Annotated in this window: 95 protein-coding genes and 8 pseudogenes (1 of these 103 only partly in view); 58 read left to right on the top strand and 45 right to left on the bottom strand. The window is 73.6% G+C overall.

Translation table 11 applies throughout. The features are described 5' to 3' along the window. The 4 genes from iolD to iolC all read right to left on the bottom strand — a co-directional run. Positions 1 to 680 carry the start of a 3D-(3,5/4)-trihydroxycyclohexane-1,2-dione acylhydrolase (decyclizing) gene (iolD, locus tag ABZ920_RS14380; RefSeq protein WP_361503394.1) on the bottom strand. 1,291 nt of this gene lie to the left of the window's left edge, so 680 of the gene's 1,971 nt are visible here — the first part of the coding sequence; the start codon lies at positions 678 to 680; the stop codon falls past the left edge of the window. 11 nt (positions 681 to 691) lie between these two features. After that, entirely contained in the window at positions 692 to 1,606 is a 915-nt protein-coding gene (gene iolB, locus ABZ920_RS14375; RefSeq protein ID WP_361503391.1) for a 5-deoxy-glucuronate isomerase, read from the bottom strand. A gap of 240 nt (positions 1,607 to 1,846) precedes the next feature. Next, on the bottom strand, positions 1,847 to 2,725 hold the full coding sequence (locus ABZ920_RS14370) for a deoxyribose-phosphate aldolase (RefSeq protein ID WP_361503389.1): 879 nt from the start codon (positions 2,723 to 2,725) through the stop codon (positions 1,847 to 1,849). 13 nt (positions 2,726 to 2,738) lie between these two features. Further along, positions 2,739 to 3,710, bottom strand: a complete 972-nt coding sequence (iolC, locus tag ABZ920_RS14365) for a 5-dehydro-2-deoxygluconokinase (RefSeq protein ID WP_361503387.1) — start codon at positions 3,708 to 3,710, stop codon at positions 2,739 to 2,741. A 327-nt stretch (positions 3,711 to 4,037) separates the two neighbouring features. Between iolC and ABZ920_RS14360 the strand changes: the two genes are divergently transcribed. From ABZ920_RS14360 to nhaA, 6 genes are all read left to right on the top strand, one after another. Beyond that, on the top strand, positions 4,038 to 5,051 hold the full coding sequence (locus ABZ920_RS14360; protein ID WP_361503384.1) for a substrate-binding domain-containing protein: 1,014 nt from the start codon (positions 4,038 to 4,040) through the stop codon (positions 5,049 to 5,051). Next, positions 5,048 to 6,127 carry an ABC transporter permease gene (locus ABZ920_RS14355; RefSeq protein ID WP_361503381.1) on the top strand — a complete coding sequence of 360 codons (1,080 nt, stop codon included), beginning with the start codon at positions 5,048 to 5,050 and terminating at the stop codon, positions 6,125 to 6,127. Before ABZ920_RS14360 ends, ABZ920_RS14355 begins: the two co-directional genes overlap by 4 nt. Positions 6,128 to 6,132: 5 nt before the next feature. After that, a complete protein-coding gene (locus tag ABZ920_RS14350; RefSeq protein ID WP_361503378.1) occupies positions 6,133 to 7,050 on the top strand; it encodes an ATP-binding cassette domain-containing protein in 918 nt (305 codons plus the stop codon). 1 nt (position 7,051) lies between these two features. Beyond that, positions 7,052 to 7,954, top strand: a complete 903-nt coding sequence (locus ABZ920_RS14345) for a sugar phosphate isomerase/epimerase (protein WP_361503375.1) — start codon at positions 7,052 to 7,054, stop codon at positions 7,952 to 7,954. 116 nt (positions 7,955 to 8,070) lie between these two features. Next, a complete protein-coding gene (locus ABZ920_RS14340; protein ID WP_361503372.1) occupies positions 8,071 to 8,676 on the top strand; it encodes a GPP34 family phosphoprotein in 606 nt (201 codons plus the stop codon). Between the two features lie 219 nt (positions 8,677 to 8,895). Continuing rightward, complete coding sequence (gene nhaA, locus ABZ920_RS14335; protein WP_361503370.1) at positions 8,896 to 10,815, top strand: Na+/H+ antiporter NhaA; 1,920 nt, start codon at positions 8,896 to 8,898, stop codon at positions 10,813 to 10,815. A gap of 864 nt (positions 10,816 to 11,679) precedes the next feature. Here nhaA and ABZ920_RS14330 read toward each other — a convergent pair. The 5 genes from ABZ920_RS14330 to ABZ920_RS14310 all read right to left on the bottom strand — a co-directional run bounded on the left by ABZ920_RS14330 (position 11,680) and on the right by ABZ920_RS14310 (position 21,433). Further along, positions 11,680 to 12,840: a Gfo/Idh/MocA family oxidoreductase gene (locus ABZ920_RS14330; RefSeq protein ID WP_361503367.1), complete on the bottom strand. Its 1,161-nt coding sequence runs from the start codon at positions 12,838 to 12,840 to the stop codon at positions 11,680 to 11,682. Between the two features lie 804 nt (positions 12,841 to 13,644). Continuing rightward, on the bottom strand, positions 13,645 to 15,705 hold the full coding sequence (locus ABZ920_RS14325; RefSeq protein ID WP_361503364.1) for a SpoIIE family protein phosphatase: 2,061 nt from the start codon (positions 15,703 to 15,705) through the stop codon (positions 13,645 to 13,647). 3 nt (positions 15,706 to 15,708) lie between these two features. After that, positions 15,709 to 16,866 (bottom strand): acyl-CoA dehydrogenase family protein, encoded by a 1,158-nt coding sequence (locus ABZ920_RS14320; RefSeq protein WP_361503538.1) that lies wholly within the window; start codon positions 16,864 to 16,866, stop codon positions 15,709 to 15,711. A 1,004-nt stretch (positions 16,867 to 17,870) separates the two neighbouring features. Further along, positions 17,871 to 18,425: a hypothetical protein gene (locus ABZ920_RS14315; RefSeq protein ID WP_361503361.1), complete on the bottom strand. Its 555-nt coding sequence runs from the start codon at positions 18,423 to 18,425 to the stop codon at positions 17,871 to 17,873. 404 nt (positions 18,426 to 18,829) lie between these two features. Continuing rightward, positions 18,830 to 21,433, bottom strand: coding sequence for a CHAT domain-containing protein (locus ABZ920_RS14310; protein WP_361503358.1), 2,604 nt, complete (start codon positions 21,431 to 21,433; stop codon positions 18,830 to 18,832). Between the two features lie 120 nt (positions 21,434 to 21,553). Here ABZ920_RS14310 and ABZ920_RS14305 point away from each other — a divergent pair, with 120 nt between their 5' ends. Genes ABZ920_RS14305 through ABZ920_RS14295 form a run of 3 tightly spaced genes read left to right on the top strand, consistent with a single transcriptional unit; the run spans position 21,554 to position 24,119 of the window. Then, positions 21,554 to 22,987 carry a S8/S53 family peptidase gene (locus ABZ920_RS14305; RefSeq protein WP_361503356.1) on the top strand — a complete coding sequence of 478 codons (1,434 nt, stop codon included), beginning with the start codon at positions 21,554 to 21,556 and terminating at the stop codon, positions 22,985 to 22,987. Between the two features lie 59 nt (positions 22,988 to 23,046). Next, entirely contained in the window at positions 23,047 to 23,622 is a 576-nt protein-coding gene (locus ABZ920_RS14300) for a sigma-70 family RNA polymerase sigma factor (protein ID WP_361503353.1), read from the top strand. Continuing rightward, entirely contained in the window at positions 23,619 to 24,119 is a 501-nt protein-coding gene (locus ABZ920_RS14295; RefSeq protein WP_361503350.1) for a hypothetical protein, read from the top strand. Before ABZ920_RS14300 ends, ABZ920_RS14295 begins: the two co-directional genes overlap by 4 nt. A gap of 114 nt (positions 24,120 to 24,233) precedes the next feature. Here the strand turns inward: ABZ920_RS14295 and ABZ920_RS14290 are convergent. Further along, positions 24,234 to 24,443, bottom strand: a pseudogene (locus ABZ920_RS14290) (hypothetical protein); the annotation flags it as partial. 543 nt (positions 24,444 to 24,986) lie between these two features. Here ABZ920_RS14290 and ABZ920_RS14285 point away from each other — a divergent pair. The 3 genes from ABZ920_RS14285 (at position 24,987) to ABZ920_RS14275 (ending at position 27,048) form a co-directional block, all read left to right on the top strand. After that, positions 24,987 to 25,667: an SMI1/KNR4 family protein gene (locus ABZ920_RS14285; RefSeq protein WP_361503347.1), complete on the top strand. Its 681-nt coding sequence runs from the start codon at positions 24,987 to 24,989 to the stop codon at positions 25,665 to 25,667. A 511-nt stretch (positions 25,668 to 26,178) separates the two neighbouring features. Continuing rightward, entirely contained in the window at positions 26,179 to 26,736 is a 558-nt protein-coding gene (locus ABZ920_RS14280) for an SRPBCC domain-containing protein (protein ID WP_361503344.1), read from the top strand. Positions 26,737 to 26,769: 33 nt separating this feature from the next. Further along, positions 26,770 to 27,048 carry a GlsB/YeaQ/YmgE family stress response membrane protein gene (locus ABZ920_RS14275; RefSeq protein WP_361503341.1) on the top strand — a complete coding sequence of 93 codons (279 nt, stop codon included), beginning with the start codon at positions 26,770 to 26,772 and terminating at the stop codon, positions 27,046 to 27,048. A gap of 624 nt (positions 27,049 to 27,672) precedes the next feature. On the opposite strand, the pseudogene ABZ920_RS14270 reads toward ABZ920_RS14275, so the two are convergent. Both ABZ920_RS14270 and ABZ920_RS14265 read right to left on the bottom strand, forming a co-directional pair. Beyond that, positions 27,673 to 27,870: pseudogene (locus ABZ920_RS14270) on the bottom strand (NUDIX domain-containing protein); the annotation flags it as partial. Beyond that, positions 27,867 to 28,145, bottom strand: a pseudogene (locus ABZ920_RS14265) (ATP-dependent DNA ligase); the annotation flags it as partial. The pseudogenes ABZ920_RS14265 and ABZ920_RS14270, both read right to left, overlap by 4 nt. A 102-nt stretch (positions 28,146 to 28,247) precedes the next feature. Between ABZ920_RS14265 and ABZ920_RS14260 the strand changes: the two are divergent. Further along, positions 28,248 to 29,003 (top strand): hypothetical protein, encoded by a 756-nt coding sequence (locus ABZ920_RS14260; protein ID WP_361503338.1) that lies wholly within the window; start codon positions 28,248 to 28,250, stop codon positions 29,001 to 29,003. A 7-nt stretch (positions 29,004 to 29,010) separates the two neighbouring features. On the opposite strand, the pseudogene ABZ920_RS14255 reads toward ABZ920_RS14260, so the two are convergent. Together ABZ920_RS14255 and ABZ920_RS14250 are read right to left on the bottom strand one after the other, a co-directional pair. Further along, a pseudogene (locus ABZ920_RS14255) lies at positions 29,011 to 29,330 on the bottom strand (ATP-dependent DNA ligase); the annotation flags it as partial. 75 nt (positions 29,331 to 29,405) lie between these two features. After that, positions 29,406 to 29,990, bottom strand: a complete 585-nt coding sequence (locus ABZ920_RS14250; RefSeq protein WP_361503335.1) for a DinB family protein — start codon at positions 29,988 to 29,990, stop codon at positions 29,406 to 29,408. 470 nt (positions 29,991 to 30,460) lie between these two features. Between ABZ920_RS14250 and ABZ920_RS14245 the strand changes: the two genes are divergently transcribed. Continuing rightward, positions 30,461 to 31,048 carry an ALF repeat-containing protein gene (locus ABZ920_RS14245; protein ID WP_361503332.1) on the top strand — a complete coding sequence of 196 codons (588 nt, stop codon included), beginning with the start codon at positions 30,461 to 30,463 and terminating at the stop codon, positions 31,046 to 31,048. Between the two features lie 228 nt (positions 31,049 to 31,276). After that, positions 31,277 to 32,053, top strand: a complete 777-nt coding sequence (locus ABZ920_RS14240) for a hypothetical protein (RefSeq protein WP_361503329.1) — start codon at positions 31,277 to 31,279, stop codon at positions 32,051 to 32,053. A gap of 66 nt (positions 32,054 to 32,119) precedes the next feature. On the opposite strand, the gene ABZ920_RS14235 is transcribed toward ABZ920_RS14240, so the two are convergent. The 7 genes from ABZ920_RS14235 to ABZ920_RS14205 all read right to left on the bottom strand — a co-directional run bounded on the left by ABZ920_RS14235 (position 32,120) and on the right by ABZ920_RS14205 (position 41,562). Further along, complete coding sequence (locus ABZ920_RS14235; RefSeq protein WP_361503326.1) at positions 32,120 to 32,929, bottom strand: N-formylglutamate amidohydrolase; 810 nt, start codon at positions 32,927 to 32,929, stop codon at positions 32,120 to 32,122. Between the two features lie 101 nt (positions 32,930 to 33,030). Then, on the bottom strand, positions 33,031 to 34,191 hold the full coding sequence (locus ABZ920_RS14230; RefSeq protein WP_361503536.1) for a homoserine O-acetyltransferase: 1,161 nt from the start codon (positions 34,189 to 34,191) through the stop codon (positions 33,031 to 33,033). Continuing rightward, on the bottom strand, positions 34,188 to 35,549 hold the full coding sequence (locus ABZ920_RS14225; protein ID WP_361503323.1) for a bifunctional o-acetylhomoserine/o-acetylserine sulfhydrylase: 1,362 nt from the start codon (positions 35,547 to 35,549) through the stop codon (positions 34,188 to 34,190). Before ABZ920_RS14225 ends, ABZ920_RS14230 begins: the two co-directional genes overlap by 4 nt. A gap of 419 nt (positions 35,550 to 35,968) precedes the next feature. Then, entirely contained in the window at positions 35,969 to 38,188 is a 2,220-nt protein-coding gene (locus ABZ920_RS14220; protein ID WP_361503321.1) for an NADP-dependent isocitrate dehydrogenase, read from the bottom strand. 151 nt (positions 38,189 to 38,339) lie between these two features. Then, complete coding sequence (locus ABZ920_RS14215; RefSeq protein WP_361503318.1) at positions 38,340 to 38,759, bottom strand: DUF4186 domain-containing protein; 420 nt, start codon at positions 38,757 to 38,759, stop codon at positions 38,340 to 38,342. 515 nt (positions 38,760 to 39,274) lie between these two features. Further along, the gene (locus ABZ920_RS14210; RefSeq protein ID WP_361503315.1) at positions 39,275 to 40,366 is read right to left on the bottom strand and encodes a mechanosensitive ion channel family protein; all 1,092 of its coding nucleotides are present in this window, start codon (positions 40,364 to 40,366) and stop codon (positions 39,275 to 39,277) included. 437 nt (positions 40,367 to 40,803) lie between these two features. Beyond that, positions 40,804 to 41,562, bottom strand: coding sequence for a crotonase/enoyl-CoA hydratase family protein (locus tag ABZ920_RS14205; RefSeq protein ID WP_361503312.1), 759 nt, complete (start codon positions 41,560 to 41,562; stop codon positions 40,804 to 40,806). A gap of 137 nt (positions 41,563 to 41,699) precedes the next feature. Between ABZ920_RS14205 and ABZ920_RS14200 the strand changes: the two genes are divergently transcribed. The 3 genes from ABZ920_RS14200 (at position 41,700) to ykgO (ending at position 44,484) form a co-directional block, all read left to right on the top strand. Next, the gene (locus ABZ920_RS14200) at positions 41,700 to 43,601 is read left to right on the top strand and encodes an ABC transporter ATP-binding protein (RefSeq protein WP_361503533.1); all 1,902 of its coding nucleotides are present in this window, start codon (positions 41,700 to 41,702) and stop codon (positions 43,599 to 43,601) included. A 463-nt stretch (positions 43,602 to 44,064) separates the two neighbouring features. Continuing rightward, entirely contained in the window at positions 44,065 to 44,229 is a 165-nt protein-coding gene (gene rpmG / locus ABZ920_RS14195; protein WP_361503309.1) for a 50S ribosomal protein L33, read from the top strand. A 132-nt stretch (positions 44,230 to 44,361) separates the two neighbouring features. Beyond that, entirely contained in the window at positions 44,362 to 44,484 is a 123-nt protein-coding gene (ykgO, locus tag ABZ920_RS14190; protein WP_361503306.1) for a type B 50S ribosomal protein L36, read from the top strand. 328 nt (positions 44,485 to 44,812) lie between these two features. On the opposite strand, the gene ABZ920_RS14185 is transcribed toward ykgO, so the two are convergent. Further along, entirely contained in the window at positions 44,813 to 46,543 is a 1,731-nt protein-coding gene (locus ABZ920_RS14185; RefSeq protein ID WP_361503303.1) for a DEAD/DEAH box helicase, read from the bottom strand. 284 nt (positions 46,544 to 46,827) lie between these two features. On the opposite strand from ABZ920_RS14185, the gene ABZ920_RS14180 reads away from it, so the two are divergent. The 3 genes and pseudogenes from ABZ920_RS14180 (at position 46,828) to ABZ920_RS14170 (ending at position 50,129) form a co-directional block, all read left to right on the top strand. Beyond that, positions 46,828 to 47,958: a hypothetical protein gene (locus tag ABZ920_RS14180; RefSeq protein WP_361503300.1), complete on the top strand. Its 1,131-nt coding sequence runs from the start codon at positions 46,828 to 46,830 to the stop codon at positions 47,956 to 47,958. Between the two features lie 255 nt (positions 47,959 to 48,213). Then, positions 48,214 to 48,549 (top strand): annotated as a pseudogene (locus ABZ920_RS14175) (zinc-binding dehydrogenase); the annotation flags it as partial. A gap of 257 nt (positions 48,550 to 48,806) precedes the next feature. Beyond that, the gene (locus tag ABZ920_RS14170; protein ID WP_361503297.1) at positions 48,807 to 50,129 is read left to right on the top strand and encodes an MFS transporter; all 1,323 of its coding nucleotides are present in this window, start codon (positions 48,807 to 48,809) and stop codon (positions 50,127 to 50,129) included. Here ABZ920_RS14170 and ABZ920_RS14165 read toward each other — a convergent pair. The 4 genes and pseudogenes from ABZ920_RS14165 to ABZ920_RS14150 form a co-directional block, all read right to left on the bottom strand. After that, positions 50,121 to 50,414 (bottom strand): annotated as a pseudogene (locus tag ABZ920_RS14165) (EamA family transporter); the annotation flags it as partial. The gene ABZ920_RS14170 and the pseudogene ABZ920_RS14165 sit on opposite strands and share 9 nt — an antisense overlap. Before the next feature lie 237 nt (positions 50,415 to 50,651). Beyond that, the gene (locus tag ABZ920_RS14160) at positions 50,652 to 51,746 is read right to left on the bottom strand and encodes a glutamate--cysteine ligase (protein WP_361503294.1); all 1,095 of its coding nucleotides are present in this window, start codon (positions 51,744 to 51,746) and stop codon (positions 50,652 to 50,654) included. Positions 51,747 to 52,268: 522 nt separating this feature from the next. Beyond that, positions 52,269 to 52,592 carry a hypothetical protein gene (locus ABZ920_RS14155; protein ID WP_361503291.1) on the bottom strand — a complete coding sequence of 108 codons (324 nt, stop codon included), beginning with the start codon at positions 52,590 to 52,592 and terminating at the stop codon, positions 52,269 to 52,271. A gap of 17 nt (positions 52,593 to 52,609) precedes the next feature. After that, entirely contained in the window at positions 52,610 to 52,840 is a 231-nt protein-coding gene (locus ABZ920_RS14150) for a DUF5133 domain-containing protein (RefSeq protein WP_361503288.1), read from the bottom strand. Positions 52,841 to 53,131: 291 nt separating this feature from the next. Here ABZ920_RS14150 and ABZ920_RS14145 point away from each other — a divergent pair, with 291 nt between their 5' ends. Continuing rightward, positions 53,132 to 54,145: an SDR family oxidoreductase gene (locus ABZ920_RS14145; RefSeq protein ID WP_361503285.1), complete on the top strand. Its 1,014-nt coding sequence runs from the start codon at positions 53,132 to 53,134 to the stop codon at positions 54,143 to 54,145. 214 nt (positions 54,146 to 54,359) lie between these two features. Next, a complete protein-coding gene (locus ABZ920_RS14140; protein WP_361503283.1) occupies positions 54,360 to 54,554 on the top strand; it encodes an antitoxin in 195 nt (64 codons plus the stop codon). Positions 54,555 to 54,953: 399 nt separating this feature from the next. Here ABZ920_RS14140 and ABZ920_RS14135 read toward each other — a convergent pair whose 3' ends face one another. After that, on the bottom strand, positions 54,954 to 55,565 hold the full coding sequence (locus ABZ920_RS14135; RefSeq protein WP_361503280.1) for a TetR/AcrR family transcriptional regulator: 612 nt from the start codon (positions 55,563 to 55,565) through the stop codon (positions 54,954 to 54,956). Between the two features lie 120 nt (positions 55,566 to 55,685). Between ABZ920_RS14135 and ABZ920_RS14130 the strand changes: the two genes are divergently transcribed. The 11 genes from ABZ920_RS14130 to pqqE all read left to right on the top strand — a co-directional run bounded on the left by ABZ920_RS14130 (position 55,686) and on the right by pqqE (position 67,929). Beyond that, positions 55,686 to 56,621 carry a carbon-nitrogen hydrolase family protein gene (locus tag ABZ920_RS14130; protein ID WP_361503277.1) on the top strand — a complete coding sequence of 312 codons (936 nt, stop codon included), beginning with the start codon at positions 55,686 to 55,688 and terminating at the stop codon, positions 56,619 to 56,621. Next, positions 56,618 to 58,003 (top strand): APC family permease, encoded by a 1,386-nt coding sequence (locus ABZ920_RS14125; RefSeq protein ID WP_361503274.1) that lies wholly within the window; start codon positions 56,618 to 56,620, stop codon positions 58,001 to 58,003. Before ABZ920_RS14130 ends, ABZ920_RS14125 begins: the two co-directional genes overlap by 4 nt. Before the next feature lie 333 nt (positions 58,004 to 58,336). Beyond that, entirely contained in the window at positions 58,337 to 59,731 is a 1,395-nt protein-coding gene (locus ABZ920_RS14120) for a LytTR family transcriptional regulator DNA-binding domain-containing protein (RefSeq protein WP_361503271.1), read from the top strand. Between the two features lie 102 nt (positions 59,732 to 59,833). Next, entirely contained in the window at positions 59,834 to 62,056 is a 2,223-nt protein-coding gene (gene katG, locus ABZ920_RS14115; protein WP_361503530.1) for a catalase/peroxidase HPI, read from the top strand. A 413-nt stretch (positions 62,057 to 62,469) separates the two neighbouring features. After that, positions 62,470 to 62,931 carry an MSMEG_3727 family PQQ-associated protein gene (locus ABZ920_RS14110; protein ID WP_361503268.1) on the top strand — a complete coding sequence of 154 codons (462 nt, stop codon included), beginning with the start codon at positions 62,470 to 62,472 and terminating at the stop codon, positions 62,929 to 62,931. Between the two features lie 13 nt (positions 62,932 to 62,944). Beyond that, positions 62,945 to 64,645 carry a PQQ-dependent dehydrogenase, methanol/ethanol family gene (locus ABZ920_RS14105; protein ID WP_361503265.1) on the top strand — a complete coding sequence of 567 codons (1,701 nt, stop codon included), beginning with the start codon at positions 62,945 to 62,947 and terminating at the stop codon, positions 64,643 to 64,645. Between the two features lie 50 nt (positions 64,646 to 64,695). After that, positions 64,696 to 64,794 carry a pyrroloquinoline quinone precursor peptide PqqA gene (pqqA, locus tag ABZ920_RS14100; RefSeq protein WP_361503262.1) on the top strand — a complete coding sequence of 33 codons (99 nt, stop codon included), beginning with the start codon at positions 64,696 to 64,698 and terminating at the stop codon, positions 64,792 to 64,794. A 110-nt stretch (positions 64,795 to 64,904) separates the two neighbouring features. Further along, the gene (pqqB, locus tag ABZ920_RS14095) at positions 64,905 to 65,792 is read left to right on the top strand and encodes a pyrroloquinoline quinone biosynthesis protein PqqB (RefSeq protein ID WP_361503259.1); all 888 of its coding nucleotides are present in this window, start codon (positions 64,905 to 64,907) and stop codon (positions 65,790 to 65,792) included. A gap of 4 nt (positions 65,793 to 65,796) precedes the next feature. Next, positions 65,797 to 66,495 carry a pyrroloquinoline-quinone synthase PqqC gene (gene pqqC / locus ABZ920_RS14090; RefSeq protein WP_361503256.1) on the top strand — a complete coding sequence of 233 codons (699 nt, stop codon included), beginning with the start codon at positions 65,797 to 65,799 and terminating at the stop codon, positions 66,493 to 66,495. 5 nt (positions 66,496 to 66,500) lie between these two features. Continuing rightward, positions 66,501 to 66,830 carry a pyrroloquinoline quinone biosynthesis peptide chaperone PqqD gene (pqqD, locus tag ABZ920_RS14085; protein WP_361503253.1) on the top strand — a complete coding sequence of 110 codons (330 nt, stop codon included), beginning with the start codon at positions 66,501 to 66,503 and terminating at the stop codon, positions 66,828 to 66,830. Next, positions 66,823 to 67,929 (top strand): pyrroloquinoline quinone biosynthesis protein PqqE, encoded by a 1,107-nt coding sequence (gene pqqE / locus ABZ920_RS14080; protein ID WP_361503250.1) that lies wholly within the window; start codon positions 66,823 to 66,825, stop codon positions 67,927 to 67,929. Before pqqD ends, pqqE begins: the two co-directional genes overlap by 8 nt. Here pqqE and ABZ920_RS14075 read toward each other — a convergent pair. From ABZ920_RS14075 to ABZ920_RS14065, 3 genes are all read right to left on the bottom strand, one after another. Continuing rightward, complete coding sequence (locus ABZ920_RS14075) at positions 67,926 to 68,411, bottom strand: manganese efflux pump (protein ID WP_361503247.1); 486 nt, start codon at positions 68,409 to 68,411, stop codon at positions 67,926 to 67,928. The genes pqqE and ABZ920_RS14075 overlap by 4 nt on opposite strands. Before the next feature lie 505 nt (positions 68,412 to 68,916). Further along, positions 68,917 to 69,117 carry a DUF397 domain-containing protein gene (locus tag ABZ920_RS14070; protein ID WP_361503244.1) on the bottom strand — a complete coding sequence of 67 codons (201 nt, stop codon included), beginning with the start codon at positions 69,115 to 69,117 and terminating at the stop codon, positions 68,917 to 68,919. Further along, positions 69,114 to 69,986, bottom strand: coding sequence for a helix-turn-helix transcriptional regulator (locus tag ABZ920_RS14065; RefSeq protein ID WP_361503241.1), 873 nt, complete (start codon positions 69,984 to 69,986; stop codon positions 69,114 to 69,116). Before ABZ920_RS14065 ends, ABZ920_RS14070 begins: the two co-directional genes overlap by 4 nt. Before the next feature lie 482 nt (positions 69,987 to 70,468). Here ABZ920_RS14065 and ABZ920_RS14060 point away from each other — a divergent pair, with 482 nt between their 5' ends. Then, complete coding sequence (locus tag ABZ920_RS14060) at positions 70,469 to 71,047, top strand: fasciclin domain-containing protein (protein ID WP_361503238.1); 579 nt, start codon at positions 70,469 to 70,471, stop codon at positions 71,045 to 71,047. A gap of 340 nt (positions 71,048 to 71,387) precedes the next feature. On the opposite strand, the gene ABZ920_RS14055 is transcribed toward ABZ920_RS14060, so the two are convergent. Continuing rightward, on the bottom strand, positions 71,388 to 71,942 hold the full coding sequence (locus ABZ920_RS14055) for a putative immunity protein (protein WP_361503235.1): 555 nt from the start codon (positions 71,940 to 71,942) through the stop codon (positions 71,388 to 71,390). A 157-nt stretch (positions 71,943 to 72,099) separates the two neighbouring features. Further along, on the bottom strand, positions 72,100 to 72,591 hold the full coding sequence (locus ABZ920_RS14050) for an FBP domain-containing protein (protein ID WP_361503233.1): 492 nt from the start codon (positions 72,589 to 72,591) through the stop codon (positions 72,100 to 72,102). Between the two features lie 71 nt (positions 72,592 to 72,662). On the opposite strand from ABZ920_RS14050, the gene ABZ920_RS14045 reads away from it, so the two are divergent. The 10 genes and pseudogenes from ABZ920_RS14045 to ABZ920_RS14000 all read left to right on the top strand — a co-directional run bounded on the left by ABZ920_RS14045 (position 72,663) and on the right by ABZ920_RS14000 (position 81,204). Next, positions 72,663 to 73,232 carry a WHG domain-containing protein gene (locus ABZ920_RS14045; protein ID WP_361503230.1) on the top strand — a complete coding sequence of 190 codons (570 nt, stop codon included), beginning with the start codon at positions 72,663 to 72,665 and terminating at the stop codon, positions 73,230 to 73,232. A gap of 89 nt (positions 73,233 to 73,321) precedes the next feature. Further along, entirely contained in the window at positions 73,322 to 74,500 is a 1,179-nt protein-coding gene (locus ABZ920_RS14040) for a GDSL-type esterase/lipase family protein (RefSeq protein ID WP_361503227.1), read from the top strand. A 99-nt stretch (positions 74,501 to 74,599) separates the two neighbouring features. Then, positions 74,600 to 74,848 (top strand): annotated as a pseudogene (locus ABZ920_RS14035) (BON domain-containing protein); the annotation flags it as partial. Between the two features lie 510 nt (positions 74,849 to 75,358). After that, complete coding sequence (locus tag ABZ920_RS14030) at positions 75,359 to 76,534, top strand: 4Fe-4S dicluster domain-containing protein (RefSeq protein ID WP_361503224.1); 1,176 nt, start codon at positions 75,359 to 75,361, stop codon at positions 76,532 to 76,534. A gap of 61 nt (positions 76,535 to 76,595) precedes the next feature. Further along, entirely contained in the window at positions 76,596 to 77,414 is an 819-nt protein-coding gene (locus ABZ920_RS14025) for an FAD/NAD(P)-binding protein (RefSeq protein WP_361503222.1), read from the top strand. 1 nt (position 77,415) lies between these two features. Continuing rightward, the gene (locus tag ABZ920_RS14020; RefSeq protein WP_361503220.1) at positions 77,416 to 78,294 is read left to right on the top strand and encodes an oxidoreductase; all 879 of its coding nucleotides are present in this window, start codon (positions 77,416 to 77,418) and stop codon (positions 78,292 to 78,294) included. Continuing rightward, a complete protein-coding gene (locus ABZ920_RS14015) occupies positions 78,291 to 79,637 on the top strand; it encodes a nickel-dependent hydrogenase large subunit (protein WP_361503217.1) in 1,347 nt (448 codons plus the stop codon). Before ABZ920_RS14020 ends, ABZ920_RS14015 begins: the two co-directional genes overlap by 4 nt. Then, positions 79,634 to 80,107 carry a hydrogenase maturation protease gene (locus tag ABZ920_RS14010; protein ID WP_361503214.1) on the top strand — a complete coding sequence of 158 codons (474 nt, stop codon included), beginning with the start codon at positions 79,634 to 79,636 and terminating at the stop codon, positions 80,105 to 80,107. The genes ABZ920_RS14015 and ABZ920_RS14010 overlap by 4 nt, the downstream gene beginning before the upstream one ends. A gap of 302 nt (positions 80,108 to 80,409) precedes the next feature. Beyond that, positions 80,410 to 80,835, top strand: a complete 426-nt coding sequence (gene panD, locus ABZ920_RS14005) for an aspartate 1-decarboxylase (protein ID WP_361503212.1) — start codon at positions 80,410 to 80,412, stop codon at positions 80,833 to 80,835. Between the two features lie 24 nt (positions 80,836 to 80,859). Beyond that, positions 80,860 to 81,204, top strand: coding sequence for a GNAT family N-acetyltransferase (locus tag ABZ920_RS14000; RefSeq protein ID WP_361503209.1), 345 nt, complete (start codon positions 80,860 to 80,862; stop codon positions 81,202 to 81,204). A gap of 944 nt (positions 81,205 to 82,148) precedes the next feature. On the opposite strand, the gene gndA is transcribed toward ABZ920_RS14000, so the two are convergent. Continuing rightward, positions 82,149 to 83,588 carry an NADP-dependent phosphogluconate dehydrogenase gene (gndA, locus tag ABZ920_RS13995; protein ID WP_361503206.1) on the bottom strand — a complete coding sequence of 480 codons (1,440 nt, stop codon included), beginning with the start codon at positions 83,586 to 83,588 and terminating at the stop codon, positions 82,149 to 82,151. Between the two features lie 300 nt (positions 83,589 to 83,888). Here gndA and ABZ920_RS13990 point away from each other — a divergent pair, with 300 nt between their 5' ends. Continuing rightward, positions 83,889 to 85,169: a transglycosylase family protein gene (locus ABZ920_RS13990; RefSeq protein WP_361503203.1), complete on the top strand. Its 1,281-nt coding sequence runs from the start codon at positions 83,889 to 83,891 to the stop codon at positions 85,167 to 85,169. Here ABZ920_RS13990 and ABZ920_RS13985 read toward each other — a convergent pair. After that, positions 85,159 to 86,586 carry a DMT family transporter gene (locus ABZ920_RS13985; protein WP_361503200.1) on the bottom strand — a complete coding sequence of 476 codons (1,428 nt, stop codon included), beginning with the start codon at positions 86,584 to 86,586 and terminating at the stop codon, positions 85,159 to 85,161. The two genes, ABZ920_RS13990 and ABZ920_RS13985, sit on opposite strands and share 11 nt — an antisense overlap. Before the next feature lie 394 nt (positions 86,587 to 86,980). On the opposite strand from ABZ920_RS13985, the gene ABZ920_RS13980 reads away from it, so the two are divergent. The 7 genes and pseudogenes from ABZ920_RS13980 (at position 86,981) to ABZ920_RS13950 (ending at position 97,448) form a co-directional block, all read left to right on the top strand. After that, complete coding sequence (locus ABZ920_RS13980) at positions 86,981 to 87,751, top strand: (2Fe-2S)-binding protein (protein WP_361503197.1); 771 nt, start codon at positions 86,981 to 86,983, stop codon at positions 87,749 to 87,751. 42 nt (positions 87,752 to 87,793) lie between these two features. Further along, entirely contained in the window at positions 87,794 to 88,966 is a 1,173-nt protein-coding gene (glgA, locus tag ABZ920_RS13975; RefSeq protein WP_361503194.1) for a glycogen synthase, read from the top strand. A 52-nt stretch (positions 88,967 to 89,018) separates the two neighbouring features. After that, a complete protein-coding gene (gene glgC, locus ABZ920_RS13970; protein ID WP_361503192.1) occupies positions 89,019 to 90,239 on the top strand; it encodes a glucose-1-phosphate adenylyltransferase in 1,221 nt (406 codons plus the stop codon). A 784-nt stretch (positions 90,240 to 91,023) separates the two neighbouring features. Further along, complete coding sequence (locus tag ABZ920_RS13965; RefSeq protein ID WP_361503189.1) at positions 91,024 to 93,636, top strand: PA14 domain-containing protein; 2,613 nt, start codon at positions 91,024 to 91,026, stop codon at positions 93,634 to 93,636. A 253-nt stretch (positions 93,637 to 93,889) separates the two neighbouring features. Continuing rightward, positions 93,890 to 94,115: pseudogene (locus ABZ920_RS13960) on the top strand (hypothetical protein); the annotation flags it as partial. A 251-nt stretch (positions 94,116 to 94,366) separates the two neighbouring features. Further along, positions 94,367 to 95,740, top strand: a complete 1,374-nt coding sequence (locus tag ABZ920_RS13955; RefSeq protein ID WP_361503186.1) for a wax ester/triacylglycerol synthase family O-acyltransferase — start codon at positions 94,367 to 94,369, stop codon at positions 95,738 to 95,740. 205 nt (positions 95,741 to 95,945) lie between these two features. Next, entirely contained in the window at positions 95,946 to 97,448 is a 1,503-nt protein-coding gene (locus tag ABZ920_RS13950) for an SDR family NAD(P)-dependent oxidoreductase (RefSeq protein WP_361503183.1), read from the top strand. Between the two features lie 155 nt (positions 97,449 to 97,603). Here the strand turns inward: ABZ920_RS13950 and ABZ920_RS13945 are convergent, their stop codons facing one another. Then, entirely contained in the window at positions 97,604 to 98,062 is a 459-nt protein-coding gene (locus tag ABZ920_RS13945; protein ID WP_361503180.1) for a hypothetical protein, read from the bottom strand. 477 nt (positions 98,063 to 98,539) lie between these two features. Between ABZ920_RS13945 and ABZ920_RS13940 the strand changes: the two genes are divergently transcribed. Together ABZ920_RS13940 and ABZ920_RS13935 are read left to right on the top strand one after the other, a co-directional pair. Beyond that, positions 98,540 to 98,713 carry a hypothetical protein gene (locus tag ABZ920_RS13940; protein ID WP_361503177.1) on the top strand — a complete coding sequence of 58 codons (174 nt, stop codon included), beginning with the start codon at positions 98,540 to 98,542 and terminating at the stop codon, positions 98,711 to 98,713. 52 nt (positions 98,714 to 98,765) lie between these two features. Continuing rightward, positions 98,766 to 99,248 carry a GNAT family N-acetyltransferase gene (locus ABZ920_RS13935; RefSeq protein WP_361503174.1) on the top strand — a complete coding sequence of 161 codons (483 nt, stop codon included), beginning with the start codon at positions 98,766 to 98,768 and terminating at the stop codon, positions 99,246 to 99,248. 105 nt (positions 99,249 to 99,353) lie between these two features. Here the strand turns inward: ABZ920_RS13935 and ABZ920_RS13930 are convergent, their stop codons facing one another. The 3 genes from ABZ920_RS13930 to ABZ920_RS13920 all read right to left on the bottom strand — a co-directional run bounded on the left by ABZ920_RS13930 (position 99,354) and on the right by ABZ920_RS13920 (position 104,809). Beyond that, positions 99,354 to 100,697, bottom strand: a complete 1,344-nt coding sequence (locus tag ABZ920_RS13930; protein WP_361503172.1) for an amidase family protein — start codon at positions 100,695 to 100,697, stop codon at positions 99,354 to 99,356. A 589-nt stretch (positions 100,698 to 101,286) separates the two neighbouring features. Then, positions 101,287 to 102,597 (bottom strand): vanadium-dependent haloperoxidase, encoded by a 1,311-nt coding sequence (locus ABZ920_RS13925; protein ID WP_361503169.1) that lies wholly within the window; start codon positions 102,595 to 102,597, stop codon positions 101,287 to 101,289. A gap of 790 nt (positions 102,598 to 103,387) precedes the next feature. Continuing rightward, positions 103,388 to 104,809 carry a lipase maturation factor family protein gene (locus tag ABZ920_RS13920; RefSeq protein ID WP_361503166.1) on the bottom strand — a complete coding sequence of 474 codons (1,422 nt, stop codon included), beginning with the start codon at positions 104,807 to 104,809 and terminating at the stop codon, positions 103,388 to 103,390. Between the two features lie 262 nt (positions 104,810 to 105,071). On the opposite strand from ABZ920_RS13920, the gene ABZ920_RS13915 reads away from it, so the two are divergent. Further along, positions 105,072 to 105,938: a DNA-formamidopyrimidine glycosylase family protein gene (locus ABZ920_RS13915; protein WP_361503164.1), complete on the top strand. Its 867-nt coding sequence runs from the start codon at positions 105,072 to 105,074 to the stop codon at positions 105,936 to 105,938. 10 nt (positions 105,939 to 105,948) lie between these two features. On the opposite strand, the gene ABZ920_RS13910 is transcribed toward ABZ920_RS13915, so the two are convergent. From ABZ920_RS13910 to ABZ920_RS13900, 3 genes are all read right to left on the bottom strand, one after another. Continuing rightward, positions 105,949 to 106,599 (bottom strand): zf-HC2 domain-containing protein, encoded by a 651-nt coding sequence (locus ABZ920_RS13910; protein ID WP_361503161.1) that lies wholly within the window; start codon positions 106,597 to 106,599, stop codon positions 105,949 to 105,951. Between the two features lie 140 nt (positions 106,600 to 106,739). Continuing rightward, positions 106,740 to 107,255 (bottom strand): hypothetical protein, encoded by a 516-nt coding sequence (locus ABZ920_RS13905; RefSeq protein WP_361503158.1) that lies wholly within the window; start codon positions 107,253 to 107,255, stop codon positions 106,740 to 106,742. Positions 107,256 to 107,403: 148 nt separating this feature from the next. After that, positions 107,404 to 107,952, bottom strand: coding sequence for a sigma-70 family RNA polymerase sigma factor (locus tag ABZ920_RS13900; RefSeq protein WP_361503527.1), 549 nt, complete (start codon positions 107,950 to 107,952; stop codon positions 107,404 to 107,406). Positions 107,953 to 108,163: 211 nt separating this feature from the next. Between ABZ920_RS13900 and ABZ920_RS13895 the strand changes: the two genes are divergently transcribed. Beyond that, the gene (locus ABZ920_RS13895; protein ID WP_361503155.1) at positions 108,164 to 109,339 is read left to right on the top strand and encodes a CapA family protein; all 1,176 of its coding nucleotides are present in this window, start codon (positions 108,164 to 108,166) and stop codon (positions 109,337 to 109,339) included. A gap of 105 nt (positions 109,340 to 109,444) precedes the next feature. Here ABZ920_RS13895 and ABZ920_RS13890 read toward each other — a convergent pair whose 3' ends face one another. Next, complete coding sequence (locus tag ABZ920_RS13890) at positions 109,445 to 110,857, bottom strand: amino acid permease (RefSeq protein WP_361503152.1); 1,413 nt, start codon at positions 110,855 to 110,857, stop codon at positions 109,445 to 109,447. Positions 110,858 to 110,977: 120 nt separating this feature from the next. Then, positions 110,978 to 111,442 carry a universal stress protein gene (locus tag ABZ920_RS13885; RefSeq protein ID WP_361503149.1) on the bottom strand — a complete coding sequence of 155 codons (465 nt, stop codon included), beginning with the start codon at positions 111,440 to 111,442 and terminating at the stop codon, positions 110,978 to 110,980. 255 nt (positions 111,443 to 111,697) lie between these two features. On the opposite strand from ABZ920_RS13885, the gene ABZ920_RS13880 reads away from it, so the two are divergent. After that, entirely contained in the window at positions 111,698 to 112,549 is an 852-nt protein-coding gene (locus ABZ920_RS13880; RefSeq protein ID WP_361503146.1) for a polysaccharide deacetylase family protein, read from the top strand. An 18-nt stretch (positions 112,550 to 112,567) separates the two neighbouring features. On the opposite strand, the gene ABZ920_RS13875 is transcribed toward ABZ920_RS13880, so the two are convergent. Continuing rightward, complete coding sequence (locus tag ABZ920_RS13875; protein ID WP_361503144.1) at positions 112,568 to 113,242, bottom strand: class F sortase; 675 nt, start codon at positions 113,240 to 113,242, stop codon at positions 112,568 to 112,570. Between the two features lie 239 nt (positions 113,243 to 113,481). Continuing rightward, positions 113,482 to 113,880 (bottom strand): hypothetical protein, encoded by a 399-nt coding sequence (locus ABZ920_RS13870; protein WP_361503141.1) that lies wholly within the window; start codon positions 113,878 to 113,880, stop codon positions 113,482 to 113,484. Positions 113,881 to 114,903: the final 1,023 nt, after the last annotated feature.

Below are 114,903 nucleotides of genomic sequence, written 5' to 3'. Positions count from 1 at the left end.
TACGCCTCCGCCTGCACGTCCTGCGGCAGCGCCAGGGTGACGGCGCCGGTCTCGGCCGGGTCGGTGAGGACCCGCATGGCGTGCAGCGCGGAGGAAACCAGGGCCTCGGGTCGGATGATGCGGTCGAACCAGCGGGAGACCGGGCGCAGGGTGTCGTTCACCGACACGTCCGCCTCCACCGGGTGTTCCAGCTGCTGCAGCAGCGGGTCGGCGGGGTGAGCGGCGAAGTAGTCCCCGGGCAGGAGCAGCACCGGCAGGCGGTTGACGGTCGCCAGGGCCGCCCCGGTGACGAGGTTGGTCGCGCCCGGGCCGATGGAGGTGGTCACCGCCATCGTCGACAGACGGCCCCGCTGGCGGGCGTACCCGACGGCCGCGTGCACCATCGCCTGTTCGTTGCGTCCCTGGTGGAACGGCATCAGGTCCTCGCCCGCCTCGACCAGCGCCTGGCCGACACCCGCCACGTTGCCGTGGCCGAAGACGCCCCAGGTGCCGGCGATCAGCCGCTGTCTCACCCCGTCGCGTTCCGTGTACTGGGCGGCGAGGAAGCGCACCAGCGCCTGGGCGACGGTGAGGCGGACGGCCGGGGCGTCCGGCCTGCCGGCCCCCGGCTCGCTCGGCCGGTCCGGTTCGTTCCGCCGGCCCGGTTCGCTCGGCCGGCCCGGTTCGCTCGGCTGGTTCATCGGAGTACCTCTCACGGGGACGACGGGGCGGAGGCGGCGGACGGTGCGGTGTACAGGGGCAGGCGGGGGTCGACGGGCTGACCGGGCCAGGTGCCGCGGATCCAGGCGTGGTCGGGGTGGTCGCGGATCAGCCAGGCGCGTTCGGGGTCCGGGCCGGCCATGACGTTGAGGTAGTACATGTGGTGGCCGGGCACGGCCATCGACGGCCCGTGCCAGCCGTCCGGGATCAGCACGACGTCGCCGTCGCGCACCTCGGCCAGCAGGTCCGTCCCCCGGCCCCGCCCGGACGGGGAGACCCGCTGGTAGCCGAGGCCGGGCGTGCCGTCGTGGGCGGCGAACTCGAAGTAGTAGATCTCCTCCAGGACGGACTCCTCGCCGGGCCGGTGCTCGTCGTGCTTGTGCGGCGGGAAGGACGACCAGTTGCCGCCCGGGGTGATCACTTCCACGGCGATGAGCCGGTCGCACGCGAACACGCCGGCGGCGCCGAAGTTGTTGACCTGGCGGCTGCAGCCGCCGGTGCCGCGCAGCTCCACCGGCACGTCCGCGGCCGGGCCGTAGCGGGCGGGCAGACGGCGGGCGCAGCGCGCGCCGGTGAGCGCGAACCGTCCGCCGCCGTCGCTGGAGAGGGTCGTGCGGGCGTCGCGCGGCACGTACGCGAAGTCGCTGACGGCGGTGAACACGCTCGTGCGGCCGGCCAGGCGGAAGGCGCTGTGGCCGAAGTCGTCGGCGCAGCCGACCGTGCAGCTCCCGCTGAGCGGCAGCACGATCCACTCGCTGTCGCCGGTGTCGAAGGTGTGCGAGCCCCCCGGCGGCAGGTGCAGCACCCGCAGCGCGGAGTGGTCCCAGCCGGCGGACCCGGGGGAGACGTCCACGGCGCAGGGGCCGCGGGACGCCGTGCCGGCGGGCAGGTGGTACGAGCTGGTCATCGGGGTGCCTCCTCGGCAACGGACGTTCACAACCGGCCGCCTCACGACGGGCCTCCTCGAACGGACCCCCTGACGACGGACGTCGCCACGACGGACCTCCTCGAACGGACCCCCTGACGACGGGCGTCGCCACGACCGACCTCCTCACCGCGGACGCCTCGGACGCCGTCACCTCGGAGCCGTCGCCCCGGACACCGTGACACCGGACGCCGGCACGACGGACGTCGCCCCCACCGGTGTTCACAGCAGCCCCACGGCCGTGTCCACCGCCTCCTCCACGCTGCCCCCGGCCGGATACAGCAGGGAGCGGCCGGCGACCAGGCCCTGGACGGTGGGGAGCCTGAGCGCCTTGCGCCACCGCTCGTAGGCGCCCTCCTGATCGTCGCCGACCTCGCCGCCGAGCAGCACCGCCGGCAGCGTGGAGGTCTGGAGGACCTCGGCCATGTCGTCGGGGTCCTCGGTGACGGGCAGCTTCAGCCAGGTGTACGCGGAGGTGCCCCCCAGGCCGGAGGCCACGGCGATGGAGCGGGTGACGGCCTCGGCGGACAGGTCGTTGCGGACCCGGCCGCCGACCCGGCGGGAGACGAACGGCTCGACGAACACCGGCAGCCGCAGCCCGGCCATCTCGTCGATGGCACGGGCGGCCGACTCCAGGGTGGCGAGCGAGCCGGGGTCGCCGTAGTCGATGCGCAGCAGCAGCTTCCCCGCGTCGAAGCGGAGCCGGGCGAGGTCGCGGGCCCGGTGGCCGGTGAAGCGGTCGTCCATCTCGAACGCGGCGCCCGCGAGGCCGCCGCGGTTCATGGAGCCCATGACGACCTTGCCGTCCAGCACCCCGAGCAGGAGCAGGTCCTCCAGTATGTCGGCGGTGGCGAGCACCCCGTCGACGCCGGGCCGCGACAGCGCGACGCACAGCCGCGCGAGCAGGTCGGCGCGGTTGGCCATGGCGAGTCCGCGGTCGCCGACGGCCAGCGCGCCGCGTGCCGGGTGATCGGCGGCCACGATCATCAGGCGCCCGCCGCGGCCGAGCAGCGGGCGCCGCACCCGGCGGGCGGCCGCCTCCTCGACGGCCTCCGGGCACGTGGCTCTGACCGCGGTGAGGTCGGGGATGCCGAGGGTCACGTCGGGGCTCCGTTCAGGCGGTGGCTCGCGCGAGGAGGTCGTCGACCTCCGCCCCGGTGGGCATGGCGGAGGAGCAGGCGAGGCGGGAGGCGACGAGGGCGCCGGCGGCGTTGGCGTACCGCATGGTCGTCGTCAGGTCCCAGCCGGACAGCAGCCCGTGGCACAGCGCGCCGCCGAAGGCGTCCCCGGCGCCGAGGCCGTTGACGACCTCGACGGGCACCGGCGGCACCTCGGCCCGGCTGCCGTCCCGGTGCACCGCCAGCACGCCCCGCGGGCCCTGCTTGACGACGGCCAGCTCCACGCCGGCGGCGAGCAGCGCCCGCGCGCAGGCCGCGGGCTCGCGGACGCCGGTGGCGATCTCGCACTCGTCGAGGTTGCCGACCGCCACGGTGGCGTGCCGCAGGGCCTCGGCGTAGTACGGGCGGGCCGCGCCGGGGTCGGTCCAGAACATCGGGCGCCAGTCGAGGTCGAAGACCGTGGTGCCCGCTCCGGCGCGGGCCGCGACGGCGGCGAGCGTGGCGGAGCGGCTCGGCTCCTCGCTCAGGCCGGTGCCGGTGATCCAGAAGATCCGGGCCGCGCGGACGGCGGCGAGGTCCAGTTCCTCGGGACGGATCTCCATATCCGGTGCCTTGGGGCGGCGGTAGAAGTACAGCGGGAAGTCGTCCGGCGGGAAGACCTCGCAGAAGGTGACGGGCGTCGGGTAGGCGCCGACCGGTGTGACGAAGCGGTCGTCGACGCCGAACTCCTTCAGCGCCCGGTGCAGGAATGCGCCGAAGGGGTCATCGCCCGTACGGGTGATGACCGCGGCGGCGCGGCCCAGGCGGGCGGCGGCGACCGCGACGTTGGCGGCCGATCCGCCGAGGAACTTGCCGAAGGTCTCCACCTCGGCCAGGGGTACGCCGGACTGCAGGGGGTAGAGATCGACCCCGATGCGGCCCATCGTGACGAGGTCGAAGGACGGGGCGGACGGGACGGGCTCGGCCATGCGCGACGCTCCTGGAGACGGCGGGGTGCGGTTCCCGAGGGCTTCTGCGGCGGCGGGCCCGCCGCTCCCGGGGCCTGCCGCATCCTCAGGTCTAGGGCCCGGGGGCCGCACTGTCAATAGTTTGTACTTACATTCGGACCAACGAGTGAAATAATGTCCTAACAAAATATTGACAGGGACCGCGTCAGGGGATTTGATCCCGTCCCAGCACCACAGCCGGATCCACGGCACACGACCCGGACCCGAGCAGACCGGGCCCCGGATCCTCGCGGTCGCCGCGGTGTCCCCTCCCGTCGTTCCCCTGTCGCACAGTGAGGTGCCGGAAAGATGGACCGCTCTTCTCGCTCCCGCACACTCGCCCCCGTCGTGGCCGTGGCCGCGGCGGCGGCCCTGACCCTCGCCGGCTGCTCCAGCGGTTCCGGCGGCAAGAAGGCCGAGGAGGGCGGGGGCGACGCCTCCGCGGGCAGGGCCGCCACGCCCAGGATGACGGTCGCACTCGTCACGCACCAGGCACCCGGCGACACCTTCTGGGACATCGTCCGCAAGGGCGCCGAGGCCGCCGCCGCCAAGGACAACGTCAAGCTCGTCTACTCCGCCGACCCCAACGCCGGCAACCAGGCCGGCTACGTGCAGAACGCGGTCGACCAGAAGGTCGACGGCATCGCGGTCACCCTGGCCAAGCCGGACGCCCTCAAGGCCGCCGTGGCCAGGGCGACGAGCGCGGGCATACCCGTCGTGGGCCTCAACTCCGGCCTGAGCGACTGGAAGAGGCTCGGCCTGACGGAGTTCTTCGGGCAGGACGAGACCGTGGCGGGCGAGGCGTTCGGCAGGAAGCTCAACGAGGTCGGCGCCAGGAAGGCCGTCTGCGTCATCCAGGAACAGGGCAACATCGGCCTGACCCAGCGCTGCGCCGGTGTGAAGAAGACCTTCCGGGGCGCCCTGGAGAACCTCTACGTCAACGGCACCGACATGCCGTCGGTGAAGTCGACGATCACGGCCAAGCTCAAGCAGGACGGCGCCATCGACTACGTCGTCGCCCTCGGCGCCCCGTTCGCGCTGACCGCGGTGCAGTCGGTGGGCGACGCCGGCAGCAAGGCGCGGATCGCCACCTTCGACCTGAACAAGGACCTGACCGGAGCCATCCAGAAGGGCACCATCCAGTTCGCCGTCGACCAGCAGCCCTACCTGCAGGGGTACCTGGCCGTCGACTCCCTGTGGCTCTACCGGCACAACGGCAACTACAGCGGCGGCGGCGAGCAGCCGGTGCTGACCGGCCCGGCCTTCGTCGACGCGTCCAACGTCGACAAGGTGGCCGCGTTCGCCGCGAAGGGCACCCGGTGACGCGCGTGACCCAGCAGGCCGCACCCGCGGCGGGCACACCGCCGGCCCCCGGACCGCGGCGGACCGACGGCCGCACCGCGCGGCGCCCCCAGGCGTTGCGCCTGCTCGCGCGGCCGGAGGTCGGCGTCTTCCTCGGCGCCGCCGCCGTGCTCGTCTTCTTCCTCGTCGCCGCGCCCTCGGTCCGCCAGGGCGGCTCGATGGCGACGATCCTCTACCAGTCGTCGACCATCGGGATCATGGCGCTGCCCGTGGCGCTGCTCATGATCGGCGGCGAGTTCGACCTGTCCGCCGGCGTCGCCGTCGTCACCTCGGCGCTGACCGCGAGCATGCTCAGCTACCAGCTCACCCTGAACGTGTGGACCGGCGTCGTCGTCGCGCTGGCGGTCTCCCTCGGGATCGGCGCGTTCAACGGCTGGCTGCTGGTGAGGACCGGACTGCCCAGCTTCCTCGTCACGCTCGGCAGCTTCCTGATCCTCCAGGGCGTCAACCTCGCGGTGACCGCGCTGGTCACGCACAACGTCGCCACCGACGACATCAGCGCCATGGACGGCTTCGACCAGGCCAAGGCGGTCTTCGCCTCGTCGTTCGACGTCGGCGGGGTCCGGGTGCAGAGCACCGTCGTCTGGTGGCTGGTCTTCGCGGCGCTCGCCACCTGGGTGCTGCTGCGCACCAAGTACGGCAACTGGGTCTTCGCCGTGGGCGGCGACCAGGACAGCGCCCGCGCCGTCGGCGTCCGGGTCACCTTCACCAAGGTCTCGCTGTTCGTGCTGGTCGGCTTCGGCGCCTGGTTCGTCGGCATGCACCAGCTGTTCTCCTTCAACACCGTGCAGTCCGGCGAGGGCGTCGGCCAGGAGCTCATCTACATCGCCGCCGCCGTGATCGGCGGCTGCCTGCTCACCGGCGGCCACGGCTCCGCGATCGGACCGGTCTTCGGCGCCTTCATGTTCGGCCTGGTGAACCAGGGGATCGTCTACGCCGGCTGGAACGCCGACTGGTTCAAGGCGTTCCTCGGCGTGATGCTCCTCGGCGCCGTCCTGATCAACCTGTGGGTCCGGCGCACGGCCACGAGGAGGTGACCCCCATGTCCCACGACGCGAGCGCGGCCGGCGGCCCCGTCCCAGCAGGCGCCCCGGCCCCCGCGCAGGACCGGCCCGTCGTCGAACTGCGCGGGGCCGGCAGGTCCTACGGCACCGTCCGCGCCCTGCACGGCGTCGACCTCGCCGTCCACGCCGGGAAGGTGGCCTGCGTGCTCGGCGACAACGGCGCCGGCAAGTCCACCCTCATCAAGATCATCTCGGGGCTGCACCAGCACACCGAGGGCGCGTTCCTCGTCGACGGCCGGCCGGTGCGGTTCGCGGGCCCGCGCGAGGCCCTCGACCGCGGCATCGCCGCCGTCTACCAGGACCTGGCGACCGTGCCGCTCATGCCCGTCTGGCGCAACTTCTTCCTCGGCTCCGAGCTGACCCGCGGCCCCTGGCCCTTCCGCCGCCTCGACATCCCCCGCATGAAGCGGACCGCGGACGCGGAACTGCGCGCGATGGGCATCGTCCTCGACGACCTGGAGCAGCCCGTCGGCACCCTCTCCGGCGGCCAGCGCCAGTGCGTCGCGATCGCCCGCGCCGTCCACTTCGGCGCCCGCGTCCTCATCCTGGACGAACCGACCGCCGCCCTCGGCGTCAAGCAGTCCGGGGTCGTGCTGAAATACGTCGCCGCCGCCCGCGACCGCGGCCTCGCCGTCGTCCTGATCACCCACAACCCCCACCACGCCTACCTGGTCGGCGACCACTTCAGCGTGCTGCGCCTGGGCACTCTCGAACTGAGCGCCGAGCGCGGCGAGGTGAGCCTGGAGGAGCTGACCCTCCACATGGCCGGCGGCGCCGAGCTCGCCGCCCTCCGGCACGAGCTCGCCCAGGGGCGCGGCGCCGGCGTCGACGAGCCTCCCGGCGAGCAGGAACCCACCCCGCCCGCGACACCCCCCTCCCGCGAAGGGACCCCCTGACATGACCCCTGTGCTCGACCGCATCCGGGTCGGCTCGGCCCCCGACTCCTGGGGCGTGTGGTTCCCCGACGACCCGCGTCAGGTGCCCTGGCGGCGCTTCCTCGACGAGGTCGCCGAGGCCGGCTACTCCTGGATCGAACTCGGCCCCTACGGCTACCTGCCCACCGACCCGGCCCGCCTCACCGACGAGGTGGGCCGGCGGAACCTGCGGGTCTCGGCCGGCACGGTCTTCACCGCGCTGCACCGCGGTCCCGCCGTGTGGGAGTCCACCTGGGAGCACGTCGCACGGGTCGCCGCGCTCACCCGGGCCATGGGCGCGCGGCACCTGGTCGTCATCCCCTCCTTCTGGCGCGACGACAGGACCGCCGAGATCCTGGAACCCCCGGAGCTGACGGCCGAGCAGTGGGCGCACCTGACCACGGGCATGGAACGGCTCGGCCGCGAGGTGAGGGAGACCTACGGCCTGGACATCGTCGTCCACCCGCACGCCGACACCCACCTCGACACCGAGGCCCACGTGGAGCGCTTCCTCGACTCCACCGACCCCGGCCTGGTCAGCCTCTGCCTGGACACCGGGCACTACGCCTACTGCGGCGGCGACAGCGTCAAGCTCATCGAGACCTACGGCGAGCGCATCGGCTACCTGCACCTCAAGCAGGTCGACCCGGTGGTCCTCGCCGACGTGGTCGCGAACGGCATCCCGTTCGGCCCGGCCGTGCGGCGCGGGGTGATGTGCGAACCGCCGTCCGGCGTCCCCGCGCTGGAGCCGGTCCTGACCGCCGCGCAGGGACTCGGCGTGGACCTGTTCGCGATCGTCGAGCAGGACATGTACCCCTGCGAGCCGGACCGGCCGCTGCCCGTCGCCGTGCGCACCCGCCGGTTCCTGAGGTCCTGCGGCGCCTGACGAAATCGGCGCCGCGGTGGTGCACGATGGGTGGTGAGCGTTCCGGTCCGCCGGAGCCCCGCCGCAAGGGGGAGCGCCGGCTGCCGGCCGTGACCCGTGCCGTCGAGGGGATCCCCATGAGCACACCGCGCGATCTGCTGATCGTCGCCCTGGACGTCCCGCCGGCGCGGCCCCTGCAGCCGGGCGACCTCTCGCTCGCCCTGGCCGGGGCCGAGGCCGTCGACCTGCTGCGCAGCGAGGTGACCGAGCTGGACGGCGGCCGGATCGTGCCCCGGCTGCGGACCGGGCTGGGCGACCCGCTGCTGGACGAGGCCGCCGCCTCCCTGAAGCTCGTGGCCCCGTACGAGTCGCTGGAGGACTGGCTGTGGCGCCGCGGCCGCGGCCTGTCGGAGCGGTACCTGGCCGCCCTGGAGGAGGAGGGCCAGATCACCTGGCGCCGCAGCCGCTGGCTGCCGCTGAGCGGCGGCCACCGGGTGCTCGGCGACACCGAGGCACGGCGGCGGGCCCTGGCCCGGTGGACGGCGGACGACCCGGTGATCGTGGCGCTCGCGGCGGCGATCGGGGTCCGCGAGGAGGCGGACACGTTCGACCCGGGTCCCATGGCGGAGGCGGAGCTCACCGTGGTGGCCGCCGTGCACGACGCGGTGACGGAGCTGGCGGCCGTGCGCCGGCGGCGCGCCATCGAGGACGCGGCCTTCGCGAACGTCTGGCGGGGCGCGTAGCCGCCGGCCGCGGGAGCGGCCCCGCCGCTTCCGCGGCGCTTCCACGGCCGGCGGAAGCGGCCGTGTCGCCGGGAGAGCGGGGGACGGCACCCGGTGCGCGCTCCCGGCGCTGTTCGGCCCGCCCGGGCGGCCCGCGGCCGGGTGGCGAACGCCGTGCTCCGCACCCCGCGGGGCCGGGCCCCGCCGAGGCCGCCACCGCCGACCGGGAGGATGCACCAGGTGTCCCAGCCACAGCAGCTGCCGCCGGCCCGGCCGCCGGCGCTGACCGGACAGACCGACTCCGGCACGGAGGCGCGCAGCCCACTGCTCGCCTTCCTGCGCACCGAGACGGGCAGCGCCGCGGTGCTGCTGGCGGCCGCGGCCGCCGCACTCGTATGGGCCAACGTCTCGCCCGGCACGTACGAGTCCTGGTGGCGCACGCGGCTGTCGCTCACCGTCGGCACGACGGGGGTGTCCCTGGAGCTGCGGGAGTGGGTCAACAGCGGGCTGATGGCGCTGTTCTTCTTCGTCGTCGGCCTGGAGGCCCGGCGCGAGCTGGACATCGGTGAACTGCGCGAACGCCGCCGGCTGGCGCTTTCGGCCGTCGCCGGGGCCACGGGGATGGCCGTCCCGGTCGCGCTCTATCTCGCGGTCAACGCCGGACACGGCTCCGCACAGGGCTGGGGCACGGCCATGTCCACCGACACGGCCTTCGCCCTGGGCTTCCTCGCCGTCTTCGGCTCCCGCCTGCCCAGGGGGCTGCGCGTCTTCGTGCTCGGCCTCGCGGTCGCCGACGACTTCCTCGCCCTCGTCGTCATCGCCTTCGTCTACTCGGGACACCTGTACCTCCCGGCGCTGCTGACCGCGCTCGGCGTCATCGCCGGCCTGCTCGCCCTGCGCGCGGCCGGGGTGCGGACCCCGGCCGCGTACGCGATCCCCGCCGTGGCCCTGTGGGGCGCGCTGCTGCGTTCCGGCGTGGATCCGGTGGTCGCCGGGCTGGTCATGGGCCTGCTCTTCCCCGCCCATCCGCCCCAGCGGCACGCACTGGAGCGCGTCAGCCGGCTCTTCCGGAGCTTCCGCGAGCAGCCGACCCCCGAGCTGGAGCGCACCCTGCGCCGCGGCCTCACCTCCTCGCTCTCGCCCAACGAGCGGCTCCAGCGCATGTTCCACCCCTGGACCAGCTACGTCGTCGTGCCCCTGTTCGCGCTCGCCAACGCCGGACTCACGATCAGCCCGGGCCGCCTCGCGGACGCCCTCAGCTCACCGGTCACCCTGGGCATTCTGCTCGGCTACCTGGTGGGCAAGCCGATCGGCGTCGTCGGCGGCACCTGGGCCGCGACCCGGCTCAGCCGGGGACGGCTGCACCCGCCGCTGGGCTGGGGCGCCGTCACGGCGGGCGGCACCCTCGCCGGGGTCGGCTTCACGGTGTCCCTGCTGATCGCCACCCTCGCCTTCGACGGCGCCCGGCTGGAGGAGGCGAAGATCGGCATCCTGGGCGTCGTCGTCGGCTCCTTCCTCCTCACCTGGCTGGTCACCCTCGTGCTCGCCCTGCTGCCGCCCCGCCGGCGGGCCCGCGCCCTGCTGGGACAGGGAAGCGTCATCGTCGACCTCAGCGAGCCCGTCGACCCCGCACGCGACCACGTCCGCGGTCCGGTCGACGCGCCGGTGACCCTGGTCGAGTACGGCGACTACGAGTGCCCGTACTGCGGCCTGGCCGAGCCGGTCGTGCGGGACGTGCTCGCCCGCTTCGGCGACGACGTCCGCTACGTCTGGCGGCACCTGCCGCTGACCGACGTGCACCCCAACGCCCAGCTCGCCGCCGAGGCGGCGGAGGCCGCCGACCGCCAGGACCGCTTCTGGGACCTGCACGACGTCCTCATCGGCCACCAGGGCGACCTGCGGCCGCAGAGCCTGCTCCGGTACGCCGAGCGGATCGGACTCGACGTCGACCGCTTCCGCCGTGACCTGCGCGACCACGTGGGCGCGGAACACGTCGCCGAGGACGTGGAGTCGGCCGACCTGAGCGGTGTCTCGGGCACCCCGACGTTCTTCGTCAACGGCCGCCGGCACCACGGCGCCTACGACGTCGCCACCCTGTCGGCGGCGGTCCGGGCGGCACGCGAGCGGGCGGTCCTGGCGGCGGCGGAACCGCGGGGCTGAGGCGGTCCGCCCGGCCCGCGTGCGGACCGCGCCGGAGGGGCCTGCGGGGGGAGGGCCACGAAGCCGGTGCTCCCGTCCGGTTGCCCCAGCCCGCCCATGGGGGCAGCCGCGCGGCGGCCCGTCCGCGCCGGACGGCGCGGCGCCGCGGTCCCAGCGGGGCGCGCGGGCGCGGTCCCCACGGCGGCCGCATCGCGGCCCCTCCCGGCCGCTGGCCCGTGTCCCGGCCCGCTTCCGGCGGCCGCGGCCAGCCGGGGTCGGGCTCCGGGCACCTGGCTACCCGGGCGCCGGCCGCGGCGCCGGCCTGCTTCCGGCGGTCGGGGTCGGTGGGGGTCGGGCTGCGGGCATCCGTTTGCCGGGAGGCCGACCGGGCGCCGGCCCGCTTCCGGCGGTCGGCGGCCGACCGGGTCAGGCCCCGGGCACCCGGGCACCTGGTTGCCCGGGCGCCGGCCTACTCCCGGCGGTGGGGGTCGGGCTGCGGGCATCCGTTTGCCTGGGCGCCGGCCGCGGCGCCGGCCTGCTTCCGGCGGTCGGGGTCGGGCTGCGGGCACCCGTTTGCCTGGACGCCGGCCGGGCGCCGGCCTGCTTCCGGCGGTCGGCGGCCGACCGTGGTCAGGCCCCGGGCACCCGGTTGCCCGGGCGCCGGCGGCTGGCGCCGAGCGTGGTCAGGCCCCGGGCACCTGGTTGCCCGGGCGCCGGCCTGCTTCCGGCGGTCGGGGTCGGTGGGGGTCGGGCTGCGGGCATCCGTTTGCCGGGACGCCGACCGGGCGCCGGCCCGCTTCCGGCGGTCGGCGGCCGGCCGGGGTCAGGCCCCGGGCACCCGGGCACCTGGTTGCCCGGGCGCCGGCCTACTCCCGGCGGCCGCGGTCAAGGCGCGGGCACGTCCACCCAGGTCTCGCTCTGCGACGAGCGGGCCATCGCGTCCAGCACGGCGGCGCTGCGCACGGCGTCCTGGAGCGTGGCTCCGTACGGGATGCCCTCGGCGATCGAGCGGAGGAAGCGGCCGGCCTCGATCACCTTCAGGTCGTCGTACCCCATGGCGTTGCCCGCGCCCGGCTGGAACGCGGCGAACTCGCCGTCTCCGGGACCGGCCTGCACCGTGCTGACGGGCTGGTCCTGGTAGGTCGTGCCGCGGCTGACGCCCAGCTCGTTCATGCGGCGGAAGTCCCAGAACACCGCACCCCGTGTGCCGTGCACCTCGAAGCCGTAGTTGTTCTGCTCACCGACCGACGTCCGGCAGGCCTCCAGCACGCCGCGGGCCCCCGATGCGAAGCGCAGCAGACAGCCCACGTAGTCCTCGTTCTCGACCCGGCCCGGCTCGCCGCCGGGGGCGAGCGCGTGACCGGCGGTCGCGCCGGCGGGGCGCGCCCGCCACGGGACGAAGACGGCCGTGTCGGCCACCAGGGACGTGATCTCGCCCAGCAGGAACCGGGCCAGGTCCGCGCCGTGCGAGGCCAGGTCGCCCAGCACGCCGCTGCCGCCGCGTCGCCGCTCGTACCGCCAGGCCAGCGCGCCGTCGGGGTGCGCCGCGTAGTCGCTGAACAGCCGGATCCGCACGTGCGTGACCGTGCCGATCCCGCCCGAGGCGATCAGGTCGCGCGCGGCCTCCACGGCGGGCGCGTTGCGGTAGTTGAAGCCGACCGCCCCCTGCACGCCCGCCGCGGCGACGGCGTCCGCGACGGCGCGGGCGTCCGCCGCCGTCAGTCCCACCGGCTTCTCGATCCACAGGTGCTTGCCGGCCTCCGCCATGGCCACGCCGATCTCGCGATGCAGGTGGTTCGGGGCGGTGACACTGACCGCCCGCACCCGCGGGTCGGCCGCCACCTCACGCCAGTCGCGGGTGGCGCGGGCGAAGCCGAACTGCGCGGCGGCCTCCTCGGCGCGGCCCGGCACCTCCTCGGCCACCGTCACGAGCTCCGGGCGCAGCGGGAGGTGCGGATAGTGGTGCCGGACGCGGGCGTACGCCCTGGTGTGCACCCGGCCCATCCAGCCGAACCCGACGACCGCGACGCCCAGCGTGTCCACCATGGATGCCCCTTGTCGGACCGGCCCGCCCACTGTCCTCCGCCCCGGTCACCCTCGGCGCCGGCCGCCCCGCCTGTCAATCGGCACGCCGGCCTCGGCGCGCCGCCGGCCGGCCACCGCAGGCTGACCGCGGGCGTCCGGGCCCCGCTCGGCCACCGTCGAGGCGGCGCCCGGCGCGCCCGCGGGGGCCCGCCCGTGGCCGGAACGGTGGTGGGGACGGGGCAGGGGAGGGGATCGGGGGCGGCGACGAGGCGGAGGTGCGACGCGCCGCGAGGCGGGTACCCGTGGCGCCGCAGGTGCGGCGCGAACTGGCGGACCGTACCGCGAAGTTGGGGTTCGACCCCGGCCGAGCGGGCGCTGTCCGCCCCGCGCCGCACCCGTGTGCCGCCGGCCGCTCGGAGGGGAGCGGCCGGCGGCCTTCCTGTGCCGGGCGCCGTCCACCGCCGCGCTCACGTGCGCCTTTCCGCGCTCCCGCGCACTGATCCCGCGTGCGCCCGCGCACTGATCCCGGGCGCTCCCGCGCTGATCCCGCGCACTGATCCCGCGCGCCGGGCCGGCGCCCTCGTCGCGGAGATCAGCGACCGCGACCGGCTGACCGACCCCCTCACGGGCCGCCGCCGGCCCGGCCCGGACGTGCCGACCGGCGGCCGAGGCGTCCGGATCATGCACCAGCTGTGCGATCTGGTCGAGATCCGGGCGTCGGCGCGCGGACTCGTCCTGCGGCTGCACCTGGGGCTGCGGCAGGCGGCGCCCCGCCCGCGGCGGCGGCCGCTCTCCGGCCCGGCGGACTCCGGTGCGGCGCCTTCCTCAGGCCGGCCGGGTGCCGGCGGACGTGGGCGAGGCGGCCAGGGCGAGGACGGCGAGGTCGTCGCGCAGCCGCTCGCCCCACCAGCGGTGCGCGTCCTCCAGCAGGGCGGCGACGAGAGCCTCGGCGGAGGAGCCCGCGCCGGCCCGGGTGAGCGAGGAGACGATGTCGGCGAGGTCCTCCGGGGTCCGTTGGTCCTGGCCGCCGGCTCCCTCGGTGAAGCCGTCGGTGTAGAGCACCACGGTGTCCCCGGGCAGCAGTTCCAGCTCGGTCACCGGGTGGTGCGGTTCAGGCAGCACGCCCAGCAGGGGGCCGCGGATCTCCACGGGCGCGGTGCTGCCGTCCGCGCGGCGCAGCAGCGGCGCGGGGTGGCCGGCGCAGGCGATCTGCAGGCGGGCGGGGGTGCGGGAGGTGTCCAGCACGGCGTACACCAGCGTGCAGAACGGGGTGTTCTGGCGGCGCAGGGCGCTGTTGACGAGGTCCAGGACGTGACCGGGGTGGCTGGTGTGCTGGGCGGCCGCCCACAGGGTGTGGCGGACCAGGCCGGTGATGGCGGCCGCGTCCGGGCCCTTGCCGCAGACGTCGCCCAGGACCAGGACGTGCCGGCCGTCGGGGGCGGTGAAGGCGTCGTAGAAGTCGCCGCCGATGTCCAGGCCCTGGCTGTAGGGGGCGTAGCGGGCGGCAAGGTCGAAGCCGGGCAGGGCGGGCAGGTGAGGGGGCAGCAGGGGACGTTCCAGTGCCCGGGTGGTCTGGCGCAGGCGGCCCAGGAGACGGTCCTGCTGCGTGCCGACGGCTATCTGGTCGGCGACGTTCGCCAGGGTGACCAGGGTGGAGCCGGGCAGCGCGAGGCGGGTGGTGACGGACAGGACGCCGAGCAGCTCCTCCCCGGAGATCAGGGGGTAGCCGGCGAACGAGCCCTCGCCCCGTCCCTGGGCGGCCGGGTACGGGTCCGAGGAGGCGGCGTTCCAGTAGGGGCGGCCGGTGTCGACGACCCCTTCGACCAGCCGGCGCTCGGTCTCCGGGCAGGAGGGGACGGTGCCCGGCACGGCGTCGGCGACGGCGCAGGTGATGTGCGTCAGCTCGCCCTGGTCGCTCAGGGTCCAGATGCAGGCGCGGTCGGCGCCCAGCCGGTCGGTCATGGCCCGCACGCACCGGTGCAGACGTTCGGGCAGCGGCCCCGGGGCCGTCATGGCGGCGGCCACCTCCGCGGTGAGCACGGCGTGACCGGTGCGCTCGGCGAGTTTGCGCTGTGCGTGCAGGCGGTCGGTGACGTCCTCGGTCAGCACGAGGGTGCGCGTCCGTCCTTCGAGGTCCGTGACCTGCTGGGCGGCGACGCGCACCGCCTGCGCCGTGCCGTCGGCCCGGCTGCGCTCGAAGACCGCGTCGGGTTCGACGGCCCGCGGGTGCTGGGAAGCGGAGCGGAGGTGCCCGGCCAGCGCGGCGCGTTCCTCGGGGGCGAACAGCTCGGTCAGCGGGCGGCGCAGCGAGTCCGGTTCGGTCAGCTCCAGCACGTCGGCGGCCCGGCGGTTCCAGGCGATCATCGCGTCACCGTCGAGCATGAGCGCGCCGATCGGGGCCTGGTTCAGGAACTGCCCCAGCAGTCGCTCCCCGAGCTGCCGGTGGATCGACACGCCCGAGGAGAGCTGCTGCTGGGCCGCCGCCCGGGCCGCGGCGTACGCGCGACGGCGGGTCAGCTCCCGCAGCAGTTCGCCGACCGTGCCGGCCAGCGGACCGGATCCGTCGTGGACACGGCGGACGAGGTCGTCGGAGAAGAGCAGGGGGAGCACGGCCAGCTCGGCCTGGGTGGCGGGGGTGACCGGCACGGCGACCACCAGGTCCGCCGCATGGGGACGCAACGCGTGGACCACGCCTACCGGCACGGGCACCGCCTCCCCCAGCACCACCACCGTGGGCCGGCGCTGACCGGGCGTTCCGCCCACGTACGCCAGCACGTCGTCGGCCGTGCTCTCGACGACCTCCGCCGCGGTGCCGAGCTCGCGCACCACCTCGGCGGCGGTCCGGCAGGGGACGTCCACCAGCAGCAGCAGGGGCTGAGCATCCACCTCTCAGCCCTCCAGCAGCGGTTCTTCCAGCAGCGCCCTGCCGGTCCACACCCGCAGCACGTCGGTGACGGGCGACATCACGTGCGCGGCGCGGGCGTCGCGCAGCATGCGGTGCAGCGGCGACCGCTCGGCGTAACCGATCCCGCCGGCCAGCGTCAGGGCGTCGTTGACGGTGGCCTCGGCCGCGTCGGCGACCTCGGCCTTGGCCGAAGCCAGGGCCGGCAGGGCCTGCGGTCCGCCGGCCTCCGCCTCGGCGGCGGCGTGGTAGATCAGCCGCCTGGTCCGCTCCACCCGGGCCCACATCGTGCCCAGACGGTGCTGTACGACCGGCTGCCCGGCGGGGGGCCGGCCCGCGCGCGTACTCCTGCGCCGCAGCAGATGGCCGCGCGCCTCCTCCAGCGCCGCCGCGGCGACCCCGAGGTACGTGCCGGCCATGGCCATCAGGAAGTAGGGGGCGACGACGTTGAAGACGTACCAGATCTCGTCGCCCTCCTCGCCCAGCAGGCACCCGGCGGGGATCTCCACCCCGGGCAGCTTCAGAGCGCGCGAGGAGTTGCCGCGCATGCCGAACCCCTGCCAGGAGTCCCCCCAGACCATCCCGGGAGTGCCGGCGTCGACCACCGTGCAGGAGAACTGGCCGGGCGGAGTGCCCGGCCCGGCGGCGACGGTGGACACCACGTAGGAGTCCGCGTGCCCGGCATTGGTGACGAAGCTCTTCGCGCCGGTCAGGCGCAGCCGCCCGGAGCCGCTGCGCTCCATACGGGTCTGCGGCAGCCAGAACTCGACCCCCGTCATCGGCTCGGACAGCGCCAGCGTCGTGAGGTGCTCACCGGCCGCGATCGGCTCCAGATAGCGTTCCCGGTGCAGGGGACCCGCCTTGGCCGCGATCACCGCCGACCCCACCAGGTGCATCCCGAAGCAGATGGACGTCGACGCGCACGCCCGCCCCGTCGCCTCACCGACCTGCGCCACCGCCAGCAGCCCGTGCCCCAGGCCGCCGGACTCCCTCGGGACCACGAGCCCGCCCAGAGCGGTCCGCAGCGCCGCCATGCCGTCCGCGGGCCACCGCGGCTCCTCGTCCACCGCGGCCGCTTCCGGCGCCAGGACGTCCTCGGCGATCTCCCGCGCCAACGAGACCGCAGCTCCCAGCTCCAAGCGCATCACCGCTGTACCCGCTCCTTCGTACCCAACCGGCCGAGCGTCTCGGCGGACGCGACCACCACCGGCACTCGCCCGGAAGACAACGTCCTCAGCCTAGCGGCCGGTCGTACCGACCCCGGAACGTTTGTCCGGGTCGGCGGCCCAGGTCGGGTGCGGTGCACCCCGCCCTCCGCCCGGCCCCGGGCGGAATCGCTCGCCGTCCGGAGCGGCGCGCTCCACGCGTCGGCGGGCCCGGCACCGAACGCGATCACGCGGCTGCCGGCGGGAACGGCACCGCGGTGCCGTCTGCCGGTCACCGGCCCGGGCCGCCGGTCACCGTCCCGGGGCCGGCCACCGGCCGCGCGGCCCCCGCGACTCCGTCGAGGCGCGGGCGGGTCCGGACGGCCGAGTCCGGCCACGGCGCTGCCCGGCCCCCCGCGTCGCCCCGGTGCCGGGAGGGGCCACGCGCGTGGGACGCCGGGGGCGGTGAGGCCGGGCCGACGGGAGACCGGCAGGCACGCGGGGGAGCGGCGCGGGCGTCCGTGGCGCGCCGTCGCGCCCGGAGGGGCCGGGGCTGCCCGGCGCGTGACCGCCGTCGCGCCCGGAGTGGGGAGAGGCACGGGGGTGCACGCGGACTACGTGCCGACGACCCCCGACGAGCCGCTGGCCGGGCGTCCGCGACCCGGCATCGTCCGGTGTGTACCCGTCCTTCTGTCCGACAGGGAAGGCGGTGCTTCGTCACGGTCCTCGAGGACGGCGATGACGGCGACGACGGCCAGGACGGCCAGGACGGCCGAGGAGAGCGAGGAGGGCCAGGAGGGCGTCCTGCCCGGACGAAGGTGCGCACGGTGTCACGGGCGGTCGGCGGTGGCCGGCGGCTCGACGGCGAAGCCGCCCCGGCCGTCTGCAGGTCCAGCGCGGGCCCCGGCCCGGTGGTCGTCCGGCCGTGCGCCCACCGCGGCCGCGGTGGGTGCGGCCGCGGTGCGAGGCTGTGGCGTCCGCCCGGCCGGGGCCGCGCGGCGCCGTCAGTGTCCCAGGACGTTCTCCAGCATCCCGCGGACCTGCTGCCAGGGACGCTGCTGCTCGCCGTGCAGCGCGTTGAGCACCAGCAGGCCGCCCGTCAGGGCCGGCACGGTCCACTGCATGACCGCCAGTTGACGGCGTGCCGCCGTTGCCTGCCCGTTCCGGCCGGCGGACTCCCCGGCCGCCTCCCAGCCGGACGTCGTCGCCTTCTCCACCTTCTTGCCCAGCGCACGGCTGTACGCGGTGGCCGCCAGCGCCGCCCCCGTCACGGCCGTCTTGGCGGCCGTCGACGCGCCGACGCCCTTCTGCCCCGCCACTCGTGCGGCGTTCTCCTTCAACAGGGCCGCGCTGCCCACGAGGTGGACCGCGACGGCGGCGGCGTTGACCGGCGTCCACATCGCCCAGCCCGTGCTCTCGATCCGCCGGCTCGCCTCCTCCGTGCTGCCCGCCCTGCGGGCCGCGCCGTTCAGGCCGACCGCGCCCATGAGCGCTCCGCCGAACCATGCCGCCAGTCCCATGTCGTGCAGACTGCGCAGCGCTGTGATGCGCTCGGTCATCTTGAACATCCCTTCAGGTGGTGGCCGGGCCGGTGCCGGTGGCGCGCCCGCTTCCCCCACATTCCGGCACCCGAGTGGGGCGAGCCACCGCACTCGGGCGAACGGGTGAGCGACCCGCGCCGAAACCGCACCCGCCTGTCCCTGTCTTGCGCCGAGGCCGCGCCCGGCCCGTGCCTGTCTCGCGCCGAGGCCGCACTCGACCCGTGCCGAGGCCGAGTCCGGCCCGTGCCTGTCTCGCGCCGAGGCCGCACTCGACCCGCGCCGGAGCCGCGCCCCGCCTGTGCCTGTCTCGCGCCGTGCCTAACAAGCGCCACCCGGCCCGCGCCTGTCTCGCGCGGAAGCCGCACTCGACCTGCGCCGAGCCCGCGCCCGGGGCCCGTGCCGGAGCCGCGACGGCCGGTCCCTCAGGCCGCCCCGAACGCCGAGAAGGCCCAGCCCGTGGCCAGGTGCACCGCGTCGTCCGGGAGGGCGCTGCGGGCGTCGCGCAGGGCCTCGGCCAGGGACAGGCCGGCGCCCAGGCCCTTGTGCAGGGCGAGCATCAGCGGCACCACCGCCGCGTCGTTGACGGGCGCGCTGCACGCCACCACGCCGGCGGTGCCCAGCGGCAGCAACGCCGTGACCAGGCCGAGGAGTTCGTCGGCGCCCACCGACGCGAACCGCGCGGTGTCGCAGCAGGACAGGATGATCCGGTACGGACTGCGGGCGAGCCGTTCGAGGTCGTGCACGATGAGCGGGCCGTCGGCCATCGTCAGCGACGAGAACAGGGGGCTGTCCGCGCGGAAGGCGCCGTGCGCGGCGATGTGCGCGAGCGCGGCCCCGTCCAGTTCCCGCAGCACCCGCGCCGCGTGCGCGTCGCCGTCCTCGAGGACGACCGGCGAGCCGTACCGGGCCGCCAGCTCCGGCACCTCCGCGCCGCGGGTCGCCAGTCCCGGCCCGCGCACGAGCACCTGCCGCCCGCCCGGCGGCGGTTCGGTCCCGAGGGCCCGCAGCCAGCTGCCCGCCGACGGCGACACGCTGACCACCCGCTCCCGCAGCGACGGCAGCAGCGCCCACGGCACACGGTGCAGCGAGCCCGGCGGCACGATCACGACGGGCCCGGAGCCCAGGTGACGCGCGGCCGGCCCCAGCAGCAGCTCCTCCAGCCGGCGGCCCGCCGCCTCCACCAGCGGCAGCCGCGCGTCCGCACCCGGATGGGCCAGTCGCCGCAGGCCCGCCTGCACGTACTCGGCCTCGCTCACCGCCTCCGCCAGCCGCCCGGCCTCGAACCGCCGCACCCGTCCGCCGCCGCACAGCAGCACGTGCACCCGCCCGTCCAGGACCGCGAGTTCGACCAGCCGTCCCTCGCCGAGCCGGGCCAGCAGCCGCGCCGGGTCGAAGCGGTCGCCGCCACCGGGCGCGTCACCGCGCAGGTGCAGGGTCCGGGACCGGATCTCCCGCTCCAGACGCCGCTGCTCCCGCTCCAGCGTCGCGACCGGATGCCCCTCCTGCCGGGCGGCCTCCGCGCGGGCCGCGATCTCCCGGAACGCGGTCAGGCCGCTCAGCAGCGCCGGGTCGGCGGGCGGCCGGGTGGGCGGCGTGGACAGCACCGTCGCCCGCCAGCGCTCGCTCCACACCAGCAGCCGTCTCGGCTCGCCCGAGGCGAGACTGGCCTCCTGGGCCAGCGCGGCCAGCTCCGCGCCCTGCGCGGTGACCCGCGCCCGCAGCTCCGAGGCCCCGAGCGTCATCCGGTGGTCGTCGAGCACGTCGAGCCCGCGCCGGCAGGCCTCCAGCACGCCCCGGCCCGAGCCGGCCGCGCGCGCCCGGAGCGCCTGCGCGACCCAGCCCGTCACCCGGGCCGGCGGCGGGCCGCTGTGGCGGCTGCGCGCGGCGACCGCCAGGTGCCGCTCCGCCTCCGCGGGCCGGTCCAGGGACAGGGCGATCCGGCCCGCCAGCAACCACGCCTCCGGCGCGGCCGGCGAGCCGGAGGCGGCCAGCCGCTCGGCCACCGTCGCCGCGTCCGCGACCAGCCGTCCCGAACGGCGTCCGGTCGCCACCCGCGCCTCGATCAGCACCAGCCGGGCGTGCGTCTCCCACCAGGCCCGCCGCTGCCCGGCGAACAGCCGTACGGCCAGCGCGGCGCGGGCGATCGCGGTGTGCGGGTCGTCCGCGAGCCGGGCGGCGCGGGCGGCGGCCAGCAGCAGCTCCGCCTTGCGGGTGGACTGGCCGCCGATGCCGTCCAGCGCCGCGATCGCCGCGTCCGCCTCGGCCAGCGCCTCCGGGGCGAGCCCGGCGGCCATCAGCACCTCGCAGCGCCGGATGTTCAGCATGAACGTCGGCGTGCCCAGCTCGGCGTACCGCTCCCCGGCCTCGTCGAGCAGGCGCAGCGCCGCCGGGATGTCACCGGAGCGGAAGGCGGCCAGGCCCCGGCTCTCCACGGCGTCGGCCTTGTCGTGCTCCTGGCCGGTGGTGTCCCACAGCGCCTGCGCGGCGGTGAAGTCGGCGTCGGCCCGCTCCACCGCGCCCAGCGCCAGGTGCACGGTGGCGCGCAGCGTCAGCGTCCGCGCCGTCCAGATCACGTCGCCGGCCTGCCGCAGCACCGGGATCGCCCGGCGCACGTCGTCCAGCGCCTCACGGTGCCGGCCCAGCACCCACCACACGTACGCCCGCCGGTACAGCACCCGCGCCCGCGTGTGCCCGGACCCGCGCGCCACGCCGCGCTCGAACGCCTCCAGACCCCGCCGGGTGCGTCCCGCGTGCACCAGCGCGACCCCGAGCGTGGCCAGCACGTCGGCCTCGCGCTCGGCCGACTCGGCACGCGCCGCCAGGTCCCGCGCCCGCCGCAGGTGCCGCAGCGCCAGCCGCAGGTCGCCGAAGTCCCGCTGCCAGATGCCGATCACCTGGTGCGCCACGGAGGCGTGCGACGGCGCCGGACCGGAGGCCAGCAGCCTCCGGGCCCGTGCCAGGGCCTCTCCCGGGTCGGCGAAGACCATCGGCAGCAGTTCGAGAACCGGCTCGCCTCCCGCTGTCACCCCACGGATGGTAGTGGTCGCCGCGCGCCCCCCGGAACCATGTCACCCGGTTTGACGATGTATCAGGTGACGATCCCGCGGCTCTGACTGAAGACCGCCGTCACCAGGGGGAGGACACGCATGGCACCACAGCGGTTCCACGAGCAGTTCCAGCAGATCCAGCGCTCCATGCCCGGCGTGCCCCTCGCGATGGGCCCGGACGACTCCGGCGAGTTCCTGTACGAGAAGGGCGTCGTCCTGGCCCGGGACGGCGAGGAGGCGCACCTCGTCGAGGACACCGTGCGGGCGCACTTCGCCGAGGCACCCGACCTGGTCGCGGACCACGTGCGCCGGGCGGGCCCCCCGGCCGACCGCACCGGCGTCACCCGCATCCGGGTCGGCGACCCGGGCGAGGGCGACCGCGGCGGCGACCGGACCGTCGCGCACGCGCTGCGCGCCCTGCGCGAGCACGAGGGGCGCGCCGGCCGGCGGCTGGTCAGCCGCAACCACGTGGTGTCCATCGCGGTCAACGCCTGCCCCGGCGACGAGCCCGTGCCCGCCCCCTTCGCCGGCGGTGTCAACCCGGCGCCCGCCGCCGCCCACGACGCCGCCACCCCCGTGGACGTGCTCGTCATCGACACCGGCCTCATGCACGACTACCGGTCCTTCCCGCTGCTCGCGCACGTCGAGGGCGACGGCCAGGTCAAGGAGACCGACGACGACGGCGTCCTGCAGCAGTACGTCGGTCACGGCACGTTCATCGCCGGCCTCCTCGCGGCCGTCGCCCCCGACACGCGCATCACGGTCCGCGGCACGCTCAACGACGCCGGCGCCATCCTGGAGTCGGACTTCGGGCACAAACTCTTCGAGGCCGTCGACCGGCAGGGCTGGCCCGACATCATCAGCCTCTCCGCCGGAACCTCCAACGGCCGCACCGACGGACTGCTCGGAGTGGACGCCTTCATGCGCGAACTGCGCGACCGGGGCACCCTGCTCGTCGCGGCGGCCGGCAACAACGCCAGCGCCACGCCGTTCTGGCCCGCGGCCTACGCCGACCTGCCCGGCTTCTCCGACTCCGTGCTGTCGGTCGGCGCGCTGCGCGGCGACGGCGAGTACGGCGCCTGCTTCACCAACCACGGCGCCTGGGTGAAGGCGTACGCCCCCGGCGAGCGGCTCACCAGCGCCCTCACCGGCTTCCGCACGCCCGTGCCGTACGTCTACCAGCACTCCACCTACGACGCCTGCCGGTACGGGTTCACTTACGTCTGCACCTGCCGGCACCCGCGGCACACCGGCGTGCTGAGCGAGGAGCAGGGCGGCGCACCCGGCAAGCCGGACCAGGTGATGTTCGAAGGATTCGCACAGTGGAGCGGGACCTCCTTCGCCGCCCCCGTGGCCGCCGGCATGGTCGCCGCTCACATGACCGCGCGCAAGGAGCGCGACCCGCGCGCGGCCCGCAGGCAACTCCTGCACGCCACCACCGAGTACGCGGAAGTGCGCGGGGCGCACGTGCCGGCGCTGCGCCCGCCCACCTGGCGCCCGGTTTCCGTCGCGCTGACGGATCCGCCGTCATGAGGGCCGGGACCGTCTCCGCCACGGCGTACGATGTCAGGTCGTACACGAGGGGTGGGGCCGTGGACCGTACAGATGTCGGCGCGCTCGTCCGGTCCGCCGTCGACGGCGACGCGGCGGCCTGGAAGGCGCTGGTGGAAGGGCTGAGCCCGCTGGTGTGGTCGGTCGTGCGCGCCCACCGGCTCTCCGACGCCGACGGGCACGAGGTCTACCAGACCGTCTGGTTCCGCTTCGCCCAGCACCTCGGCCGGATCAGGGAGCCGGACAAGGCGGGCGCGTGGCTCGCGAGCACCGCGCGGCACGAGTGCCTGCGCACGCTCAGAAGCCTGAAGCGGCTGACGGTGACGGACGATCCGCACCTGCTCGACCGGGTCAGCGACGACCGCACGCCGGAGGAGTCGGTGCTCGACTCCGAGGAGGCCGCCGCGCAGAGCGAGCGGATCCGGCGGCTGTGGCAGGAGTTCGAGGCACTCGGCGAGCGCTGCCGTCAGTTGCTGCGCGTCCTCATGGCCTCGCCGCCGCCCAGCTACCAGGAGGTGTCCGCCGCGCTCGGCATCGCGGTGGGCAGCATCGGACCCCTGCGCCAGCGCTGCCTGCGGCGTCTGCGCGCACGACTCGACGCACGGGGGGCGCAGTGAGCGACCGTCACGACGACGACCTCCTCGGCCGGCACGACGTCCACGGCGACGGGTTTGGCGGGGACGCGGACACGGACCTGCTGGAGGAGGAGCTGCGGCAGGCCGCCGCCATCCTCGACCCGGTGCCGGACGCCCTGTGTCAGCTGGCCGTCGACGCGTTCGCGCTGCACGACCTCGACGCCCGCGTCGCCGAGCTGACCTTCGACTCCCTGGTCGACGCCCTCCCCGTCCGGGGGGCGGCGGACGTGCCGCGGATGCTGACCTTCAGCGCAGGCGACCTGACCGTCGACGTCGAGGTGGGCGAGGAGGGTCTCATGGGACAGGTGCTGCCGCCCCAGGCCGCCCACGTCGAGGTGCTCAGCGGCCCCCGGCCCGGCGCGCCCCTCACCGCGGACGCCATGGGCCGCTTCACGGGCCCCGTCCCGCCCGGCGGCCCGTTCGCCCTGCGGCTGCGCACGGGCGGGCAGGTGGTGGTCACGGAGTGGCTGCGGGCCTAGGCAGTTTCGTTCGGATCAGTCGGTCGTTGGTCCGGGTGCCGTTGACTGATGCGCAGTGGGCGCGGATCGAGCCGTTGCTCCCGAACCGGACGCCGCAGCGGGGTGGCCGCTGCCGAGCAGGGTGATCCGCGGCGGTGGTTCGATGACGTGCGCGCCGCCGCGCACGGGCGTACGCGGCCGTCCGGCGGCCGGGTCGGGCGGGGTGAGTGGGGCGGCGGCGACGTCGACACCGAAGACGGGGCGGATACCGGCTGCCGCGGCGGCTGTGGCGGAACGGACTGTGCCGGCGACGGTGCCGCGGCCCAGCACGACGCCGTCCTGCACAACGTTCGCACAGTCGGTCCAGACACCAAGGAAGGGGCCTAGCGATGGGCCTTTGGAACAGGCTGACCGGTACCAAGCATCCCGACGGCAACACAGCACCGCTGTCCCACACAGAAGTCCGGGCCGCCCTGCTCGCACTCAACGGGCCCGAGGTGCCCTACCGCGTGCGCAACGCCCTGCCAGCCGAAAAGGCCGACCTGGTAGCCGAGTGCCACATCCAGCGAGTGGGCGTGCGCCTCAAGACCAGAATGCGCCTGGTCCCGGACAAACAAGAGGTAGGTGATCGGTCGGGCTCTCCGAGAAACACACGCACGCGGTCATCGCGCCGAACGGAGCGAAGGCTCGAAAGGTGATACTCCAGCTGTAGATCGTGATCTTGCTGGTGGGTGCAACCGAGTATGTTGGTGGGCCACCGAGGGCCTCAGCCGGCCGATGTGCGTGTTGTGCCGAGGGCCTGGGGCGTCGGGCCATTCCTGAGCCCGTCGGGACCGCAGCAGTGGGCCCCGCGGCCCAGATGTCGGTGGCCGCACGTACGGTCTGCGCATGACTGATCAGTGGTGGGTGGGCGTGCGTCAGCGGGTCGAGGCGGCGGGTGCAGGGCCTTCCGGCAGCAAGGTGTTCGGGGCACTGGGCCACAGGTGGATCGTGGAGGACCCGCTTACCCGGGGTGACCTTGCCGAACTCGAGGCTCAGACGGGCGTGCGGCTGCCAGAGGAGTACCGGACCTTCCTGCTCCACGTCGGTGCGGGCGGCGCCGGCCCCGGGTACGGCCTGTTCCCGGTTCGGCGCGTGCAAGGCCGCTGGCGTTGGGAAGGCGACGGCGCGGACCTGGCCGACCTGTCGAGGCTTGCCGAGCCGTTTCCCGACCAGGGCCCGGACCCGAAGCTGCTCGACGACCTTCTTGCCCAACGCCCCGAGGAAGAGGACTTCGACGACATCGAGGACTTCGATGATGCCATCGAGGCGTGGGACGAGCGGTGGGAGGTCATCATGTTCGCCCCGGAGCGCACCGCCGGCGCCATCGTGATTTCCCACCTGGGCTGCGCCCAGAGAGAGTGGCTGATCATCAGCGGCAGCCACCGTGGCACGATCTGGTCCGACTGCCGGGTGGACGACGTAGACCTCGCCCCACTGCTGGACGACGACGGTACGCCGGTAACGTTCGCCCGCTGGTACACCGACTGGCTGGAGAAAGCCGAGCGCACAGCCCTGTCGGCACCGTAGGCCCGTCGGCCTGTGCTGTTGAGGGTCGCGGTTGGTCAGACGGGCTAAGCAGGGCCCTCAGCCACAGTGGGGCCGGTGCGGAGACGGGTGCGGCCACCGTTGATCATCGTGACTTGTGTGGAGTGACGATGAGACGGTGGCCGCAGGTCACAGCATAGATCCCGTCCGTTGGCGGGAGGCGTTCGAGGTGGCCATGGGCCGGATCGCGGGCCGGTTCGCCCGGGTCGAACCACGGCTGCGGGCCGGGGAGACAAGCTCTCAGCCGGGCGCGGTGCGAAGGGGTAGCGGTTCTACGACTGGGCCGTTATCGACCTCGCCGAGGCAGCAACGGGCCACCACCAGCCCTCGGATACCCCGAGCTGAAGCCCTACCCCAGAAGCCCCGACTCCTGAATCATGAGATCGCACTCACCGTCCCCTGCTGCTCGCAGCAGAGTGATCGAGCCCGCAGCGCGCACAGTTCATCGCAAAGACCGACCGCCCCTCCAACAACACCGGCTACACCAAATCCGGTGCGGGCGGGCCCAAAGCAGCAGCGTGCCCGCGCCATGCACGCCGTCTACACGGCCCTGACCACGGTCGAGGGCCGGGCAGGCTGGTGGACGCGGGACACGGACGGCGACGCCGAACCCGGCGGAGTGCTCCGGTTCCGCTTCGAGCCCGGCGGATTCGACATGAAGGTCCCGGAGGCCCAGCCCGGCGAGCGCGTGCTCTGGGAGGTCGTCGACGGCCCCGAGGAGTGGATCGGCACGCGGATCAGCTTCGAGCTCAAGCGGGAGGACGGCTTCACGATCGTGCTGTTCCGGCACGAGGGATGGAAGGAGCCGGTGGAGTTCATGTACCACTGCAGCACCAAGTGGGCGACCTTCCTGCTGAGCCTCAAGAGGCTGGTCGAGACCGGCGAGCGAACCCGCGCCGCACGACGTCAGGATCAGCAACTGGCACCAGGTCCTGCCTGCCAACGCCCGGCCGTCCGCCTGCCGTTGTGGGCGGCCGCCGATCCGGTGCCGGGGAGCCGTTTTGTAAAAGAGAGGTTTGTACGCGCGCAGACGGTGCACACGATGACCTAACACGTTCTTTACAACGACGGACGGAGACGCACCGTGGGCATCATCGCGTGGATCATCATCGGCCTGCTCGCCGGCGCCATCGCCAAGGCCATCATGCCGGGCAAGGACCCGGGCGGCATCATCATCACCATGCTCATCGGCGTGGCCGGCGGCCTGCTCGGCGGCTGGCTCGGCAAGGTGATCTTCGGCGTCGACTCCGTCGACGGGTTCTTCGAACTCTCCACGTGGATAGCGGCGATCGTGGGCTCCCTCATCCTGCTCGCGCTCTACCGCGTCATCACCGGCAACCGGCACTCGCACCGTCACGCGTAAGTCGCTGACGCCGAACTCCGGAACCGTGGACGGCTCCCACCCTGGATCGCAGGGGGGGAGCCGTCGCCGTGTGCGGGACGTGGGACGGCGGGGGGTTGTGCGTCCGCCCGGTCAAGCGCGGGCGTTCAGCAGGGACCGACTCCAGGCGCTCGCCGTAGCGGTAGGCGACGTCCCGGTGGCCGTGAAGGCCGTAGCGTTCGTTCTGGTGCGCGATGTGCGCCTTGTCCGAGGCGACGTCCACCGCGTCGAAGTAGGCGGCCCACTCGGCGGGCGGCCGGTTGTGGACATTGCGCCCAGGATCGGGTTCCCGGTAGCCGTTCACGTTGCCCACCCCCATGCGGCCCGGGCAGAGGCTCACGGCGGCCCTCCCGAAGCCCCCGTCTGCAAGGCGCGACGTCGGCTGGGATGCGGGGCGACGAGTTGCGCGTGAGGGTGATGCCATGGCGGAACGCCGCGTCACCGTCTGCCCGCGTATGGGACAGCCTGCAAAATGCCGGTCTGACTGGCGGGACGGATCGAGCGGCAGGAGGGCGGGCCGGAGGTATGGGGACACTGAACGCGCGTAACAAGCGTCGGGGCGGCGCAGGGCACGATGGAGAGACTGTCCTCGACGAGCTGTACACCACCCTCCTCCTCCCGGAACTCGCGCCGCGCCGCCTCCCGGCCCGGTTCGTACTCGCCCTTGGGCACCGTTCACGCGCCCGCGTCCTTCCTCCTCGCGTAGTAAGGCCCGCCCATGTGGCCGAGCAGCACCTCCAGGCCCTCACCGGTGCGCCGGAAGAGCAGCAGCCCCGCGCTGCGCCGCGCCGCCCGGGCCGTCACGGGCCGACCTCCGGGTGGGCCGCCGGTACGGCCTCCACGGTGTCGGCCTCCCCGGGCCGCTTGTCCTCCCGGTACCGCATGACGCGCGCGAAGCGCCGGGTGACCCCGGCCGGGTAGTGGGAGGAGTGCTGCAGGCCGTCGTAGGCGATCTCCACGACGAGCTCGGGGCGCACCCGCACGCCCCAGCCGTGCTCCTCGACGGCCAGTTCCGTCAGCCGTCCGGTCTGCCAGGCGAGTATCGCGTCGGTCATGCCCTTGAAGGTCTTGGTGACAAGCCGATGACAGATGGGATGACGCCGCGGGCATCGGGCGGGCCGGCGCAGAATGGCGCCGGGGTCCTGTTCCACCATGCAGGCATGAGCGACGGGAGCCACGACGTGCTGAATCTCTCTCTCACCTTGGCGATCGGCCTGCCCCTGGCGTTCCTGCACGTCTGGTCGCCCTACGTGCACCCCGACAGGTACATCGACTCGAGGTACTGGCGTGCGTTCGCCGACGGCATCTCCATCACCTACATCTTCCTGCAGCTGTTGCCCGAGATCACGCGCCTCGCTGACGAGGAGCTGCACGCGGATGAGCCCTATGTCCTGAGGTTCCCCGGGTGGCTCGGGGCGCTCTCCGCCTGGGGCGAGCAGAACCCCTTTCTTCCCCTGCTGTTGGGGTTCACGCTCTTCTACGGGCTGGAGAGAGGCATCGAACGACCCGTCGACCATGAGTCCAGCGACGGGGCGGGGCGTCCGGTGCACTTCTGGGTGCATATGGTCGGCATGTCGCTGTACAAGATCCTGCTGGGCTACCTGATGGGCCAGATCACCAGTGTGCTCGGCCTCCTCATCTTCGCCTTCGCCATCACGATGCATTTCCTGGTGATCGACTTCCACCTGCTGGAGATGCACCACTCGGCCTACCACCGGATCGGCAGATGGATCCTGACCGGCGCCTTCCTTGTCGGATGGTTCCTCAGCACGCAGGTGACGATCGACCCACCGGTGCTCGCCATGCTGGTCTCGTTCGTCGCGGGCGGCGCCGTGCTGATGATCATCCAGGACGAGTTCTCGGAGAGCGCCGACAACTCCTATGCCGCCTTCCTGATCGCGGTCCTGCTGTACGGCTCGCTGCTGCTGGCGGTGTAGGGGTGGCTCAGGTCGGGTCGTCGGCGGCGCCGGCGGAGTCGAAAAACTGCCGGACGATGCCGATCGTGTCGGCGTCGGCGGCAGTCTTGTCGTCCCGACAGCGAAGCGCCCGGGCGAAGCGCAGCGCCATCCCGCCGGGGTAGCGCGAGGAGCGCTGCACGCCGTCGAAGGCGATCTCACGACCTGCTCCGGGCGCACGGTCACGACGTACGACCTGCGGGACTCCTCGAGCGCGAGGAAGCGCTCGGTCTGCCAGGCCAGCATCTCGTCGGTCATCCCCTTGAAGGTCTTGCCGACCATCGCGAAGCCGCCGTTCTCGCTGCGCGCGCTTCGACAGATCAGCACTCACGGCCGGCATCATGCCGCTCGAACATCAGGCATCAAGTCACTGGGGATAGTTTTCTATGCCTCGATTGATGCGGCCGATCTGGCTGCCTGCTCGATCTTCGCGCAGTAGGCGGTGCGGGCGTCCTCATCGATCTGCATCTCGTGTTCGGGACGCATCCCGGTTCGGCCGTCCACGCCTTCCCGCAGGATGTCGGCGTGCCCGGCATGCCGGTTGGTCTCGCCGAGGACGTGCACCAGGATGGCGAACAGGTTCGTGTTGGCATAAGGCTCTGGCCACCACGGCACGTGGCCCGGGGCATCGAGGGCAAGCTCGTCGATCGTCGCGTCTGAGTGTTCCCACGTGCGCCGGTAGGACTCGATGATCTGGTCGCGCGTCTCGTCCTCAGCCGCCCACAGATCGCTGCCGTCGTGGTCCTGCCACCGGGGCAGCGGCTCTGGGGACGGCCGGTCGAAGACCTCGCCCAGATACCTGGCCTCGACGCTGGCCACGTGTTTGACCAGGCCGAGGAGGTTGGTCCCGGTCACTGTCAAAGGCCGGCGGGCGTCGTATTCGGAGAGACCGTCGAGCTTCCAGAGCAGCGCCTTGCGGTCCCGCCGCAGTCGCCCGTGCAGGGTGCCCTTCGCGAATTCATCGATCATGCGGCATGAGCCTGCCATGGGCTACTCATGGCCTCAAGATCCCGTACGCGGACCGCAACGACCGGCAGTGCTGAAGCCCGGCCATGGCCACCGCCCCGAGCTATTGCTGAAGCTCGCGGAACTTGCCATGTGAGACAGCCTCTAACCAACTGATCGTTTCAGAATGAAGTTCGGAGTCGTCTGAAGCGGATGATGCTGCAGGTTGAGTGGGAGCAGGCTGAGGTGGATGTCGGCGCGTTCGGATGACGCTCGCTCGCGCCGTGCCCGCGCTGATCGACCACGAGCCGCGCTCAAGGCCTCCCTTCTCGAAGGCGCGCCGGCATGAAACACCGGCCACGTCCGCGGCGACGGTGCCCTGCGGCCGCAGCGGGGCAACTGCCACTGTCGGACCCAGGTGGCAGCATCACCGAAGTGAACGCCCTGAGGCGTCCTCAACTCACCTCCGCAGCAAACGAAGAGGAGCATTCCCCTTGCGACTGCATCGCGTAGCGCCCGGCATCGCCGCGGGCATCCTCGCCCCGGCCCTCCTGCTCGCCACCCCGTCCTTCGCCGCCACGGCGGCACCGGCCGCGGTGACGGTGCCCGCGGTGTCCTCATCCGCGGACGAGCCGGACGCCGACGACCTGAGGGTGGCCATAGCCCGGATTCTCGCCGACCCGGACAGCGGCCGTCGTGTGACACGAGAAGCCAACGCCCTCCTGGACACCAACGACCCGGAGGCGATGCGCGCCTGGCTGGAGACCGGCTACCGCATCGCCCAGGCCGAGGACGACCACGTCGCCATCACGCGCCTGCTCGCCGACCCCGACAGCGGCCGGCGCGTCATCGCCGAGGTCAACGCCCTCCTGGACGCCAACGACTCCGACGCGATCCGCGCCTGGCTGGAGACCGGCTACCACATCGCCCAGGCCGAGGACGACCGCGTCGCCATCGCCCGCATCCTCGCCGACCCGTCCATCAGCCCGGCCCTGCGCGCGGCAGCCAACGCCGCCCTCGACGACAACACACCCGAAGCACTGCGCCACTTCCTGGAAGTCGGCAGGTACCAGGTCGCCTGACCGGCACGGCGCCGCACCACAGCGCGTCGCCCGGGTGGCGTCCCCCTGCCGCACGCACGGTCGCCGGAACGCCGAGAATCCGGGCCGGGCCGCCTGCACCTCTGTGTGCCGGCGGCTCCGCCCGGCAGGCCCTGTGCCTTCTCGGCGCCCTCCGCAGAGCTCTGTGGTCTCGCCGCCCGGTGCGGCATGGGCCACTGACACCTTCGACAGCAGAAAGCACCTTCGTCGATGACCACACAACCCCTACGCACCGAGCGCAGCGGTCCGCGGACCGCTTCCGTCGGGACCGGCCTGCCGTTCAAGCCTCAGCTCGTCAAAGCGGTGTTCAGGGACGTGACCTCGTTGCACGTCTCCCGGCCGGCCGCGTGGGCCGCGGCGTCGGTGACGCGGACCGTGCTGACGGAGATCATCGACGGCGCGAGAAGCGCAGCGGCCGAGGAGGCCAGGAAGAGGCTGATTCCCAAGGACCTCATCTCGGCGATCGACCGGAACGTCGAGGTGGAGGTGGGTTCGGCGTGGTACCTGCACAGCCCGACCTTCCACGGCCTGATGGGCGAGGTGCGCAACGCCGATGGTGCGCTCGTGTCTCTTCGCGAGCGCCGCGGGGCGCGTACACCGAGTGGTGTGGCCGGCGCCCACCGGTTCGAGGCCGGGGTGAGAAGGCTGCTGAGGAGCCGGGGGGTGAGGGCGGTCCCGGCGATGGTCCGCGACCTGGACGGAATCGCGAGCGTGTTCCTGACGGCCCTGGCCCGGGACGCGGCCAAGGTCGTCCGCGAGGGCGGGGTCAAGCAGTTCGCGACAGTCAGTCTGGTGGTGCCGGGCGAGCCGGCCCCGGCCCCGCTGCCCAAGGACCCCCTCCTCGCCCTGTCCACCCGCCGCGGGGACGGGCGGACTGTCGGCGGGGAAGACGTCCTGGCCGCCGTCACGATGCAGCTGTTCGGCGATCTCGGACAACGCGCCATCACCGAGGCAGCCGAGATGACACGGAACACGCCGGCCAGGTGATCGGGCCGCCGGCACCGCTGCTTCGCACGTCGCGCGGGCGGGCGTCGGCCGGCGGCTAGCCGGAGGTCAGGCCGGGACGGTGTCGACGAGGGCCGCCAGCGCCGCCGCGAGACGGTCCAGGCCCGGACCCGCCGGGCCGCCCGGCTCGGTCATGTAGGTGTCCCGGCGGATCTCCACCATCAGAGCGGTGACGCGGGGATCCGTGCCGTAGAACTCCAGCGGGACGTAGGTGCCGCCGAACGGGCTGTCCAGCCCGGTCTCCCCGCACTCCGCGAAGGCCTTCCGGGCCGCCTCGGCCAGCTCGCCCGGCGTGTGGAAGGCGTCGGTGCCCAGACACACGGGCGGCCGCGGTCCCTCGCCGTGCAGCTCGTAGGGCAGCGCGGTGGCGGGGTAGGAGTGGACGTCGACGACGACGGCCCGGCCCGTGGCGGCCAGCCGGCCGGCCACCGCCTCGGTCATCGCCCGCGCGTACGGGCGGAAGTAGCGCTCGACGAGCGGCTCCGGGTCGGTGCCGTCGGGCCTGAGCACCTCCCGGTGCGTGGTCCGGGTGTACACCGCGCCCATGCCGACGGCGAGCATCTCCTCGCGCTCGTCGGGGAACCGCTCCGGGTCGACGACCAGCTGCGACAGCCGGTTGACGAACCGCCAGGGGGTGACGCCCGACAGGCCGGCGGCCACGGCCGCGAGCTCCGCGGTGTGCGCGTCGGTGATGTGGTCCAGCTCCCGCTCCAGCGCCGGGTCGTCCAGCACGATGCCCGCGCGCACCGCGGGCGGTATCTCCCGCGCCGAGTGCGGTACGTGCAGGATCACGGGCGACTCCTCCGCACCGGGCAGGAGTTCGAACGAGGGTGGGGACGAGGGTGCGGTGGCGGGCACGGGCTGCTCCGGGTCAGGTCGTCGTGAGTGGGGCGCGGCAGGATCGTGCCACACGGAGATCATCGGCCATCGGCGGGTACGACGGTCTCCGGGCCCCGGGCTCACCCCGCTTCCAGCACCTCCCGCACCAGCGCGCCGACCTGTTCCGTCTCGATGAGGAACCCGTCGTGCCCGTACGGCGACTCGACCACCCGCAGGCGGTCCGCGCCCGGGACGAGCGCGGCGAGCTCCGCCTGCTGGGCGAGCGGGTACAGACGGTCCGAGTCGACCCCGGCCACCAGGGTGCGCGCGGTCACGCGGCGCAGTGCGGCGCGCGTGCCGCCCCGGCCGCGGCCGATGTCGTGGCTGTTCATCGCACGGGTGAGAGTGACGTACGATGCCGCGTCGAACCGCCGGACCAGCTTGTGCGCGTGGTGGTCGAGATAGGACTCCACCTGGTGGCGGCCGCCCCGCCACGGATCCTCCGCGTCCTGCGCCGACCGGCCGAACCGGGCCTCGAGCTCCGGCTCGCTGCGGTAGGTGACGTGGGCGATCCGGCGGGCCAGACCGAGACCGGCGTGCGGCCCGCGCCCGGTGTCGTGGTAGTCGCCGCGCTGCCAGTGCGGGTCGCTGCGGATGGCGTGCAGCTGGACGTTCGCCCAGGCGATCTGCTCGGCGCTCGCCGCCGCCGTCGTGGCGAGGAGCAGCAGCGCGCCCGTGCGCCCGGGATGCCCCACCGCCCATTCCAGGGCTCGCATCCCGCCCATCGAGCCCCCGACGACCAGCGCCCAGCGCTCGATGCCGAGGGCGTCGGCCAGCCGGACCTCGGCCGCGACCTGGTCCCGCTGGGTCAGGAACGGGAACGCCCCGCCCCAGCGCCGCCGCCCCTCGGGGTGCGGCGAGGCCGGGCCCGTGCTGCCCTGGCAGCCGCCCAGCACGTTCGGCGCGACCACGAACCAGCGGTCGGTGTCGAGCGCCCGGCCGGGCCCCACCAGCCCGTCCCACCAGCCCGGCGAGGGATGGCCGGCACCGGCGGGCCCGGCGACATGGCTGTCCCCGGTGAGTGCGTGCAGCACCAGCACGGCGTTGGAGCCGTCCGGTGCCGGCCGCCCCCACGTCTCGAACGCCAGCCGGGCGCCCGGCAGTTCACCGCCCGCCTCCAGCGGCAGCGGCTCGGCCGGCACATGCCACCGGCGGCGCCCGGGCGGGTCCCCCTCCCGCCAGGCCCCGGTGGCCGGCGGGAGGGGGACCGAGGCGTCCGCGGTGGCGAGGACGGCGCTCAGGACGCGCCCTTGGCCGCGCGGAAACCGGCCTCCAGGTCCGCCTTGAGGTCGTCGATTCCCTCCAGCCCCACCGACAGGCGCACCAGGCCCGGCGCGGCGCCCGTCGCCGCCAGCTCCTCCTCGGTCAGCTGGCTGTGTGTCGTGGACGCCGGGTGGATGATCAGGCTGCGTACGTCGCCGATGTTGGCGAGGTGGCTGAACAGCTCCACCGCGTCCACGAACCGCCTGCCCGCCTCGACGCCGTCGCGCAGCTCGAAGGACACCACGGCCCCGGCGCCGCGCGGCAGGTACTTCCGCGCCGCCTCGTGCCAGCGGCTGGACGGCAGCCCCGCGTAGTGCACGGCGGCGACCTCGTCGCGCTGCTCGAGCCACTGGGCGAGCGCCAGCGCGTTGGCGGAGTGCCGTTCGATGCGCAGGCTCAGCGTCTCCACGCCCTGCAGCAGCAGGAACGCGGAGTGCGGCGAGAGCGCCGGGCCGAGGTCGCGCAGCAGCTGCACGCGCAGCTTGGCCGCGAACGCGCCGGGGCCGAGAGCGGGCCAGTAGCGCAGCCCGTGGTAGCTGGGGTCGGGCTCGGTGAAGCCGGGGAACCGCTCGGGGTGCGCCCCGAAGTCGAAGGTGCCGCCGTCCACCACCACACCGGCGATCGTGGTGCCGTGCCCGCCGAGGAACTTGGTCGCCGAGTGCACGACGACGTCCGCGCCGTGCTCGATCGGCCGCAGCAGGTAGGGGGTGGGCACGGTGTTGTCGACGATCAGCGGCACGCCCGCCGCGTGCGCGACGTCCGCGACCGCCCGCACGTCGAGCACGTCGCCGCGCGGGTTGCCCAGCGTCTCCGCGAACAGCGCCTTGGTGTTCGGCCGGACCGCCGCCCGCCAGGCCTCCGGGTCGTCGGGGTCGTCGACGAACGACACCTCGACGCCGAGCCGCGGCAGGGTGTGCCGGAGCAGGTTGTACGTGCCGCCGTACAGGGACGTGCTGGAGACGATGTGGTCCCCGGCGCCCGCCAGCGTGAGGATCGCCAGGGTCTCGGCGGCCTGCCCGGATGCCAGCGCGACGGCCCCGACACCGCCCTCCAGCGCGGCGATCCGCTGCTCGAACACGTCCTGCGTGGGGTTGTGCAGGCGGGTGTAGATGTTGCCGGGCTCCGCCAGCGAGAACAGGTCGGCCGCGTGCTGGGTGTCCCGGAACTCGAACGACGTGGTCTGGTAGATCGGCGTCGCCCGCGCACCCGTCGCCGGGTCGGGGGCGGCGCCGGCGTGGATCTGCCGGGTCTCGAACGACCATGCTCCCGAGCCGGCTCCGGTGGGCGCGTGCTGGGGTGTGTGACCGGCGGTGACGGAGTCGACGGGCTGGCTCATGGTGCGGCTCCTTGAAGGAGGTGCGGAGTGCGGGGTGCGCGCGGCGGACCGCGGGATGCGTGACGGGACGTGCCCCCCGGCCGGCGTGCGGGCGCGCCCGCACGCGGGCACGCCGGTCTGCGGGCACGCGCGGTGCGCGGGCGGAGGGGGAGAGAAGAAGAGTGCCGGGGAAGCCGGAGCGGAGCGTCAGCTCGCGGCGCGACAGCCCATGGTGGTGACACGCGCGTAGTCGACGTGGCGGCGGGTCACGAGCAGGGTCATGCGAGGAGACAACCACGGGGGCGCGGGGCGCACCAGCACCTGGTTGAAGATGACATGAAGCCGTCACACAACGACTGCGCCCCGCCCCCCGGCGGTGTGCCGGGGAGCGGGGCGCAGCGGTCACGGGCCCCGTCGGGCCCGCCGGGTGGTCGCCCGCGTCAGCTCAGGGACGCCAGCGCCTCGTTCCAGGTGGCCGACGGGCGCATGACCTCGGCGGCCTTCGCCGGGTCGGGCTGGTAGTAGCCGCCGATCTCGGCCGGCTTGCCCTGGACGGCGACGAGCTCCTCGACGATCTTCTGCTCGTTGGCGGCGAGCGTCTCGGCGAGCGGCGCGAACGCCTTGGCCAGGTCGGCGTCCTCGGTCTGCCGCGCCAGCTCCTGCGCCCAGTACAGGGACAGGTAGAAGTGGCTGCCGCGGTTGTCGATGCCGCCGACGCGGCGGGTCGGGGACTTGTCCTCGTTCAGGAAGGTCGCCGTGGCCCGGTCGAGGGTGTCGGCGAGGATCTTGGCGCGGGTGTTGCCGGTGGCCTCGGCGTACTGCTCGAAGGACGGCACCAGGGCGAAGAACTCGCCGAGGGAGTCCCAGCGCAGGTAGTTCTCCTTGACCAGCTGCTGGACGTGCTTCGGCGCGGAACCGCCGGCGCCCGTCTCGAACAGGCCGCCGCCCGCCATCAGCGGGACGACCGACAGCATCTTGGCGCTGGTGCCCAGCTCCAGGATCGGGAAGAGGTCGGTCAGGTAGTCGCGGAGCACGTTGCCGGTGACGGAGATGGTGTTCTCGCCGCGGCGGATGCGCTCCACGGACAGCTTGGTGGCCTCGACGGGCGACAGGACGCGGATGTCCAGGCCCTCGGTGTCGTGCTCCGGCAGGTAGGCGTTGACCTTGGCGATCAGGTTGGCGTCGTGGGCGCGGGTCTCGTCCAGCCAGAACACCGCCGGGTCGCCGGTGGCGCGGGCGCGGGTGACGGCGAGCTTGACCCAGTCGCGGATCGGGGCGTCCTTGGTCTGGCAGGCGCGGAAGATGTCGCCCGCGGAGACGGTCTGCTCGATGACGGCATTGCCGTTGCCGTCGACGATGCGGACCGTGCCGGTGACCGGGATCTCGAACGTCTTGTCGTGGCTGCCGTACTCCTCGGCCTTCTGCGCCATCAGGCCCACGTTGGGGACGGAGCCCATGGTGGACGGGTCGTAGGCGCCGTTGGCGCGGCAGTCGTCGAGGACGGCCTGGTAGACGCCCGCGTAGCTGGAGTCCGGCAGGACCGCGAGGGTGTCGTGCTCCTGGCCGTCCGGGCCCCACATGTGGCCGGAGGTGCGGATCATGGCGGGCATGGAGGCGTCGACGATCACGTCGGAGGGCACGTGCAGGTTGGTGATGCCCTTGTCCGAGTCGACCATGGCCAGCTCCGGGCCCTCGGCGAGCTCGGCGTCGAAGGAGGCCTTGATCTCGGCGCCCTCCGGCAGGTTCTCCAGGCCCTTGAAGATGCCGCCCAGACCGTCGTTCGGGGTCAGGCCGGCCGCGGCGAGCACCTCGCCGTACTGTGCGAACGTCTTCGGGAAGAAGGCGCGCACCACGTGACCGAAGATGATCGGGTCGGAGACCTTCATCATCGTGGCCTTCAGGTGCACGGAGAACAGCACGCCCTCCTGCTTGGCCCGGGCGACCTGCGCGGCCAGGAACTCGCGCAGCGCGGCGACGCGCATGACGGAGGCGTCGACGACCTCGCCCTCGAGGACGGGCACGGACTCGCGCAGCACGGTGGTGGAGCCGTCGTCGCCGACCAGCTCGATGCGCAGGGTGCCGTCCTCGGCGACGACGACGGACTTCTCGGTGGAGCGGAAGTCGTTCTGGCCCATGGTCGCCACGTTGGTCCTGGACTCGGGGGTCCAGGCGCCCATGCGGTGCGGGTGGGTCTTGGCGTAGTTCTTGACCGAGGCGGGGGCGCGGCGGTCGGAGTTGCCCTCACGCAGGACCGGGTTCACGGCGGAGCCCTTGACCTTGTCGTAGCGGGCGCGGATCTCGCGCTCCTCGTCGGTCTTCGGGTCGTCCGGGTAGTCCGGCAGCGCGTAGCCCTGGCCCTGGAGCTCGGCGATCGCGGCCTTCAGCTGCGGGATGGACGCCGAGATGTTCGGCAGCTTGATGATGTTGGCCTCGGGCCTCTTGGCCAGCTCACCCAGCTCCGCCAGGGCGTCCGGAATCCGCTGGTCCTCGTTCAGGTACTCCGGGAACAAGGCGATGATGCGCCCGGCCAGCGAGATGTCGCGGGTCTCCACGGCGACGCCCGCCTGCGAGGCGTACGCCTGGACCACCGGCAGGAAGGAATACGTCGCCAGGGCCGGGGCCTCGTCAGTGTGTGTGTAGATGATGGTCGAGTCAGTCACCGGGTGCTCCGCTCCACGTCTGCAACATTGCTCGACATCAAGATATCTCGTGGGCGCCCCCGGCTCGACAGGGGTCCGGGCCGGATCCGCCCGGCCGGTCCGCACCGCCCGCGACCGCGGGCCGCCTCCCCGGCGGCGGCGCCCACCGCCGTCAGCGCGGCCCCGCCGCGGGCGCCTCGCCCGACAGCTCGCGCTGGATCCAGCGGCAGATCACGTCCACCACCCAGGCGCGCTCCGCGCGGCTCAGTTCCCGGCCCTTGGGGATGCCGTGCCAGCGCTGGAGACAGGTGCGGCAGCACGTGGCGGTCGCGTGCTGGGCGACGAAGACAGGGTGCCCCCGGTAGGGCGTCTGCTTGCCGTCCTTGTACGGCTCGGCCGGCGCCAGCCGCCTGGCGATCAGGTCGTAGGCGTGCCACCGCAGGGTGGAGGGGCCGTGCAGTTCGGCGGTGGCCCGGTCCCTTCCGCGCAGGTGGAACTTCGCGCGGAAGGGATGCCGGGCGACCTCGTCCAGCCGCCGGTCGATCGCGGCGACAGGCGCGGGGGGCGTCGTGGGGTCCGGGTCGGAAGTCATGATGGTTCGAGCATACGGACGGCACGGCGCCCGGATCCAAGACGTCGCACCGCCCGGCCCCAAGCACCCGGCTCCGATCACGCCGGCTCCGTTCGCGCCCGGCCCGGGCACCCGGCCCCAAGCACCCGGCTCCGATCACGCCGGCTCCGTTGGGGCCGGCCCCGGGCACCTGGCCCCAAGCACCCGGCTCTGTGCGCGGCGGCCTGCGGCGGTCGGTCCCGTGCGTGCGGGTCCGTGGGAGCCGGCTCCGTGCGTGGCGGTCTGCGGCGGCCGGCCCCGTGCGTGCGGGTCCGTGGGAGCCGGTCCCGTGCGTGGCGGCCTGCGGCGGCCGGCCCCGTGCGTGCCGCGGCCCGTGGCGGCCGCCCCCGTGTGCGTGGGTCCGCGGGCGGCCGGGCCGCGCAGGCCGGCCCGCGCAGGCCGGCGCGCACGGTCCCCGGGTGGGCCGGCGGGAGTCGGCGACTGGCGACGGCCGTCTCCGTCGCCAGTCGCCGACTGACGGCCGTCTCCGCCGCCCGTCAGTCGGCGACGGCCGTCTCCGCCGCCGCGTCGGCGTCGATGCGCTGGTGCGGGATGACGACGGAGCCCTGCTGCAGGGCGACGGTCCGCGTGGGCGCCGGGATGCGGATGCCCTCCTCGCGGTAGCGCCGGTGCAGGCGCTTGATGAACTCGTGCTTGATCCGGTACTGGTCGCTGAACTCGCCGACGCCCAGGATGACCGTGAAGCCGATCCGCGAGTCGCCGAAGGTGTGGAAGCGGATGGCCGGCTCGTGTTCCGGCAGGGCGCCGGTGATCTCGGTCATCACCTCGGCGATCACCTCGGTGGTCACCCGCTCGACGTGGTCGAGGTCGCTCTCGTAGCCGACCCCCACCTGCACCAGGATCGTCAGCTCCTGCTCGGGCCGCGTGTAGTTGGTCATGTTCGTCTTCGCGAGCTGCCCGTTGGGGATGACGACCAGGTTGTTGGACAGCTGGCGGACCGTGGTCTGCCGCCAGTTGATGTCCTCGACGTAGCCCTCCTCGCCGGTGCTCAGCCGGATGTAGTCGCCCGGCTGCACGGTCCGGGAGGCGAGGATGTGGACGCCGGCGAAGAGGTTGGCCAGGGTGTCCTGCAGGGCGAGTGCCACGGCCAGGCCGCCGACACCGAGGGCGGTGAGCAGCGGCGCGATGGAGATGCCGAGCGTCTGCAGCACGATCAGGAAGCCGATCGCCAGCACCAGGACGCGGGTGATGTTGACGAAGATCGTGGCCGACCCGGCCACGCCGGAGCGGGACGTGGTGACCGTCCGCACCAGGCCGGCGATCACCCGGGCCGCCGTCAGCGTCGTCACGAAGATCAGCAGCACGCTCAGCGTCTGGTTCACGTTGTGCTGCACGGTCCGGGTCACCGGCAGCACCGCCGCCGCGGCGGCCGCGCCGCCCGCGACCGCCGCCCACGGGACCACCGTGCGCAGCGCGTCCACGATGACGTCGTCACCGCTCCAGCGGGTGCGGCCGGCGTGCTTGCCCAGCCAGCGCAGCAGCATGCGCAGCAGGAAGGCCGCCACCAGGCCGGCGGCCAGGGCGACGCCGGCGAGGAGGAGGTCGTCGAGGGTCAGTGCGCGGCTCATCGGTCACCTCCGGGAAGACGCGCTGCGGCGCACGGGGCCGCCGACGGCCGGATGTGGAGTTGCGTCACGAGTTGTCACCTGCTCGGTTCCGGGATGTGCGAGCGCGCCGGCCGGCGCTCCCGCTGGGGGAGGCCGGCTCCCGGCGCACTCGCACATCCTGCCGTACCCGGCAGGGCAGTTCGTACCGGGACCGGCGGCTTCCGGTGGACCGGAGGGGTGCCGATCCGACGGACGGAAGCGACCCGTCCGCCTGTTCGGTCCGCACGGCTTCGCCGCGGGACACGGACTCCGGCCACCCTCCGCACCCGGCGCGACGGGCGGACTCCAAGCGGCCCCGCGCGGCCGTGCCCGCGACCTACTGCCCGGTCGCGGCCTACTGGCCGGCCGCGGTGGGCGCGGGAGTCCGCCGCGCCGGCGCCGGCGGGCCGGGCCGCGCCTCAGGTGAGGGAACCGTGCCGTCCCGCGCCCGCGGCGAACCGGGCGGCGCCCTCCGTGGCCCGCGCCAGGACGCCCGCACCGTGGCGCAGCTCGCTCCGCAGGGCGCTCTCCTCGCCGAGGCCCTCCTGGGCGAGGACCGAGGCCCGGTCGGAGCGCAGGCAGTCCTGCGGGAACCGTGCGATCGAGGCGGCGAGTTGCTCGGCCTCGGCACGGGCCCGCCCGGTGGGAACGACCCGGTTCGCCAGCCCCATCTCGTACGCCTCACGCGCCGGGACCGGGCGTCCGGTGAGGATCATGTCCAGCGCCCGGCTCGTGCCGATCAGCCGCGGCAGCCGTACCGTGCCGCCGTCGATCAGCGGCACGCCCCAACGGCGGCAGAACACCCCGAACACGGCGTCCTCCTCGGCGACCCGCAGGTCGCACCACAGGGCCAGTTCCAGTCCGCCGGCCACGGCGTGTCCCGCGACCGCCGCGACGACCGGTTTGGACAGCCGCATGCGCGTCGGCCCCATCGGGCCGTCCCCCTCCTCGGCGACCCGGTTCCCGCGGTCGGTGCCGATCGCCTTCAGGTCCGCGCCCGCGCAGAACGTGCCGCCCTCGCCCCACAGCACCGCCACCCGGGCGTCCTCGTCGGCCTCGAAGTCAGTGAAGGCGGCGGCGAGTTCGGCCGCGGTCGGGCCGTCCACCGCGTTGCGTGCCTCGGGGCGGGAGAGGATCACGGTGGTGACGTGACCCCGGTGCTCGATCCTGACCGGCATGGCGGCGGCCTCCTCCTGCGCGTGACGGGACGGGCAGGCTACTCCCCGGTCACCCCGCCGGACATCGGCGCCACGGGTTCCCCGGCCCGGCGCATTGACCTCAACGTTGCTCCAGGTTCTAGGTTCGTCCCATGAGTATGGAGACCACCGCCTGGACGCAGCTGCACAGCGTCATGACCGCCGAGCAGGAGCGCCGCCCGTTCGCCCGCGCGACCCTGCGCCGCATCGGCGCCTTCGCCCGGCCGCACCGCCGCCGCATCGTGTACTTCGTCGCCCTCGGGGTGGTGACCGCCCTGCTCGCCGTGGCGACGCCGCTGCTCGCGGGCCGCGTCGTCGACGCCATCGTCTCGGGCGGCGACGAGGGCACGGTCGTACGCCTGGCCCTGCTGATCGCCCTGCTCGCGGTGGCCGAGGGAGTCCTCGGCATCCTCGGGCGGCGGCTGTCGGCGACGCTCGGGGAGGGGCTCATCCTCGACCTGCGGACGGCCGTGTTCGACCATGTGCAGCGCATGCCGGTCGCGTTCTTCACGCGGACACGCACGGGAGCGCTCGTCTCCCGGCTGAACAACGACGTCATCGGCGCCCAGCGCGCGTTCAGCAACACCCTGTCCGGTGTGGTGAGCAACATCGTCACGCTCGTGCTCACGCTCGCCGTCATGCTCACCCTGTCCTGGCAGATCACGCTGCTGGCGCTGGTGCTGCTGCCGGTGTTCGTGGTGCCGGCCCGGCGGATGGGCAGCCGGATGGCCCGCATGCAGAGGGAGGCGGCCACGCTCAACGCGGCGATGGGCACCCGGATGACCGAGCGCTTCTCGGCCCCCGGCGCCACCCTGGTCAAGCTGTTCGGCCGCCCCGAGGAGGAGTCGGTGGAGTTCGCGGCCCGGGCCCGCCGGGTGCGCGACATCGGCATCCGCACGGCGACCGCCCAGTCGGCGTTCATCACCGCGCTCACGCTGGTGTCCTCCCTGGCGCTGGCCCTCGTCTACGGTCTCGGCGGGTTCTTCGCGCTGCGCGGCACCCTGGACGCGGGCGCCGTCGTGTCCCTGGCCCTGCTGCTGACGCGCCTGTACGCGCCGCTCACCGCGCTGGCCGGCGCGCGCGTGGAGGTGATGAGCGCCCTGGTCAGCTTCGAGCGGGTCTTCGAGGTGCTGGACCTGAAGCCGCTGATCGAGGAGAAGCCGGACGCCCGCGAGGTGCCCGAGGGGCCGGTCGCCGTGGAGTTCGACGACGTCCGCTTCGGCTACCCGTCCGCCGACAAGGTGTCCCTGGCCTCGCTGGAGGAGGTGGCGACCCTCGACACCCGCGGCGGCGCCGAGGTGCTGCACGGGGTCTCCTTCCGCGCGGAAGCAGGCCAGACGGTCGCGCTCGTCGGCTCCTCCGGCGCCGGCAAGTCGACCGTCGCCCAGCTGCTGCCGCGGCTGTACGACGTCGACGCGGGCGCCGTGCGCGTCGGCGGTGTCGACGTCCGCGACCTGAGCTCCGCCTCCCTGCGGGCGACCCTCGGCATGGTCACCCAGGACGGGCACCTCTTCCACGACACGGTGCGCGCCAACCTGCTGCTGGCCCGGCCGACGGCGACCGAGGAGGAGCTGTGGGACGCCCTGCGCCGGGCCCGCCTGGACGACCTCGTCCGCTCCCTGCCCGACGGCCTCGACACCGTCGTCGGCGAACGCGGCTACCGCCTGTCCGGCGGCGAGCGCCAGCGCATGACCATCGCCCGGCTGCTGCTGGCCCGCCAGCGCGTGGTCATCCTCGACGAGGCGACCGCCCACCTCGACAACACCTCGGAGGCGGCGGTCCAGGAAGCGCTCACCGAGGCGCTGGAGGGCCGGACCGCGGTGGTGATCGCCCACCGGCTGTCCACGGTGCGCACCGCCGACCTGATCCTCGTCGTGGAGGGCGGCCGCATCGTCGAGCGGGGCACGCACAGCGAACTCCTCGCGGCCGGCGGCCGGTACGCGGAGCTGTACCGGACGCAGTTCGAGCAGCAGCGCGACGAGGTGGCGGGCGCCGAGCCGGCGGGGGAGGCGGTCGCCTGAGGGCCCGTACCCCGCACACGGGCCCTGCCCCGCGACGCACGCCCGGCACGCTCCGCCGGGCTCTTCGAGCAGGGGCCCCACCCCCGGCCCACCGCACGCCCGGATGCCCGAGTACTCCGGTACCCGGGCATCCGGGCGTTCCGCCAGGAGTACGCACCGGCCGCCCCACGGACGCCGGTGTCGCCGCCCCGGCGTCCCCGGCGGGACCGGACTGCCGGGGGCAACCGCCCGCGCCGCGGGGTGACGTGCGCGACGGAATGTGCGGCGGCGCCTCTTGACGCCGAAAAGAGCCTCCGGACGCTCGCGCGGGGCGGGCGGGCGGGAGGCGACGCGGGGCGGGACAGCAGCCGTTGCCCCGCCTCCGCAGCCGGGCGGGAATGCCACGGCCGGGGACATGGTTGAACCGGACGTAGCTGACATGCGCGGACCAGAAGTCCGTGATGTGGGCGAAAGGAGAGGCATCGTGGCACGCAACACCACCCGTCCGGTCGTCACCCTGAAGTCGACGGCCGGCACCGGCGTCACCTACGTGACGCGCAAGAACCGTCTCAACGACCCCGACCGGCTGGTCCTGCGCAAGTACGACCCGGTGGCGGGGGAGCACGTCCCGTTCCGCGAGGTGCGGTGATCCGGACGGTAAGGGCCGCCGCCGCCCGGTGGCCGGCCGCCGCCGGGCAGAACCGAGCCGGGCATCCGTCCCGAGTCCCGCGCCGCCGGTGACCGGGGGCCCGTCCGGCGCCCAGTACGGGAAGGACGTGTCATGAAGGTCCGCAACTCACTGCGTTCGCTGAAGTCCAGGCCCGGCGCGCAGGTGGTACGCCGCCGGGGTGTGACGTTCGTGATCAACAAGAAGGACCCGCGCTTCAAGGCCCGCCAGGGCTGAGCCGGGCGCGCGTCCCCGACAGGCCCGGTCCCCGCGACCCGCGGGGGCCGGGCCTGTCGTTGCCCGCCCCCGGCCCGCCGGCCGCCGAGCACCGCGCCGGTCGTGGGGCACCGCGGTGAGGGAGGGTACCGGGCCGGCCCGTGGAACGTTCCGGCTGCGTCGTGAGCGCGAGCGTACGTGCCGCAAAGGCGGGTCGGGCGGCCCCGCCGCGCGCACAGCAGGGCAACGCGGCGGTGGCGCCCGGCTCGCCGGCCGGCTCGTACGCCGGGACGCCGGGGCCGCGGAACGGAGCGGGACTCCACCGGCGCGCACAGGGCCGGGCGCATGGCTACCGCAGGTGCGTGCGTTCCCTGCGGACGGTGGGTCTCCTGCCCTTGATGGTGGTGCCCCGCAGCGCGCGGATGACGTCGTCGGCGGCCGACTCGGGGACCTCGACCAGGGAGAACCGGTCGGCGATCTCTATGCCGCCGATGTCCCGGCTCTCCAGGGCCGTCTCCCCGACAACGGCGCCGAACAGGTCCTGCGGACGGATGCCGGAGGTGCGTCCGGCACCGACGAACAGACGCGTCATGCCTTGCGTCGGGACCCGGCCGCCGCGGGAGGCGGGCCTGTCCCGCCGGTCACGGCCGCCGACGGCGCGCTGCTGCGGCCGGAAGGAGGCCTGGGGGATCTCCTCCTCGTCCCCGCCGTCCATCTCACCGGCTTCGTGGGCGAGCTTGACCGCGGCCAGGGCCACGTCCATCACGTCGAACTCCTCGGTGAGCGGTTCGACCACCCCGCGGAAGGGTTCGTAGCCGTCCTCCACGAGGGTCTCGCGCAGCGCGGCCCGGGTGAGCTCCATGCGGTGGGCCCGGAGATCGGCGACGGTGGGCAGCGCCTGCACGTCGATGGTCCGCCGGGTGGCCCGCTCGATCGTCTTGAGCGTGCGGTGCTCACGGGGCTCGACGAGGGTGACGGCGACGCCGGCCCGGCCGGCACGGCCGACCCGGCCGATGCGGTGCACATACGATTCGGGCGCGCTGGGGAGGTCGTAGTTGACCACGTGGCTGAGGTTCTCGATGTCCAGGCCGCGCGCGGCGACGTCGGTGGCCACCAGCAGGTCGGCCGTCCCGGCGCGCAGCCGGCCCATCACGCGGTCGCGCTGCTCCTGGCTCATGCCGCCGTGCAGCGGCTCGGCCCGGTAGCCGCGGCCGTTGAGTGTGTCGGCGAGGTGGTCGACCTGGTCCCGGGTGCGGCAGAACACCAGGGCCGCCGTGGGCGTCTCGATGTCCAGGATCCGCCCGAGCGCCGCGGGCTTGTGCGAGCGGGGGACGACATACGCGGTCTGCCGCACCAGCGGTGCCTCGCCCTCGGCCGGCGCCGGGCGCTCGATGCGGATGCGCACCGGATCCTGGAGGTGGCGGCGGGCCATCTTCTCGATCCGCGCCGGCATCGTGGCGGAGAACAGCACCGTCTGGCGGTTCTCCGGCGTGTCGTCCAGGATCGCCTCGATGTCCTCGGCGAATCCCATGTCCAGCATCTCGTCGGCCTCGTCGAGCACCACGGTGCCCAGGTGGTCCAGGCGCAGGCTGCCGCGGCCGATGTGGTCCAGCGCGCGTCCGGGGGTGGCGACGACGACGTCGACGCCCCGGTCCAGTGCCCGCAGCTGGTGCGCCATCGACTGCCCGCCGTAGACGGGCAGCACCCGGGTGCCCAGCTCCTGGCCGTAGCGGTGGATCGCCTCAGAGGTCTGAACGGCCAGCTCCCGGGTGGGGACGAGCACCAGTGCGGCCGGGGACGCTCCCCGTCCGTCGGGCGGGGTGCGGTCGAGCAGGGGCAGGGCGAAGGCCGCGGTCTTGCCTGTCCCGGTCGCCGCCTGGCCGATGAGGTCCTGGCCCTCCAGCAGCGGCGGGATGGCCTCCCGCTGGATCGGCGTGGGCTCCTCGTACCCCAGGCCGGACAACGCGTGCAGCAGTTCGTCCCGCAGACGCAGATCGGGGAAACCAGCCGGCTCTTCGGAGGACTGTCCCTGGTAGGCCTGTCCTTCGGACGCCGGTTCCATGGATGCCTGGGAGGCCATGTCCGCACTCCTTCGGTGGCCGGGCCCAGATCCACCGGCGACAGCGTCCGCCCTTCCGGGGAGCGCTCCACCGGCCTGGGACCCTTCCAGCGTAGGGCACCGCCCCGCCCCACGGCGGGGCCGCACACTCCCGCCCGCGCCGGGGCGGCGCGACGCCGCGCACAGGCTCCAGGGGCTGTGGTCCGTACGGAACCGAGCCGGCTGGGTGCCTGCGAGGAAACGTGCACCGGTTGGGGTCTGCGGCCGGGGGGACTCGGGCTTGGCAGACACCGGAGGGAGGGCCCGTGAGACTGTCTTTCCTCGATCCCCTCTACGCCGCCGAAGGCCCCGTCGCGAGCGTCTGCCTGGACACCTCGCGCGACATCGACGATCCGGACCGGGCCATCGAGCTGCGGTGGAGGCACGCACGGGAGAAGCTGGCCGCCGAGGGAGCGGACCGGGCGACGCTGTCCGCGCTGGGCGGCGGGGTCGGCGCGGACCGGGACGTGGACGGCCCGCACGGCCAGGCGCTGTTCGCCGCCGACGGGCAGGTGCTCCTGGCCCAGGAACTTCCCCGCCCGCCCGAGCGCGACACCGCCCGCTACAGCCGGCTCCCCGACGCCATGCCGCTGGCCGTGCAGCGCGCGCCCGACATCTCCTACCTGGCGGTGGTCATCAGCCGGGAGGGGCCGGCCGACGCCGGCCCCGGCGCCGGTCCCTCGGGGGAAGCCGACTCCGTCGTGGCCTCCCTGCAGGCGGGCCGCTGGCCGGCCAGCACGGTCGCGCCGCAGCCGGTCTCCTCCTACGCGATGCCCGCCGCACAGTGGCAGCAGGGCGCGGTGCGCGTCACGGAGGCGGCGGAGCGGGCGGTCCGCGACCACGGCAGCGAAGTGATCGTGGTGTGGGCCCAGCAGGGCGACCCGTGGCCCAGGGGCGTGTTCGTCAACCGACTGCCCCCCGAACTGCACGAACGCGTGATCACCGTGGACGGCGAGGAGCCGCCCCGGGCCGCGCCGGGGCGCGCCCTGCTGGAGCAGGACCTCGCGAACCTGCTCGATGGCCGGCTCGGCGACCGGGACCGCACCCACTTCGACCGGTACCTGGCGCAACGCTCCCGTCACCGGGCCTCGTGCGAGGGCATGGCCGCGGCTGTGCGCGCGTTGCAGCGCGGCCAGGTGCAGGCGCTGTTCGTCAACGATCAGCCCGGTCCGTCTCCGGCGCGGCTGTGGACGGGACCGGAGCCGACGCACATCGCCCTGTCCGCGGAGGAACTCGAGGCGTTCGGGGCTCCCGCAGTGGCCCAGGAGCCGGCCGACGCGCTGCTGATCCGGGCGGCCGCTCACACCGGCGCCGAGTTGGTGGTGGTGCCGTACGAGGAACTGGCCCTCGACGACGGCGTCGGAGCACTCCTGCGCTACACCACGCCCGCGCCTTAGGCGGGATGGCTACCGGGCGATCCTGTTCACGCCCTGCCCGGCCCCCGGACCCGTGCTGCTGCGGTCACGGCGGGGCAACCTGGTGCAGTCGCGATCCCCGGATCTGGTGCGCGCGGCCTACAGCCTGCCCGACGGCCTGGTCGTCGACGGCGAGCTGGTGATCCGGTCTGGTGGGCGACTCTCCTTCGAGGCGCTCCAGCGGCGGGCGGCTTCCGGCGGCCGGACCGCGGCCCGGCTCGCCGAGGAGACGCCGGCAACGTGGCCGTCGAGTGCGTCGGCCGGGCGAGCACGATCCGCACCGCCTGGGACTCCACACGGCGCGGTGGCCGCACCACCGTCGTCGGCATCGGGGCAAGGACCAGGAGGCCGCCTTCAGCGCCCTGGAGATCTTCCACTGGGGCCGGACCCTCTCCGGCTGCGTCTACGGCACCTCCGATCCGGCCCGGGAGCTGCCGGTGCCGGCCGAGCACTTCGGGGCGGGCCGCCTCGACCTGGGCGCGCTGGTGACGGAGCGCATCGCCCTGGGCGGCATCCAAGGCCGTCTTCGACAACATGCTGGCCGGCAAGGGAGGACGGGCCCTGGTGGTCTTCCAGGGCCCGTCGGGGCACTGGCCCCGGCCCGCCGAGCACCCCGGCCTCCCCGCGAGGCCGGGGCCCGTGTCATGCCCGCGCCCCTGTGGACGCACAGCCCGGCGCCCTGTGCAGGTAAAACTCGCGGCGCTCAACCCGTTGACGTACATACCGTCCGGTCAGTACGTTCCCCGGAACCCGGGCCACCGTTTCACCGTTCCCTCTGATTCGCCCTGTTCCGCCTGTTCCGTCCCCGCACCCATCGGAGCGTGCACCGCATGGACACCGCGCCTTCCGCCCAGCCGCTCACCTCCACCACTCCCGCGGCCCCCAACCGCCGCCGGGTCGCCACGGCAGCCGCCCTGGCCTCGGCCGTCGAGTGGTACGACTACTTCGTCTTCGGTATCGCCGCGGCCCTGGCCCTCGGCGATCTGTACTTCCCGGCCGGGAGCCCCACCGCCGGGGTCCTCGCGTCCTTCGCCACCTTCGCCGTCGGCTTCCTCGCCCGTCCGCTCGGCGGCATCATCGCCGGTCAGCTCGGCGACAAGCGCGGCCGCAAGCCCATGCTGGTGCTCGCGCTCACCCTGATGGGCGTGGCCACCACCGGCATCGGCCTGCTCCCGACGTACGAGACGATCGGGGTCGCCGCCCCGATCCTGCTCGTCCTGCTCCGCATCGTGCAGGGCGTCGCCGTCGGCGCGCAGTGGGGCGGCGCGATGCTGCTGGCCACCGAGTACGCCCCCGAGGGCAAGCGCGGCGTCTACGGCAGCGTCGTCCAGCTCGGCGTCCCCATCGGCGTGGTGACCGCCAACAGCGTGTTCCTGCTGGCCGGCGCCTTCACCTCGGACAGCGCGTTCGCCTCCTGGGGCTGGCGCGTGCCCTTCCTGGTCGGGCTGCTCGTGCTCGCCCTCGCCTGGTACATCCACACCCGGGTGGAGGAGACCCCGGAGTTCCGGGAGGCCGAGCGGGCGCTGGCCGAGAAGGAGAAGGGCGAGAAGAACTCCCCCCTGCGCACCATCCTGCGCGGTCACCTCGGCACCGTGCTGCTGGCCGGCGGCTCCTTCGCGGTGAACACCGCGACGTTCTACATCATCATCACCGGCGTCCTGGACTACACGACCCGTGAACTGGGCATGGACAAGGGCGCTGTCCTCACCGTCTCCCTGTGCGTCAGCCTCACCCAGCTGGTGCTGATCCCCGCCTCCGCCGCCCTGTCCGACCGGCTCGGCCGGATCAGGATCTACGCGATCGGCGCGGTCGGCATCGCGCTGTGGGCCGTGCCGATGTTCCTGCTGATCGACACCGGGTCGCTGCTGTGGCTCGCGGTCAGCACGTTCGTCGCGAGCTGCTTCCTCAGCATCATGTACGGCCCTCAGGCGGCGCTGTTCGCCGAGCTGTTCACCCCGGAGATGCGCTACACCGGAGCCTCCCTCGGCTACCAGATCGCCGCTGTCGCCGGCGGCGGGCTGGCACCGTTCGTCATGGTGCTGCTGCTGGAGGCGACGGGCACCTCGATGGCCGTCTCCGGCTACATCATCGGGCTGTCGCTGATCGCCCTGGTCTCCATCAAGGTCCTCGCGGACCGGGCCCGCTCACACTGAGCCGGGCGTCCGGCCGGGCCGCGGTTCCCCTGCCTCCGTCTGCTCCGGAGCCGGGACCGCGGCCGTCCGGGCCGTCGTCCCCGACCGGGCCCGGGACCGCGACACCGCCACACCCGCCGGGCACGGGGCGCCGCCCACCAGCGTGAGCGGTCCCGGCACCTCGCCGAGCGCCGGCCACGACATCAGCACGACCAGCGCGGGCACCGCGTAGGTGGTCGCAACCGTCCGGCCGGCGGTCGTCCGGGGCAGCGCGTGGGCCCACGTGGTGAAGGCCCGGCGCATCGAGTCGGAGGAAACCGGCGGCACCTCGCAGCCCGGGTGTGCGGAGTCCGGTGCGTGCCGCTGCGGGGCAAAGGGGGCGTCGACGCGGCCGGCAGCCGACGCCAACGCCGCGGACGGGCGTGCCGGACCCCGCGTCGGCGGCACGATCCGCCGGACCGCCCCGCACCGGTCCTGCCCGGCTGCCGGGCGGAGGCGACACCGCCGCGTCGCCCCACCCGCCGGCCGTCCACCCGTGGTCGCTCACGGCATGGTGCTGGCATCGATCATCATGGCGACGACGGCGTCGACGCCCCCTTCCGCCAGGCTCTGGCGCTGACGGTCCGCGCCGGTGCCCTGCTGCAGCAGGCGGTGGACGAGTGAGGTGACCTCGCGGGTGTCACCGGCCGCGTCGAGCGCGGGAGCGATGTGCGCCAGGAGCTGACTGACGGCGTCACCCGCGCGGACGCGCCGGCCGGCGGGGTCGACGAGGTCCTCGCTCAGGCCGTGGCGGGCGGCCTGCCACATCGCGATCTGGAGCAGCTCGGGGTCGGGGACCGTCAGCGGGACACCGGCCGTGAGCTCGCGCAGCGCGGTGTCGACCAGCGCGCGCACCAGGCCGGTGAACATCACGGCCTCGTCCGAGCGCAGCTGCACGTCCAGGCAGCGGACCTCGAGGGTGGGGTAGCGCTCGGACAGGCGGGCCTGCCAGTAGAGCTGTCCCCTGTCGCCGATCACGCCGGTGGACAGCAGCCGCTGGATCCGCCGCTCGTAGTCGGCCGCGTCGGCGAAGTGGGGCGGGAGGCCGCTGACGGGCCAACGGCCGAAGACGATGGTGCGCCAGCTGGCGAAACCGGTGTCCTGTCCGTCCCACAGCGGGGAGTTGGCCGCCATCGCGGTGAGGACCGGCAGCCACCCCCGGACGCGGTTGAGCACCTGCACGCCCGCCTGCCGGCTGGGGATGGCGGCGTGGACGTGCATGCCGTTGACCACCTGCTCGGCCACCAGTTGCGGGGCCTGCCGCTGCATCGCCCGGTAGCGGACCTGGTCGGTGACGGGCAGCGGCAGACCCTGCCGCAGCGGCGAGGTGGCGCCGGCCACGATGCGGCAGCCGTGGGCCTCCGCGGCGCCGGCCACGGCGTGGCGCAGCCGCAGCAGGTGCCCGCCGACCTCCTCCAGCGTGGCGCACACCGGTGTGGCCACCTCGATCTGCGCCTGCAGCAGTTCCGGCTGGATCTCGTGCGCGGTGACGAAGGGCTCCAGGTCGGCCGACGTGCGTACCTTCTCCGCCAGGGACACCGGCCGGCCCGTGACCGGCTCGACCAGCAGGTACTCCTCCTCGACACCAACGGTGATCATCAGCGGCCTTTCGCTCGCCGCGCGCCGCCCCGGCGGGGAACGGGCGCGTTCCGGCCCGGGCGGTCACGGCTGGTCGCGCCCGCCCGGCGTCGCCCCCGTCTGCTTCAGGGTGCCCCACGCAGCAAGTCCCGCGACCCGGCTCACTCAAACACTGCGGCGCCGTTCGGCTCCGCGCGTGGCGGCACCCGGGACCGGCCGCAGCGCCGCGGCGTCCGTCCCGACCGCAGCGCCGGGGGAGCGGGGGAGCCACCGGTGGGTGGGGGAGTCACTGGTCACGGCCGTCGCCTTCCGCGGGACCGGCCGGGCCGGCGGGGTCAGGGGGTGGCTTGTCCTGGTGGCCGGCACGCCACTCGGCCGGCAGGACGCTGGCGTCGTCGCCGAGGCGGCCCGCGTGGTGTTCCACGCCCCCGCGTGGTGTTCCACGACGGCGCGCAGCAGACGGCGCAGGGCCTCGTGCAGGGTCTGGCGGTCGGAGTGGTGGCGGACGTCCACGATGCGCGGTGCGGCACGACGGCGACACCGTCACCGGCCGCGAGCCCCCACCCACCGGCGCCGCCGCTGCCGCCCTTCGCGTACCGGCTCGGGGAGGACGTCCACCCGCTGGTACGCCGGCCCGGCCAGGTTGCCGTCGATCCTCAGCCGCTCACCGCCGTCGGCCGCGTCCACACCGCGACCGGTGATCTGCGTCAGGACCGTCTCCTGGACGTCGACGGCGAAGACCGCCACAGCGTGCGGCCCGGCGCCGACGGCGTGCTCGGCGACGAGCCCGGGCAGCCGCTCCAAGGTCACCGTGTGGCCGGCCTGCATCAACCGGCGCAGCATCTCGCCGGCGTCCGCGCGGCCCATCACGCCGCCACCGTGCGTCAGGTCACCGACGGGGTGGCACCGGAAGGCCCGGAGCCGGAGCCGAGCTGACGGCGGGCAGCGGCCAGGGCGTCGTCCACGTCCCGCGTCCCGGTCGAGACGCACAGCGTGTAGGCCACGTCCTCCATCCGCTGCTGCGCCTGCACACCGCCCCGCTCGGCATGCAGGACGACCAGGGCCTCGTACTGCTCCACCAGATTCCGCAACACCACAGGGCTCGCCATCAGCATCGCTTCACTCCCCAGCCGTAGCGCATCCGCTGCCACCCGCGTACCCGGGCCCACCTCTTCGACACGCGGCCCGGCGGCACCCGCCCCACGGTCACCGGACCACCGGCCGGCCGCACAGCGCCCCCGGTGCTCGCCGCCCGGGCACGGCCGCGCCGGACTCGGGATCGGCGCACGGCCCGTGACCGGCGCTCGGCGGTTCGGCGGAGCCGGGACGCTCGGCCCGGGCCCCGTTTCCCGACACGGGGAACGCGATACCTGGAACCACGGACACATGACGCAGGAGGAGGGCGGATGAGCCGCACGACGGGACAGCAGACGGTGGTCGTGACCGGGGCCAGCGCCGGCATCGGACGGGCGACGGCCAGGATGTTCGCCGCCCGCGGGGCGCGGGTGGCGCTGCTCGCGCGGGGACGGGCGGGCCTGGACGCGGCGGCGGCCGAGGTGCGGGAGGCGGGCGGGCAGGCGCTGCCCGTCGTCACCGACATGGCCGAGCCGGACCAGGTGCGGGAGGCGGCCCGCCGCGTCGAGGAGGAACTCGGCCCGGTCGACGTCTGGGTCAACAACGCCTTCACCGCGGCCTTCGGCCGGTTCATGGACCTGTCGGCGGAGGAGTTCCTCCAGGCCACGAAGTCGACCTACCTCGGCTACGTCCACGGCACCCGGGCCGCACTGACGTACATGCTGCCGCGCGACCGCGGCACCGTCGTGCAGGTCGGGTCCGCCCTCGCCTACCGCGGCATCCCGCTGCAGAGCGCGTACTGCGGCGCCAAGCACGCCATCCAGGGCTTCACCGAGTCCCTGCGCTGCGAACTCCTGCACGACAGGTCCGCGGTGCGGGTCACCATGGTCCAGATGCCGGCCGTCAACACGCCGCAGTTCACCTGGCTGCGTACGCACCTGCCCCGGCACGCCCAGCCGGTGCCCCCGATCTACCAGCCGGAGGTCGCGGCGCGCGCCGTGCTGCGCGCCGCCGACCACCCGCGGCGGCGCGAGTACTGGGTCGGGGCCTCGACGGTGGCGACACTCCTGGCCAACGCCGTCGTGCCGGGGCTGCTGGACCGCTACCTCGCCCGCACCGGATTCGACTCCCAGCAGACCGACGCCTTCCCGCCCACCCAGGGTGACGGCAACCTCTTCGAGCCGGCGGACGCGAAGGAGGACCGCGGCACGCACGGTGTCTTCGACGACCGGGCACACGCCTCCAGCCCGCAGCAGTGGGCGAGCCGGCACCACGTGGCGCAGGCGGCCGCGGCCGCGGGGCTCGCCGGCGCGGGATATGCCCTGCTGCGCCGCGCCAGGTCCTGACCCGCCGCGCTCCCCGGCCGCCCGGCCCGCTCCCTCGGGCCGGGCAGGACCGGGCGGTCCCCGGTCCTCACCGGACGCCCTCCGCCGAAGCGTGGCTGCGGCAGCGTGCCGGATTCCCCGCCCTCACCCGGTTTGTGAGCGACCGGCATGCTTCGCGCGGGGCGGGGGTACTTGCGGCCGAGTACGACGCACACGTATCGCCGGGAGGTAGCTCATGGGCAAGCTGGGAGACATGGCGAACAAGGCCAAGGAGATGGCCAAGGGCCACCCGGACCAGGCCGACAGGGGCGTCGAGAGCGCCGAGCGGATGGTCGACGAGCGTACGGGGAACAGGTACGACGCGCAGACCGACAAGACCGCCGACGCGGTGCGCCGCTCCTACGGGAGCGACGGCACGACGGAGCGCTGACTCCGCGGCTCGTGGAACCGGGCCCCCGGCGCCGAGCGCCGGGGGCCCGGTCGTGCTTTGAGCGGGAGGCGTGGCGTCGCCCCGGACAGGCCTTCTTCCCGTGGCCGCTGGGCGGATGTCGCCCTGGGGGAGGGGCGGCGTGTCTCATGGGGCGGTGTGACGCACGGCAGTCGTGCCGGGACGTGAAGCCGGAGAACGTGCTGCTGGACATGCGGGGCCCGCTGGGCCCGGGCGGCGCAGGCGGACGCGGATGCGACGGCCGGCCGGACGTGCCGCCTGCCGCAGGCGCGTCGGACCGGCCCGCCTGCCGAGCCGTCACCGGGGCGGAGGCCGCTCGGCGGGGCGAGCCACCTCCGCCGAGCCGGTGGGGCGGGCCCCCTCCGCCCGTCCGGCGGCCCGTCAGTCGCCCCGGCGGAAGGCCGGGTTGCCCGTGACGACGCGGGCGTGGTCGAGCAGGCGGTCCTCGATGTCCTGGGCGGTCGCGTTGCCGACCAGCAGGTCCATCGCGTACCCGTCCTCCAGCGCCACGAAGGAGCGCCCCAAGGCCCAGGCGTCCCCGGTCAGCGTGAACTCCCCGCTCTCCTGCCCGAGTTCGAGCACCTGACGGTAGAGCTCGGTCTGCTGGTGCGCGAAGGTGCGCTGCCGGCCGGCGGCGCCCTCGTTGCGCAGCGCCACCGGGAACAGTTCGAAGAGCAGCCGGGTGCTGGTCTCGCCCTCCCCGGGCCAGGGCACGCCGCTGCGGACGCAGGCGCGCAGTCGCGCCACCGGACCCTCCGCCGCCGCGATGGCCTCCTGCCGGCTGACGAAGTACGTCGCGGCGCTACGCTCGAACACGGCGGCGAACAGTTCCTGGATGTCGGCGTAGTAGTAGAGCACCGAGGCGGGAGTGACGCCGGCCACCCTGGCGACGTCCCGCAGCTTGGTGGCCGTGGCCCCGAGCTCCACCACGGTCCTGGCGGTCGCGTCGATCAGCTGGGCGCGGCGTTCCGCCTGGTTCCTGGGTCGGGCCATGGTCGACATGCTCGCACACCGCCGGAAGCCGTCCGTATCTCACCTGCGGCGATCCATTGACCGGCCACCATTCGTTAACTAAATTTCGTTTAACTAATCCCGAGCAGGACCTGGTGTCCCATGTCCCGACCCCTCCCTCTCGTGCTGGCCCAGGCAGCCCAGCGCGCCGCCGACGACCTGGACGGCCTGGCCGCCGACGTGCGAAAGCGCACGACGGGGCTCTCCGCCGCACCCCTGGTCGTCTATCCCGAGCTGCACCTGGGCGGCCCGGTCGGCGGAGCCATGCTCACGCCCGCCGAGCTGCCCGAAGCCCTCGCCGAACCCCTGGACGGCCCGCGGGACCGCGCCCTCGCCGAAATCGCCGGCGACCTCGGCGTCTGGCTCGCCCCGGGCAGCGTCTACGAGCGCGGAGCCGACGGACGCGTGTACAACACCGCCCCCGTGTACTCCCCGCGCGGCGAGCGGATCGCGACCTATCGCAAGGTCTTCCCCTGGCGGCCCTACGAGACCGTCACCCCCGGCGCCGAGTTCACCGTCTTCGACCTCGACGGCATCGGCCGCGTGGGACTGTCGATCTGCTACGACGCCTGGTTCCCCGAGACCACCCGCCACCTGGCCTGGATGGGCGCCGAGCTGGTGCTGAACTTCGTCCTGACCTCCGGCAGCGACCGGGCTCAGGAAACCGTGCTGGCCCGCGCCAACGCCATCGTCAACCAGGTGTTCGTCGCCAGCGTCAACTGCGCCGCGCCCGCCGGCACCGGCCGCAGCCTGCTCGTGGACCCGCAGGGCAACGTGCGCTCCGAGGCCGCGGCCGACAGCGACACCACCCTCACCGACGTGATCGACCTCGACGAGGTCGCCAACGTCCGCCGGCTCGGCACCGCCGCGCTGAACCGGCCGTGGCAGCAGTTCCGCCCCGACGACCAGCCCCTCGCCCTGCCGCTCTACCAGGGCCGGATCGACCCCGCCGCCTGGGCCGGCGCCACCGCCCCGGCCGCCTCCCCGCACGACCGAACCGCGGCCCGCGGTGCACTCGGAGAAGAGAGAATGCCGTGACGAACCAGCCCAGCCGCATGCGGGGAGACCTCGGACCGGTCTCCGTCGTCGCCTTCGGCGTCGCCTACATGGCCCCCGCCGTCGTCACCTCGATCTTCGGCGTCATCGCCGCCGCCAGCAAGGGCGCAGCGGCCACCGCCTACGTGATCGCCACCGGCGCCATGCTGCTGACCGGCCTCAGCTACGCCAAGATGGCCAAGGTCCACCCCAGCTCCGGCTCCGTGTACACCTACGCCCGCAAGGAGCTCGACTCCCGCGTCGGCTTCCTGGCCGGATGGGCGCTGCTGCTCGACTACCTCTTCCTGCCGATGGTCGCCTGGCTGCTCCAGGCCATCTACCTCCACGCCCAGTTCCCGGCCGTCCCGGAGTGGGCCTGGCTGGTGATCAACGTGGTCCTCGCCACCGCCATCAACGTCATCGGCCTCAAGGTCGCCGACCGGGTCAACCGGGTGCTGCTGCTCGGCGTCACCGCCGTCCTCGTCGTGCTCGCGGTGCTCTGCGTCCACCACGGCCTCGGCCACGGCGGCGCCCCTGCGGCCGGCCACGCCTTCTGGAACGGCGCCACCAGCCTGTCCGCCGTCACCGCCGCCGCCGCGGTCGCCGCCTACGCCTTCCTCGGCTTCGACGCGGTGAGCACCCTCAGCGAGGAGGTGCGCGACCCCAAGCGCACCATCCCGCGGGCGATCGTCCTCACCGTGCTGACCGGCGGCACCATCTTCGTGGTGATCTCCTTCCTGATGCAGTGGGCCCACCCGGGCGGTTCCTTCCCCGACGAGAACTCCGCCGGATACCTCGTGTCCACCACCGTCGGCGGGAAGACCTTCGCGGACGTCGCCAACATCGTCGGCATGCTGGGCGGATTCGCCTCCTGCGTCGCCATCCAGGCCAGTACCAGCCGCCTGATGTTCGTCATGGGCCGCGACGGCGCCCTGCCGCGCCGGGTCTTCGGACGGCTGCACCGCAAGCTGCTCACCCCGGTCACCAATGTCCTGGTCATCGGCGCCGTCGGCCTGCTGGCCATGAACCTCTCACTCGCCGACGCCACCTCGTTGATCAACTTCGGCGCGTTCCTCGGCTTCAGCCTCGTGAACGTCTGCGTGATCGCCTACGCCGTGCGGCAGTGGCGCTCCGGCACCCGGCACTCGCCCGTGCGGTACCTGCTCCTGCCGGCCGCCGGTGCCGCGGTCGACGTCTACCTGATCACCCAGCTCGGCGGCACCGCCGTCAAGCTCGGCCTCGGCTGGCTGGTCATCGGCATCGTCTGGCTCGCCGTGATCACCAGGGGCTTCCGCCGCCCCGCCCCCGAGATGCGGCTGGAGTCCGACGAGGCCTCCGGCTCCGCGGAACCGGAAGCCTCCGGCCCCCTTCTCCCCACGGCGTGAACCACCCCCGGGGCTCCCGGCTGCCGACGGCAACCGGGGGCCCCGTCCCGTGTCCGCCCACCTGCCGCCCCTCGCGAGCGGGCCGCGCGGCATCCCCGAGCCGTCGCACGGGGTCCTGCGCACCGCCGGCGTGGCGAGGGATGTGCGCAGCCGGACGACGGTACCTAGGGTGGGGGGTGAAGGTCTGTGACACAGCCTGGAACGAGTGACGACGCAGGAAGACGCGCGACGCGGTGCCCGGTCCGCCGCAGGCCCGGCCGCGACGAGCGGTGACCGGCGGGACCGCGCGCACGCCGTCGGGCGTCGGGGATGAACCAAGGGCGGTTCTGAACCATGAGGGATGCACATCGGCTCGAGCCCGTCTCGGCGGACCTGGACAGCGGCACTGTGCTCGCGGCGTGGGAGCGGTTCGTGCAGGGCGAGGACCACGTCCCGGGTGTCCGGCCTCTGGTGGCGATCTCCTGGCATCGCTGCCGCGAGCAGTACCGGGTCGATCCCCACCTCAGGGAGGCCCCGGTGGCCGTCGTGGGGCCCGACCACACGCCCGAGCACGACGTCGTGTTCGCCGAGCTGGGTTTCCGTGCCGCCTCCGTGGCACATGAAATGGGCAACCTCGGTGGCGTCGTCACCGTCACCGATGCCACCGGCCGGATCCTGGCCGAGTGGGGTGATCAGGCGACGCTCGTCAGAGCGGGCGACTCCCATCTGGCGCCCTGGTTCTGCTGGTCGGAGTGCGCGGCCGGCACGAACGGCATGGGCACGGCGCTCGAGGCGCACGGGCCGGTACCGATCAGGGGCGCGGAGCACTGGTGTCAGGCGTTCCACAACTGGGCCGGCGCGGGCATCGCGGTGCGTGACGTGGTGACGAGGGAACCGATCGCGGTCCTGAACCTCTGCTGCTGGCGCAGCCGGCTTCCCGCGTCCGCGGAAAGCTGGCTGGCGAACGCGGCCGCCATGAGCCAGTACCCGCTGAAGAGGCGCGCCCGGCACAGTGGCGCCGAACTGGTCGCGGCGTACAGCCAGGCCAGGGCGCGCTCCAGTGCGGCGCTCGCCGCGGTGGACACCGCGGGCAAGGTGGTGATCGCCGACGACACGGCAAGCGTGCTCCTGGGCGTCCCGGCGAGCACCCCGGCGGTCGACCCCACGCTGCGATGGAGCTCCGGGCTGCCGGAACTGATCGCAGCCGCCCAGTACGCCACGAGGCAGGCAGCCCACAATCCCGACTGGGTCGGCTCGACGCAGATCTTCGCCCACCTCGCGGACGAGCCGACATCGATCAGCATCCGGCCTGTCTTCTCGTCCAGACACCTGATCGGGAGCCTGATCTCGTTCGATCGCTCCGACGGGGCGCAGTTCCCCCGGGCGGAGGAACCCGTGCGCCCTCGGGTACAGCCGCGCCGGCTGGTCGCGATGCGCGACAACCGGATGGTGCTGCTGCGGCTGCCGGAAGTCTCCTTCGCCGAATCACAGGGAAAGGACGTGTGGCTCTCCACCGATCAGGGGCGAGTGCGAGCCGCCTCTCCCAGCCTGGACAAGCTCGACAGTGAACTGGCCGATGCCGGCTTCCTGCGGGTGCACCGCCGGTATGTCGTCAACCTCAGCCGCGTCCGGGAGATCGAGCGCGGGCTCAAGGGCGAGCTGTCCCTGGTCATGGACGACCGGACGCACGAGATGGTGCCGGTCTCCCGGCGGAACGTGCCGGGCGTGCGTCGCGCGCTGGACATCTGAGTACCCCGGCACGACCATGGTTCCCGGAAGGGCAATCCCGTGACTGACAGCCCGGACGCCGGTGTCGGCGAGAGGAACGAGGTGAGCGCGGGCGGCCTCGGCATCTCCTGCCCGGCCGGGCACCGCGGTCAGCCGGTCGGCGCTGCGAGCAACCACGACTGGTGGCCGGACCGGCTCGACCTGACGATCCTCCGGAAACACCCCGTCACGTGCGACCCCATGGGCGAGGACTTCGACTACGCCGCGGAGTTCCGGACGCTCGACCTGGACGCCCTGGCGCGGGACGTCGACGAGGTGCTGACGACGTCGCAGGAGTGGTGGCCGGCCGACTTCGGCCACTACGGGCCGCTCGTGATCCGCATGGTGTGGCACTGCGCCGGGACGTACCGCGTCGACGACGGTCGCGGTGGCGCGAGCACCGGCATGCAGCGTTTCGCGCCGCTGAACAGCTGGCCGGACAATCGCAACCTCGACAAGGCGCGCCGGCTGCTCTGGCCGGTGAAGAAGAAGTACGGCCGCAAGATCTCGTGGGCCGACCTGATGATCTTCGCGGGCAACCGCGCCCTGGAGACGATGGGCTTCACGACCTTCGGCTTCGCCGGCGGCCGGCCGGACGTCTGGGAGCCGGAAGAGGACGTCTACTGGGGCCCCGAGCGCGCCTGGCTCGGCAACGAACGTCACGGCGGCGTCCGGGAGCTGGACAACCCGCTGGCCGCCGTCCAGATGGGTCTCATCTACGTCAACCCGGAGGGACCGAACACCGTCCCGGACCCGCTCACCGCGGCCCGGGACATCCGCCAGACGTTCCGGCGCATGGGGATGAACGACGAGGAGACCGTCGCGCTGATCGCGGGCGGCCACACCTTCGGCAAGACCCACGGCGCGGCCGCCCCGGACGCCCACCTCGGCCCGGAACCCGAAGGCGCCGCCCTGGAGGAGCAGGGCCTGGGCTGGAGGAGCAGCTACGGCACCGGGAAGGGCGCGGACGCCATCTCCAGCGGGCTCGAGGGCACATGGACACCCACCCCTACGAGGTGGGACAACAGCTTCCTCGAGACCCTGTTCGGCTTCGAGTGGGATCTGGGGCTGAGCCCCGCGGGTCTGTGGCAGTGGACCCCGAGGGACGGCGGCGGGGCCGGCACCGTGCCCGACGCCCACGACCCGTCGACGACCCACGCCCCGACCATGCTGACCACCGACCTCGCGCTGCGGCTGGACCCGGTCTACGAGCCGGTCGCGCGGCGCTTCCTGGAGAATCCGGGCCGGCTCGCGGACGCGTTCGCCCGGGCCTGGTTCAAGCTGACCCACCTCGACATGGGCCCGGTCCAGCGCTACCTCGGACCGCTGGTCCCCCGGGAGACGCTGCGCTGGCAGGACCCGGTCCCCGCCGTGGACCACGAGCTCGTCGGGGCGGCGGACATCGCCGCGCTGAAGAGCCGGATCCTCGCCTCCGGGCTGTCGGTCTCCCAGCTCGTCTCGACCGCGTGGGCGTCGGCCTCGACGTTCCGCGTCAGCGACAAGCGCGGCGGGGCGAACGGCGCGCGCATCCGCCTCGAGCCGCAGCGGGGCTGGGAGGTCAACGACCCCGGCACGCTGGCACAGGTGCTGCGCACCCTGGAGCAGATCCAGATGTCCTTCAACAGCTCCTCCCGGACCGGAGGCAAGAAGATCTCGCTGGCCGACCTCATCGTGCTCGGCGGGGCCGCCGCCGTCGAGCAGGCCGCCAGGACCGCCGGCTACGACGTCCGGGTCCCCTTCGCTCCGGGACGCACGGACGCCACGCAGGAGTGGACCGACCCGGATTCCTTCACCCCGCTCGAGCCGGCAGCGGACGGCTTCCGCAACTACCACCGCGGCAAGGGCGACCGGCTGCGGCCGGAGCACCTGCTGGTCGACCGCGCGAACCTGCTGAACCTGAGCGTGCCCGAGATGACGGTCCTCGTGGGTGGCCTGCGGGTGCTGGGCGCCAACCACCAGCAGTCGCCGCTGGGTGTCTTCACCTCGGCGCCCGGGTCGCTGACCAACGACTTCTTCGTGAACCTGCTCGACATGGGCACGGAATGGACGCCGGCGTCCGCGGACGCCGAGACCTTCGAGGGCCGCGACCGCGCCACCGGCGAGGTCAAGTGGACCGGTAGCCGCGTCGACCTCGTCTTCGGCTCGAACTCCGAGTTGCGTGCCGTCGCGGAGGTCTATGCCGGCGACGACGCACGGGAGAAGTTCGTGCACGACTTCGTCGCCGCCTGGGACAAGGTCATGAACCTCGACCGGTACGACCTCGCCCGATCGCCTGTCGGGGCCCGGATGCCGGGAGCGGCGTCGTGACCGGCCAGCCGTGGTCGACCGGCGGCGCTTGACCGGATCTGCCGCCGGCCCCGGCGCCACGCGGTGCAGCCCGGCTCCTCCCAGCGGCGGCACATCGGGTACGAACGGTGCCTGAGCGCGGACGAACGGCATGAGGGGGCCCGAACCGGAGCTCACCCTTGTCGGTGTGATTCATCCGGCGTAGCGTGCCTATTGAGTGCCAATTCGCCACCCTTTTGCAGAGTGATTCACCCGGCGTGGCGCGGGTCCTTGACCGTCGATACGGCCGGGCAATCGGCGACGTGAAGAAATATCGAGGTCAATTCGGAGAACATTTTCGCCGGGCGGAGGTGTGCAACCGGCTGCGAGGTGCCCCCGTCAGCGCCACCGATGCGAAACGGACATGAGTTCCGGGACGAGGAGAGTGAAGCCCGATGACGACTGCGCAGGAGCGATCCGACCTGCTGGACAAAGTCGGGTTGAACGTACAGAACAAAGCAACGCTGGGTCAAGTGCTGGGATGCGGGACCATAGGGCAGGCCGCCGAGAAGCCGGATGGCCGTATGCAGGCCACCATTCGCATCCACCCGGACGAGCTGACCTGGGATCCCTCGATTCTGGTCATGCCCCATGGAGGCGATATCGAGCTCGAAATCGTCAATGACGACCTGAACACGCACTGCGCGCTCCTGCCGAGCAATGGTGACCGGAAGTTCATCTGGCTGGTGAACCATTCGCGAGGGCGGGCGACCCTCAACCTCGACGGGCCGGGCTACTACTGGTTCAGCTCGCCCACGGGCAATGACGAGGGCCGGGGGCTGACCGGGGCCATCGTCGTCCTGGGGGAGGCTCCGCCGGAGGCCCGCCTCGACCGTCCCGAACAGCCGCGGCCGTAGAGAGGAGGAGGCAATGACCGTCGCATACGTGGACGCGGGTGAGGCTGTCGACCAGGGAACCCTCAACTACAAGACCCCCGGGGGAGACATCGCGCCGCCGGTGGTGGCCGACGTCAACTACGAACGCATACTCAACGCCCGCGAGGAACCCCAGAACTGGCTCACCTACTACGGCGCCTACAACGGGCAGCGGTACAGCCCGCTGGACCAGATCAACACGGAGAACGTCAAGCGCATCGGCCCCGCATGGGTCTTCCAGGCCGGCACGACCGGCCTGATCGCCGGTGCGTCGACCTACTCGTTCGAGGCCGCCCCGGTCGTCGTCGACGGGGTCATGTTCCTCTCCGGCTGGGACGGCTGGCTCTGGGCCCTCGACGCGAAGACGGGTGTGGAGATCTGGCGGTACAAGCACGCGGTCCCCTTCGACGTGTCCTTGTGCTGCGGAAACGTGAACCGCGGGGTCGCCGTGGCCCGGGGGAAGGTCTTCTTCGTCACGGCGAACGCCCGTGTGATCGCGCTCGACGCCACCGACGGCAAGCGTGTCTGGGACAAGACCTACGGGGACGTCCGGGCCGGGGAGAGCGCCACGCTCGCTCCGCTGGTCGTGAAGAACATGGTCATCGTCGGCAGTTCCGGCGGCGAGTTCGGCGTACGCGGCCACCTCGACGCGTTCGACCTCGAGACCGGCGAGCACCAGTGGCGCTGCTACACGGTGCCGAAGCCGGGGGAGCCCGGCTCGGAGACCTGGCCCGCCGGCGGCGAGGCCTGGGCACGGGGCGGGGCGAACTGCTGGGTCACCGGTACCTTCGATCCGGAGACGAACCTGCTGTACGTCGGCACCGGCAACCCGGCGCCCGACTTCGACGGAGGCGTCCGCGAGGGCGACAACCTCTTCACCGACAGCATCATCGCCGTCGACGTGGACAGCGGCCAGATCCGCTGGCACTACCAGTGCACCCCGCACGACGTGTGGGACTACGACAGCATCGCCGAGTGCATCCTGTTCGAGCACGACGGGCGCAAGCTGCTCGGGCACTTCGACAAGAACGGCTACTTCTTCGTCCTTGACCGCACGAACGGCGAGAGGGTCCAGATCACGCCCTTCGTGGACCGCATCACGTGGGGGGCGATCACGAGGGACGGCCGGGTCACGCCCAAGGTGTACCCGGACCAGGAGGGCGTACCGGTCCACTTCTACCCGGGTCCGGCCGGCGCCAAGGAATGGACCCACGCGGCCTACAGCCCGAAGACCGGGCTCTTCTACGTCCCGGTCCAGGACACCGGCGCCACGGCCACCCGGCGGCGCAGGGAGTTCAAGGAGAGCATCCCGTACTGGGGCGCGGGCGTTCAGGTGGACATCGATGACATGGCGGGGTCCATCAGCGCCTTCGACGCAGGAGGCGAGGAGAAGTGGCGCTGGCGGAACGAACTCCCGATGTGCGCGTCGGTGCTGGCCACCGGCGGTGACCTGGTGTTCGCCGGTGAACCCTCCGGGGAGTTCGACGCGTTCGACGCCCGCACCGGGGAGCTGCTGTGGCACTTCCAGTGCGGCAGCGGCCACCACAGCAGCCCGACCACCTACATGGTCGACGGCAGGCAGTACATCGCCGTGCCGGTCGGCTGGGGCGGGTGGGCCGAGGGGTTCCTCCCCGGCATGCTCGGCGCGGGGCACGGAAGCGCCCTGATCGCCTTCGCCCTCCCGGAACCGGCGTAGCAACGCGTGACCCGGAGCCTGCCCCCATCCGGACGGAGAGGAGGTGAACCATGGAGTCTCAGCTCGCTGTATGGGAGACGCCCGAGTTCGACGAGATCACAGTCGCGGCCGAAGTGACCATGTACCTCGATCGGATGGAGGAGGAGTAGCGGACGTGGACGGGCGCCGGACCCGGTCCGGCGCCCTCCGGCGGCTCGGGACGGCGACAGACGGGCCGGGCCGGCGACGGACCCCGATCCTCACTGAACGGAGTACGGGCGTGTTGCTGCGAGTGCTGGGTTCGGCGGCGGGGGGCGGCTCCCCCCAGTGGAACTGCGGCTGCCCGGTGTGCGCCGCGGTCCGCTCCCGGGCCGGTCTCGCGCGCACCCAGTCGTCGGTCGCGGTCAGCGCCGACCGCCGCCGGTGGTTCCTCATCAACGCCTCGCCCGACGTCCGCACCCAGATCGAGGCCTTCTCCGGCCTGCACCCGCACGACGACCGGGCGACGCCGCTGGAGGCGGTGCTGCTCACCGACGCCGAGCTGGACCACACGCTGGGCCTGCTTCTGCTGCGCGAGACCCGCGCCCTGCGGCTGTACGCCACACCGGCGGTGCACAGGACCCTGTGCGACGGCTCGGGGATCCTGCGCACGCTCGAACGCTACTGCCCGGTCGAGTGGCGGGCCGTGACCCCGGGCGCCGGCCTCGCCCTGGCGGACGGGCTGTCCTGCCGGGCGTTCGACGTGCCCACCACCAAGCGCGACCGGTTCGGAGGCGGTACGGACCACGGCCGCGTCGTGGGCTACCGGCTCACCGACGAGCGCAGCGGCGGGACGCTGGTGTACCTGCCAGGGGTGCAAGCGCTGACGCCGGCGCTGCGCGTGGAGATCGAGGGCTGCGCATGCCTGCTCATCGACGGGACCTGCTGGCGCGACGACGAGCTCGTACGGCTCGGCCTGGCCGGCAGGACGTCCCGGGAGATGGGCCATCTGCCCATCGACGGTCCGCACGGCAGCCTGGAGCAGCTCCCGTCGCTCGGCGTGGAACGGACGGTCTTCGTGCACATGAACAACACCAACCCGGTCCTCCTGGAGGACACGCCCGAGCGGCGTACCGTGGAGGAGAGCGGCATGGAAGTGGCCATGGACGGCCTCGAGGTCCAGGTGTAGAGCCGTGACGACAACGACCACGAACATCGGCGCCGACGGCTTCGTCGAGGCGCTGCGGGACCATGCGCGGCGGTACCACGACCAGCACCCGTTCCACGTCCGGATGAACGCCGGCCGGCTGAGCCGCCGCCAGGTCCGCGGCTGGGTGGCCAACCGCTTCTACTACCAGGAGAACATCCCCCGCAAGGACGCCGCGATCCTTTCCAACTGCCCCGACCTGGAGGTCCGCCGCCGCTGGATCCGGCGGATCGTCGACCACGACGGCCGCACCGCCGGCGAGGGCGGCATCGAGGCGTGGCTGCGCCTCGGCGAGGCCGCGGGGCTGACACGCGAGGAGATCCTGGACCACCGGCACCTGGTACCCGGGGTGCGGTTCGCCGTCGACGCCTACGTGAACTTCGCCCGGACCCGCCCGTGGGTGGAGGCGGTGGCCTCCTCGCTGACCGAGCTGTTCGCGCCCGACCTGATGGCGGCGCGGCTGGCCGCGTTCGAGCGGTGGTACCCGTGGATCGACCCCGAGGGCCTCGCCTACTTCCGCGCCCGCCTGGAGCAGGCCCCCCGTGACTGCGAGCACGCCCTCGAGGTGGTCACCGAGCGCTGCCTCTCCACCGAGTCCCAGGTGTGCGCCGTCGACGCGCTGTCGTTCAAGTGCGACGTCCTGTGGAGCCTCATGGACGGCATCGACCAGGCCTACCCGGAGTGAGCACCATGGACCCGACCCCTACCGGAACGACCCGGACCAGCACCAGGACCCGACCCGGCGTCGCGGTGTCCGGCTCGGACCGGCCCCGGCTGGCGCGCCACGTCAGGCTGGCCTTCTGCCGGACCAGGCAGCGCCGGATCCTGCTGCACCCCGAGACGGTGGTGGTTCTGAACGGCAGCGGCGCGGCCGTCCTAGAGCTGTGCGACGGGCGGCACACCGTGGCCGAGATCGTGACCGAGCTGGGCGCCCGCTACCAGACGGTTCCCGAGGACGAGGTGCGGCAGTTCCTGTCCCGCCTGGTCGCCCGGCGCTGGGTGGAGCTCGACGATGGATAGCCCCTTCGGACTGCTCGCCGAGCTCACCTATCGCTGCCCGCTGGCCTGCGCGTACTGCTCCAACCCGCTGAACATGGCCGACTACCGGGACGAGCTGGCCACCGACGAGTGGCGGCGGGTACTGGCCGAGGCCGGCGACCTGGGGGTTCTGCAGTGCCACCTGTCCGGCGGGGAGCCGCTGCTGCGGCGCGACCTGGTGGAGATCGTGGCGCACGCCCACGACCTGGGCCTCTACACCAACCTCGTGACCAGTGCCATCGGCCTCTCGCGTCCGAGAGCCGAGCAGCTGCGGGCTGCCGGCCTGGACCATGTGCAGATCAGCATCCAGGCCGACGAAGCCGCCGCGTCCGACCGGATCGCCGGGACCCCGTCCTTCCGACGCAAGATCGAGGCGATGGGCGTGGTCAAGGAACTGGGCTGGCCGCTCACCATGAACGTGGTGCTGCACCGGTACAACATCGACCGTGTCGCCGACATACTCGGGCTGGCCGAGGAGGTGGGCGCCGACCGGGTGGAGCTGGCCAACACCCAGTACTACGGCTGGGCCTGGCGGAACCGTGACGCGCTGCTGCCGAGCCGGATGCAGCTCGAGGCGGCCGAGGTCGTCGTGCGGGCCGCCCGCGAGCGGTTGCGGGACCGCATGGACATCATCTACGTCATCCCCGACTACTACAGCCGCTACCCGAAGCCCTGCATGGGAGGCTGGGCCTCCCGGCAGCTGACCGTGACGCCGAACGGCGACGTCCTGCCCTGCCCGGCCGCCCAGTCCCTGCCGTTGCCGCGGGCCAGCGTGCGGGAGGACCCGCTGGAGTGGATCTGGGCCGAGTCCCCGGTGATGACCGCGTTCCGGGGAACCGACTGGATGCCGGAGCCCTGCCGGAGCTGCCCCCGGCGGGAGCTCGACTTCGGCGGATGCCGCTGCCAGGCGTTCCTGCTCACCGGCGACGCCGCCCGCACCGACCCGGTCTGCTACCTGTCGCCCGACCACGAGCTGGTCACCCGGGTGGTCGAGGCCGCCAACGCCGGCTCGCGGGCCGCCGGTCCCCGGCTGGTCCCACGCCCGCACCGACCGGGTCCTGGTCGAGTGAGCGAACGCTAGCCCCCGAACCACAACGGCAGCGCCGCAGCGGCGATGATCAAGGTGACCCCGCTCAGCAGGTCCGAGCGGATCCGGATGAGGCGCGCCGCTGCCCGTCCGAGCTGCAGCCCGACCAGCGACAACGCTGCCGTCATGACACCGAAGACGGCGGCCGAGAACCACGGCGAGACCCCAAGGAGCCCCAGGCTCGCCCCGGCGAACAAGTTGTCCAGGCTCAGCGTCAACGGAATTCCGAACAATGCCCACGGATGGTCCAGCTCATCGGGCTCGGGGTTCCGAAGAGCCGAGATGACGAGGTAGAGACCGTACCCGCCGAGCGCGGCCGCGCCCACCACATCGGCGATGTCCCCGACGGACTCCCCGATCTGGTGACCGATCAACATTCCGGCCAGGGGCATGACCGCGTCCCACAGGCCGAAGGTCAGCGCGACCTGCACCGCGCGCTTCAGACCGAATGGGACGGTGCCGAGCGCGATCGACACCCGGAAATTGTCGAGACTGAGCACACATCCCAGGACGAGTATTTCCCAGATCATGGCGACGCCGCTGCCGGATGACGACCGACGTCGACAGAAACTCTGCCTCGGCTGGTATCCACCATTCTTATATGTTATCTCAGATGGTTCCTGAGAAAAGCCGGCAAGCAGATTCCCGGAGGTTTTTCGGCACGCCCCCGAGGTGACCGTCGTTCAGTTGGGCTCACTGATTGCACCTACGCGCATCAATTCGAACAAGCGCGCGCCGCAATGTCCGAGCCCAATTCCCGGCCACGGGATCCTTCTCTTTACGGCATGAACGGCAGCCGGGGCTCCCGGCTGCCGACGGCAACCGGGAGCCGGCCGTGTCCGCCCCACCTGCCGTCCGCCGTCGAGCGGGCGCTTTCCGTGTGTCGGGCCGCCAGCCGTCGAACGCCCGACGCCGCCGGCTTCACCCGCGAGGTCGAGGCGCGGTGCCCGGCCGGCAGAGACGGGCTCGGGACGCGGCGGGTCAGACCCGATTCCGTCCCAGGCCCGCGACGAATCCGGCCCACGCGCCCCGCGCGAACGCGAGCCGGGGTCCACCGCGCTCCTTGGAGTCCCGTACGTGTACGGCGGTCGCGCCGGCGGCGACCTCTACGCACTCGCCTCCCTCGTCACCGCTGTAACTGCTCTTGAACCAGTGAAGCCGCGCGGACTGTTCGGTGTTCATAGGTCTCCCAGCATCTTCTCGAGCAGGCACAAGGACTCGCGTGGGGCAAGTGCCTGCCCTCGGATGCTGCCATGCTTCGCGGCCAGGACGCGTACCTCTTCCGGGTCGGTGACCAGGCGGCTGAAGTGCTGGACCTCCAGATAGGCGACCTGCGGCCTGCCCTTCGGGGTGAGCAGCGTGAACGGGCCGCCCATGCCTGCATGGTCCTCGCTCGCGGTCGGCATGACCTGAATCTCGACGTGCCGCAACCGGCCGATGCGGACGAGCTGTTCCACCTGCCCACGCTGCACCACTGGGCCGCCGAACGGCTGGCGCAGGACGCTCTCCTGGATGATGGCGCTCACGGTCGGCGCCGGCCATCGGGTCATCAGTGCCTGCCGGGCCATCCTCGCGGCGACGCGTTGCTCGATGGTGTCCTCGTCGAAGAGGGGCTGCCGACTGGCGAACACGGCACGTGCGTACTCCTGGGTCTGGAACAGGCCCGGTACCGCCTGGTTGGCGAAGTAGCAGAGCTCGACCGCCTCCGCCTCCAACCGCGCATAGTCCCGGAACCACTCCGGATGCCGCACCCTGCGCCGGGTCTTCGCCCGTTCCACGTCCTCCGCGGCCGACGCCAGCAGACCGCCGCAGTCCAGCAACCGGTCCACCGCGGCCAGCAGTTCGGGCTGGGGCGTCCGCCGTGCCCGCTCGACCGAGGAGATCATCTCCTCGCCGTACCCGATCCGGTCGCCCAGTTCCTTCTGGCTCAGCCCGGCCCGCTCCCGGGCGACCTTGATCTGCCGGCCCAGGGCGCGGAACAGGTCCGCCACCTCGTCCGTACCGTCCGCCTCGCCGCCCGTGGGAACCCCCGTACCCGACTGCGCCGCCATGCCGCACCACCACCCTGTTTCCTGTGCAGGGACGAACCGGCGCAAGCCCGTCCGGGTCACGCCGTACACCCCGTACATCACACCGTCCGCGCCGGGACAGTCACCCTGCGTACTGCCCGGAGTGCGCCACACGGTAGGACGTCCCGTGACCGTCAGTGATGGGAAGCAGGAGGCAGTCACCGCACTCAGCGAACCGATCACCGCTTCAAGGCCCTGTTCCCCTTCTCGTTTCCATCACCGCGCAAGGCGCGCGCACGAGTGCAGAATGAGGCCCGGTGCCCGAAGGACGGCAGGCGGCGGGGTCCTTGACCGTATGGCGGACCCGGGCTTCAAGATGCAGGGACGGACATTGGCTGGCTACCCTATTCGTTGGACGGGGCGGTGACGGGGCCCGTATCAGGGCGTGCCCCCGGTCGAGTGGAGACGATGTATTCCGCCTCGCAGACTCGTGCAGCGTTCACGCCTCACGGAGGAAACTCGCTATGGGGTTCACTGCTACACGTACGGCAAAAGCGGCCACGGCAACTGCGATCGCCATTCCCCTCACGCTTGGCGGCCTGACCTCCCAAGGCCACGCGCAGAGTCCGTCCCCCAGCCCGTCGGGGACGTTCGGCCCAGCCTGTTCGGCGCTCAACCAGAAGGCCGACACGTCGAAGGACAGGGTCACGGAAGCCGCGGCCGCGTATCCGCAACTCAGCCAGCTGGTCTCCGCCGTGGTCAGGGCGCGGCTGAACGGCACCCTCGACCGGAGGCCCCACATCACCGTCTTCGCGCCCAACAACCAGGCTTTCCAGAAGGTCACGGTGTCGCAGCTCAACTCGCTGCTGGGCAATCGGGAACAGCTCAAGGAGGTGCTGGCCTACCACGTCGTGGACAAGCAGATCGCCCCGGGCCAGCTCTCCAACGGTTCCTTCAAGACGGTGGAAGGCAGCACGCTGACCACGTCGGGATCGGGCACCAACTTCAAGGTGAACGGGAAAGCGAGCATCGTCTGCGGCAACATCAAGGTCGCGAACGCCACCATATACGTCATCGACTCGGTGCTCATGCCACCGTCCTGAGTCCTGACGCATCCGGGCTGCACAGGGACACGGCATGACGCCGAGGCCCGGAAAGAAGGTCCCTGAGAGGCGCGTCGTCGCGGGCACTTCTTGTCGGCCGCAGCCATCACATCACCGCTCTGCCCAAATGCGCCTGAGGGCCCGTCAGCAAGCTGACGGGCCCTCAGGCCGGTTTCGGGGCCAGTCAGCGTTCGGATGGGCAGCCTCGCAATTTCGGATGGGCAGCCTCGCAATGAGGGATGTCAGGCACTCGCTGACGCAGCCTGCGGCCGACTCCCAAGCCACGTGGATGCTTGAAGCGGCGGTGCGAAGGCACGCTCCCACGCACCCGGACCGGGCCTCATCCATGGGTTCGTTCAGAGAGGGCGCGAAGGTCGGCGTCCAGCATGCGGATCAACTCGGCAACGCGTCCGCCGCCATCCGGCGCTCTCGGGAAGCGTTTGAGCACGTCGATGACGACCGGTGTCGCACGGTGCGTCATCCGCTCGAGGTGTTCAGCACCGACGCTCCGATCGTCGTCGGCGACGATTTCGGCCGCTCTGGCTGCGTAAGCGCCGGCCCCGAGAATGTGCTTGACCTGGGTGGCCTTGGCCAGCGGATGCAGATAGGCGGCGCCTGCCGCGGACATCGCTGCCCACGCTGCCTCGCGCGCAGCCGCCGTGTGCGCGCTCTTGGCTGCCTTGAGGGCTGCCGACGCCGCGTCGCGCAAAGATTTCCCGCGCTCGCCGCCCCGGGCGAATGCCCACGCGGCACTGATGGCGTCCCGAGGCCGCGAGTCGTCCGGCTGATCAACCTCGAATATCTCCAGGACGCCCTCCGCGCACGCCGCAGCGAACGCGGTGACCTCACGAAGATCCTGCTTGCTCAGAACGATCTCGCCGGCTTCCCCTGCCATGCTGCCCTCCTCGGTCATGCCCACCGGACAGCGCGGCGGGAAGGCGGTCCTGGCCGCTTCCGGCCATCCTGAACCCCTTCATTTCGACCCCCGCGTTGCGTCGAGCTGACGCCACGTCACGTCCGACAGGAAGATGCCGCTCGAGCGGCCGGCAGCTTCATGCGGTGACCCTGGCGATGAACACGGCGAGGTTCGCAACGGTGCGCTGGATCCTCTCCTCCAGGGTGAGCGATTCGGGGAGGCGTGCGCCGATGCCCGCGTCCTTCTTGCCGCGAACGTACAGCGGGCAGGCGAGGTCGCTGCACATGTAGGCGCCCACGGAGTTCCCCTGCTGCCCGGCCCTGCCGGCTTTCGCGGCGACCATGAGGGAGACGCCTCCGGTGTGGCTGGTCATGCACATCGAGCACATGCTGCGCCGCGTCTGCCAGGAGGCGGCGCCGGAGCCGCGCAGGGCGAGGGCCACCGGGCGGCCGTCCAGCTCGGTGACGAGGTAGGCCCGGTCGGGGGCCTGCGGGTCGCGCCAGCCGAGGAAGTCCAGGTCGTCCCACGGCCGCTCGGCCAGGTCGTGGGGGACGGGCAGACGCTTGGCCTGGCCTTTGGTGCAGTTCACGAAGGCGGTGCGGATCTCCCGCTCGGTCAGTGGTCTCACGAGCGGCAGGGTAGGTTGCCTAAAAGCTTTAGGCAAATGCGATACTCTTGTCGCTGGACGGGAGGATGATGATGGCTAGAGCAGGGCTGACTCCGGAGCGGCTGACCCGGGCGGGAGCGGAACTGGCCGACGAGGTCGGCTTCGACCAGGTCACGGTCTCCGCGCTCGCCCGGCGGTTCGACGTGAAGGTCGCGAGTCTGTACTCGCACCTGAAGAACTCCCAGGAACTCAAAACGCGGATCGCCCTGTTCGCCTTGGAGGAACTCGCCGACCGGGTAGCCGACGCCCTGGCCGGGCGGGCGGGCAAGGACGCCCTGGCCGCCTTCGCGGACGCCTACCGGGACTACGCCCGGGAGCACCCCGGTCGCTACGCCGCCGCACGGCTCCGGCTCGATCCCGAGACGGCGGCCGCCAGTGCCGGGGTGCGGCACGCACAGATGACGCGGGCGATCCTGCGCGGCTACGACCTGACGGAGCCGGACCAGACGCACGCGGTGCGGATGCTGGGCAGTGTCTTCCACGGCTTCGTCAGTCTGGAGCTGGCCGGAGGGTTCGAGCACAGCGCCCCCGACGCGCGGGAATCCTGGGCCTGGATCGTGGACTCCCTCGACGCTCTGCTGCGGAACCGGGCCACGGCCTGACCGAGTGGGAGCCGCGCCGTATCCGGCGCGGCGCACTGGCGCACCGGCGCACACGAGCAATCCGGAATGACCGTCAAAAGGTTGAGGCAATGAGCACCGAACGCGACTGGATCACCACACCTGTCACCGTGGACCTCCTGCGCGGCTTCCTCGATGCGGAGGCGACCGCGCACGGCCTGCTGCCGCACCGGCTGCCCGCCCGGGCGCGCCGGCAGATCCCCGACGACCAGCTCGCCGTGGCCGAGGCCCAGCCCTCCGGTGTGCGGTTGGCCTTCCGCACCCGCGCCACCGTCGTCGAACTGGACACGCTGCCCACCAAGCGGGTCTACCGAGGGTTCCCCGCCCCGGCGGACGGCGTGTACGACCTTCTGGTCGACGGCCGTCTGGCGGCCCAGGCCACGGTGGCCGGCGGCAACGTGCGCACGATCACCGACATGTTCACCCAGTCCTCAGAGCTGTCGGAGGGCCCGGCCGGCACCGCCCGGTTCGCCGATCTGCCGGCGGGCGACAAGGACGTCGAGATCTGGCTCCCGCACACGGAGATCACCGAGTTGATCGCGCTGCGCACCGACGCCCCCGTCGAGCGCGCGTCCGACAGTGGGCGCAGGGTGTGGCTGCACCACGGCAGCTCGATCAGCCACGGCTCCAACGCCACGCATCCGACGGCGGTCTGGCCGGCTCTGGCCGCCGCCCTGGGCGGAGTGGAACTGATCAATCTGGGGTTCGGCGGCAGCGCGCTGCTGGATCCGTTCACCGCCCGCGCGATGCGGGACACACCCGCCGACCTGATCAGCGTCAAGGTCGGCATCAACGTCGTCAACGCCGACGTCATGCGCCTGCGCGCCTTCACCCCCGCGGTCCACGGCTTCCTCGACACCATCCGCGAAGGGCATCCGGCCACGCCGCTGCTGGTCGTGTCCCCCATCCTGTGCCCGGTGCAGGAGGACACCCCCGGCCCGCTCGCGCCGGACTTCGACGGCGGCACGTTGCGGTTCAAGGCGACGGGCGATCCGGCCGAAGTGGCCGCCGGACGTCTGACGCTCAACGTCATCCGTGACGAACTCGCCCGGATCGTCGAGCAGCGCAAGGCCGACGACCCGAACCTCCACTACCTCGACGGCCGTGACCTCTACGGCGAGCGGGACTACGCGGAACTCCCGCTGCCCGACGAGGTCCACCCCGATCAGGCGGGACACCGCCGCATCGGCGAGAACTTCGGGCGGCTCGCGTTCGGCGAGGGCGGCCCCTTCGCCGCCGTGCGCGGCTGACGGGGTCCCGGTCACCCGGTCCGCCCGGACCTCACAGCCGGCCGAGCGACACCGCCCTGGACCCGTCGCCCGGCCGGGATGCCGCACACGGCCTCGCTCCTGCGCCGTGACGAGGCCATCCGCGAGGAGATCACCGGGGACGTGCTGCGGCACACGATGGGCCTCGAACCGCCGGACGTGACGGTCGAGGTGCGCGAGGGGCGGGTCACCCTCGGCGGCACCGTGGAGTACGGCAGCCTGGTCCCCGTCATCGAGCGGCTGTGCCGCGGCGTCGACGGCGTGGTCTCGGTCAGCGCACACATCGCGTACCGAAGGGACGACGCTCGCCGTTCCCCCACCGATGTGTGACGGCAACCGCTCGTGACGGCCGCCGCGGGCGCGGAGGGACCCGGGGGCCGAGGCGGCGCCGGGGACCACGCTCCTGACGGACCCAGCAGCAGCCGGTCGGCCGCCGTGAGGCGGCGCGCTCCCGCGGCACCGTCCGTGGCCCTGTGGTCGGCGGCCAGGGTATGCCGTCCACGGCCCAGGAAGGCATGCCGTACCCGGTGGCACGCAGCGCGAGGCCGGTGCGGGCCCGGTGGTCCACGGTCACCCCCTGACCCCCGGCACCGGTGGTGGGTCCCCGCCGCTGGGCCGCGTGGCCCCGCGGCTCGCGGCCGCCGAGCGCACGGGTCGCCGTGGCGCCGCCCCGGCGCCTGCCCGGAGCCACGGCGGCCGGCTCGGGCCGGGGGACCAATGGGCCCCCGCCCTGCCCGTACGGCTCTACCAGCCCGCCGTCGCACCGGAGACGCTGCGGACGTGGGCCCGGAAGGACGGCAGGGCACCCACGTGCCGTCCGTCTGCTGGAGGAGGCCGGTCATGAGTGCCGACGCCGAGGTGACCCCGAGCCCGGCCGCGTCGGACGGGCTCGTCATGGGCAAGGACGGGATGGCCGCGCTCGTGGACGTGCTGGTGCGGCGCGGGTTCACCGTGGTCGGGCCGACGGTACGGGACGGCGCGATCGTGCTGGCGGAGCTTCAGTCGGCCGAGGAGCTGCCGTACGGCTGGGGCGTGGAGCTGGAGGCCGGACGGTACCGGCTGCGGGAGCGGACGGACGGCGCGGCCTTCGCGAACGCGGCGGGCCCGCAGTCGTGGAAGCCGTTCCTGCACCCGCCGCGCGTGCGGGAGTGGAGCGCCGACCGGGTGGAAGGGCAGTTGGTCTTCACGGGCGACCGCACCGCGCCCGGTCGGTACGCCTTCCTGGGCGTGCGCCCCTGCGACCTGCGGGCCATCGCCGTCCAGGACCGGGTGCTGACCGGCGGGGCCCACCGCGACCCCGTCTACGAGGGGCGGCGCTCCGGGGCGCTGCTGATCGTGGTCGAGTGCACGGAACCCGGCGCCACGTGCTTCTGCGTGTCGATGGGCACCGGACCCGCCGCCGGCTCCGGCTGCGACCTGGTGATGACCGAAGTGGTCGATGAGGACGGGCACCGGTTCTGGGTCCGCGAGGGCAGCCGGGAAGGAGCGGAGATCCTGGCCGAACTTCCCGCTCGCCCGGCCCGCCCGGAAACCCGGGAGGCCGCCCGCGCGGCCGTCACCGCCGCCGCGGGCCGGATGGGACGGACCATGCCCGAGGCCGACCTGCGGGAGCTGATGGCCGGAACCCTCGACGCGCCCCGCTGGGACGACGTCGCCGGACGGTGCCTGACCTGCGGTAACTGCACCATGGTGTGCCCCACCTGCTTCTGCACCACCACCGAGGACGTCACCGATCTCACCGGCGACCACGCGGAGCGGTGGCGGCTGTGGGACTCGTGCTTCGACCTGGACTTCTCCCACCTGCACGGCGGCCCGGTCCGCGCCTCCGCGCGCAGCCGCTACCGGCAGTGGATGACCCACAAGCTCGGCACCTGGTACGACCAGTTCGGCTCGTCCGGCTGCGTGGGCTGCGGACGCTGCATCGTGTGGTGCCCGGTCGGCATCGACATCACCGAGGAAGCCGCCGCCCTGCACGACTGGACGCAGTCCGCAGCGGGGGAGGGAACGGCGTCGTGACAGGGCTTCCCGCGCTGCCGGCCGCTCCCGCGGCCACACGGCTGCCGGAGAGCGGGCGGCCATGACCACCGTGCCGCCCCCGCTGCCGTACCGCGTGGCGGACACCCGGGCCGAGACCGCCGACACGCGGTCGATCGAACTGGTACCGGCCGGACGGGAACTCCCGCCGTTCGCACCGGGCCAGTTCGCGATGATCTACGCGTTCGGGGTCGGCGAGGCGCCCATCTCGGCCAGCGCCCTGCGCGGCCGCCACGGGGGCCTCGTGCACACGGTGCGCGCGGTGGGTGCGGTCTCGACCGCGCTGTACCGGCTGCGGCCGGGCGACGCCGTCGGGCTCGGCGGCCCGTACGGCACCGGCTGGAACCTCGACGCGGCAGCCGGCCACGACGTGCTGGTGATCGCGGGCGGCATCGGCCTGGCTCCGTTGCGGCCGGTCGTGCACGCCGTCCTGGACCGGCCGGCCGCCTACGGCCGGCTCACGGTCCTGGTGGGCGCCCGCACCCCCGCCGACCTGCTGTACCGGGACGAGATCGAGAGCTGGCGCGGGCCCGCCCGCGTGGAGGTGACCGCCGACCGGCCCGGCCCCGGCTGGGAGGGCTCGGTGGGCGTGGTCACCACGCTCCTCAACCGCCTCGACCTGCGTCCCGAACGGACCTGCGCGCTGGTGTGCGGGCCCGAGGTCATGATGCGCCAGACCGCCCGTGACCTGCTGGTCCGCGGCCTGGCCCCGCACCGAGTCCAGGTGTCCCTGGAACGCAACATGCGCTGCGCCACCGGCCACTGCGGCCACTGCCAGCTCGGACCGCTCCTGCTGTGCCGCGACGGGCCGGTCGTCGGTTACGACCGTGTGGCGGACCTGCTGCTCGTGAGGGAGTTGTGACATGGTCACCGACCTCGGCCCGGTCATTCGCACCCGGCCGGCGCTCGCCGTGTGGAAGTTCGCCTCCTGCGACGGCTGCCAGCTGACCCTGCTGGACTGCGAGGACGAGCTCCTCGGCCTCACCGGGCGCGTACGGATCGACCACTTCATCGAGATGACCCCGGTCGAGGGCGCCGATGGAGAGCGTGCGCGGCTGGACGGCCGGGGGCCGTACGACCTCTCCCTGGTCGAAGGCTCGATCACCACCGCGGAGGACGCCGAGCGCATCCGTCACGTCCGACGCATCTCCCGGCGTCTGGTGACCATCGGAGCCTGCGCCACCGCGGGCGGCGTCCAGGCACTGCGCAACTTCGCCGACGTAGACGACTTCCTCGCCGCGGTCTACGCCGAGCCGGAGTACATCGCCACGCTGGAGACCTCGACGCCGGTCTCGGCCCACGTCCCGGTCGACTTCGAACTGCGCGGCTGCCCGATCGACCGCCGCCAGCTCCTGGAAGTCGTCACCGCCTATCTGGCCGGACGCAAACCCCAGATCTCGGACCACAGCGTCTGCTTCGAGTGCAAGCGACGCGGCACCACCTGTATCACCGTGGCCCACGGCACCCCCTGCCTGGGCCCGGTCACGCACGCCGGATGCGGCGCCCTGTGCCCCGCCTACGGACGCGGGTGCTACGGCTGCTTCGGACCTTCGAACGGGCCGAACCTGCGCTCCATGGTCGCGCAGCTGCGCCGCGACGGGATGAGCGAGCGGGACATCCGGCGTGTCTTCCACACCTTCAACGCCGCGTCGCCCGAGTATGCCCCCGTACCCGACCTCGCGGCCGAGGAGCGGCACAGCCCTCCGGCCGGCACGGAAACCCGCCCGGAAAGGCCCGCATGAGCCATCGCGGAACCCGCGTCCTGCGACTGGACGCGCTGGCCAGGGTGGAAGGCGAGGCCGCTCTCCACCTGCGCGTCGAGCGTGGCACGGTCGCCGAGACGCGGCTGCGCATCTACGAACCACCGCGATTCTTCGAGGCCTTCCTGACCGGCCGGGGCCACACCGAGCCTCCCGACATCACCGCCCGTATCTGCGGCATCTGCCCGGTCGCGTATCAGATGAGCGCCTGCCGGGCCGTCGAGGACGCCTGCGGGGTCACGGTGGACGGACCTCTCGCGGACCTGCGCCGCCTGCTGTACTGCGGCGAGTGGATCGAGAGCCACACCCTGCACATCTACCTGCTGCACGCCCCCGACTTCCTCGGGCGGGCGGACGTCGTGGAACTCGCCCGCGACCAGCGGGCCGCGGTCGAGCGGGGCCTGAGGCTCAAACAGGCCGGCAACGCGGTGCTCGAACAGCTCGGCGGCCGCCCCATCCACCCGGTCAACGTCCGGATCGGCGGCTTCTACCGGACACCGTCACCGCAGGACCTGCGTCCACTGGCGGAACGGCTGCGGCAGGCCCGCGAGGAGGCCCTGGAGACCGTCCACTGGGTGGCGGGGTTCGACTTCCCCGACGCCGTGTGCGACCACGACCTGTTCGCGCTGCGCGACCCCGGCCGCTACGCCATCGACTCCGGGACACCCGCGGTCACCACCGCTCACGGACAAAGCCCCGGGTTGCGCGAGTTCCCCCTGCGCCACTTCGAAGAGCACGTCCGCGAAGAACAGGTACCGCACTCCACCGCCCTGACCGCCACTCTCGACGGCCGCCGCTACCTGACCGGCCCACTGGCCCGCTACGCGATCAGCGGCCGGTGGCTTCACCCCGTGGCCGCCGAGGCGGCGCGGGACGCCGGGCTGGGCGACCCGGTGACCGGCGCCGTCTGCGACAACCCGTTCCGGAGCATCGTCGTACGCGCCGTGGAGGTGGTGCACGCCGTCGAGGAAGCCCTGCGGATCATCGACGGATACGAACGGCCTTCCCGGCCGGCCGTCGAGGTCCCGCCGCGCCGGGGGACCGGCAGCGGGGCCACCGAGGCGCCCCGGGGGCTGCTGTACCACCGCTACGCCCTCGCGGAGGACGGCACGCTCACCGCGGCCCGCATCGTGCCTCCCACGGCCCAGAACCAGACGGCCATCGAGGAGGACGTGCGCAGGGTGGTCCAGGCGCGTCTGGGCCGGACCGGGCCGGCCGCCGACGACGAGGAGCTCACCCACTTGTGCGAACGGGCCATCCGCAACCATGACCCCTGCATCTCCTGCGCCGCCCACTTCCTCGACGTCACCGTGGAACGTCCTTGAGCGGCCGGGTGGTCGTGATCGGCGTGGGCAACCCCCTGCGCGGCGACGACGGGGTCGGTCCGGCGGTGGTGGAGGCTCTGCGCAGCCGTGTGCCCGACGGCACCGTCCTGGCCGTCAGCGACGGTGAACCCGCACGCATGCTCGACCTGTGGCACGGCGCGGACACGGTGGTCGTGGTGGAGGCTCTCCGTGCCCGGCCGGCCCGGCCGGGTGAGCTGCACACTCTGACGGCTGCGGAGGCGGCCGACCGCTGCGCGGGCACCGCGAGTACGCACGCGCTCGGGCTGGGGGAGTGCCTCGCACTGGCGGAGGCCCTGGGCCGCCTGCCCCGCACGCTCGTGGTGCACGCCGTCGAAGTGGCCGGCACCGAGCTCGGCGCGGGCCTGAGCGAAGCGGTGCGCTCGGCGCTCCCCGAGCTGGTCGACCGTGCCGTCGCCTCCCTGCGGCAGGCACACGAGCACGACCGCTGACGGCGGCGCGCGCGGGCACGCGTGTCGTGGAGTCCCCGCTGTGGTGACCGTCACGCAGGTCTTCGGTGACTGTTGCGTACGCTGGCCCAAGTCGCTTGTGCGGGCGGCCCGGAGAAGGCGAGGGCGACCTCGGGTTGCCTCTTCCGGTGTCCGACGCCCCGTCAGGAAACACGGCGCCGGGCCGGCGCGGGTCCGGGGGAACTCGGGGACGGCTGCCCGGGCAAGCGGCTCGTTGTAGGGTGAGAAAACAGCCCTTGACCTGCGAAGACGCAGGCAGGGAGCCTACTTCTGGGAGTGCCCCGATGTTCCGTACCATGTTCAAGTCCAAGATCCACCGCGCCACCGTCACCCAGGCCGACCTGCACTACGTGGGATCCGTGACCATCGACGCGGACCTGCTCGACGCCGCCGATCTGCTGCCCGGCGAACTCGTCCACATCGTCGACATCACCAACGGCGCCCGGCTGGAGACGTACGTCATCGAGGGCGAGCGCGGTTCCGGTGTCGTCGGCATCAACGGGGCCGCCGCGCACCTCGTCCACCCCGGTGATCTGGTGATCATCATCAGTTACGCTCAGGTGACCGACGCCGAGGCGCGGGCGCTGGAGCCCCGGGTCGTGCACGTGGACCGCGACAACCGGATCGTGGCGCTGGGTGACGACCCGTCCGCACCGGTGCCGGGCTCGGACCAGGAACGCAGCCCGCAGGCGGTCACGGCCCAGCGGTAGCCCCACCGGACCAGGAGCGTGCCCATGAGCGACATCGAGATCGGCGATGACCGCGCCGCCGGACGGCTGGAAGCGGTCGGCGACGGCGAAGTGGTGGGCCACATCGAGTACTTCGTCCTCGACAGCGCCGGGCACGCCCTGGTCCCGGTCCACGCGATCGTGGAACCGGCCCACGAGGGGAAGGGCATCGCGGGCTCACTGGCGCGCGAGCTGTACGGCATCGCCCGGCGCGAGGGCGTCGCCGTGGCTCCGCTGTGCCCGTATGTGGCCAAGTGGGCCGAACGGCACCCCGACGAGGCCCCGGCGGCCGACCCGGGGCTGCTGCTCGCAGCGAAGGACTGGCTCAGGGCCCACCCGGAGCGCTTCTGAGCCGGTCCACCGCTTCCGCGCTCGCCCGCCCGGACCCTCTCGCGCCCCGTCCACGCCGTGGCCTTCGACGCCCTGCGTGACGAGGCGCGGCCAGGCGCGGAACCGGGGACGGAGTGACCCGTGGGGTGGGTGTTCTGCCACACGCCACGCCACGGGTCGGGAGTGCTTCCGCCCCACCGCGTGGGTCCGGCCGGGCCCTCGCGGTGGCGCCGCCGGGTGACCGCCGGTGACTGGGCGCGCCGACGTCGGGTAGGCGGGGGATGAGTCCAGAGCCGATCTCCACCGACTGGCGGGAGGACGCCATGACCAACCCGTACCCCGATCCCGTCCCGCCCTCGCCCACACCGGGGCCCGGGCCGGAACCGCTGCCGGGCCCGGACCCCGAGCCCCCGCAGCCGCACCCGGTCCCGACACCGGAACCGCCGCCGGGCCCGGAACCGACCCCACCGCCGCCGGGGCCGCACCCCGGCCCGCCTCCGGAACCCTCTCCGTCCCCCATTCCACCAGGACCGGAGCCGGTGCCGAACCCTGAGCCGGGACCGCCGCTGTCCTGAGCCGGCACCGGGACCGAGCCGTGCGGCAGCGCACGTGGGACGGGCCGGCCGTCCGCGCCTGGTTCACGGGTGGACGGGCAGGCCGTCCGCCCCTGGTTTACGGGTGGACGGGCAGGCCGGCGGCCCCCGGTTCACGGGTGGACGGGCAGGCCGGCGGCCCCCGGTTCACGGGCGGACGGGCACACCGGCCGCCCCCGGCTCACCGGCGGACCTTCAGGCCGCCCGCCCTCGGCTGCCGCCCCCGGGCACAGCGGCCCTCCGGCACACCTCACCTCATACAAGGAGACGGTGGGCGCCCTCATGGGGCGCCCACCGTCTTCGCGTACCGGCGTACCGGCGCGCAGAGGTCGATCGGCCTAAGGGCGGCGCGTCACCGCCCGCGGCCACGGCTCACGCCGGCACCTCGGACCGGTCGCCGCCCCACAGCGTGTGGAAGGAGCCGTCGCGGTCGACACGGCGGTAGGTGTGCGCGCCGAAGAAGTCACGCTGCCCCTGGGTGAGGGCGGCCGGCAGGCGCTCGGCGCGCAGGGCGTCGTAGTACGCGAGGGCCGCGGCGAAGCCGGGCGTCGGCACGCCCTGGCGGGTCGCGGCGACCAGCACCTCGCGCCAGTCGTCCTGCGCCGCGGCGATCTCCCGGGCGAACGTCTCGTCGGACAGCAGGCTCGGCAGGTCCGGCCGGGCGTCGTACGCGGCGCGGATGCGGTCCAGGAAGGCCGCGCGGATGATGCAGCCGCCCCGCCAGATCGCGGAGACGGCGCCGAGGTCGATGTCCCAGCCGTACTCCTCGCTGCCCGCGGCGATCTCGTGGAAGCCCTGTGTGTAGGAGACGATCTTCGAGGCGTACAGCGCCTGCTCGACCCGGTCGGCGAACGCGGAGGCCTCCGCCTCGCCGAGCGGTGCGGCCTTCGGGCCGGCCAGGTACCGTGAGGCCGCCCGCAGCGCGGCGTGCCCGGACAGGGAACGGGCGAAGACCGCCTCGGCGATCCCGGACACCGGCACGCCGAGGTCGAGCGCGATCTGCACCGTCCAGCGGCCGGTGCCCTTCTGCTCGGCCTGGTCCACCACCACGTCCACGAACGGCCTGCCCGTCTCCGCGTCCACGTGGGACAGCACCTCGGCCGTGATCTCGATCAGGTAGGAGTCCAGCCGGCCGGTGTTCCAGGTGCGGAAGATCTCGGCGATCTGCGCGGGGGAGTACCCGGCGACGTCGCGCAGCAACTGGTACGCCTCACCGATCAGCTGCATGTCGGCGTACTCGATGCCGTTGTGCACCATCTTCACGAAGTGCCCCGCGCCGTCCGGGCCGACGTGCGTGACGCACGGCGCACCGTCCGCCGCCTTCGCGGCGATCTTCTCCAGCATGGGGCCCAGCGACTCGTACGACTCCGCCGAGCCGCCCGGCATGATGCTCGGCCCGTGCAGCGCCCCCTCCTCGCCGCCCGAGATGCCCGTGCCGACGAAGTGGATGCCCTGCTCGCGCAGCTCGCGCTCCCGGCGCCGGGTGTCCGCGAAGTGCGCGTTGCCACCGTCGATGATCATGTCCCCGGCCTCGAGGAGCGGGGCGAACTCCTGGATCACCGCGTCGGTCGGGTCGCCGGCCTTGACCATGACGACCAGGCGGCGCGGCCGCTCCAGCGCCGCCACGAACTCCTTGGCGGTCTCGGCCGCGACGAAGTCGCCCTCGTGCCCGAACCCCTCCACCAGGGCGTGCGTCCGCGACGCCGTCCGGTTGTGCACGGCGACCGTGTAGCCGTTGCGCGCGAAGTTGCGGGCGAGGTTGCGGCCCATGACCGCGAGTCCCGTGACGCCGATCTGGGCTGTAGTGCTCATACCGCCTGCTCCCTTGAAGATCCGGTCCATCGCCTGCGTCCTGCCGGGGTGCCGGTCGTGCCCGCCAGGACCGCCTTCGACCATCCTGACGTGCCGCGACGGCGACCGCACTCCGCCACCCCGTGGACTCCAATACGCGCGGAAGGCGGTGCACAGCTCAGCGCGGGCGCCACCGATCCGGTCAAGGGAAGCCCCATACCGGCCACTTGGGGCGGCCAGGCGGCGAAAACCCGTCTTGTGGTGGCCTGTTCGACGCGTTTACTTTTGCCGCTCCTGACGCACGCCGAGGGGGCTTCAGACATGGCCGCACGCGGCCGGCACCGCCGGTACCAGCCCAACAGGATCAACCGCGCCTCGCTCACCGTGACGGCGAGCGGCGCGGGCATGGCACTCCCGCTCATCGGCGCCGGCGCAGCCCAGGCGGCCGACGCGGCCACCTGGAACAAGGTGGCGGCCTGCGAGTCGAGCGGCAACTGGGGCATCAACACCGGCAACGGCTACTACGGCGGGCTCCAGTTCACCCGGTCCACCTGGGAGGCGTACGGCGGCACCAGGTACGCCCCGCGCGCCGACCTGGCCACCAGGGACCAGCAGATCGCCGTGGCCGAGAGGGTGCTCGACGGGCAAGGCCCCGGCGCCTGGCCGGTGTGCTCGGCACGCGCCGGGCTCACCCCCGGCGTGGACACCGGCACCCACCCGGACGGCGGGACGGCCCGCAGCGCGAGAAGCGCGACGGACGCCCGGCACGCCGACCACGCCGATCGCACCAGGGCCCCGCGGACGTCCGTCCGGGACGTGCAGCCGCAGAACACGCCCCAGTCCCGGGCCGGGACCGCGCAGATGTACACGGTGGTCCGCGGCGACACCCTCTCCGGCATCGCCGATGAGCGGGACGTCGACGGCGGCTGGCGGCGGCTGTACGAGACGAATCGCCGGGTGATCGGCGGGGACCCGGACCTGATCGTGCCGGGGCAGCGGCTCGCCCTGCACGAGACCTCGGCCGTGCCGGGTGCGCCGCGCGCGGCGCACCAGGAGAGCAAGGCGCCCTCCGCGCACCCGCCCAAGACGGAGCGGCGGGCCGCCCCGCCGAAGAAGAGCGGGAAGCACACCGCGCCGAAGACGGAGAGACACACCACCCCGTCGAAGACGAGCCGGTCCCACTCCCACTCCGCCTCGCACGCGCGCGTCGCCCCTGTGAGCGGCCCGCTCGGCACGTCGTACCACGCGTCGGGGTCGCACTGGTCGAAGGGCTACCACACCGGCGTGGACTTCGCCGTGGCCACCGGCACCTCGGTGCGGGCGATCGCCGGCGGCCACGTGGTCGCCGCCGGCTGGGGCGGCGCCTACGGCTACCAGGTCGTCATACGGCACACCGACGGCCGCTACAGCCAGTACGGGCACCTGTCCGCGATCGCCGTGCGCGACGGCCAGACGGTGACCGGCGGGCAGCGCATCGGCCGCTCGGGCGCCACCGGGAACGTCACCGGCCCGCACCTGCACTTCGAGGTGCGCACGGGGCCCGGATTCGGTACGGACATCGACCCGGTCGCCTACCTCCGGGCCGGGGGCGTCACGATGTGACCCGGGCGCGGACCCGGGCGCGGGCGCAGTGCCCTTCGCCGGGGACGGGCACCGGGACGTACGGACCGCCGTGGAAGGGGCCGAGCGTAAGGGCCCCCGCCACCGGCTGGGGCTCCCGCGGCGGTGCCGGCAGGAAGACCGCCGGGATGGGGGTCCCGGGCCGCTCGCCGGAGGGGGCGGGAAGGACGGCCGACGGCTTCCGCGCGGGCACCGGCTCGGCGGGCCGCGCCGGATGCGCCGCCGCCACGGGCCCCCTCACGTGCGCGGACTCCAGCACGTCCGCGATCTCGGCCATGGACAGCGGGTCCAGCACGCCCGCGATCTCCGCCACGGATGCTGGCTGCAGCACGTCGGCGGGTTCCGCCCCGAAGGGTGGATCCGGCACGTCGGCGGGCTCCGCCACGGATACTGGCTCCAGCCCGGCCGCGGGCTGTGCCACGAATGCTGGACCCAGCCCGGCCGCGGGCTCCGCCACGCATGGTTGAGCCGGGCCGGCCGCGGGCTCCGCCACGCACGGGTGATCCAGCACGCCCGTGGGCTCGACCGGGACCGGGGGCTCAACCGCGTCGGCAGCCGCGTCCGCCTCCGTCCGGCTGAGGCGTTCGGTGGTGAGCAGGATCAGCCCGCCCGCCGCCACCGCACCGCAGCCGAGGGCCAGCACGGTGCCCGTGGTGCCGTGGCGGAAGGTCTCCCCGAACATCGTGATGCCGACCGCGGCGGCCGCCACCGGGTTGACCACGGTCAGCGTGGCCAGGGGCGCCGCGAGGCCGCCGCCGCGGTAGGCGGCCTGCGACAGCAGCATGCCCGCCGTGGCGAGCACGCCTATCACCGCCAGGGAGGGCAGCTCGGCCACCGTCAGGCCGCCGGTGACGTCGACCGCGACGGTCTTGGTGAACACCGAGGACATGCCGAACGCGATGCCTGCCGCGGTGGCGAGGAGCATGCTGCGCACCGCCGGATGCCGGTGGGCGGCGCGGCCCGCGACCGTCAGGGCCACCACCGCACCGGCGGTGACCGCCGCCACGGACACGCGCTGGGCCCCGGTCAGCGACTGGGCGCCGGAGGCGCCCACCACGGACAGCAGGCCCGCGAGCCCCACCGTCGCCATGACCGCGCCCCGCCACGCCGTCGCCCCCGCCCGGCGGCCGACGAACAAGGCCGCCATGGGCAGCGCACAGACGATGGTCAGGGCGCCCAGGGGCTGCACCAGACTCAGGGGACCGCAGGCCAGGGCCACCACGTGCAGCAGACCGCCGAGGCCGTTCAGCGCGACCGCCGCCCACCAGCCGGGACGGCGCAGCGGCGCGTACCGTTCGCCGGGGGAGGACACCGCCACCTGCTCCTGCACGATCGCTCCGCCGGCGTAGGCGACGGCGGAGACGAGCGACAGCAGCACGGACAACGCGAGGGCGCTCATGCGCGGCTCCTCTGCGTGGGGCGGGGGCGGTGACCCCTGCGCGACGAACGCTCGGCTTCCATGGGCAACACCCTGCCGTGCCGGGCTCTTCCCGTCGTCGTCCCTGAGCACCCAATGGGTCATACTGCCGATGGAGTACGGCCCCGGTGGCGTCCTCCCTCAGATGGGGGACAGGGGCCGCCGACCCTGGGGAACACCGGTGTCCCGCGGCGGGCACAGGACGCACGACGTCCTCCGCAGCACTCCCGCGGCGGCCGGGCGCACGCCTCGCCGGCCGGCACCGCAAGGCCCTCCGCGGCGCCCCGGGGCGACCGGCACCGCAAGGTCCTCCGCGGCGCCCCCGGGCGACCGGCGCCGCGTGCCCCGCGGACGGGTTCTGGTACTACTGCCCGTCGTGGACCTCGACCCTGATCTCGCGGCGCTGGCGCCCCTCGGCGGTTTCTTCGTCCTGCGCACCGGCCGCGCCCCCGGTCCGCTGCCCACGCTCGCCCGCGCCTACGGCCCCCCGCCGGACCGTGCCGGCGCCCGGACCGGGGAGGACCCGGACGTCCACGACGACCCCCTGACCTTTCGCGTGCGCAAGGTGGCCGGAGCCCTCCGCGCCGCCGAACCGCGCGTCGCCGCCTCCGTGGCGCACCAGGGGCTGGCGGCGCGGCTGTGGTCGGCCGCGCTGGGCTGCGCCGCGCTGTACGGCCGGGTCCCCGACCTCGACGCCGGCCTGCTCGGCTGGGACCCCGACGGCAGCGCCCCGGACGACCTGTGGCTCGCCGAGGTGCGCCCGCTGCCCGCCGACGCCGGGACGCTCGCACGGGTCGTCCTCGACGGTCACCTCGAGCCGCTGACGGCGGCCGTCCGCGCCCGCCACCGGATCGCGCCCGCCCTGCTGTGGGGCAACGCGGCCTCCGCGCTGGCGGCCGCCGCACGCCTGCTGGAGCGGTGGGCGCGCGGCAGCGGCGACGCGCGGGCGGGCGCACACGCCCGCGACCTGTCCGCCCGGCTCCTCGCCGACCCCCGCCTCGCCTCGGCCGGCACACTCACCCGGGGTGGGTTCCGGCGCCGCAGCTGCTGCCTCTACTACCGGGTCCCCGGGGGCGGGGTCTGCGGTGACTGCTGTTTCCCACGGGCCCCGCGCTCTTCCCCGCACGCCGCATCTGGGCGATCATGAGGACCGTGAAGTGACCCGGCCGGTCGGACAGGGGGCGTTGCGGTGCGAGTGGGACTGCTGACCCGTGAGTACCCGCCGGACGTGTACGGCGGGGCGGGTGTCCACGTCGAGTTCCTGGCGCGCGAGCTCAGAGCGCTCGTCGACCTGGAGGTGCACTGCTGGGGCGAGCCGACGGCGGCGGAGCGGGCGGCCGGCGTGGTGCGCCACCGCCCCTGGCCCGCCCTGGACAGCGCCAACGACGCGCTGCGCACCTTCTCCGTGGACCTGTCCGTCACCGCCGCGCTCCAGGGCCGCGAGCTGCTCCACTCCCACACCTGGTACGCCAACCTCGCCGGCCACCTCGGCAAGCTGCTGTACGGCGTCCCGCACGTGATGACCGCCCACTCCCTGGAGCCGCTGCGCCCCTGGAAGGCCGAGCAGCTCGGCGGCGGCTACGCCCTGTCCAGCTGGGCCGAGCGCACCGCGATCGAGGCCGCCGACGCCGTGATCGCCGTCTCCGGCGCGATGCGCGAGGACATCCTCGGCTGTTACCCCGCCCTGGACCCGGACCGCGTGCACGTCGTCCACAACGGCATCGACACCTCCCTGTACCGCCCCGACCACGGCACCGACGCCCTCACCCGCGCCGGCGTGGACCCCGACCGTCCCTACGTGCTCTTCGTCGGCCGCATCACCCGCCAGAAGGGCGTGCCGCACCTGCTGCGCGCGGTGCGCGGCATCGACCCCTCGGCGCAGGTCGTGCTGTGCGCCGGCGCCCCCGACACGCCGGAGATCGACCGGGAGTTCCGCGAGCTGTACGACGAGCTGAGCCGGGTGCGCGAGGGCGTCCACTGGATCCCGCAGATGCTGCCCCGCCCGGACGTGATCCAGCTGCTCACCCACGCCGCCGTCTTCGTGTGCCCCTCGGTGTACGAGCCGCTCGGCATCGTCAACCTCGAGGCGATGGCCTGCGGCACCCCCGTGGTCGCCTCCCGGGTCGGCGGCATCCCGGAGGTGGTCGAGGACGGCCGTACCGGGGTGCTCGTGCCGCTGGACGGCGGTGACGAGGCGTTCGAGAGGGGACTGGCCCAGGCGCTCGACCGGGTGCTCGGGGACCCGGAGGCCGCCCGCCGGATGGGCGAGGCCGGGCGGCGGCGCGCGGTCGAGGAGTTCGGCTGGGACGCGGTGGCCCGGCGCACGGCACGGCTGTACGAGGAGATCGTCGGAAAGGCTTAGTCCTCCCGGCCCAGGGGCACTAGTTGGTTCAAACAGGGTGAGGGGAGCGGCCATGCGTCGTGGTGGACCTTCGGTCCTCGGGATCGTCCTCGCGGGCGGAGAGGGCAAGCGTCTGATGCCCCTGACCGCGGACCGCGCCAAACCGGCGGTCACCTTCGGCGGCACCTACCGGCTCGTCGACTTCGTGCTGTCCAACCTCGTCAACGGCGACATCCTGCGCATCTGCGTGCTGACCCAGTACAAGTCGCACTCCCTGGACCGGCACATCACCACCACCTGGCGCATGTCCAGCCTGCTGGGCAACTACGTCACGCCGGTGCCGGCGCAGCAGCGGCTCGGACCCCGCTGGTACCTCGGCAGCGCCGACGCGATTCTGCAGTCGCTCAACCTGATCTACGACGAACAGCCCGAGTACGTGGCCGTGTTCGGCGCCGACCACGTGTACCGCATGGACCCGCGGCAGATGCTCCAGCAGCACATCGAGGGCGGCGCGGGCGTCACGGTCGCCGGTATCCGGGTGCCGCGCGCCGAGTCGTCGTCCTTCGGGGTGATCACCCCGGCGTCCGACGGGCAGACGGTCGAGCGGTTCCTGGAGAAGCCGGCCGACCCGCCGGGGCTCGCCGACGACCCGGAGTGCGTCTTCGCCTCCATGGGCAACTACATCTTCACCACCAAGGCGCTCGTCGAGGCGCTGCACCGGGACGCCGAGGACCCGCACTCCGTCCACGACATGGGCGGCTCGATCCTGCCCCAGCTCACCGACCGCGGCGAGGCGCAGCTGTACGACTTCAGCGCCAACCACGTGCCCGGCGAGACCTCGCGGGACCAGGGCTACTGGCGCGACGTCGGCACGCTCGACGCCTACTACGACGCCCACATGGACCTGGTCGCCGAGCGGCCCGCCTTCAACCTGTACAACCGTGACTGGCCCATCTACACCCACTCCGCGCAGCTCTCGCCGGCCCGCTTCAACGCCGGTGGCATCGCCGGCGAGTCGATCATCAGCGCCGGCTGCCTGATCCGGGGCCAGGTGACGCGGTCCGTGCTCTCGCCGGGCGTGGTCGTCGACCCCGGAGCGGTGGTGCAGGGCTCGGTGCTGCACGACAACGTGCACATCGGCCGGGGCGCGATCGTCCGCGGGGCCGTCCTGGACAAGAACGTCGAGGTTCCGCCCGGTGCGACGATCGGGGTCAACCCGGAGCGCGACGCGGAGCTGTACACCGTCTCCAAGGGCGGGGTGATCGCGCTGGGGAAGGGACAGCGGGTGCCGTAGCCCGGCCCCCCGCCGATCTGCCCTCCGCACCTCTCCGCCGCCGTGCCCGCCCGGCCGCCGGTGAAGGCGACCGCGCCGGGTCCGCCGGCCAGGTCCTCGCCGGCGTCGCCGGCCCCGGCTCCGGGTGCACGCCGCGCTGTTCGGCAGCGGCGTGTGCCCGGCGTACCCGAATCCGGGGCGCGAGGAGCCGCTGACCGGGACGCCGGAGCAGCTCGACCCGCCACCGCTGCTCGCCGAGCAGGGCCCGCGCGTCCCCGGTGCCGCCATGTTCAGGCCAGGCCGCGCACCCGCAGGCGGGCACGGCCCGGCCGGCCCCGGCCGTCCCGTCCCGGCCCCTCCGGTCCGGTTCCCCGCGCCGTGGCGCTCGGCCCACCGACGGCGGGCCGAGTGAGGCCCGGGCGGTACGGCGAAGGGGCGGATCCGCGGGGCCCAGCGGCCGCGCGGCGGAGGCGGCGGCGTCCCGCCGTCCCGTCACCGTCCCGCCGACTGGCGCACGTCCTCGCTCGCGGCCATGACGTCGCCGCGGGCCACATGGCGCGGAAGCGATGCCGGGCGGGGCGCGCCGTCCGCGGTCGCGCGGCCCGGTCGCGGTGAGGAAGGCGCCCGAGAACGCGCCCGTTCCGGCGCCGGCTGCCCGATCACCGGCTGTCCTGTCATGGCTCTGGACGGTGAGCGGAATCCGTGTTGTCATGCCCACTGCTGCCCATGACAACGTTGCCGGGACCCGGTCCCGGCTGCCAGGGCACGAGCAAGAGCCGCCCGTTCCTTCCGTCCAGGAGGATGTGTGCGCACTCAGCGCCTCAGAAACCGACTCGTGCTGCTGCTCGCCGGGGCCCTCGGCCTCGCCGGACTCACCGCGTCGCCGCCCGCCTCGGCGGCCGCCGGCGATCCGGCCGAGGTCCACGGCCTGAAGGGCGAGTACTACACCCAGTCCGCCCCCGGCGCCTTCGACTTCCACACCCGCAAGGCCACCGCTGTCGACCCGGACCTCGACTTCGACAACCTGGAGCCGCGTCTTTCGTTCACCACCGGGCAGTCGGACGACGTGAGCGTCCGCTGGACCGGGCGGCTCGTCCCGGAGGAGACCGGCCCCCACACCTTCTCGATCACCGGCGACAACGGCTTCCGCCTGCTGGTCGACGGCCGCACCGTCATCGACCACTGGGTCGACGACTGGGACCGCGAGCAGACGTCCGCGCCCGTCGAGCTGACCGCCGGCCGGGCCTACGACATCAAGGTCGAGTACTTCGAGCACTACGGCGGTTCCCACCTGCACGTCCGCTGGACCCCGCCCGGCGGGAGCACGGAGCCCGTCCCCCAGTCGGCCTTCCGGCTGCCCGAGGGCTTCGGCTACGACGGCGCGACCACGACAGCCGTCCTCGGCGACGGCCGCACCCTGAGGCTCGGCTTCGCGCAGCGGCTCGCGCCGCCGCCCGCCGGCCTCGACGGCCACCTCCAGGCGGTGATCGGCGGCGCCGCCTGGCCGCTGGGCGCGGCCCGTCTCGACCCGGCCGACCCGCACGCCCTGCTCGTCGCCCTGAAGGAACCCGTCGTCGGCAACAGGACCGGCACCGCCCGCGGCACGGCGGACGTCCGCTACGACGGGAAGGGCGGCCTGAGCGCGGCCGACGGAAAGGCCGTCGGCGACTTCGTCAGCAGCGGGCCCAACCGGTCCACCCACGAACTGCGCACCCGCTGGGCCGGAGAGGTCGGCCCGGACAACGCCCTGCCCGAGTACCCGCGCCCGCAGCTCACCCGCACCGCCTGGCGCAACCTCGACGGACGCTGGGAGTTCGCCGCCGCCCGGGCGGGCGAGCGGCCGCCCGTGGGCCGGACGCTGCCCGAGCGCATCCTCGTGCCCTATCCGGTGGAGTCGCAGCTCTCCGGCATCGAACGCCACGAGGACCGCATGTGGTACCGCCGCACCTTCACCGTCCCCGCCGGCTGGCACATCGGCGCGGGCAAGCGGCTGCGGCTCAACTTCGGCGCCGTCGACTGGCAGGCTGTGGTGTACGTCAACGGCGTCGAGGTCGCCCGGCACCAGGGCGGCTACGACAAGTTCAGCGCCGACGTCACCGACGCGCTGAAGCCCGGCCGCACCCAGGAACTCATCGTCGGCGTGTACGACCCGACCGACGCGGCCGGCGGCGAGAACCCGCCGCTGGGCAAGCAGCGCCTGGATCCGAGCGGCATCTGGTACACGCCCAGCTCCGGTATCTGGCAGACCGTCTGGATGGAGCCCGTCGCACCCGATCACGTCGACTCGCTCAAGCTCGTGCCGGACGTGGCGCACGGCCGGCTCACCGTGGAGGCCCGGGGCGTCCGGGACGGCGTACCCGTCACGGCGACGGCGTACGACGGCCGGCGCCCGGTCGCCACCGCGCGCGGACGCACCGGCGGCCCGCTCACCCTGGTGCTCGACGACCCGCACCCGTGGTCGCCCGACGACCCGTTCCTGTACGGCCTGAAGGTGCGCGTCGGAGCCGACGAGGTGGGCAGCTACTTCGGCATGCGCTCCATCGCCGTCGAACAGGTGAACGGCGTGCCGCGCACCGTGCTGAACGGCGAGCCGGTCTTCATGATGGCCACCCTCGACCAGGGCTTCTGGCCCGACGGCCTCTACACGGCGCCGACGGACGAGGCCCTGGCCTACGACCTGCGGGTCCACAAGCAACTCGGCTTCAACGCCGTGCGCAAGCACATCAAGGTCGAGCCGGACCGCTGGTTCTACTGGGCCGACCGGCTCGGTCTGATGGTGTGGCAGGACATGCCGGCGACGACCGCCGGGGTGAACCCGTCCGCCGCCGCCCGCGCCGAGTACGAGCGGGAGATGAAGGAGATGATCGACGAGCACGTCAGCAGCCCGTCGGTCGTCATGTGGGTGACCTTCAACGAGGGCTGGGGCCAGTACGACGTGGGCCGTGTCGCCGAGCAGGCGGCGGCCTGGGACCCGACCCGCCTCGTCAACAACCAGTCCGGCCTGAACCTCGGGGCCGACGGCGGCGCCGGCGACATCATGGACGAGCACGGCTATCCCAGTCCGGCCCTGCCGCCCCACCCGGACGGGCGGCGCGCCCTGGTCAGCGGCGAGTACGGCGGCCTCGGCCTCGCGGTGCCCGGCCACGCCTGGCCGGTGCAGCAGTCGTACGTCGACGTCGACCCGGCGACGTACACCGACGACTACCTGGCGAAGCTGGACGAGGTGCGGGCGCTGGTGTGCCGGGGCAGCAACGGCGCGGTCTACACCCAGATCAGCGACGTCGAGGGCGAGCTCAACGGCCTGCTGACCTACGACCGCACGGTGCTCAAGCCGGACGCGGCCCGGCTGAGCGAGGCTCACCGGGCGCTGATCCGCGACGCGTCGCGGGCAACACCCGCGGGCTGCCCGGCTGACTGACCCTCAGGCCTGATCACGCAGAACCGACGTCAGGCTCCGGAGGTCCCCTGCGTGAGAGGGAACCGGCGCCCGCGCCTGTGCGTGGCGGGGGCGGTGGCAGCGTCCGCGCTGACCACCGCCCCCGTCAACCGCACGGGCCGCCGAACCGCGTGACGGCCGGCCGGCGTCGGCTGCCGTCTCGGGGGCGACCTGCCGGCGCTGCCCACCACGGGCGAGGTCACGGGGACGGACTGCACGAGGAGTGCGTCGGCCTGTGGACCGCCGCCCCTTCCCGCGCGGCGGCCTGACCGTCACCGCCCCGGGCACCTCGGACGGCGCCCGCTCCATCCGGACGGCCCGCACCGACGGGGTGACGCTCGACCGGACGTATCCGACCACCGGCCGCGCGGCGCTCCCCGGACACGCTCGCCCACACCGTCGGCCCGCGCCCGTCGGCGTGGGGGACGTCCGCGCAGGCCGCGCCCCCGGCACTCCGATGAGACCCGCCTGCCCGGCCGTCCCGCCGACGCCGCCGCGGTGATGCCGGACGCGCGTCCGGCATGGCGCGCCACGGCGGCGAGGAGCCCCCTCCGCCGGGGAAAATGGCACCATCTGCCCCATCCGCCCTGTTCTTTCCCGCGGGGCGGGACGTAGTCTGCTGTTAACCGAGCGTATCGTCTCCGTGCTTGACCGTAATCGGACAAGAGCGGTTGACTGCTGGCTCACCCACCGTCGACGCGAGGCAAGGACATTGACTTCCGACCTGCTGGCTCCCCTCGACCTGGCGTTCTGGAACATCGAGTCCGCCGACCACCCGATGCACCTCGGCGCGCTCGGGGTGTTCTCGGCCCACTCGCCGACCGCCGGCGCCCACGCGGCCGATCTGCTCGCCGCCCGCGCGGCCGCCGTCCCCGGCCTGCGCATGCGCATCCGCGACGTCTGGCGACCGCTCGACCTGCGGCAGCCGCTGACGCGCGGGCTCAGGCAGCCGCTGTCCTTCGGCGGCGCGGCGCGCGAGCCCGACCCGGGCTTCGACCCCCTGCACCACGTCCGGCTGCACGCCCCGACCGGCGACTTCCAGGCCGTGGCCGGCCGGCTCATGCAGCGGCCGCTGCAGCGCAACCGGCCGCCGTGGGAGGCGCACGTGCTGCCCGGCGAGGACGGGGTGTCCTTCGCCGTGCTCTTCAAGTTCCACCACGCCCTGGCCGACGGCCTGCGCGCGCTGACCCTCGCCGCGGCGATCCTCGACCCGATGGACTGGCCCACGCCGCGCCCCCGCCCCGCCGAGCCCCCGCGCGGCCTGCTGTCCGACGTGCGCAGGCTGCCCGGACTGCTGCCCGGGCTGCTGCGCGGCGCGCTGTCCGACGTGGCCCGCGCCCTCGACATCGGCGCCTCCGTCGCCCGCTCCACCTTCGGCACGCGCTCCACGCCCGCCCTGACCGCGGAGCCGACCGGCACCCGCCGCACCGCCGGGGTGGTCGTCGACATCGACGACGTGCACCTGGTGCGCAAGGCCGTCGGCGGCACCGTCAACGACGTGCTGATCGCGGTCGTCGCGGGGGCCCTGCGCCGCTGGCTCGACGAGCGCGGCGACGGCAGCGAGGGCGTCGCGCCCCGCGCCCTCATCCCCGTCTCCCGGCGCCGCCCGCGCACCGCCCACCCGCAGGGCAACCGCCTGTCCGGCTACCTGATGGAGCTGCCCGTCGGCGACCCCGACCCGCTGCGCCGCCTCGACGCCGTCCGCACGGCCATGGACCGCAACAAGGACGCCGGCCCCGACCGGGGCGCGGGCGCCGTCGCGCTGCTCGCCGACCACGTGCCCGCGCTCGGCCACCGGCTCGGCGGACCGCTGGTCGGCCAGGCGGCCCGGCTCTGGTTCGACATCCTGGTCACCAGCGTGCCGCTGCCCGGCCTCGGCCTGCGGCTCGGCGGCCACCCGCTCACGGCCGTCTACCCCTTCGCGCCGCTCGCCCCCGGCCAGTCCCTGGCCGTCGCCGTCTCGACGTACCGCGGGGCCGTCCACTACGGCCTGGTCGCCGACGCCAAGGCCGTGCCGGACCTCCACCGGCTCGCCGGCGCCGTGGCCGAGGAGGTGGAGACCCTGATCACCGTCTGCGGCCCCTGAACGCCGGCTCCCCGTGCCGCTCGGCGGCGTCGCGGCCGGTGACCGGCGCGGCCGCGCCCGGCCTCCCGGGTGGGCCGCGCCCGCCCGGCCGGCCCCGGGTCACCGCGATCGGGTTTGGCGGTGCGGGCCGGCGCTCCGTACAATCCCCGGTTCGAAAGCGGGCGCGAGTCGGAGCGCTGCGCGGGTGATCAGGAACGGCAGCGCGATGACGGTGACAGAGGACGGCCCGGCGACCACGGCGGACGTGGTGACGCCCGCGCCGGGCGACGAGACGGCGTACGGGCCGGGCATCGATCCCGAACGCCTCGCCGTGTGCCTCAGCGTGCTGGAGGAGCTCGACCGGCTCGACGTCGACCACCCCGACGCGGTCAAGGTGCGCCGGGCCACCTCGCACATCTACCGGACGGTCAAGCAGCGCCGCCGCCAGGAGCGCCGGGCCGCCAAGACCGCGCACGACCGGACGGTCACGGAGGCCACGGCCACCGGCTCCGCCCAGCGCATCGACGACGAGACGGAGGGCATCCTGCCCTCGTCGACGACGCGCGAGGGCCGGATCGCGGGCATACTCCAGCGCCCGCGCTCCTGCTACATCTGCAAGCAGCGCTACGTCGAGGTCGACTACTTCTACCACCAGCTGTGCCCGGCCTGCGCCGACGAGAACCGCGCCCGGCGCGACGCCCGCGCCGACCTGACGGGCAAGCGCGCCCTGCTCACCGGCGGCCGCGCCAAGATCGGCATGTACATCGCGCTGCGGCTGCTGCGCGACGGTGCGCACACCACGGTGACCACCCGCTTCCCCAACGACGCGATCCGCCGCTTCAAGGCCCAGCCGGACAGCGACGAGTGGATCCACCGGCTGAAGATCGTCGGCATCGACCTGCGGGACCCGGCCCAGGTGGTCGCGCTCGCCGACTCGGTGGCCGCCGAGGGCCCGCTGGACATCCTGATCAACAACGCCGCCCAGACCGTACGGCGTTCCCCGCAGGCCTACAGCGAACTGGTCGCCGCCGAGTCGGCCCCGCTGCCCGCCGGTGAGCTGCCGGCCGCCGAGGTGATCGGCACCTTCGGCTCCGGCGCCGTGGCGGCGCTGCCGGTCGCGGGAGGCGGCGCGCTGACCGCGCAGGACGTCACCGACCTCGCGCTGGTCTCCGGCTCCGCGTCCCTGGAGCGCATCGCGGCCGGCACGGCGATCGACGCGGGCGGCCTGGTCCCGGACCTGCACGACACCAACAGCTGGATCCAGACGGTGGAGGAGGTCACGCCCGTCGAACTGCTGGAGGTCCAGCTGTGCAACTCGACGGCGCCGTTCATCCTCATCAGCCGGCTGCGCCCGGCCATGGCGGCCTCGCCGGCCCGCCGCACGTACATCGTCAACGTCTCCGCCATGGAGGGCGTCTTCGACCGCGGCTACAAGGGCGCCGGGCACCCGCACACCAACATGGCCAAGGCCGCGCTGAACATGCTCACGCGCACCAGCGCGCAGGAGATGTTCGACAAGGACCGCATCCTCATGACGGCCGTCGACACCGGCTGGATCACGGACGAGCGCCCGCACCCGGACAAGGTCCGCCTCGCCGAGGCCGGCTTCCACGCCCCGCTCGACCTGATCGACGGCGCGGCCCGCGTCTACGACCCGATCGTGCGAGGCGAGGCGGGCGAGGACCTGTACGGCGTCTTCCTGAAGGACTACGCGCCGGGCAAGTGGTGAGTCCGGGCGGCGGGCCGGCCCGCCGCGGGACGCGGACAGGGCCCGGCCGGCTGCGTGGCCCCGTCCCCCGGGCGCGGCGGACGTCGGGCGGCGGGCCGCCCCGCCGCCGGACGCGGGCAGGGCCCGGCCGGCCGCACGGCCCCCGCGGCGGAGGGTCAGTCGACCGCGCCCAGCCGGGCGCTGCCGGCCGCCACCAGCTCCAGGACCGTCCGCCAGTCCTCCAGGACCCCCGCGTCGAGCCCGGCCGTCCGGGCCTCCTCGCTCGCCTGGCGCAGGCTCTGCACGTCGTCGTCCGCCGGGCCGTCGTTCCCGTTCGCCGGGTACGCGCGCACGAGCCGGGCCACGCGGTCGCCGAGCAGGGCGCGCACCGCGGCGGCGGCCCGGTCCGCGCCCCGCTCGATCCCCGCGCCCGGCCGCAGCAGCCGTCCGAGACCGTGCACCAGTCCCGCGACCTGGAGCTCCTTGTCGGCGGGGCGGCGCCGGCGCAGCAGCGCCGCGGTCCGCAGGGCGTGGTCGTGCAGGTCGGCGCCCCGGTCCCCGCGGTCCGGCGTCAGGGCGGCGCCCCGGCAGGCGTACAGCAGGTCCATCAGCTCCTCGACGCCGCGCAGCTCCATGCGTCAGTCCTCCCGCGGGACAGGCGTTGTGGTGGGTCAGCAGAACATGGCGAGCTTGCGGCGCGGCCAACGGCACGCTAACGGCCCGCCCTTCGCGGTGTTCCGCGCGACAACCGCCCTCACATAGCCCGGACGAGTGAATCCCGGACAACTTGTCACGGGACGGAACGGCCCGGAACAGCCCGTAAGGGGTCCAATGAACACGGTTGACTTCGGATAGTTACCCATTGTTTGCAGCCCCATCGAGCGCCGGGGTGCTCATTTGGTTAATCTGGAGTAGACGGGCAGCACCAAAAGGGTTCCATCCACACCCGTGGCCCGTCCCGGGGCAAGCCGGTACACAGCGGCCTGCTCGGACCCGAGTTGCCGGCGCCACCGCGTCCGACCTGCCTTGACCAAGACCCGAGCGGGCGTCATGGGCCGGACAGTGAACTGGCCCTCCCGCCCCGAGGGTGACCGACACATAAGGAGTGCGCGGTGACACCGGAAAAGACCAATCGCGAACAGCGCCCCAAGGACCGCGCGGAGCGGGCGGGCCGCCGGCCCGGAGAGCTCGGCAGCCTGGACGTGTGGGCCCGGTCCGCCCCCATCCGCCTGGCCGGATACGAGGACGACCTGGCCGAACCGCACATCCTGCCCAGCGTGGACTGACGGGCGGGACGCCGCGATCGCCGGTCGCATGGGTCGTGCGACACTCACGCCCATGCTGATCAGGCAAGCCACGGCCGGCGACTGGCCCCGGATCTGGCCCTTCTGGCACCGCATCGTCGCCGCCGCCGAGACCTACACCTGGGACCCGGCCACCTCCGAGGAGGACGCGCGCGCCCTCTGGATGAGCCCCGCCAAGGAGGTCTACGTCGCCGAGGACGACAGCGGAGCGGTCGTCGGCTCGGCGTACGTCGCGCCCAACTACGGCGGTCCCGCGTCCCGCATCGCCAACGCCGGCTTCATGGTCGACCCCGACCACGCCGGCCGCGGCACGGGCCGCGCCCTCGCCGAGCACGTCCTGGCCGCGGCCAGGGCCGCCGGCTACCGCGGCATGGTCTTCAACGCCGTCGTCGAGACCAACCCCGCCGTCGGCCTGTGGACCTCGCTCGGCTTCCGCATCCTCGGCACGGTACCCGCGGCCTACGAGCACCCCCGGCACGGCCTGGTCGGACTGCACGTCATGTACCGGAGCCTCTGAGGACGCCTTCCCAACAGGCCGAACCGGCCCGCTGATCCGGCTTTCCCCGGGACGTCAGGTGTGCCGGGGGCCGAACGACCCGGGCCAAGTCCCCGTATCCCGGCGTCACCCGTCCAGTGGTGCCGTGCGCTGCCACGGGTGGAGGCGCTCGAGCTGTTCCGCCAGGTGCAGCAGGGTCGCCTCCGAGCCGGGGCGGCCCACGAGTTGGACGGCGCACGGCGCCCCCGAGGGCAGCGTGCCGAAGGGGACGGCCATCCCGGGCCAGCCGGTCAGGTTCCACGGCGGTGTCATCGGGGAGTAGGCCGTGTTCGCCAGGAGGTTGCGCAGCCAGCCCCGCTCGTGCCAGGGCCCGGCCTGCGGGGCGCGGCGGGCCAGCGCCGGGGTCAGCAGCACCTCGTGCTCCGCGAAGAACGGCTCCAGGCGCCGCCGCAGCCGCTCCCGCGCCGTGCCGGTGCGGACCCCGCTCAGGAACCGGCGGCCGACGGCGGCGTGGACCCGTGTGCGCCGGGTCAGCCGCCGCGGGTCCAGGGGAGCGGCGTCCACCGCCGTGCCCGCCGTCCAGTGCCGCACGGCCGTGACGCCGAGGTCCGCCGGGAAGGGCGGGTCGGCGCGGCGCACCCGGTGGCCCGCCCGGGCCAGCGACCGGGCCGCCTCCCGGGCGGCGTCGGCGTAGGGCCGGCCGACCGTGACCCCGGCCAGGGGGCTGCGCACGGACACGGCGATCGACCGAACGGCAGGCTCCTCGCCTGCCGGCTCGGTGTCCGCGAGGACCGAGAGCATCAGCCGGACGTCCGCGACCGTCGTGGCCAGCGGGCCGTTCTCGGACATGCCGAACCAGTCGCCCTCGCCGATGCCCGCCGGTACGACGCCGTGGCCCGGCTTGATGGTCACCAGGCCGCAGTTGGCGGCCGGGATGCGCAGCGATCCCATGCCGTCGTTGCCGAGGGCGAGCGGCACCATCCCGGCGGCGACGGCCGCGGCGCTGCCGCCCGACGAGCCGCCCGCCGTGCGCCTGGTGTCCCACGGGTTGCGGGCGGTGCCGTGCACGCCCTCGGTGGTGCCGAAGACGCACAGCTCGGGCACGTTGGTCAGCCCGACGACCACCGCGCCCGCCGCCCGCAGCCGCGCCACGGTGACGTGGTCGTCCGCGGCGGGCGTGTCCGGGGTCGCGACCGAACCGACCCGCGAGGACTCGCCGCGGACCGCCAGGTTGTCCTTGACGGCCACCGGTACCCCCGCAAGGGGCAGTCCGTCCAGGTCCGGCCGGGCCGCCACCTCGTCGGCCTCGGCGAGGGCCGCCTCCGGGCGGACGGTCCGGAAGGCGCCGATCCGGCCGTCGAGCCGCGCGATCCGGTCGAGGTGCTCGGCCACCACCTCGCGTGGTGCGGCCCGCTTCTCGCGTACGGCGGCGGCGATCTCGGCGGCACTCCGGCCGACCCAGCTGGTCACGGGCGCTCCTCGGAAGGGGACGGGCAGGTCAGTAGGCCGCGAGGCCAGGATCGTACTCGCGAGTACGTAGGAGAACTCTGCCCCGTCGCGGACGCCGCGTCGAGAGCTGCCGCACCGCCGCGTGCGGCGTTTCAGCCGGGCGGTCACGGTGCCGGCCGTCCGTCGGCGACCCCGAGGGCTGTCCGGCGGATCCTGCCGGAGACGCGCGGGCCGGCGCGCCCGTCCGCGGCGTTGTCGTCGGCGCTGCCCTCCTCCGCGTCCACGCCCCGCTCCGCCGTGCCGCCGCACGCACCGGACGCCGCTCGCCCGGGCTGCGAGGTGCCGCCGGTTTTCCTGCGGCCTGATCCGCCTCACCGGCACCGCGGGAGCCCCTGGCACAGGCGTCACGGTCGTACGGCGTGCCTCACTCCTGCGGCGGCCGGAGCGTCGTCGTCATCGGCGCACCGCGGCGGCCGGTCCGGGCCCGGGTGTCCGTCCGCCCACGAGTCCCCGGTGCCGCCCGCGGCCGTCCCCCGGTGGCTTCGGCCGTCTGTCCGTACGGGGCGGCCGTCAGCCGGCCTCGTCGAGCCGTGCCCTGACGGGAGCACCTTCACGAGGAGGTGTGCCTCCCCGGGGCCGGAAGCGGCTGGGTGCCGTGCTTCGGGACCGGCTGGAAATAGTGGTCCAGCGCCCAGGCGGCCACCTGGGCGCCGGCCCGGTGACCGGCCACGTCCGCCGTGCGGGAGTGGACACCGCCCCACACGCGGGCGTCGACGACGTCCCGGTCGAGGTCTGCGGCGGACCCGTAGAACCGCGTGGTGCCGGTGACCTCGGACGGGACACGCAGGTCGATGCGCGAGGTGCCGAGCACACCGGTCAGGGCGCGTACCACGGCAGCGGTGACGGTCGTGTGGCCGGCGACGTGGTCCGGATGTGGTGGGGTGAGGAGCAGGGGCTCCCAGGCCGGGTCCGCCGTCGTCGCGGGATTGCCGTCGGTGTCGGCGAGGCGGATGGCGGTGATCGGCCGCCAGGAACCGTAGTGGAGCTTGGCGTCCCACGCCGTGACGACGGCGTCGGTCGCCGAGGCGTTCACCGCGGCGAACAGCCGGGCCGTCCCGGCAATGCCCAGCCGGTGCCGGGCGGCGTGGTCCCGTACGGCGGTCTGCACCTGTTCGACCAGGTTGCCGCTGAAGAAGAGGGCGGTCTCGGTCTGCCGCGCGCTCCTGCCCGAGCCGGTCCTCGCGCCCATGACCTTCAGCTCCTGGACATCCCTGGCGTAGGCGGCCGAGGAGAGGGCGGGCGGTCCGCCGGGGCGGAACTGCCGAGGGGAGGCGAGCAGGAGGGGGCGGAGCCTGGCCAGCCAGGTGTCGATGAAGGGCTGGAACGCGGGCGGGGTGGGACGCCAGACCCCCGGTGCCGGCGCAAGGGTGAACGGAACGTCCGCGAACCTGCCGTCCCCCTCCCGGAGTTCGATGACGCGGGCGGCAGCGCGCTTTCCGTAGGCGACGCCCCGGTCCCTGGCACGACCGGACGGAAGGGCGGCGAGCGAGTCGGCGTAGGAGGCGTCGATCCGCTCCTTGGAGGCGGGGAAGTAAGTGAGCAGCACGTCGTGGGCCGCGGTGGCCGCGGCCGCCGCCGAGGACGCCCCGGCCGGACCGCGCTCGCGCCATTTGTACAGGGCGTAGCCGCCCTCGATCCCCACCACGGCGTTGTACACGGCGACGGATACGAACCCGTGCCAGATCGCCGCCTGCCCGGAGGGGCGTGGGCCGAGACTGGTCTTGATCGTGTCGGTGGCGATGGCGTTCCACTCGCGGACCACGGCTGCCGGGTCCGCCACGGTCCGGGCATCCGCGTCGGGGGCACTCGTCGCGGCGGTGAGCGCCGTCAGGGCGGTCGCCGCGACAGCGCAGAGCAACACGCGGACACGTGAACGCGGAGGAACGGCAAGAGGGCGCTTCAGATGCACGGCGTGCTCCCTTGGGTCGAGTGCCCAAGGCATAGCAACGGCCCGCCGCACGAGCAAGACAACTCGCCGCGAAGGGGACAGGGCTGACTTCTCCCCATCTCACCGCCCGATACCGCGGACTGACATGCCGTCACCTGCCAAGGAGTCCCCTCTCGTAGGTGCGGGAGGGGACTCCTTGGCCACGCGGTCGGCCCGGGCCTGGATCGGGCTTCACCCGATCGAGTGCCTCGCTCACGTCAGTGAGAGCGACCAGTCGATGCGGGCGCCCGAGTGTCCTTCGCCTGACCCTGCCGCACCCACCTGCACACCGGCCCCGGCGCCGTCCGGCGCGCACGAGCCCCCACCACGGGAGCGCTGCCCGCGCCGGGCGGTGCCGGGGGAGCGGGGGCCCGGGGGGCCAGGGGGCTGGCGAAAGCCCCCGGCAGCCACCGGTCCCAGCCACTGGCCCCGCACCGAAGGGGACGCACGCATCGTGTACAGCCCCCGTCCATCCGATCCAGTCCCATTGGCCGAGGCCCTGGCCGTAGGGGGACGGGCCATCGAGCACGGCGGCATCCCGCTCGACTACGCCGCCGCCGTCCTCGCCGACCACCCCTCGTACACGGAACACTCGGGGTGCCCGATCCCACCCGGTCGAGCGCCGCACATGGGCCGCCGAGGACCTGGCCGACGGGGAGGATGTCATCGCCCGGATGGATGGGCCGGGCGACCACGCGGTCCCGGCCCCCCGAGGTGTACGCGCTCAGGGCCGGTCGGTCGCCGCCGTCAGCCGGGTCGGTGGCAGGAACTCCCGTACGTACGTCCGGTCCCACCAGGCTCCCGTCTCGCGCCGTTCCTTCCAGGTGGTGAAGCGGTACCGGAAGAGGCGGGCGCGGATGTGGCGCGGTGGTTCACCGGGCGGGAAGGGGGAGCGGCGCAGCAGCCGGAGGGTGTCGCGGTCCTCTTCCAGCAGCCGCTCCACCAGGGCGCCGAACCAGGCGCCCGCGTACGCCGGGGACAGGGCGGCGAACCACATCATCCAGTCCAGCCGCAGGTGGTAGGGCGCGAACTGGCGCGGGCGGCGCCGCGGGTCCCCGGGCTTGCCCTTGAACTCGTACTCCCGCCAGTCCGAGTCCTCGCGGGGCACCTCGTCGAGCGTTCCCTCGATCACCACCTCGTAGCGGACGCGGCTGATGCTGCCGAACGCCCCGTAGGTGTTCACCAGGTGCAGCGGGTCGAAGGAGCGGTTCATGACCTGCCGGCGGGAGACCAGGTTCAGCGCGGGCCGGTAGCTGAGGAACAGCACCAGGGCGGCGACCGCGAGCACCACGGCCTCGTACCACGGCGGGGGGCCGGCCACGGACGGCGGCCGCGCCGGGAACCGGACCGCCGACAGCGCCAGCACGATGGTGATCCAGTTCAGCCAGGAGAAGTTGCCGGAGAGCACCAGCCACAGCTGGGTGAGGATCATCAGCGCGGCGGCGACCGTGGCGACGGGCTGGGGCGTGAACAGCAGCACCGGCACGACGAGTTGCGTCACGTGGTTGGCGGCGACCTCCACGCGGTGCAGCGGCCTCGGCAGCCGGTGGAAGAACCAGCTCAGCGGGCCGGGCATCGGCTGGGTCTCGTGGTGGTAGTACAGGCAGGTCAGCTGCCGCCAGCAGGTGTCACCGCGCAGCTTGATCAGGCCCGCGCCGAACTCGACGCGGAACAGGATCCAGCGCAGCAGGAACAGCACGACGACGGGCGGGGCCACCTCGTCGTTGCCGAGGAACACGGCGAGGAAGCCGGTCTCCAGCAGCAGCGACTCCCAGCCGAAGCCGTACCAGGTCTGGCCGACGTTCACGATCGACAGGTACAGGGCCCACGGGACGAGCCACAGCAGCATGGCGCCCCACAGCGGCAGCCAGGAGTCCAGCCCCGCCAGCAGTGCCGCCGACACGGCGCACCCGGTCCACGCGCAGAGGGCGAAGAACCGGTCCGAGTAGTGCAGGTGGAACAGGCTCGGCGCCCGCCTGAACGGCACCCGCGCCACGAAGCGGGGCACCGGCAGCATGCCGCGCTCGCCCAGCAGCGCCCGGAACTGCAGGGCCGCCGTCAGGAACGCGACGAGATACACCGCCGCCAGGGCCCGCTGGAAGACCAGCCGGGTCAGCCAGTAGTCGGGTGCGGTGAACCACTCCACGGCCGTGCGCTCCTTTCCCGGCCGGCCCCGGCCGGTCCGCCCGCCTCGTCCGGTGGGGCACGAGTGCCCGTCCCGGCGTCACTCGTACCCCGTCGCGCGCGCTCTCCCGGTATGCCGTAGGCCGCAGGCTGTAAGAGACGCCGAACGCCGTACGCAGGCACGCCGTACGCAGGCACGCCGTGCGCAGGCACGCCGTGCGCAGGCACGCCGTGCGCGGCGGGCGCTGCGTGGCGTCGCCGGCGCCGGGTGGCACTCTGGACGTATGCCGGAGCTGCCCGAGGTCGAAGCGCTGAAGGACTTCCTGGCCGAGCACCTGGCCGGCCACCAGGTGGTCCGCGTGCTGCCCGTCGCCATCAGCGTCCTGAAGACGTACGACCCGCCCGTGACGGCCCTGGAGGGGCATGAGGTCACCGCGGTGGCCCGGCACGGCAAGTTCCTGGACATCGGCACGGACGGCGGCCTGCACCTGGTGACGCACCTGGCCCGCGCGGGCTGGCTGCAGTGGAGGGACCGGCTGCCGGACGGCCCGCCCCGGCCCGGTGGCCGGAGCCCGCTCGCCCTGCGGGTCGCCCTGGAGACCGGCGCCGGCTTCGACCTCACCGAGGCCGGCACCCAGAAGCGGCTCGCGGTGTACGTCGTCCGGGACCCGCAGGAGGTGCCGGGCGTGGCCGGCCTCGGCCCCGATCCGCTCGCCGACGGCTTCGACGAGGCACGCCTCGCGGAGCTGCTCGCGGGGGAGCGGCGCCGGATCAAGGGCGCGCTGCGCGACCAGAGCCTGATCGCCGGTGTGGGCAACGCCTACAGCGACGAGATCCTGCACGCGGCGGGGATGTCCCCGTTCAAGCTGGCCGCGTCGCTGACCCCGGAGGAGATCCGCCGGCTGCACGAGGCGCTGCGCACCACCCTCACGGAGGCGGTCGAGCGCTCGCGCGGCCTGGCCGCCGGACGGCTGAAGTCGGAGAAGAAGAGCGGTCTGCGGGTGCACGGCCGCACCGGCGAGCCCTGCCCGGTGTGCGGCGACACCATCCGCGAGGTCTCCTTCAGCGACTCCTCGCTGCAGTACTGCCCCACCTGCCAGACGGGCGGCCGGCCGCTGGCGGACCGCAGGCTGTCCCGGCTGCTCAAGTGACCGCCTCCGCTCAGCGGGAGGTGAGCGTCACCAGGGAGTGCCCGTCCTCGGTGCGGACCTCGAAGCGGGCGATCTGGTCGGGGTGCATCGCCGCGCCGCCGGCCATCGTGTTCGGCCGGGTGTCGTGCGAGGGCACGGTCCAGCTGGTCACCGTCTGCTCCGAGCCGTCCCGGCCGACGGCGACGAGCCGGCAGGGGCGGGGGCCGGCCCCGTCCTTCACCTGAACCTCCACCGAGCTGCCCCAGTCCGCGTCCACGGCCCTGACCCGCGCCCACACCCCCGTCTTCGCGTCGGTCGCCGCGACCTGGACCGGGCCGTCCCCGTGCCCGGCGGTGACCGCGATCGCGGGTCCGCCGACGGCGAGCACCACGCAGGCGGCCAGGGCGCACAGCAGGCGCCGGCGGCCGGTCCGGTGCTGCCGGGCCACTTCGCCGACCAGCCGTTCCAGCAGCCGCGGACCGGGCTGGGCCATGGGGTGCACGGAGCGCGGCGTCGCCCGCCGGTACAGCAGCAACTGCCGTGTGGCGGGACCGAATTCGGTCACGTGCGCCGCGCAGCGAGGGCACTCCATGAGGTGGTCCTCGAAGCGGAAGGCCTCCGCCTCGTCCAGCACGCCGAGCGCGTACGCGCCGACGTCGCGATGCCTTTCCAGGGACCTCATGCCGAATCCTCGTGCCTATGGGTGCGGGTGGGGTTACTCCTTGCTCCCACCCGTACGCAGCCGACGGCCGAATCACTCAAGGGCGCACGGAATCGCGGCCAAGATGTTCGGAGCGGCCCGGCCCGCGGATTGGTCGGGTTCTAGAAAAGGTGGATGGCGAGGTGACCGAGGGGCAGTCCGAGCTGCCACGCGGGGGTCCAGACCTTCGGTCCCTCGTCCTCGCCGGCCGGGCCGGCGCCGCCGGGGACCGCGTTCAGGTCGGGGGCCAGCAGTTCGGTCTCCTCCAGCCAGCGCCGGGCCGCCTCGGCCAGCGTCAGGTCCGGCGACGGCCCGCCGCCGGCGCGCGCGTCGGCCATGAGCCGGTCCATGCGCTCGGCCACCCAGTCCTGCCACGGCTCCTCGTACGCGGTCAGCGACAGCCAGGTGTCCAGCTGCGAGACCACCCGGATGCCGGGCAGCTCGCCCCCGGTGTCGGACAGGAAGATCGTCAGCGCCAGGGCGTCCCGCCCCGCGCGGAACTCGAAGGACGTCGGCGGCATGAGATCGCCGGTGCGCAGCAGCTCGTCGGCGATGTACTCGGCGTAGAACCACGCCATGGGGACGGCCGGTCCGCCGTCACCGGCGCCGTCCGTGCTCTCTTGCCCTCTGTGCAGCATCCCTTCCTGCCTTCCTCCGGTGCGCGCGTCGCCCGACTCCGGGACCCTGGGGAGCAGGGCCCCGTCCGGAACACCGATGAGGACAGCCGATTACCCGACGGCGGTCCTCGGCAAGGCGCTTTACGAAGACTTGACCCGAGGGCCGGTTTCACCGCAGGTCGGTCGCGTATCCCGGAAGGCCCCGGCGCAGGGCGCGCAGCGCGTAGTACGCGCGGGACTTCACGGTACCGGGCGGGATGCCGAGGGTCTCGGCCGCTTCCGCCACACTCGCCCCCTGGAAGTACACCAGCACCAGGACGTCACGGTGCTGCGGGGTGAGTGTCTTCACAGCCTCGCGCACGTCCAGCGTCGCGGCGGCCCGCTCGGCGTGGTCGGCGATCACCCGCGCGTTCTCGAGCACGGCGTCCCCGATCTCCGGCGGCCGGGCCTGCCGGGCCCGGCGCGCGTCGATGGCGAGCCGGCGGGCCACGGTCAGCAGCCACGGCCGGACCGAGTCGAAGGCGTCGGCGCGCAGCGCCTCGGGATGCTGCCAGGCGCGCAGCAGCGTCTCCTGCACGAGGTCCTCGGCGCGCTGCCGGTCGCCGTCGCACAGCCGCAGCAGCAGCGCGAACAGCGGCCGGCCGTGCTCGCGCTGCAGCGCGGCGAGCTCGTCCTCGGCGGTCGTCGTCCCGCGGGCGGGGGAGGCAGTGGCCGTCATGGCCGTATGGCAGCGCAGGGCGGCCGGCGAGGACAGGGCGTGGGCACGGCTGTGCGGCGGACGGTCGATCGCGTCGGCGAACGGTACGACGAACGGTCGCCGGGCGGTCACCAGACACCCCGTACGGGCTAACCCGGACGCCCATACCGTTTGCGGAGCCGCGCGATTTCGTACCCATGTGTCTGTCCTACGACCGCAGTGAGGTGAACCGATGATCGCACGCAGACGGCAGGCGGCCCTGGCCGTGACGGCCCTCCTCGCCGCGGCCGCCGCCTGCCAGGCCCACAACCGGGAGCACGACGACTCCGCCGGGCGTCCGGGGCCGTCGGCGGGTGGCCGCTTCACCCTCGTCGCCACCGGTGACGTCATCCCGGACGACTCCGTCGTCGAACGGGCCGCCTCCGACGCCAGGGCCGCGAGGGGCACGGGGGCCACGGCGGGCGCCGGCCACGACTTCGGGCCGATGCTCGCAGGCGTCGAGCCGCTCGTCTCCCGCGCCGACGTGGCCCTGTGCCACATGGAGACCGTGTACGGCGCACCCGGCGCGTACAGCGGAGCCCCCCTCTACAAGTCCCCGCCGGAGATCGCGCGCGCCCTCGCCGCCACCGGCTACGACGGCTGCTCCACCGCCTCCGAGCACACCCTGGACGACGGCGCCGCGGGGATCCGGCGCACCCTGGACGCCCTCGACCGCGCGGGCGTGCGGCACGCCGGCTCGGCGCGCACCGAGGCCGAGGCACGCGGCGTCACGCTCCTGCGCGCCGGGCGGGCCTGGGTGGCCCACCTCTCCTACGGCTACGGCTCGAACCGGCCGCTTCCGCCGGGCCAGCCGTGGGCCGTCGGCCTGATCGACGAGGCGCGGATCGTCTCCGAGGCCCGGGCCGCCCGGCGGGCGGGCGCCGACGTGGTCGTGGTGTCGCTGCACTGGGGCACGGACCGGCAGGAGGCCCCCGACCAGCAGCAGCTGACCCTGGCCCGGCGGCTCACCGCCTCCCGCACGGACGGCCGTCCCGATGTCGACCTCCTCCTCGGCACGCACGCGCACGTCCCCCAGCCCTACGAGAAGGTCAACGGCACCTGGGTGGTCTACGGCATGGGCGACCAGATCGCCGGGCAGCTCACCGACGGCCGGGGCGCGCCGGACCCGCGCGGCAACCAGAGCACGCTGGCCCGGTTCACGTTCGGCCCGCCCGCGCGGCCCGGCGGCCGCTGGGAGGTCACCCGGGCGGAGTTCTTCCCGCTCCTGTTCGACCCCGGCGCCGGCCGCGTGGTGGACGTCCGGGCGGCCCTCACCCGGGGCGCCCGCCTCGGGGACGTACGCGACCGCATCCGCACGGTGGTCCTCAGCCGCGGCGCGGCGAAGGACGGCCTGACGGCGGGCCGGTGACCGCGGTCCGGGTACCGCGGACCGCGGTCACCGGACCGCCGGGTGGCCCGGGTACCGCCGTTCGGCCCACCCCGCGACGGCGGGGTGGGCCGAACGGCGGCAGGGCTAGCGCCGCGCCAGCGCCGACCGCTTGTACGAGTAGCCGAAGTAGATCACGCACCCGAGGAGGAACCACACGGCGAAGCGCACCCAGGTCTGCCACTGCAGGAAGGTGATCAGCCAGATGGAGAAGACGGCGCCCAGCGCGGGCACGAACGGCATCCACGGCGTGCGGAAGGTGCGCGGCAGGTCCGGCTGCCGGTAGCGCAGCACGATCACCGCGATGCACACCACCACGAACGCCAGCAGGATGCCGATGTTGGTCAGTTCGGCGGCCTCGGCGATCGGCAGGAACCCGGCGATGGCGGCCGACGCCACTCCGACGATCCACGTCACGCGGGTCGGCACGTGCCGGGTGGGGTGCGTCTTGGCGAACCAGCGGGGCAGCAGCCCGTCCCGGGACATGGCGAACCACACCCGGGTCACACCCAGCATGAACGTGAACATGACGGTGAGGATGCCGATGATCGCGCCGACCGCGATGACGTCCGCGAGCCCGCTCAGGCCCACCGACTCGAACGCGGTCGAGAAGCCGCTCTCCTTGTCGATGTCCTTGTAGTTCTGCATGCCCGTCAGCACCAGGCAGGCCGCGACGTACAGCACCATCGAGATCACCAGCGAGTAGATGATCGCCTTCGGCATGTGCCGCTGCGCGTCCTTCGACTCCTCCGCCGCCGTCGACATGGCGTCGTACCCGAAGACCGCGAAGAACACCGTCGCCGCCCCGGTGAACGCGCCGCCGACGCCGTACGGGAAGAAGGAGCGGTAGTTGGCGGTGGTGATGTGGAAGACGCCGACGCCGATCACCAGCAGCACGACCAGGACCTTCAGGGCGACCACGAACGTCTCGAAGCGGGCCGCGCTGCGGATGCCGAGGTTCAGCAGCCACGCGATGAGCAGGCACAGCACGGCGGCGAACAGGTCCACCCGGTGCCCGTCGCCGGTCCCCGGCGCCCCCAGCATCCACTGCGGCAGGTCGGCGCCCAGCGCGTCGACGAGGAAGCCGAAGTAGCCCGAGATGCCGATCGCGACCACCGCCACGATCGCGGTGTACTCCAGCAGCAGGTCCCAGCCGATGAACCAGCCGGCGAACTCGCCGAGCACCGCGTAGCCGTACGTGTAGGCCGAGCCCGCCTTGGGGATCAGGCCCGCGAACTCCGCGTACGACAGCGCCGCGGCCGCACTGGCCAGACCGGCGACGAGGAAGGAGACGAGCACCGCGGGCCCCGCGGTGCCGTTGGCGACGGTACCGGCGAGGGTGAAGATGCCCGCGCCGATGATCCCGCCCACGCCGATGGCCGTCAGCTGCCACAACCCGAGCGACCGTTCGAGCCGGGGGCCCTCGCCGACTTCGGTGTCCTCGATGTGCTCAATGGGTTTGCGGCGGAGAACGCCCTCGCCCATCCGGAGCCCGGCCATGCGCCTCACCTCTTCCCAGACGGCAAACGGCCGATGGTCGGATCATGATGGCTCAGCGGTGCCCGGGTACGGAAGACACCACACATCCCCGTCCGGCCGCGGCCGGACCGCCGTGCCGGCTCAGGGCACCACCGTCACCGGCCACCGCCCCGCCTTCACCAGACGGACCGCGACCGAGCCGATGATCCGGTGGCCGGCCTGCTCGGAGGCACCCACCACCACGGCGTCCGCCTTCAGCTCGTCGGCCGTCCGCACCAGGCCGTTGTAGGGGTCGCCGCGGAACGTGTGGAACTCCCAGCGGACCTCGAATATCCCCTTCAGCCGCCGGGCCGACTCGCGGATGTGCTGGACGAGCTCCTCGGCGATCTCGTCGGTCGTCCCGGACACCGGCGCGCCGAGCGCCGCTCCGGCCGTCGTCACCGGCTGCACGTAGACCACGGCGAGCAGCGCCCGCTGCCGGCGGGCCAGGCCAGCGGCGTAGGCGGCGGCCCGCATCGAGGACTCCGAGCCGTCGACGCCGACGACGATCACCTTCGGGCCGTCCGTGCCCCGCTCGAACTGGTGCGAGTGCTGCTGTTCCGTCACGGCCGTGAGGCTATCGGAGCCCGCGGAACGCCCCGCTCCGTGGGGGACGGGGAACGGGTGGCGTGAGCGCGGCGGCAAGGGACCGCGCGCGGACCGCACTTGCCCGGGACGGGTGGCCTGCGGGGGGCGGGGTGTGGCCGCTGGGGGAGGGGCTTCGGCCGGGTGGCGCCGGGGCGGTCGTGGTTCCTGGGCCGGGCGGGTGCTTTCGCGGCGCCGCACCGGTGCCGCAGCGGCTTACCGGGCGAGTGATAAATCATGAAAAACGATCAGATGCTCACGCGGCGCGGAGCGTTGTTCGCCGCGGCCGCCGCTCTGGGGGCGGCGGGAGCAGCCGGTACGGCCGGGGCCCTGCTGTCCGGTTCCGGCTCTCCCGCCCGGCCGGCCGCCGCGGCCGCCCCGGCCGCCGGGCCCCCGGCGCGCAGCGCCCTCGGGCCGTCCGCCTACCGGCTCCGGCCGCTGGCGGGCGCCGGTCCGGGCGAGCCGGGACCCGGACCGGCCCGCGTCCGGCACGAGCCCGTCATGCGCGTGTCCGGACGGGGCCGCAGCATGCTCCTGACCTTCGACGACGGCCCCGACCCCCGCTACACCCCGCAGATCCTGGACACCCTCGCGCGGTACGACGTCCGCGCGACGTTCTTCGTGTGCGGCGAGATGGCCGACTGGAACCGGAACCTGCTGGTGCGGATGGCCGACGAGGGACACGTCGTCGGCAACCACACCTGGTCCCACCCGCTCCTCACCCGCCTCGGCCGCGGACGGATCCGCTCCGAGATCGAACGCACCAGCGACCTCGTCGAGGGGACCTGCGGTGAGCGGCCGCTGTGGTTCCGCGCCCCCTACGGCGCCTGGAACCGGGCGGCGTTCCAGCTCGGTGCCGAGTGCGGCATGGAGCCGCTGGCCTGGACCGTCGACAGCCTCGACTGGACCACGCCCGGCACCGGCACCGTCGTCGACAACGTCGAGAGCGGTGCGGCGCCCGGGGTGATCGTGCTCTCCCACGACGCCGGCGGGAACCGGTCGCAGACCGTCCGCGCGCTGCGGACCTACCTCCCCCGGCTGCTGGACGACGGCTACCACCTCACCGTGCCGCGCCGGGCGTACCTGTGAGGGACCCCCGCGAGGCGCTCAGCGCACCTGCGCCAGCCGGGCGAAGACGACGACGTTCCCGTCGTACCCGGTCTCCCGGGTGAACCTCCCGCCGCAGGTGATGACCCTCAGCTCCGGAGCCCCCTTGGAGCCGTAGACGCGGTCGCCGGGGAAGCCGTCCTTGGGGAACACCTCGACGCCGTAGACCTCGAACACGGCCGTCTTCCCGTCGTGCCGCAGCACCTCGACGCGCCGGCCCTTCCTCAGCGCCCCCAGTCCGTAGAACACGGCCGGCCCCGCCGCGTTGTCGACGTGTCCGACGACGACGGCCGTCCCCTTCTCGCCGGGCGTCACCGCGCCGGTGAACCAGCCCACCAGACGGGGATCCTCCGGCGGAGGCGCGGCGACCCAGCCGTCCGCGTCCAGGCCCACCGCCGTGACGGGCGCGTCCACCCGGATCGCGGGGATCCTCACCCGGTCGGGCACCGAGCGCGGCAGCGGGCGCGGCGCCGCGGCCGTGGCACCCGGTGAACGGCCGCTGTCCGGGGTGACCGCCGTCGCGGGCTGCGGCGGACCCGCGTCGAACCCTCCCGAACCCGCCCGGACGAGCGCGATCCCGCAGAGCAGGACGAGCGCTGTCACGCCCCACGAGACCTGCTTCCTCCGCGGCTCCCCTCCCCCCGCGGCGATCGCGGACGGCTCGCTGACGGACATGCGCCCTCCCCTCTCGCCCCGGCCGTCGCCTCGTGGTCCGCGCATACGAGAACGCTAGGCCGGACGCGGGGGACCGGCGACGGGGCGGATGCGAACGGGTGGACCGGCGACCCGGTGCGGTTCGGGCCGGCCGGTGCGGCGCGCTCCTGGGGGCCTGCGGCCCGCGTCACGGCCCTCTGACCCGCGTCACGGCCGTCCGGCGCGACGACCGCGCGGTTCGTCCCGCCGGGCAGGGCCGGTCAGGCGCCGTCCGCGTCGGCACGCCGGCGGGAGAGGTAGTACGCCGCACCGATCGCCCCTCCGACGAGGGCGGTGCCCATGCCGACCTCCCCGAGGTCGTGACCCGCGAGGGTGCCCCCCTCACCGGCCTGGACGCCGCGCTGGAGGGGCCCGGGCCCGCCGCCGCCCTCGCCGTCGGCGCCGACGATCCTCAGATCGGCCGAGCGGGTGCCGCCGTCGCAGACGAACGTGACCTGGTAGACGGCACCCGGTCTGGCGTCCGGGTCGACCTGCGCCGAGTCCGACGACCGGCCCGGCGGCAGGGGGACGGTGTCGAAGACGCCCGAGGACACCGTCGCCGCTTCCCGGCAGCCGTCGCGTCCGCGCTCGATCCGCAGCGTGATCTGCCCACCGGGCACGACGCTGGACGGCTGGACCTCGAAGCCGAAGGTCCCCTTGTGGGTGCTGCCGTCACCACCGTCCGGCGCACGGCCTGCGCCGCCGGTCTCCGGCGGACGGTCCGCGCCGCCTCCGTTTCCGCGTGCACCTGTGTCGCGGTGGCCGCCGCCACCGCCGTCCCGGGTACGGCTCCCGGCGCGACCGCCGTCCCAAGAACGACTCCGGCCGCCGTCCCCGCCCGTATCACCGCGGCTGCCGCCGCTGCCCTCCGACGGACGGCTCTCACCGCCGCTCCCGTCTCTGCCTCTGCCGCCCCCGTCCTCCCACGGACGGCCTTCGCCACCGTTCTCCGACGCGCCGCCTGTGCTGCCGGGGGTGCGGCGCCCGCTGCCGCGCTCGTGGCCGTCTGTGCTGCCGGGGGTGCCGCGTCCGCTGCCGCGCTCGTGGCCGTCTGTGTCGCCGCGGCCGCCGCTGCTTCCGCCGTCCCGGTAGCCGTCCGCGCGGCCGCCGTCCCCGCCGCCGTCCCCGTCCCCGCCGCTCGCCGAGCGGCTCCCGGCGCTGCCACGGTGGAGCGGGTCGTTGCCGGCGTTGCCGGGGGAGGGGCCGTACGAGGGACCGCGGACTGCGGGACCGTACGAGGGACCGTGGACTGCGGGACCGTCGTCGCTCGCGGCGGCCGGGGAGCAGGGGGCGAGGGCGCCGACGCCCAGCAGCGCGGCCGCAGCACCGCGGATCACCCGCATGATGAGTCCTCCGGGTCCCCGAGGAGCAGCCGCGGACCTCTTCCGCTCGCGCCGGATGTGCACCTCGACGTCGGAAACGCTAGGAAGAGGCGCGCTCCGGCGCGACCGCACTCGGGCGAACGGGGCAACGGCGTGCGCCGCACGGGGGACGCGTTCGCGCGGTCGGAGGATCATGACGCGACATCTCCCCGGCGAGTCGTCGTTGGGGGGGTGCCTCTATGTCTTTCGTCAAGCAGGCTGTGGGGTTCTGGGTTCGTAGAAGGTTCCGTCGCGGAGCATGGCGAACAGGACGCTGATGCG

The sequence above is a fragment of the Streptomyces sp. NPDC046831 genome (assembly GCF_040645305.1).
GTDB lineage: Bacteria > Actinomycetota > Actinomycetes > Streptomycetales > Streptomycetaceae > Streptomyces.
Note: the sequence above shows the minus strand (reverse complement) of the source record. Positions and strands in the feature narration are given on the sequence as shown.

Coding starts and splice junctions, on each gene's coding strand:
- ABZ920_RS14320 (WP_361503538.1), bottom strand. CDS start 16,866: ATGCGCTTGGAGCTGGGAGCTGCGGTCTCGTTGGCGCGGGAGATCGCC.
- ABZ920_RS14200 (WP_361503533.1), top strand. CDS start 41,700: ATGGAGACCACCGCCTGGACGCAGCTGCACAGCGTCATGACCGCCGAG.
- gndA (WP_361503206.1), bottom strand. CDS start 83,588: ATGAGCACTACAGCCCAGATCGGCGTCACGGGACTCGCGGTCATGGGC.
- ABZ920_RS13935 (WP_361503174.1), top strand. CDS start 98,766: ATGCTGATCAGGCAAGCCACGGCCGGCGACTGGCCCCGGATCTGGCCC.
- ABZ920_RS13875 (WP_361503144.1), bottom strand. CDS start 113,242: ATGTCCGTCAGCGAGCCGTCCGCGATCGCCGCGGGGGGAGGGGAGCCG.
- glgC (WP_361503192.1), top strand. CDS start 89,019: ATGCGTCGTGGTGGACCTTCGGTCCTCGGGATCGTCCTCGCGGGCGGA.
- ABZ920_RS14330 (WP_361503367.1), bottom strand. CDS start 12,840: ATGGTGGACACGCTGGGCGTCGCGGTCGTCGGGTTCGGCTGGATGGGC.
- ABZ920_RS14020 (WP_361503220.1), top strand. CDS start 77,416: ATGGTCACCGACCTCGGCCCGGTCATTCGCACCCGGCCGGCGCTCGCC.
- pqqD (WP_361503253.1), top strand. CDS start 66,501: ATGGACCCGACCCCTACCGGAACGACCCGGACCAGCACCAGGACCCGA.
- ABZ920_RS13945 (WP_361503180.1), bottom strand. CDS start 98,062: ATGGAGCTGCGCGGCGTCGAGGAGCTGATGGACCTGCTGTACGCCTGC.
- ABZ920_RS14240 (WP_361503329.1), top strand. CDS start 31,277: ATGACCACACAACCCCTACGCACCGAGCGCAGCGGTCCGCGGACCGCT.
- ABZ920_RS14160 (WP_361503294.1), bottom strand. CDS start 51,746: ATGATCACCGTTGGTGTCGAGGAGGAGTACCTGCTGGTCGAGCCGGTC.
- ABZ920_RS13985 (WP_361503200.1), bottom strand. CDS start 86,586: ATGAGCGCCCTCGCGTTGTCCGTGCTGCTGTCGCTCGTCTCCGCCGTC.
- ABZ920_RS14250 (WP_361503335.1), bottom strand. CDS start 29,990: ATGATCGATGAATTCGCGAAGGGCACCCTGCACGGGCGACTGCGGCGG.
- ABZ920_RS13990 (WP_361503203.1), top strand. CDS start 83,889: ATGGCCGCACGCGGCCGGCACCGCCGGTACCAGCCCAACAGGATCAAC.
- ABZ920_RS13910 (WP_361503161.1), bottom strand. CDS start 106,599: ATGAGGTCCCTGGAAAGGCATCGCGACGTCGGCGCGTACGCGCTCGGC.
- ABZ920_RS13880 (WP_361503146.1), top strand. CDS start 111,698: ATGAAAAACGATCAGATGCTCACGCGGCGCGGAGCGTTGTTCGCCGCG.
- ABZ920_RS14315 (WP_361503361.1), bottom strand. CDS start 18,425: ATGACCGAGCGCATCACAGCGCTGCGCAGTCTGCACGACATGGGACTG.
- ABZ920_RS14130 (WP_361503277.1), top strand. CDS start 55,686: ATGTCCCGACCCCTCCCTCTCGTGCTGGCCCAGGCAGCCCAGCGCGCC.
- ABZ920_RS13950 (WP_361503183.1), top strand. CDS start 95,946: ATGACGGTGACAGAGGACGGCCCGGCGACCACGGCGGACGTGGTGACG.
- ABZ920_RS14135 (WP_361503280.1), bottom strand. CDS start 55,565: ATGGCCCGACCCAGGAACCAGGCGGAACGCCGCGCCCAGCTGATCGAC.
- ABZ920_RS14015 (WP_361503217.1), top strand. CDS start 78,291: ATGAGCCATCGCGGAACCCGCGTCCTGCGACTGGACGCGCTGGCCAGG.
- pqqA (WP_361503262.1), top strand. CDS start 64,696: ATGGAGTCTCAGCTCGCTGTATGGGAGACGCCCGAGTTCGACGAGATC.
- ABZ920_RS14025 (WP_361503222.1), top strand. CDS start 76,596: ATGACCACCGTGCCGCCCCCGCTGCCGTACCGCGTGGCGGACACCCGG.
- ABZ920_RS14140 (WP_361503283.1), top strand. CDS start 54,360: ATGGGCAAGCTGGGAGACATGGCGAACAAGGCCAAGGAGATGGCCAAG.
- iolC (WP_361503387.1), bottom strand. CDS start 3,710: ATGGCCGAGCCCGTCCCGTCCGCCCCGTCCTTCGACCTCGTCACGATG.
- ABZ920_RS14070 (WP_361503244.1), bottom strand. CDS start 69,117: ATGAACACCGAACAGTCCGCGCGGCTTCACTGGTTCAAGAGCAGTTAC.
- ABZ920_RS14210 (WP_361503315.1), bottom strand. CDS start 40,366: ATGAGCCGCGCACTGACCCTCGACGACCTCCTCCTCGCCGGCGTCGCC.
- ABZ920_RS14305 (WP_361503356.1), top strand. CDS start 21,554: ATGGCACCACAGCGGTTCCACGAGCAGTTCCAGCAGATCCAGCGCTCC.
- ABZ920_RS13905 (WP_361503158.1), bottom strand. CDS start 107,255: ATGCTGCACAGAGGGCAAGAGAGCACGGACGGCGCCGGTGACGGCGGA.
- ABZ920_RS14000 (WP_361503209.1), top strand. CDS start 80,860: ATGAGCGACATCGAGATCGGCGATGACCGCGCCGCCGGACGGCTGGAA.
- ABZ920_RS14045 (WP_361503230.1), top strand. CDS start 72,663: ATGGCTAGAGCAGGGCTGACTCCGGAGCGGCTGACCCGGGCGGGAGCG.
- ABZ920_RS13890 (WP_361503152.1), bottom strand. CDS start 110,857: ATGGCCGGGCTCCGGATGGGCGAGGGCGTTCTCCGCCGCAAACCCATT.
- ABZ920_RS14225 (WP_361503323.1), bottom strand. CDS start 35,549: ATGAGCCAGCCCGTCGACTCCGTCACCGCCGGTCACACACCCCAGCAC.
- ABZ920_RS14170 (WP_361503297.1), top strand. CDS start 48,807: ATGGACACCGCGCCTTCCGCCCAGCCGCTCACCTCCACCACTCCCGCG.
- ABZ920_RS14155 (WP_361503291.1), bottom strand. CDS start 52,592: ATGGGCCGCGCGGACGCCGGCGAGATGCTGCGCCGGTTGATGCAGGCC.
- ABZ920_RS14185 (WP_361503303.1), bottom strand. CDS start 46,543: ATGGCCTCCCAGGCATCCATGGAACCGGCGTCCGAAGGACAGGCCTAC.
- ABZ920_RS13915 (WP_361503164.1), top strand. CDS start 105,072: ATGCCGGAGCTGCCCGAGGTCGAAGCGCTGAAGGACTTCCTGGCCGAG.
- ABZ920_RS14340 (WP_361503372.1), top strand. CDS start 8,071: ATGAGCACACCGCGCGATCTGCTGATCGTCGCCCTGGACGTCCCGCCG.
- ABZ920_RS14285 (WP_361503347.1), top strand. CDS start 24,987: ATGACTGATCAGTGGTGGGTGGGCGTGCGTCAGCGGGTCGAGGCGGCG.
- ABZ920_RS14345 (WP_361503375.1), top strand. CDS start 7,052: ATGACCCCTGTGCTCGACCGCATCCGGGTCGGCTCGGCCCCCGACTCC.
- ykgO (WP_361503306.1), top strand. CDS start 44,362: ATGAAGGTCCGCAACTCACTGCGTTCGCTGAAGTCCAGGCCCGGCGCG.
- ABZ920_RS14110 (WP_361503268.1), top strand. CDS start 62,470: ATGACGACTGCGCAGGAGCGATCCGACCTGCTGGACAAAGTCGGGTTG.
- ABZ920_RS13895 (WP_361503155.1), top strand. CDS start 108,164: ATGATCGCACGCAGACGGCAGGCGGCCCTGGCCGTGACGGCCCTCCTC.
- pqqE (WP_361503250.1), top strand. CDS start 66,823: ATGGATAGCCCCTTCGGACTGCTCGCCGAGCTCACCTATCGCTGCCCG.
- ABZ920_RS14105 (WP_361503265.1), top strand. CDS start 62,945: ATGACCGTCGCATACGTGGACGCGGGTGAGGCTGTCGACCAGGGAACC.
- ABZ920_RS14350 (WP_361503378.1), top strand. CDS start 6,133: ATGTCCCACGACGCGAGCGCGGCCGGCGGCCCCGTCCCAGCAGGCGCC.
- ABZ920_RS14150 (WP_361503288.1), bottom strand. CDS start 52,840: ATGCTGATGGCGAGCCCTGTGGTGTTGCGGAATCTGGTGGAGCAGTAC.
- ABZ920_RS14120 (WP_361503271.1), top strand. CDS start 58,337: ATGAGGGATGCACATCGGCTCGAGCCCGTCTCGGCGGACCTGGACAGC.
- ABZ920_RS14055 (WP_361503235.1), bottom strand. CDS start 71,942: ATGGCAGGGGAAGCCGGCGAGATCGTTCTGAGCAAGCAGGATCTTCGT.
- ABZ920_RS14040 (WP_361503227.1), top strand. CDS start 73,322: ATGAGCACCGAACGCGACTGGATCACCACACCTGTCACCGTGGACCTC.
- ABZ920_RS14360 (WP_361503384.1), top strand. CDS start 4,038: ATGGACCGCTCTTCTCGCTCCCGCACACTCGCCCCCGTCGTGGCCGTG.
- ABZ920_RS14215 (WP_361503318.1), bottom strand. CDS start 38,759: ATGACTTCCGACCCGGACCCCACGACGCCCCCCGCGCCTGTCGCCGCG.
- iolB (WP_361503391.1), bottom strand. CDS start 1,606: ATGACCAGCTCGTACCACCTGCCCGCCGGCACGGCGTCCCGCGGCCCC.
- ABZ920_RS14030 (WP_361503224.1), top strand. CDS start 75,359: ATGAGTGCCGACGCCGAGGTGACCCCGAGCCCGGCCGCGTCGGACGGG.
- ABZ920_RS13900 (WP_361503527.1), bottom strand. CDS start 107,952: ATGACGGCCACTGCCTCCCCCGCCCGCGGGACGACGACCGCCGAGGAC.
- panD (WP_361503212.1), top strand. CDS start 80,410: ATGTTCCGTACCATGTTCAAGTCCAAGATCCACCGCGCCACCGTCACC.
- ABZ920_RS14205 (WP_361503312.1), bottom strand. CDS start 41,562: ATGCCGGTCAGGATCGAGCACCGGGGTCACGTCACCACCGTGATCCTC.
- ABZ920_RS14065 (WP_361503241.1), bottom strand. CDS start 69,986: ATGGCGGCGCAGTCGGGTACGGGGGTTCCCACGGGCGGCGAGGCGGAC.
- ABZ920_RS14060 (WP_361503238.1), top strand. CDS start 70,469: ATGGGGTTCACTGCTACACGTACGGCAAAAGCGGCCACGGCAACTGCG.
- ABZ920_RS14145 (WP_361503285.1), top strand. CDS start 53,132: ATGAGCCGCACGACGGGACAGCAGACGGTGGTCGTGACCGGGGCCAGC.